This is a genomic window from Sphaerotilus sp., from assembly GCF_031429695.1.
GTDB lineage: Bacteria > Pseudomonadota > Gammaproteobacteria > Burkholderiales > Burkholderiaceae_C > Sphaerotilus.
In genome coordinates, this window is record NZ_JANPAB010000017.1 from 1 (window position 1) to 111,158 (window position 111,158).

Sequence of the window (111,158 nt, forward strand, 5' to 3'; positions counted from 1 at the left end):
TGGTGGGCGGCATCGTCCTTGGCGTCGCACAGAGCATTGGCGCGCAGGTGCATCCACAAGGCTTCCTCATCGCCGGGCACGTTGTCTTCCTGGCGGTGCTGCTGGCACGGGTGTACGCCACGAACACCTTGCGCCGCTGGACCCGATCCCTTCAAAGCCGCTTTGGCAGCCGAGCCTGAACGCCATGAACCTGACTCCACGCGCACCCGCTGCCCTTGCCACCGCGCATGTCACGCGCTGGACCGTGCCTTCGATCGCGACGGTGTCGCTGGTGGTGGCGGCCCAGCTCGTGCTGATCGCCGGGCCGCTGTTCCTGTCGGCCAACGTGGTCGAGCGCCTCACGACCCTGTTCATCTACGGCATCCTGGCCCTGATGTGGAACGCGCTGGCGGGCTACGCTGGCCTGCTGTCCGTCGGGCACCAGGCGTTCTTCGGCCTGGGGGCGTATGCCGCTGTCCGACTGGCCGACTGGGGTGTCAGTCCCTACCCGGCACTGCTGCTGGGGGCGGTGCTGGTCGGTGCGCTGTCCTTGCCCGTCTCCGCTTTCATGCTGCGGTTGCGCGACGGTGAATTCGCGATCGGCATGTGGGTTGTCGCCGCGCTGTGCCATTTGCTGGTCAACCTGGACAACCTCGTCCAGGGTGAAACGGGCACCTCGCTGATCGCGCTGCAGGCCTACGCGGCCGATGACCGGCGCAGTTACACCTACTGGGCCGCCCTGGGCACCATGGCCGCCCTGGGCTGGCTGGTGTTCGTGATGTTGCGCGGCAAGATGGGCACGGCCGCGCAGGCCATCCGCGACAACGAGGAAGCGGCCGGCTCGGTGGGCGTGCGTGTGCTGCCCTCCAAGCGCCTGATCTTCGTGCTGTCGGCGTTCGGCTGTGCGGCGGCGGGTGCCTTGTGGCTGGCCAGCTCGATCACGTTCCAGCCCAAGACCTACTTCAGCGTGCAGTGGACGGCGTACATGATCTTCATGGTGCTGGTCGGCGGCATCGGCACCTACGAAGGCCCGATCCTCGGCGCGGTGCTGTTCTTCACCATGGAGACCCTGTTCGGCGCCACCGGCGTGACCTACCTGATCGGCCTCGGCGCGACCGCCCTGCTGTTTGCGCTGCTGATGCCGCGTGGCATCTGGGGCGAGATCGAACATCGCCTGGGGTTGCAACTGCTGCCGGTGGGGTATCGGTTGAGGCCGGGGCTGACTGACAGCACGGTTGCCTCACCACGGAAGTGACAAAGCAAGGTGTGTGCTCCGGCCACGACGTGCGTCATGGTCATGCGGTTGCCTCCTGCGTGACGACCCGGCGTTCGATCCTCACGGGCACGTACTTGTGCCAGGGCGTGCCGGCGAAGGGGTCGCGGCTTTCCGTATCGGTGAGTTCATTGAGCGAGACGCCCTTGTGCATTTCAGTGCCGTCGGCCGCCGTGTAGTCGAGGCCGTGGCCATTGGGCAGAGACACATGGCCGCGCTGCAAGTCATCGCCCATCTCGACCACCGCTTGCGCGTTGCCACGGCGGGTCGTCATGCTGACCCAGTCGCCTTCCTTGCAGCCGATCTTCTCGGCGTCTGCCGGGTGCATGCGCAGCGTGCCGAAGGTGCCTCGGCGATGCCAGGCCGCATCGCGGATCGAGGTGTTGCTGGTGTCGCTGCGGCGCTCGCCTGCGGACAGGACGAAGGGGTAGTCGGCATCCTGATGCGGCAGCTTGCTGTCCAAGACGGCCAGTTCCTTCAGCATCTCTTCGACGCACAGGTTGATCTTGTGGTCGGGCAGGCGCACCGCCGACCAACTGTCGGCGTATTCGCTGACCGAGTAGATGACACCCGATGGCTTCGTCAGGATGGCGTCGAACAGCTTGTTGCCCGCCGCGAGCGCACTGCCCCCGAAGCCGGCACGCGCTGCAGCAGCAGGGTGCCCCCGAACGAACAACTGGCTGATACCCCACAGCGAGGCGGCCGGCGCGAAACTCGTGGGCAAGGTCTCGCCCAGCGTGCGGTAAAGAACGACCGGTGCGTAGCGCGCAACCTTCCTATCTCGCGATGTCTTCCAGGCAAATGCCAGACCAAACGCCGTGCGGCCCCAGCGCGCGGCTTGGCGCAGGAAACGGTAGTGGCTGGCGTCGAGTTCGCCCAGCGCCTCTATCAGGCGCGCGTGCATCTCCGCTTCGGTCAGCGTGCCTGGGCGCGACGCGAACAAGGGCTGACGAAGTTGAAAGCCGTTGCGCGGGAACTCCAGGTTGAAGAACGTCGCTTCGGCCTTTTCGAACTGGCTGCTCGCTGGCAGCACATAGTCGGCCTGGCGCGCGGTCTCGGTCATCGCCACGTCGATCACCACGCTCACGTCCAGCGCGCGCAGGGCCTGCCGCATGCGTTGACTGTCGGCCAGCGAGTGGACCGGATTGCTGCTCTCGATGAACATCGCGCGAAAACGACTCGGGTGATCGGTGAGGATCTCGTCCGGAATCACGTTGCAGGGAATCAGCCCCATGATGACCTTGGCGCCCGTGACCGGGCTGTGCGACCCTGGCCGTAGCTTGCCAGCGTTGCCGACGCCGCCAGTGCTCTGCCCCGCCTTCTCTGCGCTTTCTCGTGTGGAGGACGACAAGTTAAGCATCGGCACGAATGCATTGTTGGTGCCAGGCCGCGCGTAGTGCCCGGTCAGCAGCCAGACCAGCCGGTTCAGGTAGCTGTTGAGCGTGGAGTGCAGATTCATCTGCACGCCCAGGTCTTCGATCATCGACACGCTCTTGGCCCGCGCGATGCGCTCGGCCACTTGGCGCAGTAACGCCAGGTCGACGCCGCAAGTCCTGGCGTAGTCGACGATCGAGATACGTTTCAAGGCTTCTGCCACGCGGTCGTAGCCAGTGGTGTGCTCGGCCAGCCATTCCTTTGCGACCAGGCCTTCCTGGACGATGATCGCCGCCAACGCCGTCAGGCACCAAGCGTCTGTGCCAGGGCGCACGGCGAGGTGATAGTCGGCCATCTCAGCGGTCTCGCTGCGGCGCGGGTCGATGACGATCATCGAGCGATTCGGGTCTTTCTGAATCTCGCGCAGGATCACCCGTGTGCGTGCGAACCCGTGCGACTGAAACGGGTTCTTGCCCAGGAAGACCGAGACTTCGGCGTGCTCGAAATCGCCGTGCACGCCCGCGCCCATCATCTTGCCTTGGACCCAGGCCTCGCCCGTCTTTTCCTGCGCCAGTGCGTTCGACCGGTACACGATGCCCAAGGCCTTGATCGTGCTGTCCGCATAAGTGCCACCAAGGTGGTTGCCCTGGCTGCCGCCACCGTAGTAGAGGATGCTGGCACCGCCGTGTTTGGCCTTCACGGCGGCGAACTTCTCAGCGATTTCGCGAATGGCCGTGGCCCAGTCGATGTCTTCGTAGCTGCCGTCCACTCGCCGCCGCTTCGGGCTGGTGATCCGGTCGGCGCCGTTTTGATAGAAGTCCATCCGCTGCGATTTTTCGCAGACGTAGCCCTGGGAGGTAGGGTGGTCCTTGTCACCCCGGGCCTTGACGATCCGGCCGCCCTCGGTTTGCACTTCCAGCCCGCAGTTCAGCGAGCAGATGATGCAGGCCGTCTTCTTCCATTCGGCTGACAGCGGTGTGCTCATGCGTTGCCTCTTTGATGTTGTGTGGCGCAGTACTGCCGCAATGAGATAATGTTCATTATCCTATGGCACTCCATCGACTGAAACGTGTCAACTCGGGGACATCACAATCAGGCCATGCGCTATCCCAAAGATCACAAAGACGCCTCCCGCCAACGGCTCATCGAGCTGGGCGGCAGCCATGCAAAGGAGCATGGGTTCAATGAAAGTGGCATGGCGTCGCTGGCCGCAGCAGCCGGGGTGACCACGGGCGCGCTGTACAAGCACTTCGATGGCAAGGCCAATCTGTTCGCAGCACTGATCGCGGCTGAGCTAGCGCGCACAGCGCAGATGTACGACGGCTTCGACCCTGCCGACCGGAACAGCGCGGCCAGATCGCTGGCGGGGTATCTCAGCCTCCAGCACGTCAGGCACCCGGAACAGGGCTGCCCGTTGCCGTCGCTGACGCCTGAAATTGCGCGTGCAGATGAAGCGGTCAAGGTCGCCTATCAAACGGGACTGCTCGAGATACACGCGAAGTTGCAGCGACTGACCGCCACGTCCGAGGACGCCTGGACATTGATGGCGCAGAACGTCGGCGCCGTGATGCTGGCGCGTGCATTGCACGACGAGAATCTCCAGCAAGACATCCTATCGGCGCTGAGGAAGGCAGGTGAGAATTTGCTCGCCCCCAGCGCTGGTAGCGCGTCCGAACCGAGGCCTTGAAAATCGACGGGGAAGCGATGAAACGCCGTGAAGCGCAATGAAACGGGGGATGCCGAGCGATCGGCATCCCCCGTTTACCGTCCTCAGACCGTGACCGACACCCGGTCCTTGGTGTAAGCCAGTACCTGCGCGACGATCGCATCCGCGAACTGCGCATCGTTGATGTGGCAGTCGAATTCACGCGGAACCACCGACGCTGGCAATGCTTCCTTCAATGCATCGAGGAACACCGGGCACAGCGACGGATCGTGCAGGTGGCCTTCCGGGCTGTCGTGGTGCGAGAAGCCCTTGAGCGGCACGAAGAACGACACCGGACCCTTGGCGTCCGCGATCAGACCACCCATGTGCCTGGCCAGCGCCTGCAGCTCGCTCGCTTCGGTGCGCACCGCCGTCAGCGCGTGGTTGTGCATGTGGTACCGGTGGTTGGGGAACATCGCCTTGGCCATGTCGATCGGGCCGGCCACCATGAAGTCGGCATTGCCCGGCGCGAAGACCACCGGCACGCCCTTCGCCAGTGCCGACTTGGCACGGTCCGGGCCAGCGCTGCACAGGCCGTTGTTGAGGAAATCGTTGATTTCCACCAGCGAGGTATCGACCACCGCGGCCACATCGCGTTCGCCAATGATCTGGTCCATCGCCATGCCGCCGGTGCCGAGGGTATGGAACACCATCACTTCAAAGCCCTTGGCTTCGAGCTGCTTGCGGACATTGACGGTGCAGGCGTCGATCGTGCTGAGCGTCGTCATCGCGATCAAGGGCTTCGGCTCGACGCGCGTCGGCGAATAGTTCTTCGCCATCGCGGCGGTGGCCAGCGCCGCATTGCGGAACACGTCGCGCGTGATGCTGTTCAGGCCGGCGATGTCGCACACCGGGTTGAACATGTTGATGTCCTTGGCGCCGATGAACGGCTTGGTGAAGCCCGACGCCATCGTCGAGACCATCACCTTGGGCAGGCCGTAGGGGAACATGCCCATGACGACGGTGCCCAGCGCCGTGCCCATCGAGCCACCGACGCCGATGATGCCGCTCAAGCCATGCTTGGCGTGGTATTCGAGGGCGCATTTGACCGAGCCTTCGATCATGACCCCCTGGCATTTTCCTTCGTGCTTCAGGTCGCGGACTTCCTGCAAGGTCTTGCCGGCCGCTGCCGCCACCGCTTCTGGCGGAATCTCGACGCTCGCATCGGTCGACTCGCGGATGCTGGGATCGAGGTGGACCACGTCCACGCCCTGCGACTCCAGCACTTCACGGATGTAGCGCGCCTCCACCGCCTTGGTGTCCAGCGTGATGATCATCAGTACCTTGGGCTTGTTGCTCATGTCTTGTCTCCTTCTCGTGTTCACACACGGTTGATGTGCGGGGTCAAGTCGTCCCCGAGGTCTTCATGGTCTCGGCCAGACGCAGAAAGAATCCGATGCTGTTCGGGTTGGCCATCGCATCGGCGCTGGCCACCTTCTCGGGCGCCGCACCCAGCAACAGCTTGCGCACGGGCACTTCCATCTTCTTGCCCGTCAAGGTGCGCGGGATCTCCGCCACCTGGTAGATCTCGTTGGGCACATGCCGCGCAGACGCCTTGCTGCGGATCTGCTGCGCGATGCGCGTTTTCAGCGCCTCGTCGAGCACCACGCCAGGGGCCAGGACCACGAACAAGGGCATGAAGGACGGCCGCCCGAGGTACTCCAGATCGACCACCAGGCTGTCGCGCACCTCCGGCAGTTCTTCCACCACCCGGTAGATTTCGGCGGTGCCCATGCGGATGCCGTGGCGGTTGATCGTTGAATCGGATCGGCCGTAGATCACCGACGTGCCCCGCGGCGTAAAGCGGATCCAGTCGCCATGGCGCCAAACCGCAGGTTTCCCATTTCCGCCGGGGTACATCTCGAAGTAGCTTTCGAGGTAGCGGCGGTTCTCCGGGTCGCCCCAGAAATAGATCGGCATCGACGGCATCGGCTTGGTCACGACCAGTTCGCCCACCTCGTCGATCACCGGCGCGCCGGCGTCGTTGAACGCATAGGCAGCGACGCCCAGTTCACGGCACTGGATCTCGCCCGCGTTGACCGGCAGGATCGGTGCGCAGGCCACGAAGCCCGAAGCGATGTCCGTGCCGCCGCTGATCGAGGCCAGCCACAGGTCCGACTTCACGGCGTCGTAGACCCATTGGTAGGCATCGATCGGCAGCGGAGAACCGGTGGCGTTGATGGCCCGCAGGTGTTGCAGCGGGACCAGGTCGCGGGGACGCAGGCCGTCCTTCATGCAGTTGATCAGGTAGGCCGCACCGCAACCGAACAGCGTGACGCGCTGCTCGTCGATGAAACGCCACAGCGCGGTGGTGTCCGGCCACGCGGGGTTGCCGTCGTACAGCACGATGCTGGTCCCAGTGAGCAAGGCACCGATCTGCAGGTTCCAGACGATCCAGCCCGTGCCGCCCAGGAACAGCAGGCGGTCACCGGGCCGCAGGTCGTGCTGCAGCGCCATGGTCTTCAGGTGCGTCAGCACGATGCCGCCCTGGCTGTGCACGATCGCCTTGGGCAGGCCGGTGGTGCCGGAGGAGTAGACGATCCAGAGCGGGTGCTCGAACGGCAGGCGGTCGAAGCGCAACTCGGCATCCGCCGAAATCGCCTCCGACCAGCTCAGCCGGTCTCGCCATGCGGGCGGCTTGTGCGAGGCCGCACGACACACCGGGCCGGCCACATGGATGACGTGCCGGACGGTCGGCAAGCCGAGCAGCAACTCCTCGACCAGCCCGCGCCGGTCGTGGGTCTTGCCGTTGTAGCGGTAGCTGTCCACCGCCAGCAGCACCTTCGGCTCGATCTGGCGGAAGCGGTCCAGCACCACGGTGGCACCCATGTCGGGCGCACAACTGGACCAGATCGCGCCGAGGCTGGCGCAGGCCAGGAAGGCGACCACGGTCTCGGGGCGGTTCGGCAGGTAGGACGCCACGCGGTCGCCCGGACCCACGCCAAGCTGCCGCAACTGGGCGGCCAGGGCACCTGTATCGCGTTGCAGTTGCGCCCACGACACCTCGTGCGTTCCGGTGTCCTCGCTGCGGGCGATCAGCGCGGGCCGCTCGTCGGTGGCGCTGCGGAAAATGTGCTCTGCGTAGTTCAGGCGCGCATTCGGATACCACTGCGCACCGGGCATGGTGGACACGCCAAGGACGGGATCGCAAGCGCCATCAGCCTGCACCTCGAAGAAGTCCCAGATCGATTGCCAGAACGGTTCCAGCGCATCGACCGACCAGCTCCACAGATCCTGGTAATTGTCGAAGTGCAGCCCGCGCTCGGCTGCCAGCCAGTGCATGTAGGCGGCCAGACGGGTGGGTTCGATCTGATCGGGCCGTGGGGTCCACAGCACCGCACCGGGTGCGTTTGGATGATCCGACGGGTTCATTTCAGCATCTCCAGCAACCGATCGACGCCGCTCAACGACAGATGCGGACGGCTCTGCGGCGGCAGTGCGTCGAAGTCCGCGGCGCTGTTCAAGCCCGTGTGGACGCCGACCGAGAATGCCCCTCCACGCAAGGCCATCGCGTTCTCCAGACTGATGTCGTCACCGACGATGGCCATCTGCGCCGGCTTGATGCCCAGACGCGTGCTCGCGCAAGCCAGCGCCTGCGCCGACGGTTTGCCGACGACCACGGCGTTCTTGCCGGTGACGCTGCGCACGGCCGCGGCAATGGCCCCCGAGACGCCCAGGGTGCGCCCTTCGCGACTCGCCAGGTAGGCCGCCTTGGAAACGGTGTACAGCGCCGCCCCGGCCCACACGGCGCGGCACGCCGCGTCCAGATCCGCCAGCACGAAACCGGGGTACCAGCCAATCAGCACGGCATCGGCGTCGTCCGCGCGCTCCGGCGCCCGCACGACATCGAAGCCCGCGTCCACCAGCGGCTTCCAGACGCCCTCACCACCCAGCACGAGCACCCGCTTGTAACCACGGCGCTTGAACAGGTCGAGTGCCACGCTGACCGGCGTCAGCATCTGCTGCTCGTCGATCTGGATGCCGATGTGGCTCAGGGCGTGCGAGAGATGCGCTGGCGTCTTGGCGCTGCCGTTGGTGAAGGCGACATACGGCACCTCGCGCTGACGCAGCAGTGCGAGCAGTTCACGGGCACCGGGCAGGGGCTGGTAGCCGCTGAGATGCTTGTCCGCGAGCGCGAGCGTTCCGTCCACGTCGAACACGTAGCCACGCACGCCGGCCAGTGTCGGCACGCCGGCATCGGCATCGAGGGCGTGCAGGTTGCTGATCAGGCGGCGGCTCATGCGGACTGCCCCGGTGCGGAGGACGACCGGTGTGAACGCAGGTCCACGAGAAACCCATCCCGCTCGAAACGCGCATGGGTCACGTCGGGTCGCCGCGTCAGCTCGGTGATGAGTTTTTCGACCGGGCTGGCCACGGCGCTGTAGGTCTCGCGGGTCGGGCCGGCGGCCAGCATGGCGTCCACCTGCTCCGCCGGCATCGTGGCGCGCAACAGGAACTCCTCGTCGGAGAGCCGGGCGTCGAAACGCCGCCGCAGTTCGGACAGCTCGGGCATGGCCGCCTGACCGGACAGCTCGCGCGCCCGCGGCAACTGCTCGATCCGGTCGCGCACGTTCGGGTCCATCGGCGCGGGCGGCGTGCCGAACTTGCCGAGCACGTAGCGGATCACTTCGTCGGGCACGTTCGCATACCGCTCGGGGGCCAGCACGTTCATCACCGCCTGCGTCCCGACGACCTGCGAGAACGGCGTGACCATGATCGGGTAACCCAGCTCGCGGCGCACGCGTTCGACCTCCTCGAACACCTCCGGCAGGCGGTGCTCCTGGCGCATCTCGCGCAACTGGCGCCGCATCGTGCCGATCATTCCGCCCGGCAACTGGTGCTGGAAGTAGCGCATGTCGTACTCCTGCGGCACACCGGTCGCGAGGCCCTCGGCTGCCGCCAGCTTCTCGAAGTAGCGGCTGATGCGGGCGATCGCGTCCATGTCCAGATCGATCGAGATGCCCTTGCTGCGCAGATTGGCCACCACGTTCTCGATCGCCGGCTGGCTGCTGCCGTTGCCGAGCGGGCGTGCGGCGGTGTGCAGGGTTTGCACACCCAGCTCCGGCGCTTCGGCGTAGGTGAAGGGCGCCAGGCCGATCGTGCAGTGCGAGTGCAGCTCCAGCGGCTTGTCGCCGAGGGCGGCACGCAGCACCGGCAACAGCGTGCGTGCGCGCTCCGGGGTCAGCAGCCCGCCCGGGTCTTTCAGGTAGACCCGCGTGATCGCCGGCAACGCCGCCAGTTGGCGTGCCGCCGCAGCGAAGTGCGCGTCATCGTGGATCGGGCTGACCGTGTAGACGATCGCGCCAACGATCTCGCGTCCACCGGCTGCGGCGATCGCCGTGGCGCTGTCGGTCACGGCCTGCATGTTGTTCATGGGGTCCATCACCATGAAACGCTCGATGCCGTTGCGGACCAGCAGTTGGTAGGACAGCGCCATCAGCTCAGGGTGCGCCGTCTCCCACGAGATGAAGCGCATGCCGGTGGACAGGAAGCTGAGCGACGTGCGCGGCATGCGCGCCTTCATCAGGCGGATGCGCTCCCAGGGGTTCTCCTTGTGGAAGCGCACCGTGACCGCCATGTGCGTGCTGGTCGAAAAGTCGATCGCGCGGTAGCCGACGCGGTCCAGGTCGGCCGCGATCTCCAGCATCATCCCGGTGCGCAGACCGACGGCGCCCCACAGGCTTTGATTGCCGTCGCGCAGCGTCGTGTCGATGAAATCGAGGGGTGCGCTCATCAGCGTTTTCCTTGCACGGGTTGGGCGGGTTGGATGAAGGCCGCAGCGTCAGGGCTGGCCAGGAAGCGGCCGAGGAATCCGGTGTCGAAACCGCCGGCCGTGAATTCGGGCGTGGCCAGCACGGCGCGGTGCAGCGCGATGTTGTTCAGCACGCCATCGACGCGCACGTCCGCGAGCGAGGCCAGCAGCAGGCGCCGCGCTTCGTCGCGCGTCTGTCCGGTCGCGATGACCTTGGCGATCATCGAGTCGTAGTACGGCGAAATCATCGCGCCGCGCTCGATGTGGGTGTCCACGCGCAAGCCTTCGCGCACCGGGAAGTGCGCGTCGGTGACACGGCCCGGCGCCGGGCGGAAGTCATGCACCGGGTCTTCGGCGTTGATGCGGCACTCGATCGCGTGGCCGGTCAACCGGACATCGGCCTGGGTCAGGCGCAGGCGCTGGCCTTGTGCGACAGCGATCTGCTCGGCCACCAGGTCGAGGCCGGTGATCTGTTCCGTCACCGGGTGTTCGACCTGAATCCGGGCGTTCATTTCCAGGAAGTAGAAGCGTTGCCGCGCGATATCGACCAGGAACTCGACCGTGCCCAGGCTGCGGTAGCCGATGTGCCTGGAGAAGCGCACGGCGGCCGCGTGCAGGTCGCGTCGCATGGTGTCGTCCAACGACGGTGCGGGGGCTTCTTCGATGAGCTTCTGGTAGCGCCGCTGCACCGAGCAGTCACGGTCCCCGAGGTGAATGATGTTGTCCCCGTCCCCGAGGATCTGCACTTCGACGTGGCGCCCTTGCGTGACGAAGCATTCGACGAACACCCGACCATCACCGAAGGCGGCGAGGGCTTCGGAGCTGGCCATGTCGAACAAGGCAGCGAGTTCGTCGGGCGTGTTGGCCCGCTTCAGGCCGCGCCCGCCGCCGCCGCCGACCGCCTTGATGAGGACTGGATAGCCGATCGTCTCCGCCAGAGCCAGGGCCGCTGGCAGGCTATCGACCGGGCCGCCGGGCGCGATCGGCACACCGGCTTCCTCGGCGCAGCGACGCGCCTCCAGCTTGTCGCCCACGCGCTCGATCTGCGCGGCGGTGGGGCCGATGAAGATGACACCGTGTTCCTCGCACGCGGCGGCGAAGGCAGCGCGTTCGGAGAGGAAGCCATAGCCCGGGTGAATCGCCTGCGCGCCGACACCGCGGGCGGCTTCGATGAGGGTGCCGATCTGCAGGTAGCTGTCAGTGGCTCGGGCCGGGCCGATGCACACGGCGCGGTCTGCCAGGCGTGCGCCCAGCGTGTCGCGGTCGGCTGCCGAGACGGCGAGGACCGACTCGATCCCCAGTTGCTTGAGCGTGCGGATGATGCGCACGGCGATCTCGCCACGGTTGGCGACCAGGACACGCCGAATCGGGCCGTCCGCGATCATGTGTTCTGCGTTGCGCATGGTCGCGCTCACGCCGGACGCACGCGCATCAGCACTTGTTCGAATTCGACAAGGTCACCGTCGCGCACGAGGACTTCAACCAGCACACCCTCGACCCCGGCGGCAACCGAGTTCATCAGCTTCATGACTTCGATGATCCCCACGGCACTGTCGGCGGTGATGCGGGTGCCGATGGCGACGAAGGGGCTGGCGCCGGGCTTGGGGGCGCCGTAGAAGGTGCCGAGCATCGGGGCGCGGATCTCGACCAGGGTCGGGTCGCTGGTGGGCTGCACGGCGGCCACCGGAGCCGCAGCACGCGCCGGCGATGCGATCGGCAGTGGCGCTGCAGCGTGGGAGGTGGGCACGGCCGGCGCGCCGTTTCGACGCAAGGTCAGCTTGATCCCCTCGGCTTCGAGGTGCAGCTCGTCGAAATGAGAACTGTCGAGCAGCTGGATCAGCCGTTGGACATCGTCGTGGGAAAAACTCATGTTGGTCGGTCTCCGGGTGTGGCCGAAGTATTTGCTTCGACCAGATCCGCCGGGTAGCATCGCGCACCAGGTTTTCTCCTGGTGAAACTCACCGCCTCACTGCCCACCCGCAACCCACCCATGCGCGACTACAAGGTCAAGACGATCCGGGCACTGGACCGCGGTCTGGAAGTGCTGACCTATCTCCACCAGGCGCGCGCCGCCAGCCTGCACGACCTGTTCCTGGCGACCAACCTGCCCAAGGCCACGCTCACGCGGCTGATCGTGACCCTGGAAAAGCGCGGCATGGTCTGGCAGCGACTCGCCGACGGCGCCTACATGGCGAGCCACACGCTGCAGCCGCGTGCACCGCAACTCAGCGACGAGAACTATCTGGTCGAGGTGGCGTCACCCGTGATGGAGCGTCTGTGCAGCAAGGTCAACTGGCCCTCCGTGCTGGCCGTCCCGCGGCTCGATTGCATGGAGGTGATCGAGACCAACCGGCCGAAGTCCTACTTCTCGCACGTCCCCGTCGGGCCGATCGGCTTTCGGATCAACTTGCTGCGCTCTGCGACGGGTCGCGCCTACATCGCCTTCTGCAGCGAAAGCGAGCGCCAGGCCATGCTGCTGCGGCTGGCCGCCAGCAACGAGCCAGGCAACTTCATGGCGCGGAATCCGGAGATGGTCGAGCGCCTGCTCGGCGAGACCAGGCACCTGGGATACGGCCACCGGACGCCCGATTTCGGCGGCCATTTCGACCAGAGCCGGCGCGAGTGGAACGATGACCGGGATTCGATCGCCGTGCCGATCTGGGTCGGTGACGAGGTCATCGCGGCCATCAACCTGACATGGATGCACAAGGTGGCCACCGTGGCCGAAATGGTCAAGAAGAACCTCCCGCAGCTCAGTGCCGCCGCACGGGAAATCTCGATGCGGCTGGTCGAACCGTAGCGCGGTGTCCCGGCGAGGATTCACGTTGCGGGTACATCGATACCGCGCACCGGCACGGGTGCCTGCGGGTACAGCGTCGCCAGCACCTGCCGACACGTCGGCGCCAGCACCTCCTGCAACGCCGTGGCCGTGGTGGCCTCGTCGCTGCGCTCCGTCCACAGTGCGGCGAGCACCGGCCGGCTTGGCGCCAATGCAGCGTCCACCACCGCGCGCCACTGCGCCGGCGCCTCGGACTGCGCCCACGGCCCGCGACCCCGCCCGAAATGCGCCACCGCCAGATAGCGCAGCAGCGCCGCCTCGACCGCCGCATCCAGCGCCTCGGGCTGCCAGCCGAGCCACGACTCGTCCAGCCCGCGCACCAGGTTGACGCCATGCGCCAGCCCCATCGCCCCCAGTGCGCCAAGCACGCCCCCCGCGATCAACCCACCACCCAGCGTCAGTCCGCCGGTGGCCAGGTCAGCGCCCAGCCCCGTGAGCGCGCCAGAGACCATGCCGCCGATCACCGCCGCGGTGCCCGTGCCGACGCGCTCGCGCCGGTCGAACTGGCTGCCGACGCGGGCGAGGATGTCTTCGGCCGCCGCCTGCCCTTCCAGGGCGTGCAGGCGCAGCAAGTCGCTGGTGCTGCTGCGCACTTCGCTGTCCAGCCGCGCCAGCAACGCCTCCTGCGCCTTCATGCGCGGATCGGCTTCGTCGCGGCGCAAGCCCAGCGCGCTGCCGACCTGCCGCAGCGCCGTGCGCAGCGAGCCCGCTTCCGGCACAGTCTCGCGGGCGTGGGCGATGCGGGCGAGGCTGTCGGCCAGCGTGCGCATCGCGGTGTCGAAGGTGGCCAGCCGCTGTGCCTGCCAGACGCCACGCAGCCGGCCCATCAACGGTTGGCGCTCAGGCGGCAGGGCGGCTTCGATCGCCTGCAGCAGCGTCAGCTCCTGCACCCAGCAGCGGGCAAATGCATCCATCGGCAACACGGCGCGCACCTGCTTCTGCGCGGCGAGGTGGGTGCGCCACCGTTCGATCTCGGCGGCTTCCTGCGCGGGCTGTCCCGGCGCACCGAGCTGGTTGAGCAGCACGATCACCGGCAGCCCCGTCCACGCCAGCAACGCCATCTCCGGGGCCACGTAACCCGCCGCCTCGGGTGATTCCGCGGCGCTGACGAGGTAAAGCACCACATCCGCCTCGTCGCGCACGTTGCGCAGCGCCATCTGGCTGGCCCAGAAGGCCCGGTCGCGCCAGCGGTCCCAGACCTCGGTGAGCAGCCAGCCGAGCGGGTTGCCGGACTGCTGCATGCGCTTCGCCAGCCGCACGCTGTCGCCAAAGCCGGGCGTGTCCCACAGCGTCAGGCACTCGCCCTGCGGCGTGTCGAGCATGCGGTGCTCGTCGGCGAAGTCGGTGACGTGGGTTGCGTCGCGCACGGTGCCGATGTCGCGGCCGAGCAGGGTACGCGCCAGCGTGGTCTTGCCGATGTTGGTATGCGAGACCAGGCTCAGCGCGAGGGTGTTGTCCCGGCGGCTCATGCGGTGGCTCCGTCGAGTTGCCGGCGCACGGCGGTGGCCGATGGCTCGACCGGCACCCCGTCACGCACCGCCAGCACGGTCAACCCCAGGTCTGTCGCCAGCGCCTGCCACGCGGCGCGGCGCTGCTCGATGCGCTCGGGCGCGGTCTGGCCGAAGCGCTGCACGAAGCCGCTTTCATCGACCACCAGCACGCAGCGTGGTGCACCAGCCTTGGCTGCGGCCCCCTGCAGCGCCCGCAGCCAGCGGCCGTGGACCTCGGTTTCGGGTGTGGCGGACAGGTCGAAGCGTGGCAAGACCAGCGTCGGCCGGCCCGACAGCGACACCGCGAGTGCGGTGTCATCCTCGCTGCCGTAGGCGCGCATCGGCTGCACCTGCCACACCATCGTTTCGCCCAGCAGCGGCTGCAGCCAGCCGCGCAGCGCCTCGTTCGCCGCCGGTGTGGTGTCCTGCGCATAGGGCAGCAGCGTCACGCGCGCCTGCTCGCGGCGCTGCTGGCGCAGCAGTTCGTCGAAATACGGCTCGCCTTCCAGCTTCAGCGGAAACCGCTTCGACCACCACAGCGCCCGCAGTCCACCCAGCCCCGCCAGCACCAGCCGTGGCACGACAACGAGCATCGCCAGCGTGAGCGCCTGCAGGTGAATCCACGGTGCGGCGCTGTTGGCCGGCGTCGCCGCGGGTGGCTCGCCGCCGACCAGGCGCATCGCCTCGAATCCGGCCAGATCGGGCAAGGCAATGGGCGAAACCACGAAGGGCAGCCACTGCAAAAAATGCAGCGCCTGCTGGGCGGGCCAGTAGAGCGCGCTCAGCACCTGGTGCACCGTGGACGCACCGAGAAAGGTGCTGGCCCAGCCGGCGCGGTAGTCCAGCCCCAGCCCGCGCAGGTACAGGCCGGCGATCACCCCCAGCGCCAGTCCGGCCGCACCCAGGTGCATCAGCACACCCGCCCGCGCCAGCGACAGCGGCGCGCTGGCGACCGTCCAGGTCTGCGCGACGCGGTCGAAAACCGGCTCCTGCCGCGCCCCGCGCAGCAGACCGCGCAGGTCCAGCATCCGGCGCGACAGGCCGCGGCGCATCCAGCCATCCGGAAACGGCAGCACCAGCAGCAGGTAGACCAGCACGTTCCACGCGACCAGGCCCCAGACGCCGGTGCCGAGCAGGTTGATGCGGTGCCCCGCCCCGACCGTATCCGCCACGAACCCGAGCACCACGCCCAGCAGCAACGCCGCCACCGCCCAGCGGCGGTGCCAGAGACGGTGCGCCAACCAGGCGGCCACGGGCGCCGCGCGAGGTGCGAGCCGCCGGACTGCGGCATCCGCCCGGGCGGCGATGAAACGGTCGGCGCGGGCAGCAGGATCGGCGCCTTCGAGCGCGACACGGGTGGCCCAGCGCCGGTCGTCGGCAGTCCAGAGCGGGTGGTCGGATCCGGCGGTCTCGAACGCCTGGATCAGCAGCACTTGTCGGGCGGTCGATTCATCCATCGGGAGACTGTACCGTGCGGAACCCAGCCCGCGCCGATCCGACAGGATGGGCCGTTCAGCGCCGCTTCATCCGGCCACTTGACCGCGCAAACGGGCGGCACACTGCGACCGGCAATCGTCGCCCCACGCCCCCCACACCCCATGTTCCTCGCCAGGCTGGTCCGTTTACTGCTGTGTACCCCCTTGGCCGCCCTGCTGCGGTCAGCGGGTGCGCCGTGGGCATGGCCGGCTGGCGATGCGGGCACCGTCTCCGCTCCACGCACCGTCCAATCGCTGCGCAACCTCAGTCGCTCGCGACAGCGCCAGCGGCCGTTGCGGCGTCCGCGCGGCCGCGAGCCACCGGGGGTCGATCCTCCCGACCACTGACACCGCCGCGATGGACTGCAGCCGGTGCCCCCGCAAGGGAGCGCCGGCTTCGGCACGTCTGTACCCCTGTGAGCGGACCAAAAACGCCCGCAGGACAAGCCAAAACCAGAAAGCCAGCACTTACTTTGGATGAAGCGCCCTCCCCTGCCCCGGGCGGTGCTGCAGCGGTGACTTACGGCCCGAACAACTGGTGGAACGCGCGGCTTACCGCGGTAAGTCGGGTGCAGTGGCCCGCCACACACCCTGTCCGGCCCAGCAGACCCCCCAGCAAAACCACGCGGTCCACAGCGTATGGCTCGGGTAGTGCGCGCCACGCACCAGTTGCGCCAGACCGAACAGCGTCCCCAGCACCAGCACGCCGGCCAGCCAGCTGCGTGCGAGGTCCAGCCGGCAGGACCGCAGCACGAAGTAGCCACTCAGGAAAGCAAACGCCCCCGCCGCATGGCCGGACGGAAAGCAGCGCCCCGGCCCGCCGTCACCGACGCCCCAGCGCCAGTGCGGGACGTACTGCGCCAGGCCGCCGAACTCGGCCAGATCCCACGGGCAGCTCGTCAGGCTCACCCGCTTGATCGCCGGCACCAGCAGCACCGCCGCCAGCGTCACCAGCACCCAGCCGACCCGCTCGCGCCGTGTCAGCCCCGCGAACGCCGGCAGCGGCTGCCAGATGCCGGCCACCAGCCCCAGCAGCACGGCCCACGCCAGCCAGCGTCCGCCCTCGTGCATCAGACCGCTGGTCCACCAGGACGCGCGCAGCGCAAACCCAGTGGGTGACCCGAACCACCGCACCACTGCCAGGTCCGCGCCCGTCAGATCCCAGCCGATCAGCAGCAGCAACCCGGCCACCAGCCAGGCCAGATCCCGCCGCCAGCCGGTCATGGCGCGGCCTTGCGGCAGCCGCGCAGGAGATCCCAGTCCGGCGCATAGAGGGCCGTGCGCACATCGGCCAGGCCGAGCACGGTGTGGAACAGGTGGTCGTGCGCAGCCGGCTGCGCGGCGCGGCGGCGCAGGCAGTCGGTGTCGAGACCGGTCGCCTGTGCCATGCCCTCGGAGAACCACATCACCATCGGCACCTGCTTCTGCACGTCGGGTGCGATGGCATAAGGCAGGCCGTGCAGGAACAGGTTGGCCTCGCCCAGCGACTCGCCGTGGTCGGACACGTAGACCACCGCACTGTCCACCGTCGCCGCCCGCGCCTGCAACTGCCCGATCAGCGTGGCCAGCACATGGTCGGTGTAGAGCAACGCGTTGTCGTAGGCATTGACGATCTCGGCCGGCGAACACTGGCGCAGATCGTCCTGCGTGCAGGCGGGCTGGAACTTGGCGAAGGCCTCCGGGTAGCGGCGAAAGTAGGACGGGCCGTGGTTGCCGAGCTGGTGCATCACGAGCACCTGCGTGCCCTTGGCCTGCGCCAGCCGCTCGTCGAGACCCTGCAGGAGCGCCTCGTCGAGGCAGCGGCCATCGGCGCACAGGCCAGGCGGGTTCAGCTTCAGCACCTCTTCGCTGGGCAGGCCCTCGCACACGCCCTTGCAGCCCGACTGGTTGTCACGCCACAGCACGCCCACACCCGCGCGGTGCAGCACGTGCAGCAGCGACTCGCTGCCGCGGATGGCCGCCTCGTCGTAGTCACGCCGCCCGACCGGCGCGAACAGGCAGGGCACCGACACCTCGGTGTTCGTGCCGCAGCTCGTCACCTGGCGGAAGTTCACCAGCGCGGGAATCTTCGCCAGCTCCGGCGTCGTCTGGCGCGCGTAGCCGTTCAGGCCCCAGTTGGCCGCACGGGCCGTCTCGCCGACGACAACCACCAGCACAGCCGGCCGCGTGCGCGCCTGCAGTTGTGGCCCTGGCTGGGCGTCGAGACCGATCGGCTGACGCGGCTTGGCGGCGCCTTTCAGATCGGCGGCCACCACGCTGCCGGCCGACCACAGCACATTGGTCGGCGTGATCAGGTAGCGGATCTCCTTGTGGTTGCGCATCAGCGACGAGAAGGGCTGGAACACCGCCAGCACCGTGCCCACGAGCACCAGCACACCACCGCCGATCCACAGCAGCCGCAGCCCGAGCGCACGGCCGAACGTCCGCTCGCGCAGGCGCACGCCCCACAGCAGCGCGATCGGCAGCGCCGCCTGCAGCAACAGCCGCCCGGCGAAACCGAGGCTCAGCAGCTCGCGTGCCTCGCCCACGTCGGTGCGCAGCGCGTTGCGCAGCATCGACGGATCCAGATAGACCCCGAACGCCTGCATGAAATGCGTCGACCCCGCCGCCACGACCAGCAGCACCGCCACCAGCGGCTTGAGCAGCCGCCCATGGCACAGCAGCGCCAGCACCACGAAGTTCAGCGCCAGCAGGCCGACGAACAGCGCCGCGGCAAAGCCCCAGGCACCGGGGTCGCTCCAGGCGCGCCCCTGCAGCGCGGCGGTGAAGAAGGGCTGGTGGCAGGTCAGCGCCCACAGCAGGCTCACCGCGAACAGCACCCACTCACTGGGCACACCGACGGGACGGGAACGGAAGGAGGCGGCACGGGACATGGCGGGATTGTCCCTGAGCGATCTGGGGCCTCGACGTAGGATGATCCCGGTCCATGCCCGAACACGTTCGCCCAAGGAAGCTCCTCACATGAATCCCGCCAAGATCCTGGTCGCCCAAGGGGGCGGTCCGACTGCCGTCATCAACCAGTCGCTCGTCGGCGTCGTGCTTGAAGCGCGCCGGCACCGCGGCGTCGAGTGTGTCTACGGCGCGCGCCACGGCGTGCGCGGCATCGTCAACGAAGACCTCGTGGACCTGATGCAGGAGACCAGCCACAACCTGGAACTGGTCGCCGCCACGCCGTCGTCCGCGCTCGGCTCGACCCGCGACAAACCGGACGAAGCCTATTGCCGCGAGATCTTCAAGGTGCTGCAGGCCCACGAGATCGGCCAGTTCTTCTACATCGGCGGCAACGATTCGTCCGACACCGTGCGCATCGTCAGCGAGCAGGCGCAGGCGGCGAACTACGCGCTGCGCTGCATCCACATCCCCAAGACCATCGACAACGACCTCGTCGGCAACGACCACACGCCGGGATTCCCGAGCGCGGCACGCTTCGTGGCGCAGGCGTTTGCTGGCGCGAATCTGGACAACGCCGCGCTGCCGGGCATCTACGTCGGTGTGGTGATGGGGCGCCACGCCGGTTTCCTGACCGCGGCCTCCGCCCTCGGCAAGAAGTTCGACGACGACGGCCCGCACCTGATCTACGTGCCGGAACGCACCTTCGACATCGAGAAGTTCCTGGCCGACGTGAAGGCCACCTACGACCGCCTCGGCCGCTGCGTCATCGCCGTCAGCGAAGGCATCCACGACGCGGCCGGCGCGCCGATCATCACCACGCTGGCCAAGGACATGGAGTTCGACGCCCACGGCAACATCCAGCTCTCCGGCACCGGGGCACTGGCCGATCTGCTGTGCGAGGAGATCAAGCAGAAACTGGGCATCAAGCGCGTGCGCGGCGACACCTTCGGCTACCTGCAGCGCAGCTTCATCGGCTGCGTCAGCGACGTGGACCAGCGCGAGGCCCGCGAGGTGGGCGAGAAGGCCGTGCAGTACGCGATGTGGGGCGGGCGCGATGGCTCGGTGGCGATCCAGCGCGCCGGTTATTACGCCGCGGACTACAAGCTGCTGCCACTGGAGGCCGTCGCCGGCAAGACCCGCACGATGGAGGACGCGTTCCTCAGCGCCAGCGGCACCGACGTGACCGATGCATTCCGGATGTACCTGCGGCCGCTGCTGGGCTCGGGCATGCCGGATGCATTCCGGCTGCGGCCGAATCCGGTGGCGAAGGTGCTGGGGCGCTGAGCCTGTCGATCAGTTATCCACAGCCCTGTTATCCACAAGCCGGGCCATCGCCGCGGCCTCGTCACCGCCTGCGGCGTGCAACCCCGCCGCCACGCCCGCGCGGTTGGCGGCCGGGTGGTTCTGGCTGACTTTCCACTTGCCTTCCAACTTGTCCACAGCGATCTCGATGCAGACGATCGCCTTCAGCATGGCGTCCACGTAGTCGGCCGGCGCGTCCTCGACCGACCAGGGGCGGGCCTGTTTCGCCTCGTGCGCCTGGGTCAGGCGGGTGACGATGGCCCGCGCCGCCACCGGGTTATCCACAGCCCGCAGCCGACCGCGCGCCTGCACCATCACGTAGTTCCACGTCGGCACGACCTTGCCGGTTTCCGCCTTGGTCGCGTACCAGCCCGGACTGATGTACGCCTGCGGCCCCTGGAACACCACCAGCACCTCGGCGTGCTCGGGCGAAGTTTTCCACAGGGGATTGGCACGCGCCACATGGCCCACGAGTTGTCCACAGGTGCCGTCTCCAGAGGCCTCCAGCAGGAAGGGAATCGTGTTCGCTTCCAGCCCGCCCGGCCCGTGGGTGATCAACAGGCCGAGCGGGTGTTGCCGGATCAGCGCGTGCAGCACCTCGGGCCGTGATTCGATGAAATGCGCGGGTTGGTACATCGTCTTTCCCAAGGTTATCCAGAAACTTATCCACAGGCCGGAGGGCATGACACCCTGTCCGCGCAGAGTAGCATTCCCGCGTTATCCACCTGATTCGACCAACCCCAAGGAGACCCGCATGACCCTCGACGCGCACACCGCCTTCCCCGTGAACGCGGCCCGACGCCTGGCCTTGCTCCGCGCCGCAGCGCTGCTCGGCAGCACGGCCGCACTGCCCGGCTGGGCGCTGACCGAACTCGACGCGACGCAGGGCCTGCGTGCGGCGCTGGAGCGCGGCGCCGGCTCGGCGGTGAGCCTGCTCGGGCGCGATGGGGGCTTCCTGAACAACCCCCTGGTGCGCATCGCGCTGCCGGATTGGCTGAACCAGGGCGCCAAGCTGCTGCGCACCTTTGGTCAGGGCGCGAAGATCGACGCACTGGAAACCGCGATGAACCGCGCCGCCGAGCAGGCCGTGCCCGCCGCCAAGCCGCTGCTGGTGAACGCGGTGAAGTCGATGTCGGTGCAGGACGCCACCCAGATCCTGCGCGGTGGCGACACCTCGGTCACCGACTTCTTCGCCGAACGCACCCGTACGCCCATGGGAGAGCAGTTCCTGCCCATCGTCACCACCGCGACCGAAAAGGTCTCGCTGGCCCAGAAGTACAACGCCATCGCCAGCAAGGCCAAGACCTTCGGGCTCATCAACGACCAGCAGGCCAGCATCCAGCAGTACGTGACCGGCAAGGCGCTGGACGGGCTTTACCGGATGATCGGCGAGGAAGAGAAAAAGATCCGGCAGGATCCGATCGGGACGGGCAGCAAGATCCTGCAGTCGGTGTTCGGGGCGCTCAAGGGTTGAGCGGGCCCAGGGCGAAGCGCGGAACGGTCACGCCGATTCCGCCAGCAGCTTCTCCAGCAGCGCATGCAACTGCGCAAAATCCGGCTCGCCCACATACCGCTGGACGATCTCGCCCTTCTTGTTGAGCACGAAGGTCGTCGGTGTGAGCTGCACCTGGCCGAACTTCTTCGCCATCTCGCCAGTGGTGTCCATCGTCACGCGGAACGGCAGCTTGCGCGTCTCGGTGAAGTTCATCACATAGGCGGGCGGGTCGTAGGCCATCGCGATCGACAGCGTCTCGAAGCCGCGGGCCTGGTACTTCTGGTGCGTCTCGATCAGGTGCGGCATTTCCTTGACGCAGGTCGTGCAACTCGTGGCCCAGAAGTTGACCAGCACCACCTTGCCGCGCAGCGCGTCGCTGCTCTGTTTCGTGCCGTCGAGCAGGGTGTACTGGACGGTGGGCGCCATTTCCTTGCCGCCCACGACCAGCGTGGTAGCCAGCCCGACGGCGACCAGGACTGCAGCGGCAATGGCAACACGGACGATGTTCATGGTGGTCGATTCGGCAGGTCAGGGGGAGTCGCACAGTGTAAGCACGGTGCCTGTCGACACCGGATCCCACTGTGCAGCAACAGGGTATTCGCGGCGATGCCGGACGGGGGCGCGGACCCACATTCGTTCATTTCGGTCACGACCCGGTCAACCCGTGCCCCGGCCATGGCGTTGAACCAGGACCGCAAGGTACTGAATTGCTCTCCATAACCAGACCCCGAAGGACACTCGCCATGAAGACTCTGATTGCCGCACTCGCCGCCTCCCTGATCTCGTTCGGCGCACTGGCTGCCGACGCTGCACCCACCGCCGCTCCGGCCGCCTCGGGCGCTGCGATGACCAAGCCGCACGCCAAGATGCAGCAGCACAAGAAGGCCCCGATGAAGCACGACATGAAGCACGCCGCCAAGCCGGCTGGCGCCGCTTCCGGCCCGGCCGCCGCCGCACCGGCTGCCAGCAAGTAAACCGCCACCCGCGGCCACGCGCCGCGGAAACGGACCCTGGGCTCCCTCGTGGAGCCCTTGTCACGTCTGGCCGCGGCACAGGCCATGGCGCGGGCTTCGGCGCAATGCCGTAGCATTTCCGTTTTGCGCGCGCCGACACCCTGCCGGTGCGCCTGCCCGGAAGCCTCTGCCCCATGACCGCATCCCTCCTCGTGCGCGGCTACGAAGTCGTGATCGGCTTCGAGACCCACGCCCAGCTCTCGACCCAATCGAAGATCTTCTCCGGCGCCCCGACCCGCTTCGGCGCCGAGCCAAACACCCAGGCCTGCGCGGTCGATCTGGCACTGCCCGGCTCGCTGCCGGTGATGAACCGCGGCGCGGTCGAGCGCGCGATCCAGTTCGGGCTGTCGGTGAACGCCACCATCGCGCCAATGTCGATCTTCGCGCGCAAGAACTACTTCTATCCCGACCTGCCCAAGGGCTACCAGATCAGCCAGTACGAGATTCCGGTCGTGCAGGGCGGCGTGGTCGAGTTCTTCGTCGATGGCGAGCTGTTCCGGCTCAACCTGACCCGCGCCCACCTGGAGGAAGACGCCGGCAAGTCCGTGCATGAAAACCTCCACGGCATGACCGGCATCGACCTGAACCGCGCCGGCACGCCGCTGCTGGAAATCGTCACCGAGCCGGAGCTGCGCTCGTCGAAGCAGGCGGTGGAATACGCCAAGGCGCTCCACACGCTGGTGGTCTGGCTGGGCATGTGCGACGGCAACATGCAGGAAGGCTCCTTCCGCTGCGACGCCAACGTGTCGGTGCGCCGGCCGGGGGCGCCGTTCGGCACGCGCCGCGAGATCAAGAACCTCAACAGCTTCCGCTTCCTGCAGCAGGCCATCGACTACGAGATCCAGTGGCAGATCGACCAGATCGAGGACGGCTTCGAGATCGTGCAGGCCACCGTGCTGTTCGACCCGGACAGCGGCGAGACGCGGATGATGCGCACCAAGGAAGACGCGCACGACTACCGCTACTTCCCCGACCCGGACCTGCCGCCGCTGGTGATCGCACCGGAGTGGATCGAGCGCGTGCGCGCCGAGTTGCCCGAGCTGCCTGGCGCGCTGGCCGCACGCCTGCAGCGCGAGCAGGGCCTGCCCGCCTGCGACGCGGCGATGATGACCACCAGCCGTGCGACTGCCGCCTACTTCGAGGCCGCCAATGCCCTCTGCGGCCAGCCCAAGCTGGTCGCCAACTGGATCATGGGCGAGATCAGCAAGCGCCTGAACGCCGATGGTGGGGACATCGCCTCGGCGCCCGTGTCACCGGCGACGCTCGGTGCGCTGATCCACCGCATCCAGGACAGCACCCTCTCCAACAACGCGGCCCGCCAGGTCTTCGAGGCGCTGTGGACCGGTGACGGCTCGGACGTGGACGCGGTCATTGAAGCCAAGGGCCTCAAGCAGATGAACGATACCGGCGCGCTCGACGCCATCCTCGACGAGGTCATGGCCGCCAACGCCAAGTCGGTCGAGGACTACCGCGCGGGCAAGGAAAAGGCCTTCGGCGCGCTGGTCGGCCAGGCGATGAAAGCGACCAAGGGCAAGGCCAACCCGGCCCAGGTCAACGCGCTGCTGAAGAAGAAGCTGACAGGCTGAAGCTGCCCGGCGCGGCGCCGGCCCACAGGCGCTTCAGGCGCGTCAGTTCCTGGTCGTAGCTGGTGTTGATGCGCTTGATCTCGGCCAGATGGTTCTGGCCCGCGTCCTGCTGGGCCTGCAGCGTGACCTGGTTCTGGCCGAACTTGTTCTTCAGATCACGCGGCAGCTCACGGCCCTTGAAGAACTCGGCCTCCTCCTGCAAGCGCTTCTGACCGTGCGCCAGCTCGGCCAGGCGGCGCTCGGTGGCCGCCAGCGCCGTGTTCAGCGGCTCCAGTGCGGCCTTGCGGGCACGCTGGTGGCGCGCCTCGTCCGGATAGCGGCTCAGCAGGTTGCGGTCGAGCCGGATCGCGTCGCGCTGGGCCGACGCGGCGGCCATTTCCTGGCGCAACCGCTCCTCGTGCGACGCCCGTTCCTCGGCGGTCATCGCTGGCGGCACCACCTGCTTCACCGATCCGTCCGTGTTGCGCAGCTCCTGGCTGCGGTCCAGGCACTCGGCGATCGGCCGGTCCGAGGTGATGCGCTGGCCCTTGGCACTGACGCAGGTGTAGATGTTGGCCGCCTGCGCCGACAGGCTGAGCACGGCCAGCGCCACCGGCAGCAGGGCCGGGCTCACGGCTGGACTCCGTAACGCTCGCGGTAGGCCTGCACCGCCGACAGGCTGCTGCTCAGGCGCGGGTCGCTCTGGCCCTGCAGATAGGCGAGCAGGTCCGTGAGGGTGGCGATGGCCACCACCGACAGGCCCAGTTCACGCTGCACGAACTGCACGGCCGAATGCGGTGCATCGACACCGTGTTCGCTGGCTTTCTCCTGGCGGTCCAGCGCGATCGTGACCCCACACGGCGTGGCGCCTGCAGCCTGGATCATCCGGATGGATTCGCGCACCGAGGTGCCCGCCGAGATCACGTCGTCGATGATGAGCACGCGGCCCTGCACCGGGGCGCCGACCAGCGTGCCGCCCTCACCGTGGTCCTTGGCTTCCTTGCGGTTGTAGGCGTAGGGCACGTTCTTGCCCAGACGTGCCAGCTCGATCGAGACCGCAGCGGCCAGCGTGATGCCCTTGTAGGCCGGGCCGAACAGCATGTCGAATTCGAGCCCTGAAGCCACCAGCCGCTGTGCATAGAATTGCGCCAGACGGCCCAGCTTGGCGCCGTCGTCGAAGAGACCGGCATTGAAGAAGTAGGGCGACAGCCGCCCGGCCTTGGTCTTGAACTCGCCGAAGCGCAACACGCCGGCATCGACCGCGAAGGCCACGAAATCCTGGGCAAGAGCGTCGGTGCGGGGGGAGCTTGCGTCTTGGGTCATCTGCATGGACGATAAAAAGGGTCTGGTATGCGACTGGTCAGCCTCAACCTCAACGGCATCCGTTCCGCCTCCAGCAAGGGCTTGCTGGCGTGGGTCGAATCCTTGCAAGCCGATTGTATGGGGGTGCAGGAAGTGAAGGCCCAGGCCCAAGACCTGAGCCCGTCCCACACCATCCTGGACGGGATGCGCGGGCATTTTCATTTTGCGCAGAAAAAAGGCTACTCCGGCGTAGGGATGTACACCCGGCACACCCCGTCCGAGGTGATCACCGGCATCGGTGTGCCGGAGTTCGACGACGAGGGCCGCTACGTCGAAGTCCGCCACGACACCCCTGAGCGCAAGCTCTCGGTCATCAGCTGCTACTTCCCCAGCGGCTCCTCCAGCGACGAACGCCAGCAGGCCAAGTTCCGTTTCATCGACCGGATCTACCCGCACTTGATGGCGCTGAAGGCCGAGCGCGAGTTCATCCTGGTCGGGGACGTGAACATCGCCCACCGGGAAGCCGACCTGAAGAACTGGAAGGGCAACCGGAAGAACAGCGGGTTCCTGCCCGAGGAGCGGGCGTGGATGACGCGGCTGCTCGACCCGGCCGAGACGGGCGGCGGCGGGCTGGTCGACGTCTACCGCCTGCTGCACCCCGACACCACCGACGAGTGCTACACGTGGTGGAGCAACCGCGGGCAGGCGCGGGCGAAGAACGTGGGGTGGCGGATCGACTACCACCTCGCGACGCCGGGGGTGGCGGCGCTGGCGCGCAGTGCGCACATCTACAAGGGGCAGTGGTTCAGTGACCATGCGCCGTTGACGGTGGATTACGACGTTCAGATTTGAGTTGGTAAGCTTGCTGGACGTCGCTGGCGGCGTGCGACCGGCAGCGGTCATTTGGAAGCGCACGACTCGCAGCGTCAAGGCAGCCATCGCGAGGCTGGAGACTCGGACTTCGCGCGAAAAACGGTCTGCCTTGAGGCAATCAATTCGACACCCGATCACACGTAGGACGCTTGGTGGTCCGTCGACGGTTGCTGTCGTCGCGCCAGGCAACGTAGCTTGCGCGCGCTGCGGGGTCGGCCGCCTGGAGAGTCTCTTCGAGCGACTCTTGGCTCTTGGCCGGCTCCCATCTGATCGTTGGCTGCTTGGCGACGAAGGGCCTCGTCTCCTTCGCCAGCTTCAGTAGTTGTCCGAGAGGAAAGTCCTTGCCAAGGCCACCGGCAAGGGCAGTTCGAAAGAATCGTTGCAACAGAATGAAGTCTTCGAGTGGCAGCATGAAGTCGTCATAGGACGGGCTGTTCAGATTCATTTTCAGGTAGCCCGGAAGCGTTTCTGCAACTTGCATCCGAAGAGCTTGAAGCGCCTCGGCAGGGAAGTCCATCGCGCTTGCCGTGGACTCGTCACGCGTGTCGTCCTTCGTATTTGGCTTCCTCAGCGAAAACGTCGTGTGCACCCAGAGGTCGACGTTGTCCAGCCTGTTGCTTGAATGCTGCATCCATGCAAAGTCGGATCCCTTCGGAGCACTCCGCTCACGAAACTGGGAGGTATGGTCTTCGGGGTACCAGTAGGCCGGCGGGAGGTCACTTCCTTTGGCCTTGTCACAGAGGCAATCGGCCATACCAGCCATCGGCGATTGCTGACAAGCCTGCGCGGTCCGCAGTACCTTTGTGGATCCGGGGAGTTTCTTCTCCTCAGCGGAGATGAATGCGTTCAGTTGATTCGAAAGCGCAGGGGAAAACCGCACGTTTCCAAGTTTTCGTTGGATCACCAGCCTATCGATCTCCGCCTTCGGACATGCAGCTTGTTCCGGAAGGCTCGATACCGCCGCGGTGAGTTCAACCACCGACCGCCAGCGATCCATCTGAACCCGATCGATGCCCAGCGTCATTTTCAGCAACGTTGGAATGCGCTCTCCTTCCCTGGGAAAACTGAAGGTATCGATGAGTCGATCGGCCTCAACAACGCGACATCCTAGCGGCGTGTCCGCAAGCACCGGGTGAAGGTAGGTCAGTCGCCCAACCACTTGCCCGTCCCCACCAGTGATCGTGGTGGCAATGACGCGCCGGTCTGACGCATAACGCAAGGCCTGGTTCACGACGCCCGCGTCGTAGGTGCCAAGTTCAATCCACTTGCCACTTTGCTGTACGGCAAGATTCACCGAAGTGGCGCTGGCACCTTCGGCCGGTTTGATGGACCAGCGAATTTGGCTCACGTCGAGTCCGGTCGTCTTGGTGTCCTGCCCGATCAAAACGCCTCGGACCCTGAAGCTTCGGGACGCGAGGTGAAAGTTCGTTGCCCGTGACTGCGCGAATGTCCTTGTCGGCGGAGCGTGGGTTTTTGCGCCGGCGCTACCGCGGCCATTGGCGTGTTCTCCACTCGGGCCACCACCACCTGCACTAGGGGCGTCCTTCGGGAATAGCTGCTCATATCCGCCCATCTGCTCCATGAGTGCGGCTCTCATTTCGGGCTCGTGAAGCGCCGCCACTTTGTCTGCTACAGCGCGGGCAATCCTCGTGTCGCGCTCTGCGTCGACACCACGAGTCCAGCCGTGCCCCTCTGACGCGATGAGATCTGCCACAAAACGACGAGAGTTCGCAGATGCTTCGAACTCGAATTGCTGCGCCGTCGCCGCTCGCACTGCAGGGCGCGCCGCGTCGATGATCGAGTCGGTAACCCAAGTTTTCGCCCAGGACTGCGACCACGTCTTGACAGCCTCCTTGCCGAAGTCTTTGACGAGCTTCTGGCTCTGCTTGCCGAGCTCGGTGGCTGGTTGGACGTCTGCCGCGCTGAAGGCGTCATCGAGGATCTGCGCGATGAGTTTGCCCTGCGCGTCCAGTGGTGCCATCGGGGTTGCGTACCGCGCTTCGAGCTGGTTTGCCCATTGGGAGAAGTGACTCGGATTCTTCTGCTTCATCCGATCAAGTGCGGGCTTCACATCGCGCTCGATCTGCTCCTTCGCAGCGTTGATGCCTGGCGTGTCATCGAGTTTTTTGGCAAGGGAGTCCGCTGCCTCGCGACGGACTTTCGTCGCCGAGTCCGAATCGGGTGATGCCAGCAAGTGCTCGTCGTTCAGAGCCGCCCGGACGTACTCGGCTTGGCTCGAATCGACCCTGTCAACCTGCACGACGTGGGCCAGCACACCACTGTGGGTCATTTGTTCGACAGCTACACGCGCAACCAGTCGGGCCGCGGACTGGGCAGTATGGATGGTTGTCGGTGGAGGCGTCTGAGGGTCCGCAGCGGCGGTAGGCTTCGGTGGCGGCGCCTTCGTTATGGCGTCGTCTAACTCTCTCTGGGCTTGCTGGTTGACCGCATTGATGCGCAGGCTGTTCAGCGCCAGATGCAAGCTGTCTGCCAGTGGCTCGGCACTCCACCCGATCAGCGAGAGCACGATGAGCGCCGTGGTGACGTGGGACAACGGTTTCTTCACGAGCCCCAGATCCTTGGCGAAACGGTCGCTGCTGATGACGTGCAGGAGACGCTGCCAGCGGGACTTCGGCTGCGCCGCTTCATCCTGGGTTGGCGTCGCGACAGCCTCCTCGAACTGCATGTTCTTGCGTGCGATCTCGATGGCAAGGATCGAGAGCAACTCCGACGCCTCGTGCTGGAGCTGGGACTTGACGGGCTCGCTGAGTTGCGCAATTTCATCGCCTCGATCGGCGGCAACCAGCCGTCCGATGACCTCGTCGAATTTCTGAACAACCGGCTCAAGCTCCGGATCCTTGCGGGCTGCCTCGCGCATCTCCGGATCTTGCTGGAGCGACGCGTAGGCCTCCTGCGCCTTTGCAGACCAGACTTGCGAGACTCTTTGCCGCGCGCTTTTCGCCGCCAAGTACAGAGCGCCAATTGCGCCAAGAAACGCGACGGCGCCAAGCACCATCCCATACTGTTCACCAACGCGCTTCAGCCCGGCGTGAACGGACGATGCGGCGAGAATGACCGCCTGGGGGAAAACGCTCGAGGTACTGGCTAACAGGCCTGACAACAGGACCAGAGCCATCACCACAGAGATCATCAGCGCAGCCACGGCCGCCAAGTCTCGTACCTTCTCGAATACCACAAGGGCACCGGCGCGAGCCAGCTTCCCGCGCATATCGAGAGTTTTCCAGCGGTCCTTGCTCACTGGCAGGAGCCAGAAATGGCATAGCGCCCATAGCCCAACCGAAATAAACCAGACGGATACTGGACTCATGACGTTCTCCCAACTAGGCGCAGTGATCTCGATACGCAACGACACGCAAGTGTAGGAACCAGAGCACGTTGTGTCGTCCTCAGATCTGCGGAAGGAAAGAAGGCACGCTCGCTGTTGAACAAGCAACCACTGCCAGAATCCGCAGCCCCGCTGACAAGACATTGCCCAACGCCTGTGACTCCCCTGCTGAACACCATCGCGTCGCTGCCCCTGCCGACCGACGCCGCGCGCCTCTTCCACGGCCGCGGCGGCCTGCACGCCGGCTGCGAGCACTGGACGCTCGATTGCTACCCGCCCGTCTGGGTGCTGACCAGCTTCCAGCCGGTCACGGAGGAGGCGCTGGCCACCATCGGCGCAGCACTGGCCGCCCGCTGGGAACAGCTGGCGCCGGGGCAGCCGCTGAACTGGGTCTTCCAGTGCCGCCACGAGGGCCGCTCCGACACCCGGCTGATGGCCGGCAGCGTGCCCGAGCCGCACGCGGTGAGCGAGGACGGCACGCGCTACCTGGTCCACGTGCTGCGCGGCCAGAACCACGGCCTGTTCCTCGACATGGCCGAGGGCCGGCGCTGGGTGCGGGCGCTGGCCGCCGAGCGGCCGCGCCTCAAGGTGCTGAACCTGTTCGCCTACACCTGCGCCTTCTCGGTGGTGGCGCTGCAGGCCGGCGCCCGCCAGGTCGTCAACGTCGACATGAGCCACGGGGCGCTCGCCATCGGTCAGCAGAACCACCGGCTCAACGGCGTGGCAACCGGCGCCAGCTTCCTGCCGCACGACATCTTCAGCTCCTGGGGCAAGATCAACCGCAGCGGTCCCTACGACCTCGTGGTCGTCGATCCGCCCAGCTACCAGAAGGGCAGTTTCGTCGCCGGCAAGGACTACGCACGGCTGCTGCGCCGCCTGCCGGACCTGCTCGCACCGGGTGGACAGGCCTTGCTGTGCCTGAACGCGCCCGAGCTGGGCACCGACTTCCTGACCGAGCCGATGCACACGCTGGCGCCCGAGCTGACCTTCGTGCAGCGCCTGCCGAACCCGGCGGCGTTCGCGGACGTGTCGACAGAGCGGTCGCTGAAGGTGCTGGTCTATCAGGCGCCGGGCTGAGGCGCCGCCTTGGCCTTGCGCGTGCGGCGCACCGGCTCGTCGCGGAGTTCGGTGTAGTCGGGCTCCACCAGCGGGCCGCGCGTGCGGGGCTCGGACAGCGCCAGCGCCTCGGCCGCCGTGAGCCGCGGGTAGGTCACCTTGCCGTCGGCGCTGAACTTGCCGAGCAGGATCTCGCCCTTGTTGGCGCCCGCCGCGTGCGAGACATGCACCCACTTCGCTGCGCCGTTCACCTCGTAGATGATCTGGTCGAAGGGCAGCTTGAGCCGGATCACCAGCTGGAACAGGTCAAGCACCGCGGTGCCGGGTGACTGCAGATCCGCGGCCTCGCCGGTCAGGTGCTGGCTCTTGGCCGCGCCCTTGACGCGCCGGTTCAGCGCCGGGCCGCGGTAGCCCGACGTCACCTTGATCGGCTGGCCGAGCGCGTCGCGCAAGGGGTCGAGCACGGTGGTGCACAGCGCCCGCAACGAGGCGATCTCGGCGGCGGTCGGCTGGTTGTCGATGTGCTCGGCCTGGGCGGTCGTCGACGCGGTCAGCTCCTCCAGCGTGAAGTGGCGGGACAGGTTCATGCGCGGCTCCTCGGTTGCAGCCACTGTAGGACGCCGCCCGGCCGACCGGGCATTCGCCGAGGCAATCCCTCCATCAAACGAATGACGCCGAGGCCCGGTGCCGGTGCTGTAGGGTTCCGGCCATGACCCTGCTGCGCATCCACCACGTCGCCCTCATCGCCTCCGACTACGAGCGCTCCCGCCACTTCTACGTCGATCTGCTCGGCCTGCAGGTGCTCGCCGAGCACTACCGCGCGGCGCGCCAGTCCTGGAAACTCGACCTCGCGCTGCCGGATGGCTCGCAGCTGGAGCTGTTCTCCTTCCCGGCGCCACCGCCGCGGCCCTCGCGCCCGGAAGCCTGCGGGCTGCGGCACCTGGCCTTCTCGGTGCACGACGTCGCTGCGTGGAAAGCCCGGCTGGAGGCGCAGGGCATCGCCGTCGAAGACATCCGGCTCGACGAGTTCACCGGCCACCGCTTCGTGTTTTTCGCCGATCCGGATGGGCTGCCGCTGGAGCTGTACGAAAGCGCGCCGGCCACCTGAACCGGGGCTTGAGGACGCGCATTCGTAATGCACCGCCAATATTTGGTAGCACTTGTTATGCAATATTAGTGAATGGTGCCAAGAATCACCTTGACTTTTTGCATAAATACCAATCTTGGAGGATTGAGTCCGGTGAACCTCTCAGTCTGTCATGGATGGGGGCGTGCCTGGCCATGCGCCGGCTTACGCCGGTCGTGGCTGGCGAGCCTGCTGGCGGTGATCGGCCTGTGGCTGGCAGGCCATCCGGTGGCGCTGGCTGCTGTGGCAGGACCAAGCGTGGCCTTGCACTACGGCGCCAAGCCGCCCTGGACCGAGCTGTCGGCCTTCGACTGGGTGGTGCTGGAGCCTGGTCACCACGGTGACATCTCCGCACGCGCCGCGGCCGCACCGCAGACCCGCTTCATGGCCTACCTGTCGGTGGGCGAGGTCACCCGCCAACATCCGCAGCACGCCAGCATCCCCGCCGCCTGGCTGATCGGCAGCAACAAGACCTGGAACAGCGCGGTGATCGACCAGCGCGCACCCGAATGGGCGGCGTGGTTCGTCGAGCATGTGGCCCGCCCGCAATGGGACCGCGGCTACCGCGGTTTCTTCCTCGACACGCTCGACTCCTACCAGCTCGTGGCGAAGACCCCCGAGGAACGCGCCGCGCAGGAGGCCGGGCTGGTGCGTGTGGTCAAGGCCCTGAAGACCGCGTTCCCGCAGGCCAAACTGATCGCCAACCGCGGCTTCGACCTCCTGCCGCAGGTGGCGCAGGACATCGACATGGTCGCCGCCGAGTCGCTCTACCGCGGCTGGGACCAGGCGACGATGCGCTACCGGGCGGTCAGCGATCCGGACCGCACCTGGCTGCTCGGCAAGCTCGACGCAGTGCGTACGCAGCACCGTCTGCCGGTGCTGGCCATCGACTACGTGGCGCCCGCCGAACGGGCGCTGGCCCGCGAAACCGCCCAGCGCATCCGCTCGCACGGCTATGTGCCCTGGGTGACGACGCCGGAGCTGGACGCGATGGGCGTGGGTTCGATCGAGGTGCTGCCGCGGCGGCTCCTCATCCTGCACGACGCGACCGTCGGCACCGCCACGGCAGAGCTGACCTACGCCGGCGCTCTGCGCTTTCTCGGCACGCCGGCCTATTACCTCGGGCTGGTGCCGGAGTTCATCAACCCCGACGAGCGCGAGTTGCCGCCGGTGCGGGCCGGTGAAGTCGCCGGCATCGTCACCCAGTTCATGGTCGACAAGCCTCGGCCGGCGATGGCCACATGGCTGCGCAGCGCCATCGCAGCGGGCGTGAAGGTGGTCGCCTTTGGACAGCCGGGCCTGAGCGACCCGGCTGCGCTGCGCGACACCTATGGTCTGCAGCGCAGCCAGAGCGACACGCCGGCGGCGGCGCCGGTCGTCTTCAGCAAGAAAGACCCCGCCATCGGCTTCGAGATCATGCCGATCCCCGGCAAGCTCGACTTCAGCGCGCTGACGGCACCCGCCGGCTCCGAGCTGTTGCTGCAGGCGCGCGACGGCCGTGGCGCGCTGATGGACGCGGTCGCTTACACGCCCTGGGGCGGCTATGCACTGACCGGTTACGACGTGGTGCGGCTGCCCGCCGGCGAGGACGCCTACCGCTGGGTGATCGACCCGATCGCCTTCCTGCGGCGCGCGCTGGTGCTGCCCGCCATGCCGGTGCCGGACACGACGACCGAAACCGGCCGGCGCCTGCTGCTGGTCCACATCGACGGCGACGGCTTCGCCAACCGCAGCGATCTGGTGCGCGCCCCGCTGGCCAGCGAGGTGCTGCTGCGCGACGTGCTGCAGCGCTACCGGCTGCCCACCGCGATGTCGATCATCGAGGGCGAGACCTCGCCGCAGGGCCTCTATCCGAAGCTGTCGGCCGAGATGGAGGGCATCGCGCGGCGCATGTTCGCGCTGCCCCACGTCGAGGTCGCCTCGCACACCTACTCGCACCCCTTCACCTGGAGCGAAGTCGAAAAGGGTGCCTTCGGCAAGGGCTACGCGCTGGAGTTGCCCGGCTACCGCTTCGACGCCGAGCGCGAGATCCAGGGCTCGATCCAGTACATCCAGACCCGGCTCGCTCCGGTGGGCAAGCCCGTGGTGCTGCTGCAGTGGAGCGGCGACACCAACCCGAACGAGGCCACGCTGGCGGCGCTGGCCAAGTCCGGCGTGCTGGCCATCAACGGCGGCGAGACGATCACGACCAACGCGTTGACGTCGATGACCCATGTCGCGCCGCTGGGCATCCAGAAGGGTCCGTTCTTCCAGGTCTACGCGCCCAACCAGAACGAGAACGTCTACACCAACCACTTCACCGGCCCGCTCTACGGCTACGAGCGCGTGATCGAGACCTACCAGCTCACCGAGCGGCCCTACCGCCTGAAGCCAGTCAACATCTACTACCACACGTATTCGGCTTCGCGGCGCGCCTCGCTGGAGGCCCTGCACCGGGTCTACCGCTGGGCGCTGGCACAGCCGCTCCACCCGGTCTATACCTCGGACTACGTGCGCAAGGCGATGAACTACGAACAGATCGTCATCGCCCGCAGCGACAGCGGTTTCCTGGTCCGCGGTGCCGGCCCCTTGCGCGAGCTGCGGGCACCCCGCTCGATGGGCGTGCCGCAGATCCAGGGCAGCCGCGGTCTGGCCGGCTTCACGGCCGGCGACCAGGAGCAATACCTCCACCTGAGTGACAGCGAGGCCTGGCTGGCCTTCGCCCCCAACGCCGACAACGCCGCCCATCTGGTCGACGCCAATGCGCGCGTCGTCTCCATGGAACGCACCGCCACCGGTACCCGCCTGCAGCTGCAGAGCCATGTGCCGCTGCGGATGGCGATCCGCCATCCAACCGGTTGTGCCGTCACGCTGGGAGGGCGGCGCCTGACGCCGTCCAGCAGCACCGACGGCGTTCACCTCTACGCCAGCGACAAAGATGGAACAGAAACGCTCACGATTGGTTGCCCCTGACGCGACGGGACTGCGCGCACGCATCCTGTCCACGGGCGGCCTGCTCGTGGTGGCGGCGATGGTGCTGGTGCTGCTCGCCATGCTGTATCCGCGCCAGCAGCTGATCGAGCGCCTGCGGGCCGAGCCGCGCAACGACGAACTCAGCGTCAGCTACCTCGCCAACCTGCTCTCCAGCGAGCCGGACAACGACGAGTTGCGCATCCTGCTGGCCGAGCGCCATTTCTCGCTCGGCCAGACCGACCGCACCGAAACCACGCTGGAGCCGATGCTGCGCAAGGCCATCGCCAGCGAAGACACGCGCCAGCGCCTGTACCGCCTGACCTACCGGCTGCTGGAGCAGCGCGCCAATGCCGCCACCCCCGGCAGCGCGTCGGCGCTGGCCCTGCGCCAGCAGCTGATCGAGGCGCTGGAAGCCCGCCTCGCGATGGACTGGACCACGCCGCAGCTGCTGGAATTCGCCCGCAAGGCCACCGCGCTGGAACAGCTCGCCCTGGCCCAGCGTTTCCACGCCCTGATCCGCTTCGACAGCGAAGGCGACCAGGCCCCGTGGTTCGAGGAAGCCGTGCGCACGGCGATCTGGGCGCAGGACTACACCGGCGCCGCCACACTGCACCTGCGTGCGCTGCAGATCAGCCCGGCGCTGGAGCGCAAGCGGCTGCACCTGCGCGAGGCGCTGCGCATCCTGCAGTCCGGCAATCTGCTGGACAAGGCGCTCGCCGTTGCCGGGGACCACGCCGAGACCGTCGGCGACGACCGCGTGCTGCTGGACTTCCTGACCCGGCTGTCGCTGGCCGCCAACCGCCCGGTCGAGGCCCAGGGCTACGCCAAGCGCCTGCTGCAGATGAGCGCATTGCCCTTGCCTGCCCCCGTTCGTTGGCTCGCCCGTGCGGTGGACCTGCTGGTGTCACCCGCGCAGGCCGCCGAGCCGCTGCCGCAGGCGGCCAGTCCGGCCGCCTCGGCCGCTGGCGCACCCGCTGCGGGGGATCCGCGGCTGCCCTTCGACGACGGTGCGTACCTGCTCGCCTTCCAGACCTTCCTGGCCAACCGCAACCAGACCGACGCCTGGCGGGTCGCGGCCTCGGCTGTCCGGCAGGCGCCAGCGAACGTCGCCTGGCGCGAGCGGCTGGCGCAGGTGAGCGAGTGGGTGGGCAAGCCCGAGGAGGCACTGGACCACTGGCGCACCCTGGCCACGCTGACGGCCGGGCCGGGTGGTGACCGCGCCACGCTGGAACGGGCGCTGCAGTCGGTGCTGCGGCTGGCGCCCAGCCTCAACGACGACGAGGTGATGCTGTCGACGTGGATCCAGATCGGCACCCTGCGCAAGCTGTCGGTCACCGAGACGCTGGGCATCGTGGCACTGACCGAGCGCCTGGGTCGGCCAGAAGAGGGCATGCAGTGGCTGGTCGACAGCGACCGCCGCCAGCCCGACCGCCGGCTGCTGGAAACCCGGGTCGATCTGGCCGAGCGCATGGGCGATCTGCCCGCCGCCATCGACGCGCTGCGCCAGCTCATCCAGCGTGACGGCGCCACCGTGCCGCGCGCGATGCGGCTGGCGAAGATGCACGGCGTGCGCGGCGAGCCAGCGCTGGCTTATGCGGCCCTGGCCCCGCTGACCGGCAGCGTGCCGGAAACCGATCTCGACTACTGGCGCCTGCTGGGGAATCTGGCCTGGACCCTGCAGATCGAATCGCAGGCGCTGACCGCCCTCACGGTCACCACCCGCCAGGGGGAACTCGACCCGATCGAGGCCGACCGCCTGCTGCAGCTGCTGCGCACCCGCCATCCGCAGGAGGCCGCGCGGTTCGCCGAAACCGCCTGGCGCAAGCTGCAACAGCCGTCCTATCTGGTCAGCGCGCTCGACCTGTGGTGGAACGCCCGGGAGATGCCGGAACTCGACCGCCTGTTCGGCAGCCTCGACGCCGAGACCGAGCGGACGATGGCCTCGGAGTCCTACTTCTGGCTGCTGCGCTCCCAGTGGCACCAGGCGCGCAACGAGATGCCGGCGGCCCTGGCGGACATGCGCCGCGCACTGGCGGCGGCGCCCGACCAGGTCGACACCCGGGTCGCCTACCTGTTCATGCTGATCGACGCCGGCGCCAGGGGCGAACTGCAACGCATGCTGTCCGGCTGGCACGAACAGGCCACACGGAACCAGGCCTACGACCCCGCCTATGCCGCGGGCTACATGGTGCTGGACCAGCCACACCAGGCGCTGCCGTTCTGGCGCCGCCAGGCCCCGCTGCACCTGAACGATCCGATGTGGGCGTCCGGCTACGCCGATGTGCTCGAAGCCACCGACATGCTGCGGTCAGCGCAGCAGGTCCGGCTGCAGGCGCTGGCACTGACCCGCCAGCGGCTGAACGACCCGGCACTGCGCGACAAGATTCCGCCGGACTTGCTGCAGTCGCTGCAGCTGCAACTGGCCCGACTCGATCTGGCCACGGCGCATGGCGACGAGCAGTTGCGCGCCATCACCCTGCTCGCCGGTCCGCAGGGCTTGCTGGCCCATCCGGCGGTGACCCCGGCCAACCGCGCCGCTGCGCTGGAGCTGGTGCTGGGCTGGATGCTCTCGACCGAACAGCACGACCAGGCCCGGCTGTGGCTCTGGCGCCGCTATGCCAACACCGTCAGCAAACCGGACTGGGCCGAGATGAGTCTGGCGCTGCACGACGGCGACCTCGCCCGCATCAGCGAGCGGTTCAACCGCCCGGACGCGGACCGCCTGCCCGAAGGGCTGCGCATCGAGGCCCTGCAGGCGCTCGGCCACACCGCGCGCGCCCAGACCCTGCGCATCGCCCTGCTGCAGCGCCACGACGACGACGGCCAGCACGAGGCCTACACCGACACCGCGTGGAGCCAGTCGCGCCGGGTCGAGTACGGCGTCGACCTCGGCCGCGACGCGCTGCAGGCCAACCGCCAGTCGCTGGCGCTGTGGCTGCCGCTGTCGGACACGCTGCGGCTGCGCGTTGGCGCGGAGCAGTCCAGCCAGCGGGCCGGCATTTCGCGCAGCACGGGCACGCCGGAACTCGGCCTCATTGCCACGCAGGACCGCGCGCTCTCGGCGCTGCTGCAGTTCCAGCCGGACCGCGCGCTGCTGGTGGAAGCCTCGCTCGGCCAGCGTTCGGCCGAGCGCTCGTTCGGGACCGGCACGCTGTCCGCCACCGTGCAGCCCACCTCGAGGCTGCAACTGCGCGCCGATCTGGGCTTCAATGCCCGCGCCACCGACACCGCGCCGCTGTCGGTCGCCGGTCGCCAGCAGGAAGCCCGCCTGACCGGTGACCTGCGCCTGTCGCTGACCAACCCGGTGCGCGTCACGTTGCGCACGGCGCAGCTCGACCTGCAGAGCGGCGAACGCCTGGGCTCGGCGCTGGGGCTGGACTGGGAAGTCGGTCAGGTGCTGCGCGGCGCCACGCCCGACCTGAGCGTGCGCGCCTTCGGCAGCTACACCCGCTACAGCCGCACCGGCAGCCCGCTGCCCGGCTGGACGGCCCGCCTCACCCCCGACGGCAGCCAGCCGGAGGCGGCGTTCTTCGTGCCCGACAGCTTCGCGCTGCACGGCGTGGGGCTGAGCGCCGGCCTGGCCGCACGCGATGCGTATTCCCGCGCCTGGCGCCCCTTCCTCGACCTGAGCCTGACGCACCACAGCCGTCTCGGCGCGGGCTATGGCGTCACGGTCGGCGCCGCCGGTCGGGTGCTGGGCAGCGACCAGCTGCTGGTCCAGTTCAGCACCTCGAAGTCGGGCACCGGCAGCGATGCCCGTGCGCTGGGGCTGCGCTACGTACTTCCGTTCTGACGATTTGACGTTCTGACTCCGCAAGGACTCCACCATGCACAAGACCACGCACCTCCTGAAAACCCTGTTCCTGATGCTGGTGGCACTGGCCGCAGCCGGCTGCTCCGTGATGGACCGCAGCCGCACCACCGCCCAGCTCGACGCCGGCGCCAAGTGGGTCATCCTGCCGATCGCCAACCACACCGAGACGCCGCAGGCCGGCCTGCGCGCCGAGGTGATCCTCGAATCACTGATGCGCCAGCGCGGCGTGCAGACGCTGGTGCGCGCCCCGGCGCTGCCGGCTGGCGACTTGATGGTCGACCTGCCCGACCGCAAGGTGCAGCAGGACGCGCAACGCTGGGCCACCGAGCAGGGTGTGCGCTACGCCATGACCGGCGCGGTGGACGAGTGGCGCTACAAGGTCGGCGTGGACGGCGAGCCGGCCGTCGGCCTGGTGCTGCAGGTGATCGACCTGGGCACGGGCAACGTCGTCTGGACCGCCACCGGCGCCAGGTCCGGCTGGAGCCGCGAGGCGCTGTCCGCCGTGGGCCAGAAGCTCATGCGCGACCTGCTCGGCGACCTCTCGCTGCGCTGAACCCCGGGGTCCGCCATGCTGGTTTCCAAGTTCACGGCCGACGCGACCGCCCAGGACGGGCTGCACGCGCTCGCATCCCCCCGCGCCAAGATGGGATGGGTCGCGCTTGAAGTGGTGGTGCTGACGCTCGCCGTCATCGCGATCGGCTACTGGGTTTCACCCGCCGATCCGCTGTTCACCCGCGCGCCGATCCCGTGGACCTGGTTCGCGCCGATCCTGGTCGCGCTGCGCTACGGCGTGCTGGCCGGGCTGGGCTCGATGGTGATGGTGCTGATGGCGTGGCGGCTGCTGCTGCAGGGCGAAGATCCGTCGGCGGCCTTCCCGGTGCTCTACTTCCTCGGCGGCCTGCTGCTGACCATGGTCTGCGGCGAGTTCAGCGGCCTGTGGCGCTCGCGCATCCGGCGCCTGTCGCAGGCCAATGCCTACCTCGAAGACCGCATCGAGCGGGTCACCAACCGCCTGTTCATGGTCCAGCGCTCGCACGACGTGCTGGAGCAGGATCTGCTGCTGCAACCCTCGACCCTGCGCCAGGCGCTCGGTGACATGCGCGCGCGCTCGCTGGCCGGACAGCTGGACGCGCCGGCAGCGGCCAAGGCCTTCCTCGATTTTCTTGGCGTGCACTGCCAGATCGAGAGCGCCCAGGTCATCACGCTGACGCCCGGCACCGCCCACGGCACGACGCTGGCCAGCGTCGGCCAGCCGGTGCCCGTGCAGCTGACCGACCCGCTGGTGCAGTACGCGCTCGACCAGCGCCGCCTCGCCCATGTGCAGGCCGGCTTCCCGGTGCATGAAGCGGCCACCAGCCACCTCGTCGCCGCGCCGCTGGTGCTCGGCACCCACCGCGAGCAGGCACTGCTGGTGGTCAGCCGCATGCCCTTCCTGGCGCTGCACGACGAGGCGCTGGAGCTGATGGCCGTGCTGTGTTCGTCGTTCTCGGACGCTGCGCTGGTCAGCGACGAGGTGCCGGGCCTGCTCGCGCACTTGCCGAACTGCCCGGTCGAGTTCGCCGAAGAGGCCAGCCGGCTCGACCGCATCGCCCGCGAGTTCAAGCTGCCCAGCCAGGTGGTGGTGCTGACCTTCAACGACCCGGTGCACGCCGCCAGCCAGCGCCGCCTGGCCGAGCGCCGCGCCCGTTCGCCGGACGTGGTCTGGCCCTACGCGCTGGACGGTGAGCGCGAGCGGCTGGTCACGCTGATGCCGCTGGTCGGCCGCGCCGCGGTCGATGGCTACCTGCTCAGTCTGGCCACCTACGTCGCCGAGCGCCAGGGGCTGGCGCCGCACCAGGCCGATCTGGCCACGCTCGGCATCCAGCACCGCGTGATGACGCTCGGCCAGGCGCCGCTGGCGCCGGCGCTGGTGGGTGTGCTCGGAGGCACCAGCGCATGAACCCGCTGCAGTTCCTGCTTGCGCTCGGGCTGGAGGCTGGCGCGGCGTTGCTGCTGTGGACCGGTGACCGCGACATCCTGCAGTTGGGCGCCTATGCCGCGACCCATGCGCTGGCCTGCGCCGTGCTGGCCGTGACGCTGTTTCCGCTGCTGCCCGCACGGCTGCGCCAGCCGCCGCTGGCGGTGCTGGGGTTGCTGTTCAGTCTGGCGTTTTTCATTCCCTTCCTCGGGCTGGTGGCGCTGTTGCTGGCGGTGGTGGTGATGCGGTTGCTGCCGGCGCGGGCGGTCGACAACCACTTCCGGCTGGCCGCGCCGCCGGAATTCCTGCTGTCGGTGCGCGAGCCGGCGCGGCTGTTCCGCGGGCTGAGCATCCGGCAGCTGCTGACCGACGTGCACGCCGCTGCCCCGCTGCGCACCCGCGCCCTCAACGCCATCGCCAGCAAGCCCGCCCGCATCGCCGGCGACCTGCTGCGCAAGCTGCTGAGCGACCCGGTGGAAGACCTGCGTCTGGTCGCCTACGGCCTGCTCGACACCCAGGAAAAAGCCTTGCGTACCCGCATCACGCAGCAGGCCGCCTTGCTGGAGCAGTTCACCACCGAACCGCACCGCCACAGCGCCAGCCGCATCGAGGTGCTGCGCCAGCTGGCGGAGCTGAACTTCGAGCTGGTCTACCAGTCGCTGGTGCAGGGCGATGTGCGCGAGCACACGCTGGCCCGCGCCATCGAACACGCCGAGGCGGCCATTGCACTGGACCCGGCCGACGGCGGCCTGCGCCAGCTGCTCGCGCGCATGCACCTGGAGCAGGGCGACATCGACCGCGCCTGCGACGATCTGATCCGTGCCACCGAGGACGGCCTGCCCGACAACCGCGTGCTGCCCTACCTCGCCGAGATGGCCTACCGCCGCCACGACTGGGCCAGCGTGCGCACCCTGATGCAACGCATCGACCCGCTGACCGTGACCCCGCGCATGGCTGCGCTGGTGCGCTACTGGCATCGCGCAGACCGCGCAGGAGAGCGCCCTTGAGTGCATCACCCCCCCCGCTGCCCCGTGCCGAATCGGCCGACATCGCGCTGCTGCTCGAAGGCACCTACCCCTACATCTCGGGCGGTGTGTCGAGCTGGGTGCACCAGATCATCACCGGCTTCCCCGACCTGACCTTCGCCGTGGTGTTCCTGGGTTCGCGGCCCGAGGACTACGGCCCGATCCGCTACACGCTGCCGCCGAACCTCGTCCATGTCGAGGCCCACTACATCTTCGACAGCGAAGACCGGCCCGCCCAGCGCACCCAGCGCACCGACCCAGCCGCCTTCGCCCACGTCAAGGCGCTGCACCGCCACTGGCAAGACCCCGAGGCCAGCCCCGCCGGCACCGACCCGCAGGCCCTGTTCGGCGCGGTGGTCGACCGCTTCGACGACCAGCTCTCCGAGGCGCACTTCCTGCGCGGCGACCAGGCCTGGCAGCATCTGTGCGAACAGTACGAAGAGCGCTGCACCGATCCGTCCTTCGTCGATTACTTCTGGACGGTGCGCACCATGCACGCGCCACTGTGGAAGCTCAAGCGCATCGCCGACAAGCTGATCCCGGTGAAGGCCTTCCACACCGTCTCGACCGGTTACGCGGGGCTGCTCGGCGCCATGTGCAAGCGCAAGCATGGCCGCTCGCTGGTGCTGTCCGAACACGGCATCTACACCAAGGAGCGCAAGATCGACCTGTTCGGCGCCCACTGGATCGCCGACAACCGCTCGGTGCTGCAGCGCGACCTGACCGAGCTGAGCTACTTTCGCGACCTCTGGATCCGCTTCTTCCAGGGCATCGGCAAGGCCTGCTACGCATCGAGCGACCAGATCATCGCGCTCTACGAGGCCAACCGCCGTCGCCAGGTCGCCGACGGCGCTGCGGGCGAGCGCACCACCACCATCCCCAACGGCATCGACATCGCCCGCTTCGCCCCGCTGCGGGCGCTGCGACCGGCCGCGGTGCCGCAGGTGCTGTGCCTGATCGGGCGCGTGGTGCCGATCAAGGATGTCAAGACCTACATCCGCGCCCTGCGCAGCGTCGTCAACCAGTTGCCCGAAGCCGAAGGCTGGATCGCCGGCCCGGACAACGAAGACCCCGCCTACGCCGAGGAATGCCGCCTGCTGATCGCCAGCCTCGGACTGCAGGAGCGGGTGCGCTTCCTCGGCTTCCAGCAGCTCACCGAGCTGCTGCCGAAGGTGGGGCTGGTCGTCCTGTCGTCGATCAGCGAGGCGCTGCCGCTGGTGCTGCTCGAAGGTTTCGCCGCGGGCGTGCCGGCGGTGAGCACCGATGTCGGCTCGTGCCGCCAGCTCATCGAGGGGCTGGACGATGACGACCGCGCACTCGGCCCCTCCGGGCGCGTGGTCGGGCTGGCCGATCCGAAGGCGCTGGCGGACGCCGCGGTCGAGCTGCTGTCCGACGCCGACGCCTGGCAGCGTGCCAGCGACGCCGGCGTGGAGCGGGTCCACCGCTACTACTCGCTCGAACGCATGCTCGGTCGTTACCGGGAAGTCTATGAAAGGGCCCTGACGTGGCAGGCATCGGTTTCGAGCTGAGAAAGCTCCTGCGGCGGGACAGCTTCGCCGGGTTGTTCCAGGCCTACGCCTACGCGGGCATCATCAGCTCCGGTCCGTGGGTGCTGTCGATTCTGGGCATCCTGCTGATCGGCATCATCTCGGCGCTGACGGTGCCCGACCGGCAGATCACCCAGTTCCAGGTCTCGGTGACCTACCTGATCATGCTGTCTCTGGTGCTCACGGGACCGATCCAGCTCTCGTTCACCCGCTGGGTGGCCGACCGGCTGTTCGAGAAGCGTGCGGCCGTGATCGCGCCGAACTTCCTCGGTGCGCTGCTGATCGTCATCGTCGGCTCGGGCCTGCTCGGGCTGCTGGCGGTCGCCACGCTGTTCCCGGGGCAGACCAACCTGTACCGCGTCACCTTCGCCAGCGGGCTGGTGGTGATGAGCGGCATCTGGCTGGCGACGATCTTCCTGTCGGGCATGAAGCAGTACAAGACCATCGTCGCGCTGTTCGCGCTCGGCTATGGCGTGAGCGTGACCGGGGCGCTGCTGCTGCGCGGGCTGGGCATGGAGGGGCTGCTGCTGGGCTTCGTCGTCGGGCAGTTCGTGCTGCTGGCCGGGATGCTGGTGATGGTGCTGCGCACGCTGCCGACCGAGCGGCTGATCGCCTTCGACTTCCTCCAGCGCGGCGCGATGTTCACCTCGCTGGTCTGGGTCGGGCTGTTCTACAACCTCGGCGTCTGGGCGGACAAGCTGGTGTTCTGGGCCGCGCCGGAAGTCAGCCAGGCCATCATCGGCCCGCTACGTGCCTCGATCATCTACGACATGCCCGCCTTCCTCGCCTATCTGGCGATCATCCCGGGCATGGCGGTGTTCCTGGTGCGCATCGAGACCGACTTCGTCGAATACTACGAACGCTTCTACGACTCCGTGCGCGAGGGCGGCTCGCTGGGCAACATCCAGCGCCTGCGCGACGAGATGGTCTTCACGATCCGGCAGGGTCTGTACGAGATCCTGAAGATCCAGGGTATCACCGTGCTGCTGGTGATCCTGGCTGCGCCGACGGTGCTCGAATGGCTCGGCATCTCGCACCTGTACCTGCCGCTGCTCTACCTCGACGTGGTGGCCGCCAGCCTGCAGGTGGTGCTGCTCGGGCTGCTGAACATCTTCTTCTACCTCGACCGGCGCCGCGTCGTGTTCGGGCTGACGGCGCTGCTGCTGGTGCTCAACGTCGGGCTGTCGCTCGTCACGCTGCAGCTCGGGGCGTCGTTCTACGGTTACGGCGTGGCGCTGGCGATGATGATCACGGTGTTCGTCGCCATGCTCGCGCTGGAGAGCAAGCTGCACCGGCTGGAGTACGAGACGTTCATGCTGCAGTGAGTGCCCGGCCTATTGCGGCTGGAACCCGCTCGACTTGATGATGCGCGTCCAGACCTGCCTGTAGGCATGTTCGCGCTGGCCCAGTTGCTCGGCCGGCATGTAGCCCACCGTCAGCCCCATCCCGGTGAGCCGCTCGCGCACGTCGGGCTGCGCGATCACCTTCGACAGCGCGGCGCCGAAGCGGTCGATCGTCTCCTTCGGCGTGCCGGCCGGGGCGAAAACGCCGTAGTACGGCACGTCCTCGAAACCCGCCAGCCCCAGTTCGGCGAACGTCGGCACGTCCGGCAGCGCCGCCTGCCGCGCCCCGCCCAGCACGGCCACCACGTGCACCTTGCCCGCCTTGTGGTTCTCGATGAAGTCGGGGACCGAGCCGACACCCGCGGCGATCTGGTTGCCGAGCATGTCGGTCATCATCGGCGCGCTGCCGCGGTAGGGCGCGGCGATCAGGTCGAGCTTGTACTTCTCGCCGATCACCTTCACCAGGAACTCCGGCACCGACGCGGGCGCCGGCACGCCGACCGCGCCCTTGCCACCGCCGGCCGTCTTCACCCAGTTCACGTACTCGTTCACCGACTTGGCCGGCGTGCCACCCGAGACGGCCAGCGCGTTGACGAAGGTGGCGAAACCGGCCACCGGCACGAAGTCCTTGGCCGGATCGAAGCCGGGTGTCTTCACCACCAGCGGCAGGATGGTGATGGTGTGGTCGTGCGAGAGGAAGAAGGTGGTGCCGTCCGGCGCGGCGGTCTTCAGTGCCTGCGCGGCGAGCTGTCCCCCCGCGCCGGGCTTGTTCTCGACGATCACGGTCGCGCCGAGTTCGTCCTTGAGCCGCTCGGCCAGCGTGCGGGCGATGGCGTCGGTGCCGCCGCCGGGCGGGAAGCCGACGAGCAGGCGAATGGTCTTGCCGTTGTCGGCCAGGGCCGGTGCGGTGCCCAGGCCGGTGGCGAAGGCCGCCGCGAGGGCGAGCAGCAGGCGGCGGGTCGGGGAGGTGAGTGGCATGCGGAAAGCTCCGTCGGGTTCGTGACGGATCTCATGATAGGCCGCACCGCCGCCCGGCCAGACCTCCCGTGGTCAGCGCGGCTCGCTGCGGTTCGACCCCGCCACCAGATCGAACCGGAACAGCCGGCACTCGATCGGCCCGTTCCACATCGGTACCCGCCGCGACTCCTTCAAGCGCATCGCCTGCGGCAGCTTCGCGTCCGGGCTGAGCACCCAGGCGGTCCAGCCGGCGTACTGGCGTTTCCAGTGGGTGGCGAGCGCGGCGAAGAAGGCTTGCGAGGTGCCGCCGCCTTCGAAGGTTTCCCGCGAATCGCGGTAGCCGCCCGGTGCAGAGCCCGTGCCCTTGGCGTCAATGCGCTCGCCGTAGGGCGGGTTCAGCATCAGCACGCCGCGTTCGGTCGGGGCGTTGCGCTGCAGGGCATCGACGGTCTTGAAGTCGATGACGTGGGCCACGCCCGCCCGCTCGGCGTTGCGGGTGGCGAAGTCGGTCATGCGGAAAGAAACGTCGCCCGCATAGACCCGCACGGCCGGCGCATGGACCCGCGCCCGCGCCTCGGCCTTCATCGACTGCCACGCCACCACCTCGGCGCGGAAGGGCGCGAGCTTCTCGAAGGCGAAGCTGCGCTGCAGGCCCGGCGCCATGCCGCAGGCGATCTGCGCGGCCTCGATGGCGATGGTGCCGGCGCCGCAGCAGGGGTCGAGCAGGTCGCCGTCCTCGGCGCGGCCGTGCCAGCCCGCGGCAGCCAGCATCGCCGCGGCCAGCGTCTCCTTGAGCGGCGCTTCGCCTTGCACTTCGCGCCAGCCGCGCTTGAACAGGGCTTCGCCGCTCAGATCGACGTAGACCTGCGCGTAGTCCTCGCCGACGTGCAACTGGACCGACAGGTCGGCGAAGCGCGGATCGACGTCCGGGCGCTCGCCGGTCTGCTCGCGCATCACGTCGCAGATGGCATCCTTGATGCGCAACGAGGCGAAGTGCAGGCTCTGCAGCGGCGAGCGCACGGCCGAGGTATCGACCCGCAGCGTCTGGCGCGACGTGATCCAGTCGGTCCACGGCACCGTGCGGGCGATGTCGTACAGATCCTCCTCGTCGCGGTAGCGGCCTTCGGCGACCTGCCACAGCACGCGGGGAGCCAGCCGGCTCTCCAGGTTCAGGCGCATGGCGGTGTGGATGCTGCCGATCAGCGAGATGCCGCCACGGCCGAGCTTCACCGACTTGGCCGCCTGCGGCGCACCGGCTGCGGTCAGGATGGCGCGCACTTCGTCGGCCAGCAGAGGCTCGACGCCAGCGGCGCAGGGCAGGAACAGGGGGGTCGGGTTCAAGGCAGTGGTCCGTCGTCTTCGTGGTCAGGGGCCGGCAGGGGCAGGCGTGATTGTCGCCCCGGATGCCCCGCCGATACAGCCGCACACGCACAGGTACCGATCGTCACCTGGCCGGCGTCATCGACACACCACTTTCAAACGTTCAATACATCCGGACACTGTCTTAATGGATGGTGTGCATTCCGGTGTACCGGGCAGACTAGGCTGGGTACACCTCGACAACGGAGTTTTCCCACCATGATGCAATTCACCCCTTCCCGTCCCCTGGTCCTGGCCCTCACGTCCGCTGCGCTGCTCCTCGGCGGCTGCGCCGACATGAGCGCCCGCCAGAAGGGCACGGCGACCGGGGCCGCGGCAGGTGCTGCGGTCGGCGCAGTGCTGAGCAAGGTCACCGGCGGCAAGGCCGGTTCGGGCGCAGTCATCGGCGGCGCGGTCGGCGCGGTCGCCGGCAACCTGTGGTCCAAGAAGATGGAAGACAAGCAGCGCGCGATGGAGCAGGCGACCCAGGGCACCGGCATCGACGTGACCCGCACCAGCGACAACCAGCTCAAGGTGAATGTGCCCAGCGACCTGTCTTTCGACTCGGGCCGCTCGAACATCCGCCCTGCGCTGGCGCCGATCCTGACCAAGTTCGCGCAGGGTCTGGACGCGACGATGCACGTGCAGGTCACCGGCCACACCGACAGCCAGGGCAGCGACGCGGTCAACAACCCGCTGTCGGTCGACCGTGCCGCCTCGGTGCGCGACTATCTGGTGACGCAGGGCGTCTCGGCCACGCGCATCTCGATCGACGGCAAGGGCGAGCGCCAGCCGGTGGCCGACAACACCAGCGCCGACGGCCGCGCCAAGAACCGCCGCGTCGAGATTTTCCTGCGCGAGCCGGAGAAGGCTGGCTCCTGAACCCGCGCAGCGCCAGCGATCAGGCTGGCGTCCAGAAGATGTAGTCGGCCTGGTACTGCACGGTGATGCGCTGGCCGGCATTGCTGGCCGCGCACACCTGGGACGGCGCGACGCCACCCCTGGTTGCCGTGCGCTGGATGTAGCTCACGCCGGTCATCGCGCCGGCGCCCATCGCCGGATTGGCCTTGACGAGCTGGTGCGGGATGTTGCCCGCGCTGGCCGGCGCCACCGCCACCTGCATGCCGGTCAGCTTCGAGCCATCGGCCGACTGCCAGGTGGCGGGCGGGCCGTAGTAGCTGCCCACCATCTTGCCGCTGCGGTCCTTCAGGCCCGCGGCCGGTCCGACGAAGAACCACTCCATCTGGTCCACCGTACCGGTGCCCGCCTTGACGCGGCATTCGTAGGTGATCTCGCCCGCGCCCACGGTTTCCATGGCGACCTTGTGGCCGTCGGGTACCTTGACGGCGTCCGGCAGCGCCATCTGGCTGAACGGCATCATCGGCGTCATGGGGCCGGAACTGGCACAGGCCGACAGCAGGGCCACAGCAGCGGCAGACAGGATGAGCTTGGTGTTCATGGACATCTCCAGCAAGTAGCAGGTTGAGGTTGGTGATGTCTCTTACGCAGGCGCTGGCGAACTGGATGCAGGCGAACAGCAGATTCGAGGAAATATTTTTTACGCCGCCGATCAATCCCACTGCAGCAGCTCGGCCAGCCGCCGCGTCACCCACACCGCCTCGTCCGGCGTGAAGCCGGACTCGGGCGTCTGCAGGCCCGCTTCCATGCGCATCAGCACCTCGTCCTCCGACACGCCCAGATCGAAGTGGATGTGCTGCGCCTGCGCGACGAGCTGCTGCGCGAGGTCTTCGCAGGCTTCGTAGCGGGCGCGCACCTCGGCGATCGGCGTGCGCAGGCGCGTGCGGTGGCGATCGCGGTGCAGGTCGAGGAAGGACTCGGGGACGAGGATCTGGTTGTCGTGGTCGTCAGACATGTTGGGCAGCGGCCGGGTCCGCATGGGCGGGTTTCAGGGTGAACCAGGTGAGCAAGGCGGTCACCAGCGCGCAGCCGCCGATGCCGCTGACCATCGGCAGCGGTGAGCCATCGACGAACAGCGAGAGCACGCCCATCACGACCGCGCCGGTGACCATCTGCGTCGTGCCGAGCAGCGCGGATGCCGTGCCTGCCGTCTCGCCGTGGGCCTCCAGTGCCAGCACGGCGGTGGTCGGCACCACCAGGCCGAGGCAGCCGAAGCTGCAGAACACCAGCACGCTCAGCACGTCCAGCCGGTCCACCCCGAGCGCGAACAGCGCCCACAGCAACAGCGCGATCGAGGCGAAGCCCGCGACACCCGCCTGCACCACGCGCACCAGCCCGTAACGCGCGCAGAGCCGGCCGTTGAACTGCGCGATGCCGATGAAGGCGGCGGCGTTGACCGAGAAGAGGAAACCGTACTGCATCGGCGTCACGCCGTAGTGGCCGATCAGCAGGAAGGATGAGTTGCCCAGGTAGGCGAAGAAGGCCGACATGCCGAAGGCGCCGATCAGCGTCAGGGCCATGAAGTGGCGGTCGCGCAGCAGCGTCCAGTAGGTCGCCAGCACGCCGCCCAGGGTCGAGGCGGTGCGCATCCCGGCCGGGCGGCTTTCCTCCAGCTGGGACGCCAGCAGCGCGATACCGAGCACGCCCAGCGCCGACACGGTCCAGAAGATCCAGCGCCAGCTCGCCACCGCGATCACCAGGCTGCCCGCCAGCGGCGCCAGGATCGGCGAGACGCTGAACACCAGCATCAGCAACGAGGTGAGCCGTGTCGCCTCCACGCCGGTGTGCAGATCGCGCACGACGGCCCGTGGAATCACCGTGCCCGCGCAGGCGCCCACCCCGGCGATGAAGCGCAGCACGATCAACGTCTCGATGTCCGGCGCCAGCGCGCAGCCGATGCTGCCGACGACGAACAGCGCCAGCCCGAAATACAGCGGCGGCTTGCGGCCGAAGTGGTCCGACAGCGGGCCATAGAGCAACTGGCACAGGCCGAGCGCCAGGAAGAACACCGTCAGGCTGAGCTGCACCTGCGCGGTGTCGGCGTGCAGGCTGTGGCCGATCTCGGGCAGCGCGGGCAGGTACATGTCGATCGCGAACGGACCGATGGCGGAGACGAGGCCGAGGACGAGGGCGTGACGGAAGAGGGAGGACTGCATGGGGAAATGCGGCCGAGGAGGACGCGAGCGGGCAAGCGGATGATGGTAACCGGGGTGGGTTTCAGCCGCAGCGAGGGTCACTTGTCTTGCATTCTGGACAAATTCATTGGGAAGCCGCAATATGTCTTTCATGCAAGACAAGATCTACACCCTCTCGGACCTCGGTCGGCAGGTCAAGGCAGTGCGCCAGGCGTCGGACCTGGGAACAGTCGAGATCGCCGACCGTTCCGGCCGCAGCCGCGACGTGCTGTACCGGCTGGAGCAGGGGCGTGACGTGTCGGTGAGTTCGCTGCTGGCGCTGCTGCAAGTGCTGGGGCATGCCATCGAGATCGTGCCGGCGGGGCGGCCGACGCTGGAGGAGATGCGGCGGCGCTTTGCGTTCGACGAGGAGGATGAACCCGGGGGTGGCGCATGACCTCGGACATGGGCACGCCGGGGCTGCCCGAGCGCATCAAGCGGCTGGACGTGACGCTGTCTGGCACGGTGGCGGGCGAGCTGATCCGCGAATCGACCTATGTCTTCCGCTACACCCGCGACGATGAGGCGCAGCCCGCCGTGAGCCTGCTGCTGCCAGTGAACCGGGCGCTGCACGAGGACGGCGACCTCTTCCCGTCGATGGAGATGAACCTGCCGGAAGGCTTCCTGTTCCAGCAGATCATCGAGTGGTTCCGCAAGGCGCAGATCACCAAGATGCACCTGCTGGCGCTGATGGGCGATGGCGGCATCGGGTGGGTCGGTTTCCGTCTGCCGGGCCGCGCTGGCGATCCCGGATCTGATCGTCAAGAAGGCGGGGGCAGCGTTCCCTGATCTGGCGGCGAACGAGTTCCTGTGCCTGAGCGCCGCGCGACGGGCGGGGATCGAGGTGCCGGGGTTCGCGCTGTCCGAGGATGCGGGGCTGCTGGTGGTGGACCGCTTCGATCTGGGGGCGCAAGGCGAGCGGCTCGGCTTCGAGGACATCGCGGCGCTGATGGGCCTGCGGGTGCATGACAAGCTCTCGAACCGCAAGTACCACGGCAGCTACGAGCGCGTGGCCGAGGTGATCGGGCTGCTGTCCTCGAACCGGGCACGGGATCTGGCGGTGTTCTTCGCGCAGTTGACGCTGTCGGTGATGGTGCGCAATGGAGACGCGCACCTGAAGAACTTCGGGCTGCTCTACCGCGACGAGCGGGATGTGCGGCTGGCGCCGCTGTATGACGTGGTGACGACGACGGTCTACACCTACGAGCGCCCCGGCGGCTTCGAGGACATCGACCGCACGCTCGCGCTGAAGTGGCGCCACGGGCGGCACGGCAGTCGCGCCTATCCGACCACCGAGGAGCTGGTCCGCTTCGGGCGCGAGGTCTGCGGGGTCGCGCAGCCGCGGCAGGTGATCGAGCGGATCGCCGACGCGATGGCCGAGACGCTGGCCGAGGCGCGGGGGGATGGGCGAATTGTGGCTGGGTTGCTGGAGAAGATCGGGCCGCAGTGGGCCGAGGGGCAGGCGCACGCGGGGCGGCGCTGAGTTGTGCTTGTTGGTATATCCCGCGGCATATACCATTGACACATGAAAACCGCCTCCCTCTTCATGAACGGCCGCAGCCAGGCGATTCGGCTCCCCGCCGAATTCCGCTTCGAGGGCAAGCAGGTCTACATCTCCCGTGATCCGCACACGGGCAACGTCATCCTGTCCGCCACGCCGCCCGCCAGTCCGTGGCAGGACTTCATGGCCTTGCGCGATGCGCTGGGTGGGGCGCCCGAGGACTTCCTGGTCGACCGGGCGCAGGGCATCGAGACCCGCGATCCCTTTGCGGGCTGGACCGAATGACCCACTACCTGCTCGACACGAATGCCGTGAGTGCTGCCCTGCGCGGTTCGCCAGGGATCGACCAGCGGCTGTTGCAACTGGAGTCGGGGGACTGGAGCATCTCGGCCATCACCCATTCGGAACTGCGCTACGGGCTGGCGCTGAAACCCGACGCACTCCGGTTGGCGCGGCTGGTGGACGGCTTTCTGCAGACGGCGACCACGGCGCCCTGGGATGCGGCGGTAGCCGAGGTGCACGGCCGGCTGCGCGCGACGCTGCGGCTGCGCGGCACGCCGATCGGGGACTTCGACGAAATGATCGCGGCGCATGCGCTGGCGCTGGGGGCTGTGCTGGTCACGGACAACGTGCGGCATTTCGGGCTGGTGCCGGGGCTGGTGGTCGAGAACTGGCAGCGGGGGACAGCGGGCGGGTGATGCGGGGGGACAGGCAGTGAGCGACAAACAAACACAGGCGCCGAATCCACGGGCCAACCTTGATGGGTGTGGAGCGATCGCGCAAGGCACGCACGCGGTGGCCGTCGGGCCTGCCGGCGTGTACGTGGGTGGGAACAGCAGCGGCCCTATCACCATTCACCATGGCCCCGACCCCAAAGCGCATCAACGCCAGTGGCTCGACCGCTACCTGCGCGATCTCGTTCAGTTGACCGATCAAGTGGCGCTCGGTGGTGCGGGGGTCGCACTGTCGTCGCTCTACACGGCGCTGCTGGTGCATCGCGGCGACCTGATGGACGACACGGCGGCGGCTGAAACCATCCTGGCCATGAAGGGCGAGAAGCGGCGCCCGATATCGGCGTTGGAAGCGATGAACGCCGAGCCACGGCTCGTGCTGCTGGGCGGCCCGGGCAGCGGCAAGAGCACGCTGCTCGACGCGGTGGCGCTGGGCATGGCGGGCGACGTGCTGGAGGACGCAGCGCGGCACCTGAGCTGGCTGCGCATGCCGGTGCCGACGGAAAAGCGACCCGGCAAGGAACAGGAGCAAGCCGAGCCGCAACGCTGGGACCACGGCGTGCTGCTGCCGGTGCCGGTCGTCCTGCGCGATCTGGTGGCGCAACGCTCGACCGATTCGACCGGCAAGGCGGATGGCCTGGCCGTGCTGCGTTACCTGGAACAGCGGCTGAAGGAGCGATCGCTCGACGAATTCGCGGCGGTGCTGCGCGATTCGCTCGACCACGGGCACTGCCTCGTGCTGTTCGATGGACTCGACGAGGTGCCAGACGCCGAGGGTTGCCGCGAGCACGCCAAGGCGGCCTTGGAACAATTTGCCGAGCGGTATCCGCGCAACCGTTTTGTCGTCACCTGCCGCACCTATGCGTACCTCAAGGACACCCGAGGAGCCTGGGCGCTGCAGGGCTTCGCGACGGCGCAACTGCTGCCGTTCACGCGGCCACAGACCGACCGGCTGATCGAAGCCTGGTATGGGGTGCAGATCCGGCTGGGCAAGATCGAGGCCGACACCGCTCGCGCGCACGCGGCCACGCTGCGCAAGGCGATCGACGGCAACGCCCGCTTGGCGGAACTGGCACAACAGCCGCTGCTGCTGACCTTGATGGTGCGCTTGCAGGTGCGCGATGGCGGGCAGTTGCCGCACCGGCGCGAGGCGCTGTACGACGAGGTCGTCACGATGCTGCTCGACGAGTGGGAGGGCGAGAAGTGCGTGCGCGACGCCACGGGGCGCGAGGTGGTGCGGCCGAGTCTGGCGGAGTGGCTGAAGACCGATCCGGCCTGCCTGCGCCGCGAGCTGCAGCGACTGGCCTTCGAGGCGCACCGCGGACAGCGCGAGTTGCGCGGCACCGCCGACATCCCGCGCCAGCGGCTGGTCGAGGCACTGGAGCGCGCCCGGCCTGACGATGACCTGCGCCCCAAGCTGCTGGAGCGGCATCTGAGCGAACGCCTCGGTCTGCTGCATGAGCGCACGGGGCTGCTGGCCGAGCACGGCGGCGAGGGTTGTTTCTACAAGTTCCCGCACCGCTCGTTCCAGGAATACCTGGCCGCTTGTCACCTGACCGACGCGGACTTCCCCGATGCCCTCGCCGGACTCGCGTGCGCTGATCTGAACCGCTGGCGCGAGGTCACGCTGCTGGCGGCGGCCAAGGTGGCGCGGGGATCGCAGTCAAGCGTCTGGGAGCTGAGCCAAGCCCTGTGCTGCAAGGACCGCGACGGCGGCGACGCCGATCGCCATGGCGCGCTGCTGGCTGGGCAGGTGTTGGCCGAGAACGTCGATCTGCGCGATTTGCCCGAGCGGCGCGAGGCCCACCTGGGGCTGATGCGCGACTGGCAACTGAAGCTGCTGCGCCACCCGAAGATGCCAGCACTGGAGCGGGCGCTGGCGGGGCGCACGCTGGCCAAGCTGGGTGACCCGCGACCAGAGGTGACGGACGTGGACGCGATGCAGTTCTGCTTCGTGCCAGCGGGGGCGTTCACGATGGGCGGCGAGACGTGGGAGGACAGCACGAAGCTCGTCCATCGGGTTGATCTGCCGTCCCCGTACTTCATGGCGCGGTTCCCGGTGACGACGGCACAGTGGCTGGCGTTCGTCAACGACGGCAACACGCCGGACGGCGTGAACAGCCTCGAAGGCCGACCCAACGCTCCTGCGCTGCATGTGACCTTCCGCGACGCACGCCGCTTCTGTGCATGGCTGACACGGCGCTGGCGCGATCGACTGCCGCCGGGGTGGGAAGTGGCCTTGCCGTCAGAAGCCGAGTGGGAGAAGGCGGCGCGGGGTGGCGAGCGGGTGCCGGTGACACCGCAGACGGTCGAGGTTGATGCCGTGCAGGTCGTCATGTGCGGCTCGCAGGGCGCAATGCAATCCAACGGCAACGGTCAGCGCGTTTATCCCTGGGGAGATGACTTCGACGCGGAACGCGCCAATGGCAGCGCGGTGGGTGCCTTCGCAACGGGAGCCAGTCCCTACGGCTGCGAGGACATGGCGGGCAATGTCTGGGAGTGGACGAGCAGCTTGCACAAAAAGGGTGAGCCCCACTTGGTCGTGCGCGGCGGGTCGTGGGTCGGTTCCGTGGTCAGCCTGCGCGGTGCCTTCCACGACGGGGTTCACCCCGACTACCGTTTCAGCGTTCTCGGGTTCCGTGTGGTGTTGCGGTGTTCCCCTGTTTGAGTTCTCGGGCCTCGGTCAGCTCGGCACTCTGCGTTTCTGGGGGGGGGAGACTTTCAGCCCCACTCACGGCGCATCGCCTCCTGGACAGCCTGCGGATCGCTGTTCCAGTTCGGGGAATCCTTCAGCTTGCCGGCAAAGTGCTGCAGGCCGGTGTTGATGTCACCGTGGCTGTCTCCTTGAACGATGACACCGCCTTTGCCAACAGCCAGCGCACCCGCTCCGACCGCCGCGGTACCGTCACCCTTCACGGCGACCGACACCGTGGGAGCGTCATCCGCAGACGGCAGCCGTCGTCCAACATTGCCGAAGCAGCCAGCCGCCGCCAGATCGTCGAGCTGATCCCGAAAGTGGCTGGTCAGCGTGTCCACGCTGTCGTAGTGACCGGGAAAGTGCTCCAGCGCTTCAAGACGCATCCGGAACTCCCCCAGACTCACTTGATCGCGCGCTGACTGCTCGGCGGCCGAGAACGGCGTCGTCTTCCGGTAAACGTAGAGCTTCGGCCGCCCGGTCGCCTTGAACTGCGCCAGCGCCGCCTCGAATTCCTCGCGCGTGTACTTGCCGACCTTGGTCCAGAACAACAGGACAAACAGGTCGCATCGCCGCAGCGCCGCGTTGTAGTCGTCCTGCTTGCGGGTGGCCGACACGGCACTGTCGAAGTCCTCCCAGATCTCCAGCTCCAGAAACAGCCCGTGTGCGTTCCAGCGCTTGTTGACCCGGTTGATGAAGATCTCGAAGGCCCGTCGGTCGGCCTCCAGCTCTGCCGACGAGGCCAGAAAGATCCGCCGCTTCTCGCTTGTGGCCATGCCCATTCCCCCTGTGGATCGAATGCGAAAAAGCATACCGAAACCAACCCGCGTTGACCATCCGGTCAAATCACACCAAGTTCATTGACATCACATTAAGTTGATCATTTCACCGCAATCACTCAAGATGATGCAATGTCAAAATCCCCCGAAGCCCTGTCCATGCTGCCCCCGGTCGTCGAGCGGTCCTTGCGCCAGCTTGGCGAAGATCTGGCGCTGGCACGCGTGCGGCGCGGTGAGTCGCAGCGTGCCTGGGCGCAGAGGCTGGGCGTATCGGTGCCGACGCTGATTCGGCTGGAGCAGGGCGATCCGGGCGTCGGCCTGGGCATCGTCGCCACGGCGCTGTGGCTGATGGGCAGGGCCGAGGCGCTGGGGGAGCTGGCCGCGCCACAGCATGACCGAGGGGCCATGGAGCGCGACATCCAGGCCGCGATGCAGCGGCGGCGGTCACGCTCGCGGACCAGCAGCACCGCGGCGGACAAGACAGGAGATCCGGCATGACCTTGCGCTACCAGGTGACCGACACGCTGCACCTCTGGTGCCTGACCGATCCCTCAACCCCCACCTATGTCGGCGAGCTGCACACGGCCCGCTCGGTACGCGGCGTGTCGCTGCGCTATGCCGCGGACTGGTTGGCCAACGGCTTCGCGCTCAGCGAAGACCTGCCGCTGATCGACGAAGAGTTCCTGCCTGCGCAGCGCGACAGCGCACCCGGCGCCATCGACGACGCCCGGCCCGATCGCTGGGGCGAGCGCGTGATCCGCTTCATCGACCGTCCACCCCGGCTTTCGCTGATGGAGTTCCTCTACTTCGCCGGGGACGAGCGTTTCGGCGCACTGGGCGTGTCCACGTCGGCAGAGCAGTACCTGCCGCGGGACATCGGGCCGCTGCCGCAGTGGGGCGATGTGGCCGTGCTGCATGGGCTGACGCAGCGGGTGCTGTCTGGCGAACCGGTGTCGGATGCGGAGCGGCGCATGCTCGCACCGGGCGTGACGATGGGCGGCGCGCGGCCGAAGGCGCTGGTGCAGATCGATGGGCATCCGTGGGTGCTGAAGTTCTCGGAGCCGGGCGAGGACATCGACATGCCACTGGTCGAGCATGCCTGCATGACGCTGGCCGCGCGGGCTGGCATCGAAGTGGCGCCGACCCGGCCGATTCCGCTGCCCACCGGGAGTCACGCCGTGGCAGTGCGCCGCTTCGACCGCGAACCCGGTCGGCGGCTGCACGGCCAGTCGGCAGGCTGCGCGCTACAGGCCTGCGGAGACGAGCCGGGTTATCCGGAACTGGCGGCGTGGCTGCGGCGGCGCGGTGTGTCGGCGGATGGCCTGCACCTGCGCCAGCAGCACGAGCTGTTCCGCCGCATGGTCTTCAACCTGCTGATCGACAACACCGACGACCACGAGAAGAACCACGCCCTGCTGACCCGCGACGGCCGGCAGTGGTGGCTGTCACCGGCCTTCGATGTGCTGCCGTCAGGTCAGGCGCTGGGCTACCAGCAGATGCGCGTCGGTCAGGCGGGGGCGGAATCCACGCTCGACAACGCACTGTCGATGTGCGGCCAGTTCGGTCTGACACGGGACCGAGCGGTGGTCGAGGTGCGCCGTGTCGTGGCCGTCATCGAGACGTGGGCAACGTCGTTTCGGGCCGACGGGGTGTGCAGGGCTGACCTCGACGCGCTGGCGGCGCAGATCGACCGGCCCTTCCTGCATGCGCAGCGCCGGGCCTTCGCCTGATCAGGCCGCCTCACGCCCCCGCCGCGCCCGCACGGCCTCCGCCAACCGCCGCAACACCGGCTCCGTCTGCGCGAAGCTGATGCACGCATCCGTGATCGACACCCCATGCCGCAGCGGCTCGCCCGGCCGCAGGTCCTGCCGGCCTTCCTCCAGGTGGCTCTCGATCATCACGCCCGTGATGCGCTGTTCGCCGCCCGCGATCTGGCCCGCGATGTCCTCGGCGACCTCGATCTGGCGGCGGTGCTGCTTGCTGCTGTTGGCGTGGGACAGATCGACCATCACCTGCTCGCGCAAGCCCGCGCCACGCAGCATCGCGCACGCCGCTTCCACGTCCGCCGCGCTGTAGTTCGGCGCCTTGCCGCCGCGCAGGATGACGTGGCAATCGGCGTTGCCCGTCGTCTCGAACACGGCGGCCACGCCCATCTTGGTCATGCCCATGAAGGCATGCGGCGCGCTCGCGGCCTGGATCGCGTCGGTGGCGACGCGCACGCCGCCATCCGTGCCGTTCTTGAACCCGACCGGGCAGCTCAGGCCCGAGGCGAGCTGGCGGTGGCTCTGGCTCTCGGTGGTGCGGGCGCCGATCGCCCCCCACGAGATCAGCTCGGCGATGTACTGCGGGCTCAGCAGATCGAGGAACTCGCTGCCCGCCGGCAGGCCCAGGCCGAGGATGTCCAGCAGCAGCGCCCGCGCCCGCTCCAGCCCCTCGTTGATCGCGAAACTGCCGTCCAGGTGCGGGTCGTTGATGTAGCCCTTCCAGCCGACCGTCGTGCGCGGCTTCTCGAAGTACACGCGCATCACGGTGACCAGCTCGCCGCGCAGCGCGTCGGCCAGCGGCTTCAGGCGGGCGGCGTACTCGATCGCCTGCGCGTGGTCGTGGATCGAACACGGCCCGACGACGACCACCAGCCGGTCATCGCGGCCGTGCAGCACGTCGGCGATCTGGCCCCGCGCCTGTTCGACCAGCGCCAGCGCCGACTCGCTCACCGGCAGCCGCTCGTGCAGCAGCGCCGGGGTGATCAGCGGGCGCACGGCGTCGATGCGGGTGTCGTCGGTGCGGGTGGTGTCACGGGTGCTGCGGCGCGAGCCGGCTTCGTGGTCGAGGGGAGGAGAGGCAGGGATGTTCATGGCGAGATTGTCGCGGCCCAAGGATGCAAAATGCTGACCACCATGCCCATCACCCGACCCCTCTGCCTCTGCCCCGTCCTCTCGCTGGTCCTGCTGGGCTTCGCCGCCAGCACGGCGGCTGCGCCTGTCGCCCAGCCCAGCTTCAAGGACGACCTGACCACCTTCGACACCGCCCGCTGGCTGCGCGCCGACGGCTGGGCCAATGGCTCGCCGTTCAACAACGCCTGGAAAGCCGACCACCTCACCACGGCCAACAGCCTGGTGTCGATCCGGCTCGACAACGTCGCCACCCTCGGCAAGCCCACCACCTCGGGCCAGTACCAGACCAACGGCTACCACGGCTATGGCTGCTACGAGGCACGTTTCAAGCCCGTCTCGGCGGCGGGTGTGGTGAGTTCGTTCTTCACCTTCGCCGGCCCCTACGACAACGGCGGCAACGGTCGGCACAACGAGATCGACATCGAGTTCGTCGGCAGCAACACGCGCCGCTTCCAGGCCAATTTCTGGACCAACGACGACACCTACAAGGGCGGTAACGAGCACCTCGTCGATCTGCCCTTCGACGCCGCGCAGGGCCTGCACCAGTACGCCTTCAAGTGGACCTCCAAGGGCATCGAGTGGTTCGCCGATGGCGTGTCGGTCTACAAGGTGCTCGACTCGGCGCTCAAGCCCACGCCCAAGGCGAGCGACTCGCTGCACAAGGTCATGGTGAACCTGTGGCCGGTGGACAGCACGGCCGCGGGCTGGGCGGGCACCTTCGTCTACCCGGGCACGCCGTTGTCGTCCACCTACGACTGGATCAAGTACACCGCGGGCGAAACCTGCACCGTCAGCAAGCCCGCTACTGGCTCGGCGGCGACCGAGGTGCATGTGCAGGGTCTGGCCGTCGCGCTGACCACCGCCCGCAACCAGGCGACGGCCAAGGTGCTGGTGCTGAACGGTCTGGGCCAGCCGGTGCAGAGCGCCTCGGTCGCTGGCACCTGGACGGGTGCGATCACCGGTATATCGAAGGGCCTGACCGATGCCGCCGGCAACGTGACGCTGACCTCGACCACTTCGACCAAGACCGGCACGGCCACGTTCTGCGTCACCGGAGTGACGGCGGCGGGGCTGGGCTATGTCAGCAGCGCCAATGCGGCGACGTGCGTGTCGATCATGAAGTAGGCGGTCCCTGCCGGTCGCCCGAGGCACACTCCCGCCATGGACGACACCGACCGCCACCTGATCTCGCTGCTGCGCCAGGACGCTCGGCTGACGGTCGCCGCGCTGGCGACCAAGCTCGGCGTCTCGCGCGGCACCGTCACCAACCGGCTGCGCAAGCTCGAAGACGAGCAAGTCATCGTCGGCTACACGCTGCGCCTGCGCCCGGACGCCGAGCCGGACCAGATCCGCGCCTGGATGGGCGTGCTGGTCGAGGGCAACCAGACCCGCGAGGTCATCGCCAACCTGCTCGGCGAGCCGGGCGTGCAGGCGCTGCACGACACCAACGGGCGCTGGGATCTGCTGGCCGAGCTGCGGGCGGATTCGATGGCGGAGCTGTCGCGGGTGCTGGAGCGGGTGCGGCTGATCAAGGGCATCCGCACCACCGAAACGAGCATCCTGCTGGCGAGTTACCGCTGAGTCTGTCTCTGCACGTCAGGCCGCGATGCGCAGCGCCTCCACCGGCCCGCGCAGCACCCCGAACAGATCCTTCGGATCCACCGCCTGCGGCACCAGATCGATCCCCCGGCCCAGGCCCAGCGCCCGCGCCGTGTCGTACACGAAACCCAGCGCCGCGTAATCCTCCAGCGCGAAACCGACCGAATCGAACACCGTGACCTGCTCGGCGGACGTGCGGCCCGGCGCCTGCCCGGTCAGCACCTGCCAGAACTCGGTCACGGGGAAATCCGCGGGCATCTGCTGCACCTCGCCCTCGATGCGGCTTTGCGGCGCGTATTCGACGAATACGGGGCCGCAGCGCAGCACGTCGGCGTGCAGTTCGGTCTTGCCGGGGCAGTCGCCGCCGACCGCGTTCAGGTGCATGCCAGGCGCAATCAGGTCCGGCGTCAGGATGGTGGCGTTGGCCTTGTCCGCCGTCACGGTGGTGACGATGTCGGCACCGCGCACGGCCTCGCGGATGCTGGCGCAGACCGTCACCGACAGCCCCAGGCCGGCGAGGTTGGCGACGAGCTTGGCGGTCGCGGCCGGGTCGGTGTCGAACAGGCGCAGTTCGCGGATGCCGACCAGGTCGCGGAAGGCGATGGCCTGGAACTCGCTCTGTGCGCCATTGCCGATCAGCGCCATCACGCGGCTGCCGGGGCGGGCGAGGTGGCGCGCGGCGGTGGCGGACATCGCGGCGGTGCGGATCGCGGTGGTCAGCGTCAGCTCGGACAGCAGCCGCGGCGCGCCGGTGGCGACATCGGCCAGCACGCCGAAGGCCATCACGGTGGGCAGGCCGGCGCGGGTGTTCTTCGGGTGGCCGTTGACGTACTTGAAGGTGAAGCGTTCGGCGTCGGCAATGGGCATCAGCTCGATCACGCCGTCGGCGGAATGGCAGGCGAGGCGGGCGCTCTTGTCGAACTCGGGCCAGCGCCGGAAGTCGGCTTCGATGCGTTCGGCGACTCCGGCGATGCAAGCGGGCAGGCCGACGCGCTGGACGAGGCGGACCATGTCGTCCACGCCGAGGTAGAGGGTGGTGGGGAAGGGGGTGCGGGTGTCCATGGAGGTCTCCGGGAGTTCTGGGGTTGGGTAGAGTCTCCCGGAGGTCGGCGTCAGGCGGAAGCGCATGAACTGCCGCGTTTCGCTTCAAGCTCTGCCGAAATGGCAGCTTTCATTGCCACATTGCCGCATCACACCCATCCGGACACCCGCCCCGCCATGCGCACACCCCTGCCCCTGCGACTCGCTGCCCTCGCCATCGCCACCAGCCTGACCCTGCTGAGCGCCTGCAGCACGGACCAGTTCTGGAACATCGGCCAGGCCTGGCAGCGTGACCACTGCATGAAACTGCAGGACCAGCAGGACCGCTCGCGCTGTCTGGCCGACATGACCCGGTCACGCGACGACTACGAGCGGCAGGCCGAGGGGCTGCGGCGGGCGAAGCCGTAGCGGGCCATCAGCCTCCTGTAGCACGGTTGTTAGCAATGTGCGAACATGAGGCCATGCATTCGATCGAATTCACCCGCGAAGCCACCAAGGCGCTGGACAAGATCGAGGCAGTAGCGGGCAACCCTTACGCAGCGCACAACAACGTGACGCGGCTCCAAGGGCGCCCGGAGTTCCGGTTGCGTGTGCAGGACTGGCGGGTGATCTACCGCCTGCTCGATGACCGGGTGGTGATGCTGGTCATCAAGATCGGCGGAAGGGGTCAGGTGTACGAATGAGCAGCCATGTTCAGGTGATCGAGCAGGACGGCAAGCCGGCGTTCTATGTGGTGCCAGCGGCGCTGTGGGAGCGCATGCGGGAGGCCGCAGAAGACGCGGAGGACATCGCGGACCTGGAGCGTTTCGAGCGCGAAGACGATGGCGTCCGCTACCCCGCCGCCGTGGCGATGGCGATGGCCGACGGCGCCAGCCCGCTGCGTGCCTGGCGCGAGCACAAGGCCATGACGCTGCAGGTGCTGGCCGATGCCGCGGGCTTGAGCCGCGCCTATGTCAGCCAGATCGAGGGCGGCAAGCGCACCGGCAGCGCGGCCACGCTGGCGAAGCTGGCGCAGGCGCTGGGGGTGTCCGTGGCGGGGTTGATCCGGTAGGGCATGACGAGGGCGAAGATGACCAGGATCGCTGACCTGCCCGAGTTCGACATGGCGGACTACCTGGACAACGACGAGGCCGTGGCGCAGTACCTGCGCGTGGTGCTGGCCGAGGGCGATGCGGGCGAGTTGGCCGACGCGCTGAGGCACATCGCCAAGGCGCGGGGCGTGCGGCTGATGGCGGTTCCGAAGGGTGCTGTTGCGCAACCTCGCCAACGGTAAGGACGCGCTCCTTGTCTGCTGTTCTATGCGGTTCTATTGACCACGTTTATTGACAGCGTTCGCCGTGGGCTGTCAATAAACGGTGCCTTCTTGCAGAGGGCGCTCTCTATGGGAACGCGCCTCTATTGACCGTCTTATTGACATCCTATTGACCAAAGGGGGCTGGATTCGGCAGCGTTTCTGTCAATAGAACGATAGCGCGGCGTTGAGCGCAGCAGTCCACAATCTCGCCTCATGCCAACCCGCTCCACCTGGGCCTGCACCCACCCTGCTCCACGCCTGCGCCGGAGGGCCGCCTGATGCGTTCGGCCACCGAATTGCTGCGCGAACTCAACAGCGTCGATGAATCGCCTGGCATCGAGGCCAAGCGCGCCTCCGCAGCGGGCAAGTCGGTGCTGGAAACGGTCATCGCCTTTGCCAACGAGCCGGCGCTGGGCGGTGGTTATCTGCTGCTGGGTGTCGAGCGGGCGGGGCCGGGGCAGGCGTATCACGCGGTCGGGGTGACTGATCCGGACAAGCTGCAATCCGATCTGGCGAGCCAGTGCGCCAGCCAGCGCAACCAGCCCTTGCGCCCACGCATGCGGGTCGAATCGATCGACGGGCGGGCGGTGCTGGTGGTGTTCGTGGCCGAGGTGGCGCTGGGTGACAAACCGGTCTACCTGCGGGCCACCGGGCTGCCTCGCGGCGCGTTCCGGCGCATCGGCTCGACCGATCAGCGTTGCACCGACGATGACCTGTGGGCGCTGCGCCGCATCGACGAGCCGCAGCCCGGTTTTGACGCGAAGGTGGTCGAGGATTGCTCACTCGACGAACTCGATCCCGACGCGGTGGCCGAATACCGGCGACTGCGGCGGCTGGTGAATCCGCAGGCGGAGGAGCTGGGCTACAGCGACGACGACTTGCTCGAAGCACTGCTGGCGGCGCGGCGCGTGGGCGGGGTGCTGAAGCCGACGGTGGCGGGGGTGCTGCTGTTCGGTCGGCCGCTGACGCTGCGGCGGCTGTTTCCGACGGCGGAGGTGTCGTATGTGCGCGTGGTCGGCACCGAGTGGGTGGCCGATCCGGAGCGCCGCTTTGCCGCGACGCTGGATGTGCGCAAGGGTGCGCTGCTGGCGTTTCGGCAGATCGCGGCGGCCATCGAGGACGACCTGCCGCGTGGCTTCTACCTGCCGCCCGGTGCGATGCAGAGTCTTCAGGAGCCGCTGGTGCCACGTCAGGCGTTCCGCGAGGCGCTGGCGAACGCGATCATTCACCGCAGCTACCGCTTCAACCAGCCGACGATGGTGGTGCGCTACAGCGACCGCATCGAGTTCATCAACACCGGCTGTTCGCTCAAGCCGGTGGCCGAACTGGGGCGCACCGGGCCGGCGCAGCGCAACCCGGTGCTGGCGGCGGTGTTCCGCGATGTGGAGATTGCCGAGGCGAAGGGCAGCGGTATCCGCACGATCCGCCGTGTCTGCGAGGCGCATGGCTGTCCGGCGCCCGAGTTCGAGTCGCGGCGGGAGGCGGGGACGTTCGTGACGGTGCTGCGGTTGCCGGTGATTGAGGCGGTGATCGCGCCAATGCCTGCACACGTCCCTGAACCTGGTGACTATCCAGACCAAAGTCACCAGCCTGAGCCGGATAGTCACCAGCTACCGCCCGATTTGCTGGCTCAACTGCCCAAGCCGGGCACCCGGCCCAGCCGTGCCCGCATCCGTGAACTGATCATCCTGTTGTGCCGGCAAACGCCGCTGAGTGCTGCTGAACTGGCACGCCTGCTTGGGCGCCGCGAGCAGAAACCATTCGTGCGGGACTACCTGACGCCGATGGTCCGCGAGGCGCTGCTGACCTATGTCATTCCGGATCAGGCCAGCCATCCCGCGCAACGGTATGCCGCGAGCCACCTGCAGCCGGCTGCGACGATTGCCGCTGAAGCAGAGCAATCGGTATTGAGACCGGAATAATTTCTCACTTTCAGCCCATCGCCGCGGCCAGAGGCAACGCACGCGGGGCTATCGTCGCCCTCCGCACGGCAAAAAAAGTGGGCGCCTGACTCTCAGGCCATCGTGACCCCAGCCGGCATTGACCGAACCACACGGGCACCAGGGGAGAAACAACCATGTCTCGCAGACGAAAGACCAGCGGCGCCGACGCGGTGACGGACCTCGTCGCCAAGCTGCCTTGGTGGGTGGGCGTCGTGCTCGCCATCGTGGCCTATGTCGTGTTGCATCGCCTCGCGGCGCCCATGGCGGTGACGCCGTTGCAGCCGGGCCAAGCGGGGGCGCTGGTGGTGCGGACGCTCATTCAGTCGATGGCCAGCGTGGGGCAGTACCTCCTGCCGCTTTTCTGCCTGATCGGCGCGGCGCTCTCCGCGTATCGCCAGCGCGAACGCCGGGACATTCGATCAAAGCGAAAGCCTTGACTGCGTTGCCGCCCATCCTCGGGCGGCTGATGAACAATTGCAGGTGCGCCCGCTGACGCCGCATTCCTCGCACTGACCGCACCACAAGGTTCCCGCCGATGCCACCACCGCCACTGACACCGCACCAAAGCCAATACTGCGCCTGGTTGCTGACCCGGCGTGCAGCCGGCGACACGGTTGAATCGCTGGCGTCCACCTTGGTCGATTCGCAAATCGACCTCAATCCGCATCAGGTGGAAGCGGCGTTGTTCGCCTGCAAGAACCCGCTGTCTCGCGGCGTGATCCTGGCGGACGAGGTCGGGCTGGGCAAGACCATCGAGGCGGGGCTGGTCATCTCGCAGCGGTGGGCCGAGCGGCGGCGGTGCATCCTGATCATCGCGCCCGCCAATCTGCGCAAGCAGTGGCACCAGGAACTGCAGGACAAGTTCCATCTGCAAGGCGTGATTCTGGAAGCCAAGAGCTACAACGCGCTCAAGAAGGCGGGGAACAAAAGTCCATTCCTCACCGGCGCGACAGGTCCGGTCATCTGCTCGTACCAGTTCGCGAAGTCCAAGGCCAGCGACATCAAGGGGATCGAGTGGGAACTTGTGGTGCTGGACGAGGCCCATCGCCTGCGCAATGTCTACAAGACCAGCAATGTCATTGCCAAGACGCTCAAGGACGCGCTTGGTCATGTGCATTCCAAGGTGCTGCTGACGGCGACGCCGCTGCAGAACTCCCTGCTGGAGCTGTACGGGCTGGTCAGCATGATCGACGACCGCGTGTTCGGCGATCTCGACAGCTTCCGCACCCAGTTCACCGCACAGAGTCGGGAGCAGGCGTTTCAAGGGCTGCGGCAGCGGCTGGCAACGGTCTGCAAGCGCACCCTGCGCCGACAGGTGCAGCCCTATGTGTCCTATACCGCCCGGATCGCCATCGTTCAGGAGTTCACGCCGTCGCCGGAAGAGCAGGAACTGTCTGCGCTGGTCGCCGATTACCTGCGCCGCCCGAAGCTCCAGGCCATGCCCGAGGGGCAGCGTCAACTGATTTCGCTGGTGCTGTGGAAGCTGCTGGCGTCCTCCACGCACGCCATTGCCGGGGCGCTGGAGACGATGGCGAAGCGGCTGCAAGGAAAACTCGACGAGTCTGCAGACCTGCCCGATCTGGCCGAGGAACTCGATGACGACTACGAGTCGCTCGATGAAACCGCAGAGGAGTGGAATGGGGCGGAAGGTGCCGTCGATCCCTATCGGCGTGACACCCGCGATGCGGTCACGCAGGAAATCGAGGAGCTGCGCCGCTTTGGCAACCTGGCCATCAACATCCGCGAAAACGCCAAGGGCGCCGCTCTGCTGACGGCGCTGGCCCGCGCGTTCACCGAGCTGGAGCGGCTGGGCGCGGCCAAGAAGGCCATCATCTTCACCGAGTCCAAGCGCACGCAGAGCTATTTGCTGTCACTGCTGGCGGATACCGAATACGGCGATGGCATCGTTCTGTTCAACGGCACGAACAGCGACGCCCGGGCGCAGGCGGTCTACAAGGACTGGCTCAAGCGCCACGAAGGCACCGACCGCATCACCGGGTCGAAAACGGCCGATACCCGGGCGGCGCTGGTCGAGCAATTCCGGGACCGCGGCACCGTCATGATCGCCACCGAAGCGGGCGCGGAGGGCATCAACCTGCAGTTCTGCTCGCTGGTGATCAATTACGACCTGCCGTGGAATCCCCAGCGCATCGAGCAACGCATCGGGCGTTGTCACCGCTATGGGCAGAAGCACGATGTCGTCGTGGTGAACTTCATCGACCTCAGCAACGAGGCGGATGTGCGGGTCTATGAGCTGCTGGCGCAGAAATTCCAGTTATTCGAAGGTGTCTTCGGGGCCAGCGACGAGGTGCTGGGGGCGATCGGGTCGGGCGTCGATTTCGAGCGGCGCATTGCCGAGATTTATCAGACTTGCCGCAATCCGGACACCATCCGCGCCAGTTTCGAGCAACTGCAGCAAGACCTGTCCACCGAGATCAACACGGCGATGGTCAAGACCCGGCAATTGCTGCTGGAGAACTTTGACGTGGAGGTGCAGGACAAGCTGCGCGTTCGGGCCGCAGACAGCCTGGAGGTCCGGAGCCGGTTTGAAAAGCTGCTGATGGACGTGACGCGGGCGGAACTCGCGGGGGCTGCCGATTTCGATGACCACGGGTTTTTGCTGCACAGCGTGCCAGCGGGGACGGTTGCCCAAGGGGTCGAACCGATGGCCCTGGGGCGTTATGAGTTGCCCAAGCGCAAGGAGGCCGGCGATGTGCCTGCCGATGGTGCCGCCCATACCTACCGCGTCGGGCACACCCTGGCGCAATGGGCGCTGACGCAAGCCAAGTCGCGTGCGCTGTCCGGCCAGCCGGTGCGGCTCGTGTTCGACTATGACGCGCATGGAACGCTGGTCAGCACCCTCTTGCCGTATCGAGGCCAGACCGGGTGGCTGACGCTGAAACGGGTGTCCGTGACCGCGCTGGGTCAGGAGGAGGAGCACCTGATCGTGGCGGCCTGTACGGCAGACGGTGTGGTGCTGGCGGAAAACGATCCGGACAAGTTGCTCAAGCTGCCGGCGGTGGTGGTGCCTGCGGAACTCGTCGGCGAGTCGGGCCATGCGGCGCTGCAAGCTGACGTGGAGAAACGTCTGAGTGCGTTGCTGGGCGAAGTCAATCAGCGGCACCTTGGCTATTTCGGCCAGGAAGTTCAGAAGCTCGATGCCTGGGCGGATGACCTGAAGGTGGGGCTGGAGCAGGACATCAAGGACATCGACCGAGACATCAAGGAGGTACGCCGGACAGCGGCCATCGCCGCGACGCTGGACGAGAAACTTCACTGGCAGAAAAGCCAGCGCGAACTGGAAGGCAAGCGCAGCAAACTGCGGCGTGAATTGTTCAATCGACAGGACGAGATCGAGAGCGAGCGCAACGATTTGATTGGGCAGCTCGAATCTCAGTTGAAACAACAGGTGGATGATCAGACGTTGTTCACCGTCGAATGGGGACTGTTGTGATGGTGTATTTTTCTGAAGACTTCTTCCTTTATTGAAAATAAGCTCCAAGAGCGTTACCTGAATTCCAAAGCGCCGCAACTGAAAGCAACTCCATGACCAAACAAAAACTCGAACTCACCTGGATCGGCAAGGAAAAGCGCCCGCGTCTGGAGCCTCGCATCCTGCTGGAAGACCCGTCGAAGTCGTATCACGCCGCGCATCGGATGTCGCCGGGCGATGTGTTCGACAACCGGCTGATCTTCGGGGACAACCTGTTGGCCTTGAAGGCGCTGGAGCAGGAGTTTTCGGGGCGGGTAAAATGTGTGTTCATTGATCCGCCGTACAACACCGGAAGCGCGTTCACGCATTATGACGATGGGTTGGAGCATTCGATCTGGCTGGGGCTGATGCGAGACCGCCTTGAAATCATCAAGCGCCTGCTGTCGGATGACGGATCACTATGGATCACCATAGACGATAACGAAGCACATTACTTGAAAGTTCTGTGCGATGAGATTTTTAGCCGTCAATGCTTTATTGCAAATGTCATCTGGGAAAAATCAGACTCTCCTAGAAATTCCGCACGACAATTTTCGACAGACCACGATCATGTTCTTATTTACTCAAGGAATCCTGATTGGATACCCAAGAGACTAGCAAGAACAGATGAAGCAAATTCAATTTACACAAACCAAGACTCCGACTACAGAGGGCCATGGCTTGCAGGTGATCCGTTTGCCAACAAGCCTTACTCAAAGGGTCTATATAAAATCACAGGCCCTACTGGCCGAGAATTTCAGCCCCCACCTGGGAGGTACTGGAGAATTTCAGAAGAAAAATTCTGGGAACTCGACAAAGACAACCGAATCTGGTGGGGATCCAAAAAAGACGCCCGGCCAAGTATCAAAAGATATTTATCCGAAGTCAGTGACCTTGTCCCACGAACCCTATGGTCAAAAACAGATGTAGGCAGTAATCGCACATCAAAAAATGAGATGCGACTACTATTTCCAGGTGAATCATCTTTCGACACACCGAAGCCAGAAAAGTTAATCGAGAGATTAATTAATATCGCCACAAACCCAGGGGATTTAATTCTGGACTCGTTCGCCGGCTCCGGCACCACTGGCGCCGTGGCGCACAAGATGGGCCGGCGCTGGATCATGGTCGAGCTGGGCGAGCATTGCCACACGCATGTGATTCCCCGGCTGAAGAAAGTCATCGACGGCACCGACCAAGGCGGCGTGACAGAAACCACCTGCTGGCAAGGCGGCGGCGGTTTTCGTTACTACAAACTCGCTCCGAGCTTGATAGTTAATGACCGCTGGGGCAACCCAGTAATCAACCCCGAATACAACGCCGCCCAACTGGCCGAAGCCCTGTGCAAACTGGAGGGCTTCACCTACGCCCCATCAGAAATCCGCTGGTGGCAACAAGGCCATTCCAGCGAGCGAGACTTTCTCTATGTCACCACGCAAAACCTGTCCGCCGAGCAATTGCAAGCCATCTCGGACGACGTAGGCAGCGACAACAGCCTGCTGGTGTGCTGCGCCGCCTTCCACGGCATCACCGCCGCCCAAGCCGCCGACCGCTGGCCGAACCTGACGCTGAAGAAGATTCCCAAGATGGTGCTGTCCCGCTGCGAATGGGGCCACGACGACTACAGCCTGAACGTGGCAAACCTCCCGCTGGCCGCTCCAACACCAGCGGCTGACCCAGCCACCACAGGCACCGCAACACGGCGCGGCAAACCACCCGCCGACATCGGCACCAAGGACATGTTCGGCGACAACGCCCCATGACTCCGCAGAAAAAAATCATCATCATCGCCGGCCCCAACGGCGCGGGCAAAACCACGTTCGCCCGCTCGTTCCTGCCGGCCGAGGCGCAATGCCCGCGCTTCATCAATGCCGACCTGATCGCCGCCGGCCTCTCGCCTTTCGCGCCAGAAGCCGCCGCGCTCAAAGCCGGCCGCTTGATGCTGCAAGAAATCGCCGAATGCACCCAGCGCGGCGACAGCTTCGCCCTGGAAACCACCCTGTCCGGTTTGACCTACCTGCGCCACATCCGCGAATGGCGCACGCTGGGTTACCACATCAGCCTGTTTTTCCTGGCCCTGCCCACGGCAGAAGCGGCCATTGCCCGCGTGGCAGCGCGGGTCAGACAAGGCGGTCACAACATCGAACCGGATGTGATCCGACGCCGCTTTGACGCCGGCATCCGCAATTTTCATCAACATTACCGCCCCAGCGTTCACGCCTGGGCGCTGTACGACAACGCCGGCGCCCAGCCCGTGCTGATTGAATGGGGAGAAACCGAATGACGCTACAAGAACTGTCCCAGGCCAAAGACCCGGACCTGCGCACCTCCTTGCAAGCCATCCAGCGCGCCGCCGCACTGGCCCGCCAGACCGCGTTGCAAACCGACACCGGCATCGTGATCGTGCAGGGCGAAGAAATCATCAAACTGTCCGCCGACCAATTGCGCCAGCAGGGGAAAAGCGCATGAACGACACCCGCGCGCAACACCACGTCAACGGCCGTCTGTCACTGCGCCCCCCGCAGTCCGAGTCACTCGCCAAACTGATCCAGGCGCTGTCAGCCGCCCCCGAAATGCTCGGCCACCAGCGCGACCTGACCGCCTTGCTGTCCACGCTGAAGGCCGAATTCCCAACGCTGCAAGACTTCGAGCGGGAGTTTCCTTCGCTGTGCTTCGCGCTCGCCACCGGAGTGGGCAAGACGCGGCTGATGGGCGCCTTCATCGCCTACCTGCACCTGGCGCACGGCATCAACAATTTCTTCGTGCTCGCGCCGAACCTGACCATCTACAACAAGCTGATCACGGACTTCACCCGCAACACGCCGAAATACGTGTTCAAGGGCATCGCCGAGTTTGCCCAGCAACCCCCGCTGGTCATCACGGGCGACAACTACGACCAGACCGGCGCCGTCGTGCAAGACCAGCCGGCAGGGTTCGCCCACGATGTGCGGATCAACATCTTCAACATTTCCAAGATCAATTCCGAGGTGCGCGGCGGCAAGGAGCCACGCATCAAGCGGATGAAGGAAGTGCTGGGCGACAGTTATTTTGACCACCTGGCCAACCTGCCAGACCTCGTGTTGCTGATGGATGAATCGCACCGCTACCGCGCCCAGGCCGGCATGCGCTCCATCAACGAACTCCGGCCGCTGTTCGGGCTGGAAGTCACCGCGACCCCTTTTGTGGAAACCACGCGCGGCCCCGTTCCATTCAAGAACGTGGTGATGGACTACCCGCTGTCTCGCGCCATGGCCGATGGTTTTGTCAAGGAACCGGCCGCCGTCACGCAGCGCAATTTCAACGCCAAGGACCACACGCCGGAAGAGGTTGAAAAAATCAAGCTGGAAGACGGTATCCGCCTGCATGAAAGCACCAAGGCCGACCTGCTGACCTACGCCCGAGAAAATGGCGTCAAGGAGGTCAAGCCCTTCATGCTGGTGATCGCCCGCGATACCACCCATGCGGGACAGCTCAAGACCCTGCTGGAATCGGATCGGTTCTACGAAGGACGGTATCAGGGCAAGGTGATTCAGGTTGATTCCTCGAAGACGGGCGCCGAAGAAGAGGACATGATCAAGCGGCTGCTGGAAGTTGAAAACCCGGACTCGTCCACCGAGATCGTGATTCACGTCAACATGCTCAAGGAAGGCTGGGATGTCACCAACCTCTACACCATCGTGCCGCTGCGGGCCGCCAATGCACGCACGCTGATCGAGCAATCCATCGGCCGAGGGCTGCGCCTGCCTTATGGCAAACGTACCGGCGTGGCGACCGTGGACCGGCTGAACATCGTCGCGCACGACAAGTTTCAGGACATCATCGACGAGGCCAACCGGGGGGATTCACCGATACGCCTCAAGCAGGTGATTCTTGACGCCCCCAATGCGGCCGAGAAGAAAATCAGCGTGCAGGTCAGCTCAGGCGCCATGACCGCACTGGGGCTGGCCAATACCACTGCAACCACCGCATCGGCTGGCGCCAACCAAGCCGTTCAGCCTGCCCCGTTCTTCTCTACTGAGGCGGAGAAACAGGCCGCCCGCGTGGTGATGGAGGTCATCGGGCGTTACGAGGTCAAGCGCGATCTGGTCCCGACCAGCAGCGCCTTGTTGACCCCGGAAATTCAGCGCCAGATCCTGGCCGAAGTCACCGCCCAGCTCCAGCCCAGCCAAGGCAGCTTGTTGGCAGAACCCGATGCAGGTGCCAGTGCGCCACCACTGGATATTTCCGCCGTGGTCGCACGAACCACCGCCGTCGTGGTCCAGCAGACCATCGACATTCCGCGCATCACGGTGGTGCCGACGGGTGAAGTCACCACGGGATTCCACCCCTTCAAGCTGGGAACCCTGCCCAACTACCAGCCGGGTGAGCGTGAAATCGTCGGGCAGGAACTGCGGACCAACAACCAGTTCACCCTGAACCGAGAAAGCGGCATCCGGGAAAACCGGCTGGAAGACTACATCGTCAAGAAGCTGGTGGACTTTGACGACATTGATTACTTCACGCAGGCCGAACTGCTGTACGACCTCGCCGGGCAGGCGGTCACGCACTATCAGCAGCAAAAATACGCCGACAGCGAGCTTCACCAGATTCTGGACACGTTCGGAGGCGAGCTGGCCCGCCTGATCCGTGCGGACATGCTCGCGCATTTCTGGGAGACCGCCACGGGTTACGCGGTCGAAGTCAGCCGGGGCTTCACTGCACTGAAGCCGTGCAACTACACCGCCACGGCAGGGCAGCCCGTCCTGACCATCCGCGAAACCGTGACCGATCTGGGCAAGATCAAGCAGATGCTGTTCGGCGAATTCAAACGCTGCCTGTATCCCCTGCAGAAATTCGACTCGGACACGGAACGCCGGTTTGCCGTCCTTCTGGAGCGCGACGCATTGAAATGGATGAAGCCCGCCAAGGGGCAGTTCCAGATCTACTACAAGCTCGGGGCGGAGCAGCCCGAATACGTGCCGGACTTTGTCGTGGAAACGGATTCGGTCATTTTCATGGCCGAGACCAAGGCACGCACGGACATCGACACGCAGGAAGTGCAGGCCAAGGCAGCGGCGGCAGCGAAGTGGTGCCAACACGCCTCGGACCATGCCGCATCCGTGGGGGCAAAGTCGTGGATGTACCTGCTGATTCCTCACGACAGCGTCAAGGAGTCCGAACGCCTGGGGGACTACCGGCGGTTCCAATTCAAAGTCTGATCGACAGATGCGGCGGTTTCCGCCGTTGTTGATGTACGATCCGCGTCGCTCGCACACACTGCGAGCACGGGCTTGGCAGCCCGGTAGCTTGGCGCAGCAGCCGCGCCCAACGCGGCTTTTTCACGTCAGTACGATGTGAGCTGTGCCCACGGTTCCGTCTATGGCGGGCCGTGCGGGAGGGGGCAACCCCTGCCGGTCCAAGCCCGGTCTGCCAACCCGCACGGTCTGCCGCCCCTCTCTTGGCAGGGAGGAGCAGCAGGTTCATATCCTGTCGCTTGGAGCCCTTCATGGCTGACACCCCCGTTTCCCTCGGCGCCCCCACGCCCGACGACGCCCACATCCCCGGCCTCGCCGACCTGTTCTCCGACATCGCCGCCGACCTCGACAGCCTGCGCGAACTCGTCGCCTCCTCCACCGAACCCGCCGCGGTCCACCGCGTGCTCGGCGACCTGCTGGCCGTCATCGCCTGGCGCTGCGACCTCGGCACCCGGCTGGCCGGCGGCCCCGCCTCGCAGCCCACGGCCGAAGAGCGTTTCGTCCATCCCTACACCGCCCGCCGTCTGGGCCTGTGACCGGGAGCGCGACGATGCACCACCACCCCTGCGCCTTCACCTTCGCCCGCCTGCGCCCCTGCTGGCTGCGCCGCCTCACCCTGCGCGAACGCACCTTCCGCGTCATCGCCCTTGACCGCTGGCATCCCCGCCCACCCCGCCTGAGCTGACCCCGCCCACGACGGACTGACCGACTCCGAGCGCCCCCACCACTGCGGGGCGCACGTCGGCGCTCGCACGTTTGCACGTCACGCCACAGGGGTTCTCTTCACAGACTTGTCGCCCCCTGTGCGCGTCCCGGCTCGGCGTGCGGGCCACCCACGCCGGTAGAGCGGGAACCACGAGACCGGCGACCCAGAGGCTGCAAGCTGCAACGGGTGTGGTGGGGCGTTCGGGCCTTGAATGCAGCCTGTCGCGGGCGTCGAAACCGCCCGCGACCCCCGTAGCGACCGACTGACCGACCGATGGTGCAGGTCCAGCCGTTCCGCCAGGGGCCAGCCCGACGCGCCTGCTTGGCTTCACCGCCGCGGCGTGCTGGGTCGAGGCTTGCCCCTTCGCTCCCTCCTTCCCTCTCTCCGGTACCTTGGAAAGTGCGGGCGACAAGTCCTCAGTTGGGGATTTTTCTATCGGTTTACCATCCGCGTGCCCGTTGCCAAACCCCGCATGACCTCCCCGACGATCACCCCCACCACCCCGGTATGCCTTGTCATGGCAGGCCCGAATGGCGCTGGCAAGACCACTTTCGCGCTGGCGTCCCTGCCCGCTGTCACCGCGGTGCGGCGCTTCATCAACGCCGACCTGATCTGGCACGGCGCTTTCCCCGCAGCCTGTTCAACCTGCTGACCGCCTATGCCGGCGCCGTGGACAGCACGCGCTGCTTCATGAACCGCCACACTGCGCCCGAACTGGTTTTCGAGCAGCAAGGCCAGCAGCGCCACATCTACCGCCCTGAACTGTTTGACCACCTGATGAAAGAGGCTGGCCTGTGAACAACCCGACCCCAGCCATTCCGGCCCAACCGCTCATCGAGACCGCGCAGTTGCTGGCGGCCCTGCAAGCCGCCGTCACCAGCACCCTGGACCGCAAACGCCGCCTCGGCCACTACGCCGTGGTCTGGCAGGATGGCCGCCCGGTGGCGATCGGCGAAGACCGGCCCGACACGGGCACTGATCCGCTCGACATGCCCGATCAATCCCCACCCTGATCCCCCGACACCCGCCGCACCACCCCCAGCTTCAGCCCGACGATCCCCAGCAGCCGGTTCATCGTCTGTACCGTGCCTTCGCTGCGGCCTTGCTCGATGTCCTGCACCGTGCGGTGCGAAACACCCGCCAGCCTCGCCAGCTCGGCGCTGGTCAGGCGCATGGTCGTCTTCAGGTGGCGGATCGCGTCGGCCAGCGTCCACTCAGGGTGGGCAAGCACGGCCTCGATGGCCTGGCGGCGCAGCCGCATCTGTTCACTGACGGGTAGAGGGTGGTAGCGCTTGTCCATGGTCGGTTCAGCGCAATCCGTCGAGCTGGCGGGCCAGCGACTCGATGCCGGGATGCAGCAGGGCATGCACCGCGGCAGACAGCCCCATCGCCGCGCCCTCGCGCCCGACGTCGGCCAGCGCCGGGGCCATCTGCCGCAGTCCATCGCGCAACAGTGTGCGGTCCAGCGCCGCGTGCCGCCCAGCCGGCCCAGGCTCGCTGTCTTGGCAGACGGCGTCCAGCACCCGCGACCAGTCCGGCCGCCCCGCGTCGTTGTCCACCCAGCGCATCCGCCGCCCGATGCCGTCCGGGTGCAGGAACATCGGCGCGAAATCGAACAGCGGCGACAGCGCGACGTGCCCGCTGAAATCCCGCTGCAGCGCCGTGTTGCGGGCGTGGTTGTCCTTGTTGCCCAGCGCCAGATTCGCCACGTCGCGCCGCAGGTATTCGAGCACCTCCGCCTGCGGATCCGCACAGCGCTGCACAAGCTGCCGACAGACCGCGTCATGGCTCGGCACGGCGCCGAACCCGGCCGTGCCGGTCAGCGACGCGATGCTTTCCTGGGCCAGCCGCTCGACCCCGTCCGCACCGACGCGGCGATCAAACCGAGGAATGAACAGCGCCCGCTCGCGCAGCACCAGCGGCGCGTGCACCCGCAACCCGAGCCGCTGCGCCAACCCCATGTAGACCGCCTCGTGGCGCAGGATCTCGGCCAGCGGCTCGCTGCGCCCCCGGCCGAACTTGACGATGTAGTGCGTGTGCGCCTCGGCGTCGGGCAGCGTATGGTCCAGGTACAGCAGGCCGTCTGCTGCCCTTGTCAGCAGCAGCTTCGGCCACTCGCCCTGCACACCGGACGAACCCGCCACGAACAGGCCATGTGCCCCCAGGTGATCGGTGAAGTCGCCACCGCGCTCGGCGACTTCTTCATCCGTGAAGCCGCAGCGCTCACCCGCCCGGTTGGCCAGCCACTCAGCCGCCTCGCGGATGCGCAGGTGCCCGATCGGATTCGCTGCCCCAGCCAGCAGCAGCGGCCAGTCCGCCGGCTCGGCCGCCGTCTCCGGCAGGTTCAAGCGCCGCAGCATTTCCTCCCGGCCAAAACCTTGCGGCAGCAGGTCGATCAGGAACACCGGCCAGTGCGGCAATTCCAGGGGTGCAAGCCCGACCGGAAAGCGGCAAGTGAACGCATGGGCATCGCGCGCGCCCTCATGCTCGACAGCCCAGGCCACGTCGTACCCGGTGTAGCTGTGGGCGCGCCAGCCCTGCTGCGGAGGTGCAAACAGGCTGACACTGCCCACGTCGCGCCAGGCGCCTGCAGTGAAGAGCTGGATCGTGCAGTCAGGATTCATTTGCACAGAATTCTAGTCATTCAAGACGATTCCTTTCATCTGATCTAACTAAATATCTGTGCGATTGAGGAAAAACTCCCCCCGCTCACCCCACCGTCACCGGAATCCCCTTGAACTGCCCCGCCACCGGCAAGCCAGCCCCTGCAGGCTGTGGATACGCCGCCGGATCGAAGCGGTGCAGCAACTCCGCCTCCCGCACCCGCGCCAGCGCGAGGTTGGCGAGCTTCACATGCCCGAAACCGCGCACCGTGTGCGGCACGCTGGCGATCTGCACGGCCAGCGCACGCCGCTGGGGTGACGCATCCGCCGCCAGCGTGGCGAGCAGCGCGCGCACGCGGGCCTCGTAGGCGACGATCAGCCCGCGCTCGGTTCGGCGCTCGTCCGTGTGGCCGAACGGATCGAGCGCCGTGCCGCGCAGCGCCTTGCCCTTGGCGAGCCAGCGCATCGCCGGCAGCAGCCACGCGCCGAGGCGCAGCTTGCGCGGCGGCTGGCCGTCCTTCGGGCGGGCGAGCAGCGGCGGGGCCATGTGGAATTCGAGCTGGAAGTCGCCCTCGAACTGCGCGTCGAGTCCCTGCCGGAACGCCGGGTCGGTGTAGAGCCGGGCCACTTCGTACTCGTCCTTGTAGGACATCAGCCGCAGGAACTGCGTCGCGACGGCGCGGGTCAGCGGCTGGTCGGCGCCGCCCGGCAGACCGGGTTCGCGGGCGCGCACCTCGTCCACCAGCGCACGCCAGCGCTGCGCCCACGCGGCGTTCTGGTAGCCGGTCAAGTGCGCCATGCCACGGGCCACCAGGGCGTCCAGCGGCTCGACCACGGGCGCGTCCTCGGCCGGTTCGTCCAGCAGCGCCCGACACGCCGCCGGGTCCGCCGCCGCCAGCCGCCCGAGCGCAAAGGCGTTCAGGTTGTTCTCCACCGCCACGCCGTTCAATTCGATCGCCCGCTGCATCGCCGCCAGGGCCACCGGCACCAGCCCGGCCTGCCACGCGAAGCCCAGGGCGACGATGTTCGACACGATCGCGTCGCCGAGGAAGTCCTGCGCCAGCCGCTGTGCGTCGAGCGTGCGCACCCGGTCAGCGCCAGCCGCGTGCGCGATCTTCTGCAGCAGCAGCGGCGCCTTCAGGCTCGCATCGGGGTTGTGCAGCGATTCGGCAACCGGGGTCTCGTGCGTGTTGGCGAGCACGCGGGTGCGGCCGTGGCGCACGGTCTGCAGCGCATCCGCCGAGGCGCCGACCACCAGATCGCAGGCCAGCAGCGCATCGGCCTGCTGCGCGTCGATGCGCACCTGGTGCAGCCGCTCCGGCCGGTCCGCCAGCCGCACGAAGCTCAGCACCGCGCCGCCCTTCTGCGCGAAGCCCATGAAGTCGAGCACGCTGGCGGCGCGGCCTTCGAGGTGCGCGGCCATCGCGATCAGCGCGCCGACCGTGACCACGCCCGTGCCGCCGACGCCGGTGACGAGCAGGTCGTAGGGCGCCTCCCAGACATGCGGCGCCGGCAGCGGCAGCGCGTCGATGCGGCGGCGGAACAGGCTGTCCGCCCCGGCCGCGCCGACCAGCGCGCCGACGTGCTTTTTCAGTCGCCCGCCAACCACGCCGACGAAGCTCGGGCAGAAGCCCTTGGCGCAGGAATAGTCCTTGTTGCAGCTCGACTGGTCGATGCGCCGCTTGCGGCCGAACGGCGTCTCCTCAGGCAGCACGGCGACGCAGTTCGACTGCACCGTGCAGTCGCCGCAGCCCTCGCACACCGCCTGGTGGATGAACAGCCGCTTCGGCGGATCGACCAGCTCGCCCTTCTTGCGCCGCCGCCGCTTTTCTGCCGCGCAGGTCTGCTCGTAGATCAGCACCGTCACGCCCGGCACGGCGCGCAGGCGGCGCTGCACGGCGTCGAGTTCGCTGCGGTCGTGGAAGGTGGTGCCGGGCGGGAACTGGCCGTGCTGGCCGTCGTACCTGGTGATGTCGTCGCTCAGGACAACCACCTGCCGCACGCCCTCGGCCTCGACCTGCCGCGCGATGCGGTCCACGCTGGTGACGCCGTCCACCGGCTGGCCGCCGGTCATCGCCACCGCGTCGTTGTAGAGGATCTTGTAGGTCAGCGTCGCCTTGGCCGCCACGGCCTGCCGGATCGCGAGGTAGCCGGAGTGGTAGTAGGTGCCGTCGCCGAGGTTCTGGAAGACGTGCGGCTCGCGGGTGAACATCGCGTGCGAGACCCAGTCCACGCCCTCGCCGCCCATCTGGATCAGGCCCTCGGTGTCGCGGTCCATCCAGGTCGCCATGAAGTGGCAGCCGATGCCGGCCTGCGCCCGTGAACCCTCGGGCACTTTCGTGGACGTGTTGTGCGGACAGCCGGCGCAGAAATACGGCGCCCGCCGCACGCCGTCGGCGTCGTTGTGCAGCAGCGCCGGCAGCGTGAAATCGACGACGAGGTGGCGCCGGTCCAGCGCCGGAAACCGCTCGGCCACCCAGCGCGCGACCAGTTCGATCAGCCGCGACGGCCGCAGCTCGCCAAGTGCCGACACCAGCGGCTGGCCCGCCGCGTCGCGCTTGCCGAGCAGGGCGGGGCGCTGGTCGGCAGGCGCGTTGTAGAACAGCTCGCGCAACTGCGTCTCCACCACCGGCCCCTTTTCCTCGATGACGAGGATCTCGCGCAGCCCTGCGGCGAAGTCGGTCAGCCGCGTCGGCTCCACCGGGTAAGTCAGCCCGACCTTGTAGAGCCGCAGTCCGGCCGCGGCAAGCTGCTCCGGCAACAGGTCGAGCCGGCGGAAGACTTCCATCAGATCGACATGCGCCTTGCCCGCGGTGACGATGCCGAACGTGGCGCGCTCGGACGCGATCACCGTGCGGTCGATCGGGTTGACGCGGGCGAAGGCACGCACCGCATCGAGCTTGGCGTGCAGCCGCGCCTCGATGGTCAGCGAGGGCAGGTCGGGCCAGCGGTAGTGCAGCCCGTCGGCGGGCGGCGTGTAGCCGGTGCGGGCGCGCACGGTGTCAGCGTCCTGCCAGGCGGACACGCGCTGCGCGAGCGGGTCGAGGTCCACCGTCGTGGCGCTTTCCACCACCTCCGACAGCGCCGTGACCCCGACCCACGCGCCCGAGAACCGCGACAGCGCCCAGCCGTAGAGCCCGAACTCCAGCATCTCCGCCACCGTCGCGGGCGACACGGTCGGCACGCTCCACGCCTGGAAGGCCTGGTCGCTCTGGTGCGGCGTCGAGGACGACACGCAGCCGTGGTCATCGCCCGCGACGACCAGCACGCCGCCGTGCGGGGACGAGCCGTAGGCGTTGCCGTGCTTGAGCGCGTCGCCAGCCCGGTCCACGCCCGGCCCCTTGCCATACCAGAGCGCGAACACGCCTTCGACCGTGCGCTGCGGGTCGGCCTCGACGCGCTGCGTGCCGAGCACGGCGGTGGCGGCCAGCTCCTCGTTGATCGCGGGCAGGAAGCGGATGCCGAGTTCGTCCAGCCGCGGCTGCGCCTTCCACACCTGCTGGTCGACCATGCCGAGCGGCGAGCCGCGGTAGCCGCTGATGAAGCCGGCGGTGTGCAGGCCGCGCTGCGTGTCGAGGCCTTTCTGCATCGCCATCAGCCGCACCAGGGCCTGCGTGCCGGTGAGAAAGACCGTGCCCGCGGTGCCCCACAGGTTGTCGGTCAGGCGGTAGTCGGTGCGCAGCGCAGGGGCCGGGTTCAGCAGGGTGGTCATTCAAGTCTCCGTCGATCGCATGGATCGTCTTGTCGGAAAACTTTAGAGGCTGGCGCCCGTCGATTGGTTCTTTTCTTCCCTTGGTTTCGCTATAAATCGGAATGTGCAGACCCATTGCTGCGGAGACAGGCGAATGAACGAACTTGACCGCCGCGACGCCCTGATCCTGACCGAGCTGCAGCGCGACTCGCGCCAGTCCATCGCCCAGATCGCCGAACGCACCGGCCTGTCCACGACGCCGTGCTGGAAGCGGCTGCGCGAGCTGGAGGCACGCAGCGTCATCACCGGCTACACCGCGCTGGTGGACCGCGAGCAGGTCGGGCTCGGGCTGTGCGTGATCGCCGAGGTCAACCTCTCGCCGCACACCGAGGACACGGTGCAGCGTTTCGAGCGCGAGGTCGCCGCCTGCCCGCCGATCGTGAGCTGCTACAGCACGACCGGGCAGAGCGACTACGTGATGCGCGTGCTGGTGCGCGACATCAAGGCGTATGACCGCTTCCTGCACGACACGGTGTTCAAGCTGCCGGGGGTCACGCATGTGCGGTCGAGCATGGTGCTGCGGGAGGTGAAGGCGCAGGGACGGCTGCCGATCGAGGTGCCGGGGAGCGGCTCGCTACCATGACCCACTCATCCCTGAACGGAAGGTTCCGCATGCTGATCCGACTCGCACGCCCCGATGACCACGCGCAGTGGCTGCCGCTCTGGAAGGGCTACCAAGCCTTCTACCGCACCGATCTCCCGGACCAGGTCACCGCGACGACCTGGGAGCGCTTCCACACGGCGGACGAGCCGATGCACTGCGCCGTCGCCGAGATCGACGGCCAGCTGGTGGGGATCGTCCACTACCTCTACCACCGCAGCTGCTGGACCACCGGCGACTACTGCTACCTGCAGGACCTCTACGCTGCGCCCGAGCACCGCGGCCAGGGCATCGGCCGGGCGCTGATCGAGTATGTCTACGCCACCGCAGCGCAGGCCGGAGCGTCGCGCGTGCATTGGCTGACCCACGAGACCAATCTCGACGCGATGCGGTTGTACGACCGGATCGCCGACAAGAGCGGCTTCGTGCAGTACCGCAAGCTGATGGGTTGAGGCTGCGGCCGGCCCGGATGGACGGGCATCTCGCTGGATTGAGGCCCCGGGGCATGTGGTCACCGTTTCTCCAGTCGCTGTGGATGGCGTGGTCGCTGTGGCAGGTGGTCGCGGCGGTGCGGTGATCTGCGGACGGCGGGCGGGCGAAAACGCCGGCACCGCTGCTAACATGGCCCCCGGCTGCCCAGCAGCCAACGTCGCTCGGACGGTTCCGGGCGCTTACGTGAAAGCCACTGCCAAATGTCTTCCAGCTCTTCCTCGGGCAAGCGCCGCTTTGCGCGCATCGATCGCCTTCCCCCCTACGTCTTCAACATCACGGCCGAGCTGAAGCTCGCCGCGCGCCGCCGTGGCGAGGACATCATCGACCTCAGCATGGGCAACCCCGACGGCGCCACCCCCGCGCACATCGTCGCCAAGCTCACCGAGGTCGCCCAGCGCCCCGACACCCACGGCTACTCGGCCAGCAAGGGCATTCCGCGCCTGCGCCGCGCGATCTCGCACTGGTACAAGGACCGCTACGCCGTCGACATCGACCCGGACAGCGAGGCCATCGTCACCATCGGTTCGAAGGAAGGGCTGGCGCACCTGATGCTCGCCACCCTCGACCGCGGCGACACCGTGCTGGTGCCGGATCCGAGCTACCCGATCCACATCTACGGCGCGGTGATCGCGGGCGCGGACATCCGCTCGGTGCCGAACGTGCCGGGCGTGGACTTCTTCGCCGAGCTGGAAAAGGCCATCCGCGGCAGCTACCCGAAGCCGAAGATGATGGTGCTCGGCTTCCCGAGCAACCCGACGGCGCAGTGTGTCGAGCTGGAGTTCTTCGAGCGCGTCATCGCGCTGGCCAAGAAACACGAGATCCTCGTCGTGCATGACCTGGCCTACGCCGACATCTGCTTCGACGGCTGGAAGGCGCCGTCGATCCTGCAGGTACCCGGCGCCAAGGACATCGCGGTCGAGTTCTTCACGCTGAGCAAGAGCTACAACATGGCCGGCTGGCGCATCGGCTTCATGGTCGGCAACCCGGACCTCGTCGCCGCGCTGGCGCGCATCAAGAGCTACCACGACTACGGCACGTTCACGCCGCTGCAGGTGGCGGCCATCGCCGCGCTGGAAGGCGACCAGCAGTGCGTGAAGGACATCGCCGCGACCTACCAGAAGCGCCGCGACGTGCTGGTGAAGGGCCTGCGCGAGATCGGCTGGGACGTCGAATGCCCGAAGGCGTCGATGTACATCTGGGCGAAGATCCCCGAGCGGTATGCCCACCTTGGCTCGCTCGAATTCGCCAAGCGGTTGCTGGAGAAGGCCAAGGTCTGCGTCTCGCCGGGCATCGGCTTCGGCGACCACGGCGATGACCATGTGCGGTTCGCGCTGATCGAGAACGAGGGGCGGATCCGGCAGGCGGTGCGGGGGATCAAGGCGATGTTCAAGGCCGATGGCCTGAGCGGCTGATCCTCACGCCCGCAACACGCCGATCCCGAGCGCCCGCAGCGGACCCACGACCCCCTCCGGCGTGTCCGCTGCGACCACCAGCGTCGCCACCTCCGCCGCCGGCGCGATCACATACGCCGACGCCGCCCCCAGCTTCTCCGGCGACGCCATCACCACCGTCTCGGCTGCACGTTCGTGCAAGGCCCGCTTGATGGCCGCTTCCTCGAAATCGCCCGTGCTCAACCCCGCCTCGGCGTGGATGCCCGTGACGCCCATGAAGTAGAGATCCGCCCGGATGTGGCGCACGGCCTCGATCGTGGTCGCGCCCACCGTGACCATCGAGTGCTTGAACAGCCGGCCGCCGAGCAGGATGACCTCGATGTGCGGGTGGTCGCCGCGCTCGCCGAGTTCGACCGCGATGGTCGGGCTGTGGGTGACGACCGTGGCGCGCAACTCGGGCGGCAGGGCGCGGGCCAGCGCCGCCGTGGTCGTGCCGCCATCGAGCAAGACCACCTGCCCCGGCTGGACCAGCGCCGCCGCCCGCCGCGCCAGCGCCTGTTTCGCATCCGGCGCCACCTGCCGGCGCACCGCCATGTCGCCGATCGCCGCCGACGCCGGCAGCGCGCCGCCATGCACCCGCTGCAACCGGCCTTCGCGCGCCAGTTCGCGCAGGTCGCGGCGGACCGTGTCCTCGGAGGTCTGCAGCTCCTCGCTGAGCGCCTTGGCGACGACCTGCCCGTCGCGGGCAAGGCGCTGGAGGATGAACTGCTGGCGTTGGCGGGTGAGGAGGGTCGTGGACATGGTGCCGGGATCATAGTAGATTGCACGAACATTCACGTTTATGCACGAGCCTGCACGATGACAACCGCCAACACACCCACGACCCCCACCACCGACCGAACGCTGCTGATCCTGATCGCCGGCCCCTACCTCTCCGGCACCGACGGCGACCCGCAGCGCATCGCCGCGAACATGGCCCGCATGGAAGCCACCGCGCTGCCGCTGTACGAGCGCGGGCACCTGGCGATGATCGGCGAGTGGGTGGCGCTGCCGATCATCCACGCGGCGGGTGGACAGGAACACGGCGACGCGGTGTTCCACCAGTACCAATACCCGGTGGCGGAGCGGCTGCTGTCGCGCTGCGACGCGGTGCTGCGGATTCCCGGCGCATCGCGCGGGGCGGACCAGGACGTGGCGCACGCCCGCGCACGCGGTCTGCCGGTCTACGAACACATCGAGGACGTGCCGCTCAAAGTTTGACGGCGGGCACCACGTTGGCGGCGCACTGCGCGATCAGTTCGTAGGAGCGCAGCCGCGCCGCGTGGTCGTGCATGGCGCCGGCGATGATGAGTTCGTCCGCGCCCGTGCGTTCGACCAAGGCCCGCAGCCCCTGCGTCACCGTTTCCGGCGAGCCGACCACCGCCACCGACAGCATCCGCTCGACCTGCCTGCGCTCGACCGGACTCCACAGCGCGTCCATGTTGTCCACAGGTGGCGGCAGCGGGCCACGCTGGCCGCGCACCATGCCGAGGAAGCGTTGCTGCAGCGATGTGAATAACTTTTGCGCTTCAGTGTCGGTGTCGGCCGCGATCACGTTGGTGCCAACCATCGCGTAGGGCTGTGGATAACTTACCGAGGGCCGGTAGGTGCTGCGGTAGATATCCAGTGCCTGCATCAGCAAGTCCGGCGCGAAATGCGAGGCGAAGGCGAACGGACGACCCAGGTAGGCGGCCAGTTGCGCACCGTAGAGCGACGATCCGAGCAACCAGATCGGCACGTGCGTGCCTGTGCCGGGGATGGCCTGCACGGTCTGGCCAGCTTCCGGCTCGCCGAGGTAGCGCTGCAGTTCCATCACATCTTGTGGAAAACTGTCCTCGTCGCTGCTGTGCTGGTGGCGACGCATTGCGCGCGCGGTGGCCTGGTCGGTGCCGGGTGCGCGGCCGAGGCCAAGATCGATGCGGCCGGGGTACAGCGTGGCCAGCGTGCCGAACTGTTCGGCGACGACCAGCGGCGCATGGTTCGGCAGCATCACCCCGCCGGAGCCGACGCGGATCGTCGCCGTGCCGCCTGCGATGTAGCCGATCAGCACGGCGGTGGCGGAGCAGGCCAGCCCGGCCATGTTGTGGTGTTCGGCGAGCCAGTAGCGGCGGTAGCCCCAGCGTTCGGCGTGCTGCGCGAGGTCGAGAGCGTGGCGCAGCGCGGTCGCGGCATCACTGCCTTGGGCGATGGGGGCGAGGTCGAGGACGGAAACGGCGATCATGTGGACATCTTCGCGCAATCCGCCTTCGCCCGCTGTCCGCCATGGAACACCCCCGCCGACCGACTTGTCCACAGTGCGCCCGCCCGCTGCGCACCTGCCTGTGCCGCTGGGTCACGCCTGTGGATAACGTGGTCGAGGTGCTGATCCTGCAGCATCCGCTCGAAGTCGGGCAGGCCAAGGGCAGTGCGCAATTGCTGCACCGGAGTCTGGCGTACAGCCAGTTATCCACAGGAGAGCAATTCGATGCCACCGCGCTGGAGACGCTGCTGCACGCGGGTGGCCGGACCAGCGTGCTGCTGTATCCGGACGAACCGGGGGCCGCTCAGGCTGTGGATAACCCACTGATTCCCCCCGCGGGAGAGCGGCTGCGGCTGGTCGTGCTCGACGGTACCTGGCGCAAGAGCCGCAAGCTGCTGCACCTGAACCTGGCCCTGCAGCGCCTCCCGCGGCTCGCGCTGGTGGCACCGCCGCCGTCGCAGTACACGGTCCGCAAGGCGCACCGCCCGGACCAGTTATCCACACTCGAAGCCACCTGCCTCGCGCTGGCGCAGCTCGAACAAGCCCCTGCTCGCTACGCGCCGCTGCTGGCCGCGTTCGGCGCGTTCGTCGGCCACCTCGCGGCCACGGCCGAGACCGCAGAGGCCGCGTCAGCCGACAGTGGCCAGCGCAGCGGCGAGATCTGAGAACAGCGGCCGATCCGCCACCCGCGGTTGCAGGCAGGCATCGCGCAACCCGACGAGCAACGTGCAGCGGGGATCGTCAGGGTTATCCACCGCCGCCAGCAGTTCTTCCAGCAAACACCCGAAGGCGCGCACCTCCAGACGCTGCAGCGCATCGCCCGTGGCGCGGTCGTCCGGATCAAAGAACGATGCGGCGCCAAAGTCGCTGAGCAAGGCCCGGTCCACACCATTCCACAAGATGTTGTGGCCATAGAGGTCGCCATGCACCAGGCCGCGGGCGTGCAGATGCGCCACCGCACCGGCCACCGAACGGGTAATTGTCAACAGCTTGTCCACAGGCAGGGAGAAGCCATCCGGGTAGACGTCACGGCTGCACGATGTGAAGCTCGGTGGCCCGGCCAGCGGCAGGAACGTCGAGTCGAGCAGCGGCAGCACCAGACCCGGCGTGGGGTCGGCGGGGTTGTGGACAACGCCCTCCACGCCGACCAGTCCGGGATGTCCCGCGGCGGCCAGCGTGGCGGCCATCTCGCTGTCCGGCAGGCCGTCGCTGGTCATCGTTCCCTTGAACAGCTTCACTGCCACAGCTGTGGATAACTGTTCACTTTTTTTCCACTCTGCCTTGTGGATAACTCCGGAAGCACCTTCGCCCAGTACGCGGTGGATCTGCAGATCCTCCCATGAGATCCTGGGGAATTCCGCCCTGTGGACATTGTGGGAAAGTTTGTGGAAAACCGGGTTGCCTCCCAGCGCCAGCCAGGCCAGTCGAGGCATGGACAACAGCCAGTCTGGCAGCGTCTGGAGCCGGTTGGCGGCCAATCGCAGCAGCGCGAGTTGTCCACAGGAGGACAGGTCGGGCAGGTGCGCCAGGCGGTTGCCGGCGAGCATCAGCTTCTCCAGCCGCGGGCGCTCGCCGAGGGTGCCGGGCAGCGTCTCGACCGCGTTGTCGGTAAGGATCAGCCAGCGCAGCCGCGGGGGCAGGGACTTGGCCGGAACGTGGGAAATCCGGTTCGCCTTGAAGCCGATCATCTCCAGTTGTCCACAGCTTCCTAACACCCCTGGCAACGTGGTGAAGGCGTTGTCCGAACAGAAGACCACGCGCAACCGGTGCAGCCGTGGCAGGTCATCGGGCAATGTGGATAACTGGTTGCCCGAGAGGTTCAGGACTTCGAGCGTGTCGGCCAGATCGAAGACTTCGCGGGGCAGTTCGGTGAGTCCGCAGGCGAGGTCGAGGCGGCGGGCGCTGGCCAGGGCGCCCGTCCGCAGGGCGGTCAGGGTGTGCATGGGGGGAAATGCAGGGTCAGTGCAGCAGCGGCCGGGACGCCACGCGGCGCTCGATCTCGGCCTGCATCCGCTCGTAGGCCGGCGCGCCGATCTCGCCGTAGGTGGTCTTGAATTCGGCTTCGTTCAGGAACTCGGGCAAGTCGGCCACGCCGGGCATGAAGTCATCGTCGGTCACCCCCTTGGACAGCCCAGCCTGCAGGCGCCGGGGGTCGCGCACGGCGATCTGGCCGAAGCGGGTGCCGGCGCGGTCGGCGGCGATGTCGTTGAAGCTGAAGCCGCTACCGCCGCGGGAGTCGGAGATTTCCTTGTACAGCCCGATCGCGTCGGCCAGCCGTCCACCACCTTCGGCCGCCAGCACCGCCGAGACCAGGAAGTGCATCGCGAAGTCCTCGCGCCCGCGCAGCAGCACCGGACGCGGCAGCGGCTTGGTCCAGTGCCTCGCCTCCTGCACGAAGCGCGACGGGCTCTGGCCAGTGGCGTAGAGTGCCAGCGCGATCAGTGCCGAGCGGTTTTCCTGCGCGGCGGCCTCGTCGCTGCCGCCCGCAGCATCGGCGCGCCCGCGGGCCAGATCGAACAAGGGCGGCAGCAGCGAAGCCAGTGGCACCGGCTCATGGCCCTTGCGCACCAGCGGCGCGAGCCGCTCCACATAGGCGCGCAGGCGTTGCTGGTCTGCCGGCGGCATCATCACGGTGCGCAAGCCGTCCGGGCGCCAGACGTAGTCCAGCACCACCTCGTTCGGCTGCAGCGTGATCCGCTGCACCATGCCCACCACGGTCTGCACTTGCTCGGTTACACCGTAGTGGGCGATGCCCTGCACCAGCAGCCAGCGCGCCAGCCCGCTCGGCACGGGCACGCGACCCATCTGCAGCCGCTCCAGCACCGGCCAGCCCGGGGTCTGGCGCACTTGTGCCTCGACATTGAGCCACTGGCCGAAGGGGCTGCCCCGCCACTGCACGCTCAGTTGCACCCGCGCGGACTGCTCCTCCAGCACGACCCGGCCCGCCCCGTGGAGCAAGCGCCGGCTGGCGTCGTTGAGGATCAGATCCAAGTCGTTGCCATCTGCGTGGAAGGTGCGGACCACTTCACCCTCCTGCGGATGCTTGCGCGGATCCGCTGCACCGAGCAGGTCGCGCACGCGGGCCACATCGGCCGGAGTCATTGCCGAGTCGCGCTGGACCAGCGGCCGATCGGTCAGCGCCAGCCAGACGATCAGCACGACCGACAGCAGAAGTGCTGCCACGGTGAACAGCAGCAGCTTTAGGACAGTTTTCATGATGCGGCGCATCTTAGACGCCCGCCCGCACCGGCCACCCCTCGCCAGCAACGGCAGGCTGGCCATACCAGCTACAGTCCCGGGCAAATTCCAGGACTTCGAATCACGGCTGGCACTGCCCTCCCCATGGCGTCAACTTCCCCCCCCCGCAAGACCCCTTCTGCCCGCAAGCGCACGGCAGCCCGCCCAGTGAACTCCGAGCTGGTCGACACGCCTGCAGCCCCCGCACCCGCCCGCAAACGTGCGCCCCGCAAGATGCCCGCGCCTGAGGCCGAACCCGTCACGCCTCCAGCAGAACCCGAACCTGCTGCGCCGGCGAAGAAAGCCACACGCCGCACCCCGGCGCGCAAGAAAACCGCTGTGCCGGTGGTGCAGCCCGAGGTGGAAACCGTACCGGAGCCAGTTCCTGAGCCGGAAGCCGAACCAGCGCCCGCACTGCCACCACCCGATCTGCGCCCGCTGCACAGCGCGGTCACCCTGGTGCAGGGCGTGCGGCACCAGCTGCACTGGGCGGCAGGGCGCACCTGTCCGCCGGACATCGACACTGCCGCACAGGCGCTTGCTACCCCGACCGATGCCGCCCCGCTGGTCAACGATCTGGCACTGGTCGAGCTGGTGCGGCTGGCGCGCGAGCACCGCCACACGCTGCAGGTCAGCGCCGACGTCTGGGACTGGCTGGCCCGCGCCCGCGACCTGCGCGCCCGGGTCGATCATCTGGAGCGCCAGCACCCGCTCGGCCCGCTCAGTCCGGCGCTGGCCGCGCTGGTCACCGCCCCGCTGCGCCCCTACCAGGCCGAAGCCGCGCTCTACGCCGCCTGCGCCGGCCGCAGCCTGCTGGCCGATGACGCCGGACTGGGCAAGACAGTGCAGGCCATTGCCGCACTCTGCCTGATGGGCAAGAGCTTCGGTGTGGAGCGGGCGCTGGTCCTGTGTCCTCCCGAGCGGCTGGCGCACTGGCAAGCCCAGTGGCAGGCGTGGGCCGGCGCCGACACGCCGATCACCCCCGTGTTCGCCGATCTGGCCACCCTCACGGAGGCGCTGGGGCTGGAGGGCCTGCGCGCACTCGACGCCGACGTGGTGCTCATCGACGAGCCGAGCGACCCCGCCGCCTCGCCATGGGCGCAGCCCGCCCACCGGGCTGCGCTGCGGCAGCTCGCCAGCCCGTGGGCGATCGTGCTGGCCCGCACGCCGCTGGACGACCGCCCCGACGCCTGGCAGGCCATGCTGGACTGGATCGACGACGGCCATTTCGGCGCTGTGGCGGCGCTGCAGGGCGGGCACCTCGACGCGCTGGCCCCGTGGATGCTGTGCCGCTCGCGCACGCTGGTGCTGCGCCAATTGCCAGAGACGGTCGAGCAGACCACGCGGGTCGGCCTCGCACCAGAAGCCCGCACGCGGCATGACACGCTGCTTGGTCAGCTCCAGCGCGGCGTGCAACGCTGGCAGCGCAGCCAGTTCATCGGCAGCCGCGAACAGCGCGCGCTGGTCCAGACGCTGCACACGCTGCGCCAGTGCGGCCAGGAGGACAAACCGGAGGCCGCGCTGCAGGCCATCGACACGGCGCTGCAGGCGGCCGAGACCAAGGTGGTCGTGTTCAGCCAATGGCCTGAGGCGTTGGACCGGCTCGGTGCCACGCTGCAGGCCCGTGGCACTGACTTCCGCCATCTCGGCCCCGAACTGGTCGGCGACGCCCGGCGGGCGCTGGTCAGCGAGTTCCAGCAGGCCCCGGAGCTGCGCGTGATGCTGTGCAGCGACGATGAGCGCGGCGGACAGCTCGGCCTGCGCCACGCCGCCACCGCCATCGTCCACCTCGACCGCCCGTGGAACCCGGCGCTGCTGATGCAGCGCCTGAGCCGCGTCCACCGCACCGACCGCGTGCGGCTGGTGGACGTGCGCCACGTGGTGCTGGACGACAGCATCGAGTCGCGCCTGGTGCAGGCCCAGCAGGCCGACGCCGGGCACGACCTCTTCGTCGGACTGGTCGATGGCCCGAACGCTGACGTGTTCCTGGAAGGGCCCCGGCTGACCCGGTTCATGGGCGCCCTCCAGGTGCTGACCTCAGCCACCGTCCGGGTGCCCTGAGCCGGCTACCATCGCGGCGATCCCCCCACCAGAGGAACGCTGCCATGACCCCTGCCCTCGGCACCCCGGAGCTGATGTCGATCGCCGCCACGCTGGGCTGGGCCAGCGGGCTGCGGCTGTACGCGGTGCTGTTCTGCACCGGACTGGCCGGCCACCTCGGCTGGATCCCCTTGCCAGCAGGCCTGCAATGGCTGCAGCAGCCGGTGGTGCTCGGGGCCAGCGGGCTGATGCTGGCGGCGGAGTTCTTCGCCGACAAGATCCCCGGGCTCGATTCCTTCTGGGACATGCTGCACACCTTCGTGCGCATCCCGGCGGGTGCGGCGCTGGCCGCGTCGGTCTTCGGTGGGGACGAGGGCGCGTGGTCCATGGCCGCGGCCGTGCTCGGCGGCACGCTGGCGGCCACCTCGCATGTGGCCAAAGCAACGACACGGGCCGCGGTCAACACCTCGCCCGAGCCCTTCAGCAATTGGGGGCTGTCGCTGGCAGGGGACGCTGCAGTGCCTGCGATGCTGTGGCTGTCGTGGGTCCAGCCGATGTGGGCCGTGGTCGGACTTGGCGTGGCCGTGGTGGTGATGCTGGGACTGACGTTCTGGCTGCTGCGCCACGTGCGGGCACTGCTGCGGGGGCTGATGGCGCGTTTCAGCGGCGCGTCAACAACGACGAACTGACGACAGCGGCCCGCAGCGGCAGCGGCGTCTGGGTCATCAGGAACTGCTCGGCCAACCGACCCAGTTCCGCGCTGCCGCAGGCCCGACACAGGCTGAGGACCGCGCGGGCGTATTCGGGCGGCCCGAGCATGAGGTGGATGTCCACATCCTCACCCATCTCGTGCATGAGCAGATCGTGGATACGGCTGGCGATCTGGTGGCGAACGGGGTCGTGCATGTCGGGCTCCTGAGTGCCTTCAGTGCCTTGCATGTGCCATGCCGGATGATTCGCCAACATCCGCACACCGCCGCTGCACACCTTGTCCTGCCCGGCCCGACCGTGCACCACGCGCGGTCAGGGTAACTACGAAGCCTGCCCGGCGATGGTCCGTTCGCCGTTGGCGACGCACCAGAACCGTGCCACGCGCAGACCCTCGACTCAGATCGCCTTGCGCAGATTGGCCGGTGCGATCTTGAGCGCCTCGCGGTACTTGGCCACCGTGCGGCGGGCGACCTGGATGCCCTGTTCCTCCAGCATCGTGCTGAGCTGGCTGTCGGACAGCGGTTTCTTCTGGTCCTCTGCGGCGACGAACTGCTTGATCAGCGCCCGCACGGCCGTGCTGGACGCATTGCCGCCCGCCTCGGTGTTCAGCGACGAGCCGAAGAAGTATTTCAGCTCGAAGGTGCCGAAGGGCGTGTTCATGTACTTGGCAGTGGTCACGCGCGAGATGGTCGATTCATGCAACCCCAGCTCGTCGGCGATCTCGCGCAGCACCAGCGGCTTCATCGCGATCTCGCCGTGGGTGAAGAAGCCCTTCTGGCGCTCGACGATGGCCTGCGAGACGCGCTGGATGGTGTCGAAGCGCTGGAGGATGTTCTTGACGAACCAGCGCGCCTCCTGCAGCCGCACCGCCAGCGTGGCGCCGCCCGCGTCGCCGTGGCGCTGGCTGCGGTGCTGGCGCAGGACCTGGGCGTAGAGGTCGTTGATGCGCAGCTTGGGCATCACGTCCGGATTCAGCACGACGCGCCAGCCGCGGCCCGCCTTCTGCACGATCACGTCCGGCACGACGATGTTGGCCTCGGCGCGGGTGAAGCGGCGGCCGGGTTTCGGCTCCAGCGTGCGGATGAGCGTCTGGGCGTCGCGGATGTCGTCCTCGTCCGCGCCGGTGGCCGCCATGAGCTTTTTCATGTCGCGCCGGGCCAGCAGCTCCAGGTGGCCCTGGCAGACCAGGATGGCCACGCGCTGTGCCTCGGTGCGGGCACATTCGCGCAGCTGCAGCACCAGGCATTCGCCCAGATCCCGGGCGCCGACACCGCAGGGTTCCAGGTTCTGCAACCAGCCCAGGGCACAGCGCAGCCGGTCGGTCAGCTCCTCGCGCAGCGCGGCGGCTTCCTCGTCGCCGGGTGTGTCACCGATCGACAGCTCGATCGCCAGCCGCTCGGCGATGTCCTCCAGCAGATCGGCCAGATAACCGTCCTCGTTGAGCGAGTCGATCAGCGCCTCGACCAGCAGCATGTCTTCGCTCGCCAGCCGCATGCCAAGCAACTGGCCGCGCAGGTGGTCGTTGAGGCTTTCGGTGAGGCTGGAGCGCTCGCGCCAGTCGCCGTCCTCGTCCTCGACGGCGTTGCTGCGGGCGCCGGACACGTCGGAGAGGCTGTCGTAGTCCTCGCGCTCGCTGCTGCTGTCCCAGTCATTGCTGTCGCCGCTGCTGCTGAAATCGAGCTGGTCGACGCCGGGGGTTTCGACCTCCGACGTGCTGCTGCTGGACGCCGCCGTGCTTTCGCTGCTGTCCCACTCGTCGGCAGCGGTGGTGCTGCGTTCGGGCGGGGCCAGCGTGGCATCGGCCATCGGGCGGTCCTGGGCGACCCCCTCTTCATCGACTTCCAGGAAGGGATTGGCTTCGAGCATCTGCTCGACTTCCTGGTGCAGCTCCAGCGTCGAGAGCTGCAGCAGCCGGATCGATTGCTGCAGTTGTGGCGTCAGCGCCAGGTGCTGCGAGAGGCGGACCTGCAGGGAGGGTTTCATGGGGTCGGGACCGGAATCGGAATCACATGCGGAAGTGTTCGCCGAGGTAGACCTTGCGCACGTCCGGGTTCTCGACGATGGCCGCCGGGGTTCCCTCGGCCAGCACACGGCCCTCGCTGATGATGTAGGCGCGGTCGCAGATGCCCAGCGTCTCGCGCACGTTGTGGTCGGTGATCAGCACGCCGATGCCGCGCGCCTTGAGAAAACCGATGATGCGCTGGATCTCGATCACCGCAATCGGATCGACCCCTGCAAACGGCTCGTCCAGCAGGATGAACCGTGGCTGCGTGGCGAGTGCCCGGGCAATCTCCACCCGCCGGCGCTCGCCGCCGGACAGGGCCGGCGCGGGGCTGGCGCGCAGCCGCTCGATCGACAGGTCATGGAGCAGGCCATCGAGCAGCGCCTCGATGCGCACCGCGCCGAGCGGTCGGCCGTCCGCGCCGTGCTGCAGTTCCAGCACGGCACGGATGTTCTCCTCGACCGTCAGGCGGCGAAAGATCGACGCCTCCTGCGGCAGATACGACAGCCCGAGCCGTGCCCGCTGGTGGATGGGCAGGCGCTGCACCTCGGCGCCGTCGATGCGGATGCTGCCGGCGTCGGCGCGCACCAGCCCGACCAGCATGTAGAAGCTGGTCGTCTTGCCCGCGCCGTTCGGCCCCAGCAGCCCGACCACCTCGCCGCTGCGCACCGAGAGGTGGACGTCCTTGACGACGAGCCGGGCGCCGTAGCGCTTCTGCAGGCCCTCGGCCTCCAGGCAACTGCGGCCATCGCTGCGGATTTCGCTGCGGATTTCGGTCAACGCGGTGTCTCCGGGCTCACCGGGTCGGCGGCCGCGCCCGTGGACTTGCGTGGCGTCACGACGCCCTTGACGCGCCCGCCGGCGCCACCGGTTGCCGAGGTGCCGCCACCGCCCTGCACCTCGAACACGTCGCGGGCGTGGTTGTAGACGATGGTCTGCCCGGTGACCTGATCGGCCGGCGCACCGGCCCGCAGCACGCGCACCTGCGCCTGGTCGATGAAGCGCACGGTCTCGGTGACGGTGTCGTACTCGATGCGCCGGGCCTGGCCCTCGACGATCTCGTCCAGGCCTTCGCGTTTCTGGCGGAAGGTGGCCGGCTGGCCGTCGGCGCCAGTGGCCGTGGCGAACTGCCCCTGCGCGGTTTCCTTCAGCTCGATCTGTGCCGCCTTGAGCACCAGCGTGCCGCGGGTGATCTCGACGCCGCCACTGAGCGTGCGGATCTTGCGCTTGCCGTCCAGCACCATGCGGCCCGCGTCAAAAGTGAGCGCCTGCTCGCTGTCGGCCTTTTCAGCCTGCGCTGGCAGACCAAGCCCCGCCAGCGCCGCGGCGAGCACCAGCATCCGACAGGAACTTCGGCAGGAACGTCGGAACAGCACGGCAGCAGCAGGGCGCATTGGAGATCAAGGCATGGAAATTGCATTCCATTCTAGCCAGAAGCGACCGGGCCCGCGACATCTTCTGTCGCGGGCCCGGAGCGTGATGCGGTGCGGGGGATTCAGGCGCTTCAGGCGCCTTTGCGCGACTTGGCGATCAGCTGATCGGTCAGCGCGAGCGCACGGACCTGGCCCTCCGACTCGGGCGTGTTATCCCCACCGGCCAGCGACGGCGAGGTGTAGTAACGGCCGTGGATGCCGAGCGCGGGCACGCCGTCGATCTTGTACGACTCGGACAGCAGCTTGCCCTGGCGGACCTTGTTCTGCATGCCGAAGGAATTGAACATCTCGGTGAACTTGGCCTTGTCGGCGCCGTTCTGCACCGCGAACTCGATCAGCGCCTCGGGCTTGTCCAGCTTCGCGCCTTGCTGGTGGATCGCGTAGAACACCTTGCGGTGGATCTGTTCGACCAGTCCGAGGGCTTCCAGCGTCGCGTAGAAACGCTGCTGCGGCTCGAAGTTGGGCCGGAAGCCGACATGCACGCGCTTGAAGGCCACGTCGGCCGGCAGTTTCTTGATCCACGCCTCCAGCGTTGGCTCGAACGCATTGCAGTGCGGGCAGCCATACCAGAAGAACTCGATCACCTCGATCTTGCCTGCGGGCGCAGAAACCGGCACGGGCGTGGACAGACGAACGAAGTGCTTGCCTTCCTGGAACGCCCCCTGGGCCGACACCACGGGGCTGACCCCGGCCAGCGCAAGGGCAGCGGTACTGCCCACGACAAACTCACGACGCTTCATGCAATGTTTCCTTTCGATGGTCCAGCCAGATCAGAGTCGGTCCGTGCCGCAAGGTTCAACGCGGCACACGCACCAGCGCCGCTTCGCCGTAGCCCGACGCCGTCGTCTGGTCGCGCGTCCGCTCGGCGTCGTCGCGGGTCTCGAACGGACCCAGGCGCACACGGTACATCAGGCGCCCGGACTGCTCGCGTTCGGTGATGCGGGCCTTCAGTCCACCCATCGCCAGCTTGGCGCGCTGCTGTTCCGCGTCGTCGCTGCTGGCATAGGCACCGACCTGCACAAAATACACAAACGCATCAGCGCCGGGTTTGGCTGACGCACTGGTCGCCGCCGCCGCCGAAGCGCGGGCCGCGGCCGCCGACGCCGCACCCGCGGAGCTTGCCGCCCGCGCGGGCGTGCTGGCGGCACCCGCCACGCCAGCCGCTGCGTTCGCCACCGCACTGGCGACGGCGTCCTGCGCCGCGGCTGCCGTGGACGCGTTGTCCATGCGCGCCGCGCCAAAGCCGGGCTTGGCCGGGTTCTTGCCATGCAGCGGGGAGTTCGGATCCCAGTGCTTGTTCTTCTCGACCTCGGCCGCATCCTGCTCGGCCGTGCGCTGAGGCACCTTGTCCATGAAAGGAATCGGTGCCTTGGTGACGTAGAGCGCCACGCCCAGCGCCAGCACCAGGCCGACCAGCAGCCCCACGACCACGCCAACGCCGAAGCTGCCGCGCTGTGTCTTTCCATTCGATGCCATCGAGAATCTCCTACATCTTGCTCGGCGCGCGCACGCCGAGCACGGCCAGCGCATTGCGCAACACCTGCGCCGTGGCCTGCAGCAGCGCCATGCGGGCCGGCATCGCCGCGGTGTCGCCATCCAGGAAACGGACTGCCGCGTAGTAGCTGTGGTACGCCGACGCCACGTCGCGCAGGTAGAACGCCACGTCATGCGGCGCCAGATCGGCGGCGGCACGGCCCAGCATCTCCGGGTACTCGGCCAGCTTGTGCATCAGCGCGACCTCGGTCGGCGCTGTCAGCCCGGACAGGTCGGCCGCCGCCAGGGCTTCGGCCGACACGGCACCCTGGTACTCGGCCTCGTACTTCGCCAGCACCGAGCAGATCCGCGCATGGGCGTACTGCACGTAGAACACCGGGTTCTCGTCGTTGGCCTGCAGCGCCAGGTCCACGTCGAAGACGAATTCGGTGTCGGCCTTGCGGCTGATGAGGAAGAAGCGCACCGCGTCGCGGCTGGTCCAGTCGATCAGGTCACGCAGGGTCACGTAGCTGCCGGCGCGCTTGGAGATCTTGACCTCCTCGCCGCCCTTCATCACGGTGACCATCTTGTGCAGCACGTAGTCGGGGAAGCCCGCCGGGATGCCGACACCGGCCGCCTGCAGGCCGGCGCGCACGCGGGCGATGGTGCCGTGGTGGTCGCTGCCCTGGACGTTGACGACCTTGTCGAAGCCGCGCTGCCACTTGTGGATGTGGTAGGCCACGTCCGGGACGAAGTAGGTGAAGGTGCCGTCGGACTTGCGCATCACGCGGTCCTTGTCGTCACCGTAGTCCGTGCTGCGCAGCCAGAGCGCGCCGCCGTCCTCGAAGGTCTTGCCGGCCTCCACCAGCTTCTGCACCGCCTCGGCGACCCGGCCGCTGCTGTAGAGGCCGGACTCCAGATAGTAGTGGTCGAAGCGCACGCCGAACGCACGCAGGTCCAGATCCTGTTCATGGCGCAGGTAGGCCACGGCGAACTGGCGGATGCCGTCGAGGTCGGCCGGGTCGCCGGACGCGGTGAACTCGCGGTCATCGGCCCGGACGGTGGCCTTCTGGCGGAAGGCGTCGGCGATGTCACCGATGTACTCGCCGTTGTAGGCCGACTCGGGCCAGCCGTCGTCGCCCGGCTTCAGTCCGTTCAGGCGGCACTGGGTCGACGTGGCGAGCGTACCGATCTGGACGCCGGCGTCGTTGTAATAGAACTCGCGGTGGACCTGCCAGCCCTGCGTCGCGTACAGATTGCACAGTGCGTCGCCGAGCGCGCCCTGGCGACCATGGCCGACATGCAGCGGGCCGGTCGGGTTGGCCGAGACGAACTCCACCATCACCTTGCGGCCGTTGTCCGGGCGCACGCCGAACTGCGCGGCCTCGGCCAGCACCTGCACCACCACCTGCTGGCGGGCAGCGGGCTTCAGGCGAATGTTGATGAAGCCGGGGCCGGCGATCTCCATGGACTCGACCCACTGCTGCACCGCGGGCCGCGCCTGCAGTGCCGCGATCAATGCCTCGGCCAGCGCGCGCGGGTTCTGCTTCAGCGGACGGGCGAGCTGCATCGCCAGCGTGCAGGCCAGGTCGCCGTGGGCGGCTTGCTTGGGGTTCTCGAAGGCCGGCTCGACCGCCGCATCGGGCGCGATCTCGGCCAGCGCGTCGCCGAGCGCGAGGAGGAGTTGCTCTTTGGCTTGAATCATGCGCGGATTCTACGGGGCGGGTCAGCGCGCAATCCGCACTTGTCCCGGAGGCCCGGGAGTGAAAAGATCGGCGATTGCCCAATGACCCTCCCATGATCGACTGCACCGCACCGGTTCTGCCCCAGCGCATCGGCAAGTACCGCGTCATCCGTCGCCTCGGCGAAGGCACGACGAGCGAGGTCTTCCTCTGCCATGACGAGTTCCACGACCGCCCTGTCGCGGTCAAGCAGGTGCGCGCCGGCGCGCTGAGCGACTCGAACGACGGCCACATGTTCTCGCGCTTCTTCGCCTCGGAAGCGGCGCTGGCCGGGCGGCTGCACCACCCGAATGTGGTCGAGATCTTCGACGCCGTGCCCGATCCGGTGGCGCCCTATGTGGTGATGGAGTACGTGCCGGGCACCACCCTGCGCGCCTTCTGCCAGCCCGGCCACCTGCTGCCGCTGGAGCAGATCGTCGAAATCGGCTTCAAGTGCGCGATGGCGCTGGGCTACTGCTACCGGCAGGGTCTCGTCCACCGCGACGTCAAGCCGGCGAATATCCTGACCCTGACGCAGGGCCATGGCACCGAGATCCACGACATCAAGCTGACCGATTTCGGCAGCGCGCTCAACCTCACCTCGGACGCCACGCAGGTCCACCGCGTCGGCTCGCTGGCCTACATGTCGCCCGAGCAGCTCGATGGCAGCGAGCTGGACGCACGCGCCGATGTCTACGGCCTGGGCGCGGTGCTCTACCACCTGATCGCCGGCCGCGCGCCGTTCGAGGCCACCAGCCAGGCCAGCCTGATGCACCAGATCTGCCATCTGCAGGCGCCCAGCCTGGTCGGGCTGCGCACCGGGGTGACCCCGGCGCTCGACCAGGTCGTGCAGCGCTGCCTGGCCAAGCGCGCCGACGACCGCTACCCGTCCTGGGACGCCGTCAGCGAGGCGCTGTCGCAGCTCATCACCCTGCGCCATGTGCCACGCGGCACCTCGCAGGGCGTGCTCGACTCGGAACGCTTCACGCTGCTGCGCACGCTGGAGTTCTTCACCGCCTTCGGCGATGTGGCGCTGTGGGAGGTGGTCCACCGGGCACGCTGGCGGCGCTACCCGGTCGGCCACGCGCTCTACCGCCGCGGCGAGGAGGGGCGCACCTTCCACATCATCGCGGGCGGTGCGGTCGAGGTGCGCCGCGATGGTCAGCCGGTGGCACAGCTCGGCGCCGGCACGTCGGTCGGCGAGATGGCCTACCTCGCCCCCAGCCCCGAGCTGCGCCGCCACAGCACCGACATCGTCATCACCGCGTCGGCCACGACCATCTCGTTCACCCCCGACACGCTGGCGCGGCTGAGCCCGCAGACGCGCCACCTCTTCGACGAGGCCTTCATCCGCGTGCTGGTGCGCCGGCTGCACGCTGCGCACGAGGCGCTGGCGCATCCGCGGCGCATCCTCTGAACCCGCTGACAAGACATTCCCTCTTGCCGAAAGGAATCGGGGCGGTTTCAATGCGCGTGGCGGCGCTGCGTCGCCCAACCCAGAAACCAAGGAAACAACCATGAAGAAGCTGATCACCGTGATGGCCCTGGCCCTGGCCGGACTGTCTTCCACCGCCTACGCGGCCGACACCGGCTGCGCCGCCAAGGCCGGCGAGAAAAAGCTGGCCGGTGCGGCCAAGAACAGCTTCATGAAGAAATGCGAGCGCGAAGCCGGCGGCGGTGGCGCGGCCCAGAACGCCTGCGACGCCAAGGCGGCCGAGAAGAAGCTGGCAGGGGCCGCCAAGAACAGCTTCGTCAAGAAGTGCGTGAAAGACGCCGGCTGACCCTGCGAACCCGACCGAGTACCCCTCCTCGGTCGATGTGCAGGTGCCACCCGCCACGGGTGGTCCCTATGATGCCGCCATGGACACGCTCTACCTCGGGGTCAAGACCCTGCACATCATTTTCATCGCCAGCTGGTTTGCCGGGCTGTTCTACCTGCCCCGCATCCTGGTCAATCTGGCGATGGTCGCCCCCGACAGCCACGCCGAGCGCGAGCGCCTGCTGCTGATGGCGCGCAAGCTGCAGCGCTTCTCCACGCTGCTGATGGCGGTTGCGCTGGTCAGCGGCCTGTGGCTGTGGCTGGGCTTCGGCCTGTGGCGCGGCCCCGGCAACGGCTGGCTGCACGCCAAGCTGGCGCTGGTCATCGCCGTGATCGGCTTTCACCACTTGAACGCGCGCCTGCTGCGCAAGTTCGAGCACGCGGCCAACCGGCACAGCCACCGCTGGTTCCGCGTCTACAACGAGGTGTCGGTGCTGCTGTTCGCAGCCATCGTCACCCTGGTGGTGTTCAAGCCCTTCTGACGATCCACGCGGACCGCCTCTCCGATGCCCGCCAACCGATCCTCCTCCTGGCCGCTGGCCTGGATGTGGGCGGGTCTGATCGTCTACGCCAGCCTGCACCCCTTCGCGCCCTGGCACTGGCCCGTGCTGCCGCCCGAACAGGATTGGCGCAGCCTGCTGTGGTTGCCGCTGTCGCGCTACACGCGTTTTGATTTCTGGTCGAACTACCTGGCCTACCAGCCCCTCGGCCTGCTGCTGGCGGTGGCCTGGTTGCGGGGAGGCTCTCCGTCGTGGCGGGCCGGGCTGCAGGCCACTGTGGTCGGTGTGCTGCTGTCGCTGGCGCTGGAGTGGACCCAGTATTTACTGCCACAGCGGGTGCCGTCGCGGGTGGACTGGGCACTCAACAGTGCGGGCGCCCTGACCGGGGCCGTACTGGCGCTGGTGCTGCAGCGCCAGGGCGTGATGGCGGGCTGGCAGCGGCTGCGGGACGTGCTGTTTGTCCCGCACGGTACGCTCGGCCTGATGCTGCTGCTGTCCTGGCCGATCGGGCTGCTGTTTCCGACGCCAGTGCCGCTGAGTCCGGGCCAGGGGCTGGTGCGACTGGCCACCCTGGTGGACGGCTGGCTGGTCGACACGCCATTTGCCGGCTGGGTGCCGCTGCCTGCCACGGACAGCTCGCTGGCCCCAGGCATCGAGGCCCTGGTGACCGCGCTCGGCCTGCTCGCCCCGTGTCTGGTGAGCTTCGTGATGCTGCGCCGCGCCCGCCACCGGCTAGTGACGCTCGCCGGCGCCTGCGTGCTGGGCATCAGCGCCACCGCCTTGTCCACCGCCTTGAACTTCGGCCCCGACCACGCCATGTCCTGGTTGGCGCCGCCGGTGATTCCGGGGATGCTGATGGGACTGATCCTCGGCTGCGCACTGGCCTTCATGCACCGCAGGGTGGTGGCCGCCATCGGACTGGTCTTGCTGACCATCCTCATCGCGCTGATCAACCAGACGGGGGCTGACCCGTACTTCGCCCTGAGCCTGAAAAGCTGGGAGCAAGGGCGCTTCATCCGGTTTCACGGACTGGCGCAGTGGATAGGCTGGGTGTGGCCACTGGCCGCTTTGATATTCCTGATGATCCAGGTCATCGCACCCCCCAGGCTGCGCACCGCGGATGTCCCGCAGGTGACTCCCCCGGCAGCCTGACTCCTACAATCCTGCCATGCGCACGCCCAGCTACTACCAACGCCACATCTTCTTCTGCCTGAACCAGCGCGACAACGGCCAGTCCAGTTGCGGTGACCACCAGGCACAGGCGGGCTTCGACCGCTGCAAGCAGCAGGTCAAGGCCGCCGGACTGGCCGGTCCCGGTCAGGTCCGGGTCAACAAGGCGGGTTGTCTCGACCGCTGCGCAGGCGGCCCCGTTGCCGTGGTCTACCCCGAAGCCACCTGGTACACCTTCGTCGACGCCAGCGACATCGACGAGATCGTCGAGTCTCACCTGAAGAACGGCCAGGTCGTCGAACGCCTGGTGCTGCCAGCCGATGTCGGCCGTTGAGCGGACGGGTCGCCGATGAACGCCCAGACCGAACGCCTGCACGTGGCCGGACCGGCCGGTGCCATCGAGGTGGCTGTCGATCAGCCACCGGGCATCGATGCACCGCGCGGCGTGGCCGTGCTGGCCCATCCGCATCCGCTGTTCGGCGGCACGATGGACAACAAGGTCGTGCAGACGATGGCGAGGGCCTTCCTGCAGATGGGCTACCGCACGGTGCGCTTCAACTTTCGCGGCGTCGGCACCACCGAAGGGACGCACGACGAGGGCCGTGGCGAGAGCGATGATCTGCTCGCCGTGGTAGCCGCGCAGCGCGCCGCGGGTCTGCCGCTGGTGCTCGGCGGCTTTTCCTTCGGTGCCTACGTGACCACGCTGGCGGCGGCCCGGCTGGAAGGCGAGCAGCGCGCCGAACGCCTGTTGCTGGTCGGTCCGTCCACACAGCGCGCCCGCCCGGCCGACGTGCCCGAGGACACCGTGGTCATCCATGGGGAGACCGACGACGTCGTCCCGCTGTCGGCCACCCTCGACTGGGCGCGCCCGCAGCACCTGCCCGTCACCGTGATGCCCGGTGTCGGCCATTTTTTCCACGGTCAACTGCCCCGCCTGCGCCAGCTCATCGTGCGCAGCTGGCACTGACCCCTGAACCGCAAACCACATCCACCGATGAAACGACTCCTAGCCACCCTGGCCATGGCCCTGGTCCTGCCGCACACCGCGCAGGCCCAGCCCCAGCCCCCCGAGATTGCCGCCAAGGCCTACGTGCTGCTCGACCTGAGCGCCAACCAGGCCCTGGCCGGCCGCAATCCCGACACCACTGTCGAGCCCGCATCGCTCACCAAGCTGATGACCGCCTACCTGGTCTTCCAGGCTCTGCGCGACAAGAAGCTCAGCCTCGACCAGGAGCTGACCGTCTCCGAACGTGCCTGGCGCACCGGCATGACAGACGCTTCGCGCATGTACATCCAGGTCGGCAACAAGGTGCGGGTCGAAGACCTCATCAAAGGCATGATCGTGCAGAGCGGCAACGACGCCACGGTGCTGCTGGCCGAAGCCGTCGGCGGCTCGGTGGAGAACTTCGTCGCGATGATGAACCGCCAGGCGCAAGCCTTCGGCCTGAAGGTCTCGCAGTTCAAGAACCCGGAAGGCCTGCCCGCGCCTGGCCACGTCAGCACGGTGCGTGAACTCGGCACCATCGCCACGCGGCTGCTGGTCGACTTCCCCGGTGACGTGCGCTACTACGCCATCAAGGAGTTCACCTTCAACAAGATCACGCAGCAGAACCGCAACCTGCTGCTGTGGCGCGACCCGAGCGTGGACGGCCTGAAGACCGGCTACACCGATGCCGCCGGCTACTGCCTGATCGCCACCGCCAAGCGCGATTTCCCGAACGGGCCGCGCCGGCTGATCAGCGTGGTCGTGGGCGCCGCATCGAAGGAAGGACGTGCCGTCGAGAGCCAGAAGCTGCTCAACTGGGGCTACAGCGCCTGGGACTCGGTCAAGGTCTATGACGCCCGCCAGGTCATCACCCAGGCCGAGGTCTGGAAGGGTGCTGCCGCGACGGCCAAGCTCGGCACGCAGATGCCGGTGGTGGTGTCGGTGCCGCGCGGCGAGGGTGCGCAGCTCAAGACGCAGCTGGTGCGCACCGACCCGCTGATCGCGCCGCTGACCAAAGGCCAGCAGGTCGGCACGCTCAAGGTGCTCTCGGGCACGCGGGTGGTGAGCGAAATTCCGGTGACCGTGCTGGAAGCGGTGGAGCAGGCCGGCATGTTCGGCCGTGCCTGGGACACGCTGCGCCTGTGGATGCGCTGAGCAGGAGCCGGACGACATGAGCAGCCCGCACGACATTCCGCCCGAACAGTCGCTGATCGAGTACCCCTGCGACTTTCCGATCAAGGTCATGGGGGCGAACGTGGAGGGCTTCGCGGCCGCCATCGCCCACGTGGCGCGGCAGTTCGACCCCGGCTTCGATGCGAGCACCATCGAGATCCGCCCGAGCAAGGCCGGCAACTACCTCGGCGTGACCATCACCATCCGCGCCACCAGCCGCCCGCAGCTCGACGAGCTGTACCGCACGCTGACGACGCATCCGATGGTGAAAATGGTGCTCTGAGTCGAAGCGGGCGGGGGCGCTTCGGCCATCACATGTCCAGCAGCCAGGCGATCACGCTCTTGGCGACGAAACCCACCATGCCGAAGGCCAGCACGACGAACAGCACGAAGGTGCCGAAGCGACCGGCCTTCGCCTCACGCGCCAGTTGCGCGATGACAAACAGCATGTAGAGAATGAACGACCCGATGCCGACCGTCAGGCCGAACTGGGCAAGCTGTTCCTCGTTGTAGCCGAACATGGTGGAGATACGTCAGGCAGACGCTGGATACAGATCCCGGTAAGCGTACCAGCTCGCGTGGCCCAGCATCGGCACGACGAACACCAGCCCGACCAGCATCGCCCCCAGCCCGAGCAGCGTGAAGCCCATCACCAGCGCGGCCCACACCGCCATCGGCAGCGGGTTGTCCCGCACCGTGCGCCAGCTCGCCAGCACCGCGGCCCAGACGCCGATCGGCCGGTCCAGCAGCATCGGAATCGCCACCACGCTGGAGGCGAACACCGGCGCGGCCAGCAGACCGCCCAGCGCCAGCCACAGCTCGAAGAGCCACGAATCGCGGTTGGCCACCACGTGGCGCAGGAAATCGACCGGGGTGTCAATCCGGTGCGGCGCCATCAGCGTGATCAGCGCCGCCGAGGTCATGACCCAGCAGGTGCCGGCCGCCGCCAGCAGCAGGCCGAAGACCACCAGCCGCCGGTCCATCGAGCGCCACACGGCCACCACGGTCGACCAGCCGGCCGCCTCGCCCCGCTCCAGTGCCCGGCTCACGGCGTACAGCCCGGTCGCCAGGATGGGGGCCACCAGCAAGAACCCCGACAGCGCCCCGGCCAGCACCCAGAACCGGTCCTTGGCGAACAGCATCAGCAGCAGCCCCATACCCGCCAGCAGGGCACCATGGCCAAAGCTCACGCTCGGAACCTGACGGATGTCATGCCAGGAACGTTCCAGCCAGGTCATGGGCTGCAACGGGCGCAGCAACCGGACGGCAGAGGGGACAACAGCGTGCGCATTCATGCCCCGGATGCTAGGGCCATGCACGCTCCAGCGGTACCCGTGGCACTCCCGAGACGCCACGGCATATCATCCCGCCATGATCTCCCCCGGCCACGACACCGCCACGCAGCGTTACCTCAATGCGCTGGCCCTTTTCGACGAGTTCGTGCGCACGGCCGCCAGCGCGGCGCCCGATGCTGCCGCCCTGCGCGGCCTGGAGAGGCGCTTCGCCGAACGCATCGAGATCCAGCCCAGCTACTGGAGCCAGATCAAGGGCCGCTCGCGCCAGATCGGCGAGCGGCTGGCGCGCCAGTTCGAGCAGCGCTGCGGCAAGCCGGCCGGCTGGCTGGATCACCCGCACGGTGTCACCGTGGCCGCCACTGCGGCGACAGCACCATCGGCAGGTGTCCCGCCCCGCGCACCCGAGACCGGAACGCCACGCGATGAGGACGAGCGCTTCATCACCGAGCTGGTGCTGACCTACTACCGCCGCAATCCGCAGCGCGCGCGCCAGCGGCTGCTCGATCTGCTGGGCGAGGTCCTGGCGCCTGTGCCGACCCCTGCGCCACCACCTCCACCGCCGCCCAGCGCGGTCGACGCCGATGCTGCCCTCTGGGCCCGTGCCCGCCAGAGCATCGCGCCGCTGAAGAAGAAACACTGACCGAGACCCTGCGGGTCTTCACAGATTGATAAACATTCGTTTATCATCTGAGCAACATTCCCCCTGACCCGACACCTGCCCGTGTCACGCCCGAACCGTGCGGTCCAAAGCACTCCAGGCGCGCCGCGGCATGGAATTCACCGTGCTACGGAATGATCCCCATGAAAAAACCGTCCCGATGGCCGATGAACAACATCAGACCCCGCGACCCCTGACCTCGACGAAAGCCGGCCATGACCTACCTCCATCTGCTCCCTCACCTGTTCCCGCAATGGCTGCCACGTCTGTCCTTGCAGGCCCTGCGCGAGCGGCGTGTCCAGCGGCGGATGGACCGGGAGGCGGCGGCCCGCGAAGCTTGCGCCAGCGAAGGCGCCGAGGTGGATCTGCGCACGGTCGAACTCGACGGGCAGCGCTTCGGTGCGCTTTACCGCAACGGCGAGCTGATCTGCCTGCTGCCGCGCATCCAGGACCACTGAGGTCAACACTCAAGTCCGCAGGCGTTGCGCCGATAAGGACGAGATACCCCATATCCCCGGAGCCGAACATGCTCGCGCAGCCACTGCCCGATCTCGCTGCCTGGTCGCAGTACCTCACGGGCCAACCGATCCCGGTCCTGCTCGATACGGCGGAGGAATTGTCTCTGCTGGCCGAGGTTGAAGCCCGGCATGGCACTGTCGACGCACACCTGATCGATGACGCCGTCGGCGACGACCCGCTGATGACGCTCCAGGTGCTGACCCATGTGTCGCGGCACCGCACCGATCGCCAGATCACCGATGTGGACACCGTGACGGCGGCGGTCGTGCTGATGGGGATCGGGCCGTTCTTCCAGACCTTCTCGCCACCGCTGGTGCTCGACGACCACCTGGAGGCCCATCCACGCGCGGTGGCCGAAATCCGCCGGCTGATCCGCCGGGCCTGGTGCGCCGCGCGGCTGGTGACCGAGTTTGCGCTGCTGCACACCGACGGCCACGCCAGCGCGCTTCAGAAGGCGGCTCTGCTGCACGGGCATGCGAACATCCTGCTCTGGTGCCATGCCCCGGTGCTGGCGCAGGCCGTGCGGGACCGGTGCGAACAGGACCCGGCACAGGACAGCGCCCACCACGAACGGGCCGTGCTGAACATTGAATTGCGCGCGCTGGAACACCAGCTCGCCCGCGACTGGGGCCTGCCAGCCACGCTGCGCCGACTGACCGACCCGGACGATGCGCGCAGCCAGATCCTGCTGCAGCCCCAGCGGCGCCTGCTGGAACTCGCGCTGATGCTGGCCGACCGGCTGGACCGCGAAGGCACGCAGGCCACGCCGACGCTGGATGAACTGGACGAGCTGTCCACCCTGCTGACACTGTCCACGCCGTCGGTGCAGCGCCTGATCGACAACACGCTGGCCTGATTCCCGCGCGGCTCAGGGCTGGACCGCGACCTCGGCCAGACGATCCAGGGCCTCTTCGACGTCACGCCCCAGTCGGTAGTCCGCCGCCAGACTGAGCCAGCGCAGCAGGACATTGGCACCGACTGTCGACTCCAGAGTCCACGTCACCCGCGTACCGGCGGCCACCGCCTCCAGCCGGATCTCGCCGCGGGAGGTCGAGCCCAGGTTGTCGAAGGTAACGGCGTAGCCCAGCCGATTCGGGGGCTGGACCTCGTCGAAACGCATGCGCCCGCGCCCCTGGGTTTCGCTGTCCCACGACCACTGCGCACCCTGGCCCGACGCCGGGCCGCTGTAGCCGAGCAGCATCTTCGGGTCGCGGGCATGCCAAGGCGACCAGCGCGACCATTGCCGCGGTTCTGCCAGCAGCGGCCAGAGCTGCACGGGCGTGCGGGCAATGGTGTGGTGGCGTTCAACCAAGTGGCGATCCGGGAGTGCATAAGCCACCAGCACCAGCAGGACCAGAAGCGCTGCGGTCGACTTCAAGAGGTTGCTCAGCCAGACCATGGTCTCCATCCCTCCGCTTCGCACGGAGGTTACAAAATCTCACACGACAAGTCCATCCCTGGAACAGAGCACACCACCGGGCGATCTGACAGCCCGTGCAGCGGAAGATTCAGATCGGCACGGCGCGCTGGAGCTTGATCTGGTCGAGCACGAAACTGGTCTTGCAGTCCTGCACCCCCGGATGCAGCAGCAGGGTGTCCATCATGAACCGCCCGTAATGCGCCATGTCGGCCACCACGACGCGCAGCAGGTAGCTCATCCCCGTGCTCAGGCAAACGCACTCGGCCACTTCCGGCCAGTCCTGCACCGCGGCGCGGAACTGCTCGGCCAGACGCCCCCCCTGGGCTTCGACCGGCCGCTGCAGTTGCACCTCGACGTAAGCGGACAGCCCCAGCCCCAGCTTGCCCGGCGGCACGATCGCGGCATAGCCAGCGATGACCCCCGAATCCTCCAGCCGCCGCACCCGCCGCAGCACGGCCGAGGCGGACAACTGCACCTGCGCGGCGAGTTCATCGTAGGTGATGCGTCCCTGCAGTTGCAGCGCAGCAAGAATGCGCCGGTCCACGGCGTCCAGCGTCAATTCGGAGTCCATCGAAGGATCATTGCAGGAATGATCAGTACCATCCTGAATCCGGGCTGAGGGCCGCACACTCGACGCATCGCGTGGCTGTGCAGAACCACTGTCACGGCTGAGACAGCCGTTCGCGGACGCTACGGGCAAGCCCCGAGGGCCGAAGCTGACACGCAGCTGAACAATCGGACATCCCCTGCACTGTCCGATCCGGAGCACCACCCATGAACATCCCCACCCGCCCCTGGCTGCAGAGTTATCCGGAAGGCGTGCCGGCGACCATCACCCCCCACGGCACGCTGGTCGACCTGCTCGACACCAGCTTCCACCAGTACGCCAACCGGCCGGCCGCGCTCTTCCTGAACCAGGCGATCACGTTCCGCACGCTCGACGAACAGTCAGCCGCGCTCGGCGCCTGGCTGCAGGGCCGGGGCCTGGCGCGCGGCGCACGGGTCGCGCTGATGATGCCCAACCTGCCGCAGTACATGGTGGCGATTGCCGCCGTGCTGCGTGCGGGCTACGTCGTCGTCAACGTCAACCCGCTCTACACACCGCGCGAACTGCAACACCAGCTCGTCGACTCGGGCGCCGAAGCCATCGTCATCCTGGAGAACTTCGCCGCGACGCTGGAGGAGGTCATCGACCAGACGCCGGTGAAGCACGTCGTGCTGGCCGCGATGGGCGACATGCTGCCGCTGTGGCGGCGCCAGCTGGTGAACTTCGTGGTGCGCCATGTGCGCAAGATGGTGCCGGAGTTCCGGCTGCCGGTGGACAAGGGCCGCAGCGTCACACGCTTCAACGACGCGGTGGAAGCCGGCAGCCGGCTGAAGCTCGCCCGCGCCGCGGTCGGCCCGGACGACATCGCCTTCCTGCAATACACCGGCGGCACCACCGGCGTGTCCAAGGGCGCCACACTGCTCCACCGCAACGTGGTGGCCAACATCGAGCAGAGCGAAGCCTGGTTCCAGCCGATGCTGGACCGCCTCGGCGACCAGCAGATGACCGGCGTGTGCGCGCTGCCGCTTTACCATATCTTCGCGCTGACGGTGTCGTTCTTCCTGGGCGCACGCATGGGCCAGCGGCTGATCCTGATCCCCAATCCGCGCGACCTGCCGGCGCTGATCGGTGCGCTCAAGGGCCACCGCATCCACATGTTCCCGGCGGTCAACACGCTCTACAACGCCCTGGCGCACAACGCCGACTTCGCGCGCCTGGACTTCTCGCAGCTCGTCGTCTCCAACGGCGGCGGCATGGCGGTGCAGAAGGCCACAGCCGAGAAATGGCTCAAGGTCACCGGCTGCCCGATCGCCGAAGGCTACGGCCTGTCCGAAACCTCGCCCGTGGCCACCGCCAACCGCATCGACCTCAAGGAATTCACCGGCACCATCGGCCTGCCGGTGCCCTCGACCGACATCGCCATCCGCGACGACGACGGCCAGGATGTGCCGCTGGGCCAGCCCGGCGAGATCTGCATCCGCGGACCGCAGGTCATGGCCGGCTACTGGAATCGCCCGGACGAGACTGCCCAGGTCATGACCGCAGACGGTTACTTCAAGTCCGGCGACATCGGCATCATGGACGAGCGCGGCTATTGCCGAATCGTGGACCGCAAGAAAGACATGATCCTGGTGTCCGGCTTCAACGTCTACCCGACCGAGATCGAGCAGGTCGTCAGCCTGCACCCGGGTGTGCTGGAGTGTGCCGCCGTCGGCATCCCCGACGAACGCACAGGCGAGGCGGTCAAGCTGTTTGTCGTCAAGGGCGACCCGGCGCTGGCCGAAGAAGACCTCGCGGCCTACTGCAAGGAAAACTTCACCGCCTACAAGCGGCCGAAGCACATCGAGTTCCGGGACGAGCTGCCCAAGAGCAACGTCGGCAAGATCCTGCGCCGCGAACTGCGCGCCTGAGCACCCTCCACCGGTTCTGCACGGCCTGTCCACCGGCTATCCACCACATCTCCACAGCCCTGCGCACCGTTATCCCGCGTTGTGCACCGGTTGTTCACAGCTTGCCCACGCAGTTGGGCGCACCACAGCGGCAGGCCAGACGTCCTTCGTGGTGCGTTTCGCCGTAGTTGCAGGTGATTTCGTCGCCCTGCGCGATCGCCCGCATGGCGTAGATTTCGATGCGTCCCTGGCGGATGCGCAGCACCGCGTTTGGCATGCACGAATGGTTCGTGAACCGGAGCGGATCCAGCGATCTGGACGCATCGATCGCTCTTCTGGGCGAAATTTCGACCATCATGATGCGTTCCATCGTCTTCACGCGCTCCCAGGCTTCGTGGATGCTGATCAGCTCGCCCCGGATTTCACCGATCTTGCGGCGGGCTGGAATCGCCTCGCCCGCAAAGGCGCCAGTGCCCTCGATCGGACTCGGTGCGGCAAGAACCGCGTACTTCTGAGGGTTGGCAGGCGTGCCCATGGACGGATCCCCGATCGTGAAAGCGCACGATGGTACGGGTTGCCGTCACCACGGCCTGCGGACAAGCCGCTCCCTGCACCGTGACGCGTGGCACGGAATAACTCTGTGGAGAATCGATGAACAGGTGGGGAGTTGTTCATGGAAAACCCGCGCGGCTGAAAGTTGCTCCCTCTGACTCCCGCATCGCTCCACTGGGTCACACACAGACTTGTCACCAGCTCAAGTCCTTGATTTTAAACGGAAAAACAGGGTTATTCACAAAAAACGCCCCCCTCTACTACTATCTACTATCTTTAAAAGATAAATAACACCAGAGAAGAACAACCCGGAACCCGCAAAGGCAAGAAACGCAGAACACGTCTTGAAAAGATCCGCCTGACGGTGGCTTCAGAGAAGCACTGCGCACCGGAACACAAGCCAGTACGGGAAGACCCGCAGCACAGATGTACACCGCCCCGTGCAGATCCGCAGCAGCCAAAGCTGGCACGCATCTTGAGAGTTGCCTGCACTCGCCAGCCCATTGCAGGCAGTCCTTGCACCTGCTCCTCTCATCCCTAGTTTCTTCTCGGAGTCTGAATCCATGAATCACAAGCTCAACGTCGTCATCGCCGCAGTGGCCTTTGCAGCAGCCAGCCAGGTCAGTGCGCAGGAAGTGGTCAAGATCGGCCATGTGGGCCCGACCAGCGGGGGCATCGCCCACCTGGGCAAGGACAACGAGAACGGCGCGCGCATGGCCATCGACGAACTCAACGCCAAGGGCGTGTCGATCGGTGGCAAGAAGGTCAAGTTCGAGCTGCTGGCCGAAGACGACGGTGGCGACCCGAAGCAGGGCACGGCCGCAGCACAGAAGCTGGTGGACTCCAAAGTCGCGGGCGTGGTGGGGCACCTGAACTCGGGCACCTCGATCCCGGCGTCGAAGATCTACAGCGACGCGGGGATTCCGCAGATCTCGCCGTCGGCGACGAACCCGAAGTTCACGCGCCAGGGCTTCAAGACGACGTTCCGCGTGGTGGCGGACGACGTGCACCTGGGCGGCACGCTGGGCCGGTATGCAGCCAAGGAGCTGAAGGGCAAGTCGATCGCGGTGATCGATGACCGCACGGCGTATGGGCAGGGCGTGGCG

107 protein-coding genes are annotated in these 111,158 nt (G+C 67.5%); 63 read left to right on the plus strand and 44 right to left on the minus strand.

The features are described 5' to 3' along the window. Positions 1–184 precede the first annotated feature (184 nt). Positions 185–1,234: a branched-chain amino acid ABC transporter permease gene (locus RMP06_RS03745; protein WP_310460440.1), complete on the plus strand. Its 1,050-nt coding sequence runs from the start codon at positions 185–187 to the stop codon at positions 1,232–1,234. Positions 1,235–1,274: 40 nt separating this feature from the next. On the opposite strand, the gene RMP06_RS03750 is transcribed toward RMP06_RS03745, so the two are convergent. Further along, complete coding sequence (locus RMP06_RS03750) at positions 1,275–3,611, minus strand: molybdopterin-dependent oxidoreductase (protein ID WP_310460441.1); 2,337 nt, start codon at positions 3,609–3,611, stop codon at positions 1,275–1,277. 114 nt (positions 3,612–3,725) lie between these two features. On the opposite strand from RMP06_RS03750, the gene RMP06_RS03755 reads away from it, so the two are divergent. After that, a complete protein-coding gene (locus RMP06_RS03755) occupies positions 3,726–4,313 on the plus strand; it encodes a TetR family transcriptional regulator (RefSeq protein WP_310460442.1) in 588 nt (195 codons plus the stop codon). 83 nt (positions 4,314–4,396) lie between these two features. Here the strand turns inward: RMP06_RS03755 and RMP06_RS03760 are convergent, their stop codons facing one another. Genes RMP06_RS03760 through accB form a run of 6 tightly spaced genes read right to left on the minus strand, consistent with a single transcriptional unit; the run spans position 4,397 to position 11,953 of the window. Beyond that, positions 4,397–5,632, minus strand: coding sequence for a Tm-1-like ATP-binding domain-containing protein (locus tag RMP06_RS03760; protein WP_310460443.1), 1,236 nt, complete (start codon positions 5,630–5,632; stop codon positions 4,397–4,399). 43 nt (positions 5,633–5,675) lie between these two features. After that, a complete protein-coding gene (locus tag RMP06_RS03765; RefSeq protein ID WP_310460444.1) occupies positions 5,676–7,703 on the minus strand; it encodes an acetoacetate--CoA ligase in 2,028 nt (675 codons plus the stop codon). Next, entirely contained in the window at positions 7,700–8,572 is an 873-nt protein-coding gene (locus RMP06_RS03770) for an HAD-IIA family hydrolase (protein ID WP_310460445.1), read from the minus strand. Before RMP06_RS03770 ends, RMP06_RS03765 begins: the two co-directional genes overlap by 4 nt. Next, positions 8,569–10,065, minus strand: coding sequence for a hypothetical protein (locus RMP06_RS03775; RefSeq protein ID WP_310460446.1), 1,497 nt, complete (start codon positions 10,063–10,065; stop codon positions 8,569–8,571). Before RMP06_RS03775 ends, RMP06_RS03770 begins: the two co-directional genes overlap by 4 nt. Beyond that, positions 10,065–11,486, minus strand: coding sequence for an acetyl-CoA carboxylase biotin carboxylase subunit (locus RMP06_RS03780; RefSeq protein ID WP_310460447.1), 1,422 nt, complete (start codon positions 11,484–11,486; stop codon positions 10,065–10,067). Before RMP06_RS03780 ends, RMP06_RS03775 begins: the two co-directional genes overlap by 1 nt. Before the next feature lie 8 nt (positions 11,487–11,494). Then, positions 11,495–11,953 carry an acetyl-CoA carboxylase biotin carboxyl carrier protein gene (gene accB / locus RMP06_RS03785; RefSeq protein ID WP_310460448.1) on the minus strand — a complete coding sequence of 153 codons (459 nt, stop codon included), beginning with the start codon at positions 11,951–11,953 and terminating at the stop codon, positions 11,495–11,497. An 81-nt stretch (positions 11,954–12,034) separates the two neighbouring features. Here accB and RMP06_RS03790 point away from each other — a divergent pair, with 81 nt between their 5' ends. Next, positions 12,035–12,883, plus strand: coding sequence for a helix-turn-helix domain-containing protein (locus RMP06_RS03790; RefSeq protein ID WP_310460449.1), 849 nt, complete (start codon positions 12,035–12,037; stop codon positions 12,881–12,883). Between the two features lie 20 nt (positions 12,884–12,903). On the opposite strand, the gene RMP06_RS03795 is transcribed toward RMP06_RS03790, so the two are convergent. From RMP06_RS03795 to RMP06_RS03810, 4 genes are all read right to left on the minus strand, one after another. After that, entirely contained in the window at positions 12,904–14,391 is a 1,488-nt protein-coding gene (locus tag RMP06_RS03795; protein WP_310460450.1) for a DUF3482 domain-containing protein, read from the minus strand. After that, complete coding sequence (locus tag RMP06_RS03800; protein ID WP_310460451.1) at positions 14,388–15,869, minus strand: DUF2868 domain-containing protein; 1,482 nt, start codon at positions 15,867–15,869, stop codon at positions 14,388–14,390. The genes RMP06_RS03795 and RMP06_RS03800 overlap by 4 nt, the downstream gene beginning before the upstream one ends. Positions 15,870–16,439: 570 nt before the next feature. After that, positions 16,440–17,111, minus strand: coding sequence for a phosphatase PAP2 family protein (locus RMP06_RS03805; protein WP_310460452.1), 672 nt, complete (start codon positions 17,109–17,111; stop codon positions 16,440–16,442). Then, positions 17,108–18,760 (minus strand): phosphoethanolamine transferase, encoded by a 1,653-nt coding sequence (locus tag RMP06_RS03810; RefSeq protein WP_310460453.1) that lies wholly within the window; start codon positions 18,758–18,760, stop codon positions 17,108–17,110. The genes RMP06_RS03805 and RMP06_RS03810 overlap by 4 nt, the downstream gene beginning before the upstream one ends. Before the next feature lie 88 nt (positions 18,761–18,848). Between RMP06_RS03810 and RMP06_RS03815 the strand changes: the two genes are divergently transcribed. Beyond that, positions 18,849–20,063 (plus strand): 6-phosphofructokinase, encoded by a 1,215-nt coding sequence (locus RMP06_RS03815; protein ID WP_310460454.1) that lies wholly within the window; start codon positions 18,849–18,851, stop codon positions 20,061–20,063. Between the two features lie 9 nt (positions 20,064–20,072). Here the strand turns inward: RMP06_RS03815 and RMP06_RS03820 are convergent, their stop codons facing one another. Next, entirely contained in the window at positions 20,073–20,717 is a 645-nt protein-coding gene (locus RMP06_RS03820) for an FMN-binding negative transcriptional regulator (RefSeq protein WP_310460455.1), read from the minus strand. 118 nt (positions 20,718–20,835) lie between these two features. On the opposite strand from RMP06_RS03820, the gene RMP06_RS03825 reads away from it, so the two are divergent. Further along, positions 20,836–21,555: a DUF4197 domain-containing protein gene (locus RMP06_RS03825; protein ID WP_310460456.1), complete on the plus strand. Its 720-nt coding sequence runs from the start codon at positions 20,836–20,838 to the stop codon at positions 21,553–21,555. Positions 21,556–21,582: 27 nt separating this feature from the next. On the opposite strand, the gene RMP06_RS03830 is transcribed toward RMP06_RS03825, so the two are convergent. Then, a complete protein-coding gene (locus RMP06_RS03830) occupies positions 21,583–22,086 on the minus strand; it encodes a TlpA family protein disulfide reductase (RefSeq protein ID WP_310460457.1) in 504 nt (167 codons plus the stop codon). A 233-nt stretch (positions 22,087–22,319) separates the two neighbouring features. Here RMP06_RS03830 and RMP06_RS03835 point away from each other — a divergent pair, with 233 nt between their 5' ends. Further along, positions 22,320–22,550: a hypothetical protein gene (locus tag RMP06_RS03835; protein ID WP_310460458.1), complete on the plus strand. Its 231-nt coding sequence runs from the start codon at positions 22,320–22,322 to the stop codon at positions 22,548–22,550. Positions 22,551–22,723: 173 nt separating this feature from the next. Then, on the plus strand, positions 22,724–24,175 hold the full coding sequence (gene gatB / locus RMP06_RS03840) for an Asp-tRNA(Asn)/Glu-tRNA(Gln) amidotransferase subunit GatB (protein WP_310460459.1): 1,452 nt from the start codon (positions 22,724–22,726) through the stop codon (positions 24,173–24,175). On the opposite strand, the gene RMP06_RS03845 is transcribed toward gatB, so the two are convergent. Together RMP06_RS03845 and pyrE are read right to left on the minus strand one after the other, a co-directional pair. Beyond that, a complete protein-coding gene (locus RMP06_RS03845) occupies positions 24,141–24,788 on the minus strand; it encodes a DUF4124 domain-containing protein (protein WP_310460460.1) in 648 nt (215 codons plus the stop codon). The two genes, gatB and RMP06_RS03845, sit on opposite strands and share 35 nt — an antisense overlap. Beyond that, positions 24,785–25,477, minus strand: coding sequence for an orotate phosphoribosyltransferase (pyrE, locus tag RMP06_RS03850; RefSeq protein WP_310460545.1), 693 nt, complete (start codon positions 25,475–25,477; stop codon positions 24,785–24,787). The genes RMP06_RS03845 and pyrE overlap by 4 nt, the downstream gene beginning before the upstream one ends. Positions 25,478–25,504: 27 nt before the next feature. On the opposite strand from pyrE, the gene RMP06_RS03855 reads away from it, so the two are divergent. After that, positions 25,505–26,308, plus strand: a complete 804-nt coding sequence (locus RMP06_RS03855) for an exodeoxyribonuclease III (RefSeq protein WP_310460461.1) — start codon at positions 25,505–25,507, stop codon at positions 26,306–26,308. Positions 26,309–26,447: 139 nt separating this feature from the next. Here the strand turns inward: RMP06_RS03855 and RMP06_RS03860 are convergent, their stop codons facing one another. Beyond that, positions 26,448–29,657: a hypothetical protein gene (locus RMP06_RS03860; RefSeq protein ID WP_310460462.1), complete on the minus strand. Its 3,210-nt coding sequence runs from the start codon at positions 29,655–29,657 to the stop codon at positions 26,448–26,450. A 174-nt stretch (positions 29,658–29,831) separates the two neighbouring features. On the opposite strand from RMP06_RS03860, the gene RMP06_RS03865 reads away from it, so the two are divergent. Next, positions 29,832–30,752 carry a class I SAM-dependent methyltransferase gene (locus tag RMP06_RS03865; protein ID WP_310460463.1) on the plus strand — a complete coding sequence of 307 codons (921 nt, stop codon included), beginning with the start codon at positions 29,832–29,834 and terminating at the stop codon, positions 30,750–30,752. Here the strand turns inward: RMP06_RS03865 and RMP06_RS03870 are convergent. Next, positions 30,737–31,318: a D-Ala-D-Ala carboxypeptidase family metallohydrolase gene (locus tag RMP06_RS03870; RefSeq protein WP_310460464.1), complete on the minus strand. Its 582-nt coding sequence runs from the start codon at positions 31,316–31,318 to the stop codon at positions 30,737–30,739. The genes RMP06_RS03865 and RMP06_RS03870 overlap by 16 nt on opposite strands. A 122-nt stretch (positions 31,319–31,440) precedes the next feature. Between RMP06_RS03870 and gloA2 the strand changes: the two genes are divergently transcribed. From gloA2 to pelG, 8 genes are all read left to right on the plus strand, one after another. After that, positions 31,441–31,839, plus strand: a complete 399-nt coding sequence (gloA2, locus tag RMP06_RS03875; RefSeq protein ID WP_310460465.1) for an SMU1112c/YaeR family gloxylase I-like metalloprotein — start codon at positions 31,441–31,443, stop codon at positions 31,837–31,839. 132 nt (positions 31,840–31,971) lie between these two features. Continuing rightward, positions 31,972–34,809: a bifunctional glycoside hydrolase/polysaccharide deacetylase family protein gene (locus tag RMP06_RS03880; RefSeq protein WP_310460466.1), complete on the plus strand. Its 2,838-nt coding sequence runs from the start codon at positions 31,972–31,974 to the stop codon at positions 34,807–34,809. Continuing rightward, positions 34,796–38,602, plus strand: a complete 3,807-nt coding sequence (locus tag RMP06_RS03885; protein ID WP_310460467.1) for a tetratricopeptide repeat protein — start codon at positions 34,796–34,798, stop codon at positions 38,600–38,602. The genes RMP06_RS03880 and RMP06_RS03885 overlap by 14 nt, the downstream gene beginning before the upstream one ends. 34 nt (positions 38,603–38,636) lie before the next feature. Next, complete coding sequence (locus tag RMP06_RS03890; protein ID WP_310460468.1) at positions 38,637–39,176, plus strand: penicillin-binding protein activator LpoB; 540 nt, start codon at positions 38,637–38,639, stop codon at positions 39,174–39,176. A gap of 15 nt (positions 39,177–39,191) precedes the next feature. After that, entirely contained in the window at positions 39,192–40,562 is a 1,371-nt protein-coding gene (locus tag RMP06_RS03895) for a PelD GGDEF domain-containing protein (protein WP_310460469.1), read from the plus strand. Beyond that, entirely contained in the window at positions 40,559–41,587 is a 1,029-nt protein-coding gene (locus RMP06_RS03900) for a tetratricopeptide repeat protein (RefSeq protein ID WP_310460470.1), read from the plus strand. Before RMP06_RS03895 ends, RMP06_RS03900 begins: the two co-directional genes overlap by 4 nt. Further along, on the plus strand, positions 41,584–43,134 hold the full coding sequence (gene pelF, locus RMP06_RS03905; RefSeq protein ID WP_310460471.1) for a GT4 family glycosyltransferase PelF: 1,551 nt from the start codon (positions 41,584–41,586) through the stop codon (positions 43,132–43,134). The genes RMP06_RS03900 and pelF overlap by 4 nt, the downstream gene beginning before the upstream one ends. Further along, positions 43,110–44,477, plus strand: a complete 1,368-nt coding sequence (pelG, locus tag RMP06_RS03910) for an exopolysaccharide Pel transporter PelG (RefSeq protein WP_310460472.1) — start codon at positions 43,110–43,112, stop codon at positions 44,475–44,477. Before pelF ends, pelG begins: the two co-directional genes overlap by 25 nt. A 9-nt stretch (positions 44,478–44,486) precedes the next feature. Here pelG and RMP06_RS03915 read toward each other — a convergent pair whose 3' ends face one another. Next, positions 44,487–45,473 carry a Bug family tripartite tricarboxylate transporter substrate binding protein gene (locus RMP06_RS03915; protein ID WP_310460473.1) on the minus strand — a complete coding sequence of 329 codons (987 nt, stop codon included), beginning with the start codon at positions 45,471–45,473 and terminating at the stop codon, positions 44,487–44,489. A gap of 72 nt (positions 45,474–45,545) precedes the next feature. Continuing rightward, positions 45,546–46,793: a THUMP domain-containing class I SAM-dependent RNA methyltransferase gene (locus RMP06_RS03920; protein WP_310460474.1), complete on the minus strand. Its 1,248-nt coding sequence runs from the start codon at positions 46,791–46,793 to the stop codon at positions 45,546–45,548. Positions 46,794–47,030: 237 nt separating this feature from the next. On the opposite strand from RMP06_RS03920, the gene RMP06_RS03925 reads away from it, so the two are divergent. Further along, positions 47,031–47,693 carry a YiaD family glycine zipper/OmpA-like lipoprotein gene (locus tag RMP06_RS03925; RefSeq protein ID WP_310460475.1) on the plus strand — a complete coding sequence of 221 codons (663 nt, stop codon included), beginning with the start codon at positions 47,031–47,033 and terminating at the stop codon, positions 47,691–47,693. Between the two features lie 19 nt (positions 47,694–47,712). Here the strand turns inward: RMP06_RS03925 and RMP06_RS03930 are convergent, their stop codons facing one another. The 3 genes from RMP06_RS03930 to RMP06_RS03940 all read right to left on the minus strand — a co-directional run bounded on the left by RMP06_RS03930 (position 47,713) and on the right by RMP06_RS03940 (position 49,885). After that, positions 47,713–48,270 (minus strand): DUF3455 domain-containing protein, encoded by a 558-nt coding sequence (locus RMP06_RS03930; protein ID WP_310460476.1) that lies wholly within the window; start codon positions 48,268–48,270, stop codon positions 47,713–47,715. Positions 48,271–48,381: 111 nt separating this feature from the next. Next, positions 48,382–48,684 (minus strand): hypothetical protein, encoded by a 303-nt coding sequence (locus RMP06_RS03935; protein ID WP_310460477.1) that lies wholly within the window; start codon positions 48,682–48,684, stop codon positions 48,382–48,384. Next, on the minus strand, positions 48,677–49,885 hold the full coding sequence (locus RMP06_RS03940) for a multidrug effflux MFS transporter (RefSeq protein ID WP_310460478.1): 1,209 nt from the start codon (positions 49,883–49,885) through the stop codon (positions 48,677–48,679). The genes RMP06_RS03935 and RMP06_RS03940 overlap by 8 nt, the downstream gene beginning before the upstream one ends. A gap of 130 nt (positions 49,886–50,015) precedes the next feature. On the opposite strand from RMP06_RS03940, the gene RMP06_RS03945 reads away from it, so the two are divergent. From RMP06_RS03945 to RMP06_RS03970, 6 genes are read left to right on the plus strand one after another with little or no spacing between them, the layout of a single operon-like run. Then, entirely contained in the window at positions 50,016–50,300 is a 285-nt protein-coding gene (locus tag RMP06_RS03945) for a helix-turn-helix domain-containing protein (RefSeq protein WP_310460479.1), read from the plus strand. Continuing rightward, complete coding sequence (locus tag RMP06_RS03950; RefSeq protein ID WP_310460480.1) at positions 50,297–50,692, plus strand: HipA N-terminal domain-containing protein; 396 nt, start codon at positions 50,297–50,299, stop codon at positions 50,690–50,692. Before RMP06_RS03945 ends, RMP06_RS03950 begins: the two co-directional genes overlap by 4 nt. Then, positions 50,601–51,386 (plus strand): type II toxin-antitoxin system HipA family toxin, encoded by a 786-nt coding sequence (locus RMP06_RS03955; protein ID WP_310460481.1) that lies wholly within the window; start codon positions 50,601–50,603, stop codon positions 51,384–51,386. The genes RMP06_RS03950 and RMP06_RS03955 overlap by 92 nt, the downstream gene beginning before the upstream one ends. A gap of 42 nt (positions 51,387–51,428) precedes the next feature. Beyond that, positions 51,429–51,689 (plus strand): antitoxin, encoded by a 261-nt coding sequence (locus tag RMP06_RS03960; RefSeq protein WP_310460482.1) that lies wholly within the window; start codon positions 51,429–51,431, stop codon positions 51,687–51,689. Continuing rightward, a complete protein-coding gene (locus RMP06_RS03965; RefSeq protein WP_310460483.1) occupies positions 51,686–52,102 on the plus strand; it encodes a type II toxin-antitoxin system VapC family toxin in 417 nt (138 codons plus the stop codon). The genes RMP06_RS03960 and RMP06_RS03965 overlap by 4 nt, the downstream gene beginning before the upstream one ends. Before the next feature lie 16 nt (positions 52,103–52,118). Continuing rightward, positions 52,119–54,803 (plus strand): SUMF1/EgtB/PvdO family nonheme iron enzyme, encoded by a 2,685-nt coding sequence (locus RMP06_RS03970; RefSeq protein WP_310460484.1) that lies wholly within the window; start codon positions 52,119–52,121, stop codon positions 54,801–54,803. Positions 54,804–54,856: 53 nt separating this feature from the next. Here RMP06_RS03970 and RMP06_RS03975 read toward each other — a convergent pair whose 3' ends face one another. Further along, complete coding sequence (locus RMP06_RS03975; protein WP_310460485.1) at positions 54,857–55,606, minus strand: hypothetical protein; 750 nt, start codon at positions 55,604–55,606, stop codon at positions 54,857–54,859. A gap of 135 nt (positions 55,607–55,741) precedes the next feature. On the opposite strand from RMP06_RS03975, the gene RMP06_RS03980 reads away from it, so the two are divergent. Continuing rightward, a complete protein-coding gene (locus RMP06_RS03980; protein WP_310460486.1) occupies positions 55,742–56,107 on the plus strand; it encodes a helix-turn-helix domain-containing protein in 366 nt (121 codons plus the stop codon). Beyond that, the gene (locus tag RMP06_RS03985) at positions 56,104–57,339 is read left to right on the plus strand and encodes a type II toxin-antitoxin system HipA family toxin (RefSeq protein ID WP_310460487.1); all 1,236 of its coding nucleotides are present in this window, start codon (positions 56,104–56,106) and stop codon (positions 57,337–57,339) included. The genes RMP06_RS03980 and RMP06_RS03985 overlap by 4 nt, the downstream gene beginning before the upstream one ends. Here the strand turns inward: RMP06_RS03985 and RMP06_RS03990 are convergent, their stop codons facing one another. Next, positions 57,340–58,464, minus strand: a complete 1,125-nt coding sequence (locus RMP06_RS03990) for a 3-deoxy-7-phosphoheptulonate synthase (protein WP_310460488.1) — start codon at positions 58,462–58,464, stop codon at positions 57,340–57,342. A gap of 30 nt (positions 58,465–58,494) precedes the next feature. On the opposite strand from RMP06_RS03990, the gene RMP06_RS03995 reads away from it, so the two are divergent. Both RMP06_RS03995 and RMP06_RS04000 read left to right on the plus strand, forming a co-directional pair. Continuing rightward, positions 58,495–59,628 carry a family 16 glycosylhydrolase gene (locus RMP06_RS03995; RefSeq protein ID WP_310460489.1) on the plus strand — a complete coding sequence of 378 codons (1,134 nt, stop codon included), beginning with the start codon at positions 58,495–58,497 and terminating at the stop codon, positions 59,626–59,628. 36 nt (positions 59,629–59,664) lie between these two features. Then, positions 59,665–60,084, plus strand: a complete 420-nt coding sequence (locus tag RMP06_RS04000; protein ID WP_310460490.1) for an Lrp/AsnC family transcriptional regulator — start codon at positions 59,665–59,667, stop codon at positions 60,082–60,084. A 15-nt stretch (positions 60,085–60,099) separates the two neighbouring features. Here the strand turns inward: RMP06_RS04000 and RMP06_RS04005 are convergent, their stop codons facing one another. After that, positions 60,100–61,164, minus strand: coding sequence for an ornithine cyclodeaminase (locus RMP06_RS04005; protein ID WP_310460491.1), 1,065 nt, complete (start codon positions 61,162–61,164; stop codon positions 60,100–60,102). A 156-nt stretch (positions 61,165–61,320) separates the two neighbouring features. Between RMP06_RS04005 and RMP06_RS04010 the strand changes: the two genes are divergently transcribed. The 15 genes from RMP06_RS04010 (at position 61,321) to RMP06_RS04080 (ending at position 74,805) form a co-directional block, all read left to right on the plus strand. Further along, positions 61,321–61,551: a hypothetical protein gene (locus RMP06_RS04010; RefSeq protein ID WP_310460492.1), complete on the plus strand. Its 231-nt coding sequence runs from the start codon at positions 61,321–61,323 to the stop codon at positions 61,549–61,551. A 53-nt stretch (positions 61,552–61,604) separates the two neighbouring features. Next, positions 61,605–61,826, plus strand: coding sequence for a type II toxin-antitoxin system RelE family toxin (locus tag RMP06_RS04015; protein WP_310460493.1), 222 nt, complete (start codon positions 61,605–61,607; stop codon positions 61,824–61,826). Continuing rightward, positions 61,823–62,194 carry a helix-turn-helix domain-containing protein gene (locus RMP06_RS04020; protein ID WP_310460494.1) on the plus strand — a complete coding sequence of 124 codons (372 nt, stop codon included), beginning with the start codon at positions 61,823–61,825 and terminating at the stop codon, positions 62,192–62,194. The genes RMP06_RS04015 and RMP06_RS04020 overlap by 4 nt, the downstream gene beginning before the upstream one ends. A gap of 18 nt (positions 62,195–62,212) precedes the next feature. Beyond that, on the plus strand, positions 62,213–62,416 hold the full coding sequence (locus tag RMP06_RS04025; protein ID WP_310460495.1) for a helix-turn-helix domain-containing transcriptional regulator: 204 nt from the start codon (positions 62,213–62,215) through the stop codon (positions 62,414–62,416). Positions 62,417–62,715: 299 nt separating this feature from the next. Then, a complete protein-coding gene (locus RMP06_RS04030; protein ID WP_310460496.1) occupies positions 62,716–64,359 on the plus strand; it encodes an ATP-binding protein in 1,644 nt (547 codons plus the stop codon). Positions 64,360–64,514: 155 nt separating this feature from the next. Next, complete coding sequence (locus tag RMP06_RS04035; RefSeq protein ID WP_310460497.1) at positions 64,515–64,817, plus strand: hypothetical protein; 303 nt, start codon at positions 64,515–64,517, stop codon at positions 64,815–64,817. Positions 64,818–64,915: 98 nt separating this feature from the next. Further along, the gene (locus tag RMP06_RS04040) at positions 64,916–67,834 is read left to right on the plus strand and encodes an SNF2-related protein (protein ID WP_310460498.1); all 2,919 of its coding nucleotides are present in this window, start codon (positions 64,916–64,918) and stop codon (positions 67,832–67,834) included. Positions 67,835–67,926: 92 nt separating this feature from the next. Continuing rightward, on the plus strand, positions 67,927–69,615 hold the full coding sequence (locus tag RMP06_RS04045) for a site-specific DNA-methyltransferase (RefSeq protein WP_310460499.1): 1,689 nt from the start codon (positions 67,927–67,929) through the stop codon (positions 69,613–69,615). After that, a complete protein-coding gene (locus tag RMP06_RS04050; RefSeq protein ID WP_310460500.1) occupies positions 69,612–70,136 on the plus strand; it encodes an ATPase in 525 nt (174 codons plus the stop codon). The genes RMP06_RS04045 and RMP06_RS04050 overlap by 4 nt, the downstream gene beginning before the upstream one ends. Beyond that, positions 70,133–70,321 carry a hypothetical protein gene (locus RMP06_RS04055; protein WP_251675782.1) on the plus strand — a complete coding sequence of 63 codons (189 nt, stop codon included), beginning with the start codon at positions 70,133–70,135 and terminating at the stop codon, positions 70,319–70,321. Before RMP06_RS04050 ends, RMP06_RS04055 begins: the two co-directional genes overlap by 4 nt. Then, the gene (locus RMP06_RS04060) at positions 70,318–73,050 is read left to right on the plus strand and encodes a DEAD/DEAH box helicase (RefSeq protein WP_310460501.1); all 2,733 of its coding nucleotides are present in this window, start codon (positions 70,318–70,320) and stop codon (positions 73,048–73,050) included. The genes RMP06_RS04055 and RMP06_RS04060 overlap by 4 nt, the downstream gene beginning before the upstream one ends. Positions 73,051–73,337: 287 nt before the next feature. Further along, a complete protein-coding gene (locus tag RMP06_RS04065) occupies positions 73,338–73,622 on the plus strand; it encodes a hypothetical protein (RefSeq protein ID WP_310460502.1) in 285 nt (94 codons plus the stop codon). A 14-nt stretch (positions 73,623–73,636) separates the two neighbouring features. Then, on the plus strand, positions 73,637–73,771 hold the full coding sequence (locus RMP06_RS04070; protein ID WP_310460503.1) for a hypothetical protein: 135 nt from the start codon (positions 73,637–73,639) through the stop codon (positions 73,769–73,771). Between the two features lie 493 nt (positions 73,772–74,264). Beyond that, on the plus strand, positions 74,265–74,444 hold the full coding sequence (locus RMP06_RS04075) for a hypothetical protein (RefSeq protein ID WP_310460504.1): 180 nt from the start codon (positions 74,265–74,267) through the stop codon (positions 74,442–74,444). A 142-nt stretch (positions 74,445–74,586) separates the two neighbouring features. Continuing rightward, positions 74,587–74,805 (plus strand): hypothetical protein, encoded by a 219-nt coding sequence (locus tag RMP06_RS04080; protein WP_310460505.1) that lies wholly within the window; start codon positions 74,587–74,589, stop codon positions 74,803–74,805. Here RMP06_RS04080 and RMP06_RS04085 read toward each other — a convergent pair. From RMP06_RS04085 to RMP06_RS04095, 3 genes are all read right to left on the minus strand, one after another. Further along, positions 74,790–75,092: a helix-turn-helix domain-containing protein gene (locus tag RMP06_RS04085; protein ID WP_310460506.1), complete on the minus strand. Its 303-nt coding sequence runs from the start codon at positions 75,090–75,092 to the stop codon at positions 74,790–74,792. The two genes, RMP06_RS04080 and RMP06_RS04085, sit on opposite strands and share 16 nt — an antisense overlap. Positions 75,093–75,099: 7 nt before the next feature. Beyond that, on the minus strand, positions 75,100–76,416 hold the full coding sequence (locus RMP06_RS04090; RefSeq protein ID WP_310460507.1) for a type II toxin-antitoxin system HipA family toxin: 1,317 nt from the start codon (positions 76,414–76,416) through the stop codon (positions 75,100–75,102). An 85-nt stretch (positions 76,417–76,501) separates the two neighbouring features. Beyond that, positions 76,502–80,107, minus strand: a complete 3,606-nt coding sequence (locus RMP06_RS04095; RefSeq protein ID WP_310460508.1) for an indolepyruvate ferredoxin oxidoreductase family protein — start codon at positions 80,105–80,107, stop codon at positions 76,502–76,504. Positions 80,108–80,240: 133 nt separating this feature from the next. Between RMP06_RS04095 and RMP06_RS04100 the strand changes: the two genes are divergently transcribed. From RMP06_RS04100 to alaC, 3 genes are all read left to right on the plus strand, one after another. After that, complete coding sequence (locus tag RMP06_RS04100; protein ID WP_310460509.1) at positions 80,241–80,729, plus strand: Lrp/AsnC family transcriptional regulator; 489 nt, start codon at positions 80,241–80,243, stop codon at positions 80,727–80,729. Positions 80,730–80,758: 29 nt separating this feature from the next. Then, complete coding sequence (locus RMP06_RS04105; RefSeq protein ID WP_310460510.1) at positions 80,759–81,199, plus strand: GNAT family N-acetyltransferase; 441 nt, start codon at positions 80,759–80,761, stop codon at positions 81,197–81,199. Positions 81,200–81,439: 240 nt separating this feature from the next. Continuing rightward, complete coding sequence (gene alaC, locus RMP06_RS04110) at positions 81,440–82,651, plus strand: alanine transaminase (protein ID WP_310460511.1); 1,212 nt, start codon at positions 81,440–81,442, stop codon at positions 82,649–82,651. Positions 82,652–82,654: 3 nt separating this feature from the next. On the opposite strand, the gene RMP06_RS04115 is transcribed toward alaC, so the two are convergent. Continuing rightward, on the minus strand, positions 82,655–83,431 hold the full coding sequence (locus tag RMP06_RS04115; protein ID WP_310460512.1) for a DeoR/GlpR family DNA-binding transcription regulator: 777 nt from the start codon (positions 83,429–83,431) through the stop codon (positions 82,655–82,657). 57 nt (positions 83,432–83,488) lie between these two features. Between RMP06_RS04115 and RMP06_RS04120 the strand changes: the two genes are divergently transcribed. After that, on the plus strand, positions 83,489–83,890 hold the full coding sequence (locus RMP06_RS04120; RefSeq protein ID WP_310460513.1) for a DUF4406 domain-containing protein: 402 nt from the start codon (positions 83,489–83,491) through the stop codon (positions 83,888–83,890). Here the strand turns inward: RMP06_RS04120 and RMP06_RS04125 are convergent. After that, complete coding sequence (locus RMP06_RS04125) at positions 83,880–84,890, minus strand: LLM class flavin-dependent oxidoreductase (RefSeq protein ID WP_310460514.1); 1,011 nt, start codon at positions 84,888–84,890, stop codon at positions 83,880–83,882. The genes RMP06_RS04120 and RMP06_RS04125 overlap by 11 nt on opposite strands. 41 nt (positions 84,891–84,931) lie before the next feature. Between RMP06_RS04125 and RMP06_RS04130 the strand changes: the two genes are divergently transcribed. Beyond that, on the plus strand, positions 84,932–85,573 hold the full coding sequence (locus RMP06_RS04130) for a tRNA-uridine aminocarboxypropyltransferase (protein WP_310460515.1): 642 nt from the start codon (positions 84,932–84,934) through the stop codon (positions 85,571–85,573). Here the strand turns inward: RMP06_RS04130 and RMP06_RS04135 are convergent. Both RMP06_RS04135 and RMP06_RS04140 read right to left on the minus strand, forming a co-directional pair. Continuing rightward, the gene (locus RMP06_RS04135; protein WP_310460516.1) at positions 85,538–86,851 is read right to left on the minus strand and encodes a leucine-rich repeat-containing protein kinase family protein; all 1,314 of its coding nucleotides are present in this window, start codon (positions 86,849–86,851) and stop codon (positions 85,538–85,540) included. The genes RMP06_RS04130 and RMP06_RS04135 overlap by 36 nt on opposite strands. A 16-nt stretch (positions 86,852–86,867) precedes the next feature. Further along, a complete protein-coding gene (locus RMP06_RS04140; RefSeq protein ID WP_310460517.1) occupies positions 86,868–88,124 on the minus strand; it encodes a hypothetical protein in 1,257 nt (418 codons plus the stop codon). Positions 88,125–88,250: 126 nt separating this feature from the next. Between RMP06_RS04140 and RMP06_RS04145 the strand changes: the two genes are divergently transcribed. Both RMP06_RS04145 and RMP06_RS04150 read left to right on the plus strand, forming a co-directional pair. Beyond that, complete coding sequence (locus RMP06_RS04145; RefSeq protein ID WP_310460518.1) at positions 88,251–90,206, plus strand: SNF2-related protein; 1,956 nt, start codon at positions 88,251–88,253, stop codon at positions 90,204–90,206. A gap of 44 nt (positions 90,207–90,250) precedes the next feature. Then, positions 90,251–90,874, plus strand: a complete 624-nt coding sequence (locus RMP06_RS04150) for a DUF4126 domain-containing protein (protein WP_310460519.1) — start codon at positions 90,251–90,253, stop codon at positions 90,872–90,874. On the opposite strand, the gene RMP06_RS04155 is transcribed toward RMP06_RS04150, so the two are convergent. From RMP06_RS04155 to argS, 7 genes are all read right to left on the minus strand, one after another. Then, positions 90,846–91,091 (minus strand): hypothetical protein, encoded by a 246-nt coding sequence (locus tag RMP06_RS04155; protein WP_310460520.1) that lies wholly within the window; start codon positions 91,089–91,091, stop codon positions 90,846–90,848. The two genes, RMP06_RS04150 and RMP06_RS04155, sit on opposite strands and share 29 nt — an antisense overlap. Positions 91,092–91,292: 201 nt before the next feature. Then, on the minus strand, positions 91,293–92,879 hold the full coding sequence (locus RMP06_RS04160) for an RNA polymerase factor sigma-54 (RefSeq protein WP_310460521.1): 1,587 nt from the start codon (positions 92,877–92,879) through the stop codon (positions 91,293–91,295). 22 nt (positions 92,880–92,901) lie between these two features. After that, complete coding sequence (lptB, locus tag RMP06_RS04165; RefSeq protein ID WP_310460522.1) at positions 92,902–93,678, minus strand: LPS export ABC transporter ATP-binding protein; 777 nt, start codon at positions 93,676–93,678, stop codon at positions 92,902–92,904. Beyond that, positions 93,675–94,238 (minus strand): lipopolysaccharide transport periplasmic protein LptA, encoded by a 564-nt coding sequence (lptA, locus tag RMP06_RS04170; protein WP_310460523.1) that lies wholly within the window; start codon positions 94,236–94,238, stop codon positions 93,675–93,677. The genes lptB and lptA overlap by 4 nt, the downstream gene beginning before the upstream one ends. Before the next feature lie 164 nt (positions 94,239–94,402). Beyond that, positions 94,403–95,071 carry a thiol:disulfide interchange protein DsbA/DsbL gene (locus RMP06_RS04175; protein WP_310460524.1) on the minus strand — a complete coding sequence of 223 codons (669 nt, stop codon included), beginning with the start codon at positions 95,069–95,071 and terminating at the stop codon, positions 94,403–94,405. Positions 95,072–95,126: 55 nt separating this feature from the next. Beyond that, complete coding sequence (locus tag RMP06_RS04180; protein ID WP_310460525.1) at positions 95,127–95,807, minus strand: SPOR domain-containing protein; 681 nt, start codon at positions 95,805–95,807, stop codon at positions 95,127–95,129. A 10-nt stretch (positions 95,808–95,817) separates the two neighbouring features. After that, positions 95,818–97,509: an arginine--tRNA ligase gene (gene argS / locus RMP06_RS04185; protein WP_310460526.1), complete on the minus strand. Its 1,692-nt coding sequence runs from the start codon at positions 97,507–97,509 to the stop codon at positions 95,818–95,820. A 92-nt stretch (positions 97,510–97,601) separates the two neighbouring features. Here argS and RMP06_RS04190 point away from each other — a divergent pair, with 92 nt between their 5' ends. From RMP06_RS04190 to RMP06_RS04225, 8 genes are all read left to right on the plus strand, one after another. Continuing rightward, positions 97,602–98,942, plus strand: coding sequence for a serine/threonine-protein kinase (locus tag RMP06_RS04190; protein WP_310460527.1), 1,341 nt, complete (start codon positions 97,602–97,604; stop codon positions 98,940–98,942). A 100-nt stretch (positions 98,943–99,042) separates the two neighbouring features. Then, entirely contained in the window at positions 99,043–99,306 is a 264-nt protein-coding gene (locus RMP06_RS04195) for a hypothetical protein (RefSeq protein WP_310460528.1), read from the plus strand. Between the two features lie 79 nt (positions 99,307–99,385). Then, positions 99,386–99,826, plus strand: coding sequence for a CopD family protein (locus RMP06_RS04200; RefSeq protein ID WP_310460529.1), 441 nt, complete (start codon positions 99,386–99,388; stop codon positions 99,824–99,826). 24 nt (positions 99,827–99,850) lie between these two features. Continuing rightward, positions 99,851–100,996, plus strand: coding sequence for a VanZ family protein (locus RMP06_RS04205; protein ID WP_310460530.1), 1,146 nt, complete (start codon positions 99,851–99,853; stop codon positions 100,994–100,996). Between the two features lie 16 nt (positions 100,997–101,012). Further along, a complete protein-coding gene (locus tag RMP06_RS04210; protein ID WP_310460531.1) occupies positions 101,013–101,348 on the plus strand; it encodes a (2Fe-2S) ferredoxin domain-containing protein in 336 nt (111 codons plus the stop codon). Between the two features lie 15 nt (positions 101,349–101,363). After that, the gene (locus RMP06_RS04215; protein WP_310460532.1) at positions 101,364–101,981 is read left to right on the plus strand and encodes an alpha/beta hydrolase; all 618 of its coding nucleotides are present in this window, start codon (positions 101,364–101,366) and stop codon (positions 101,979–101,981) included. A 27-nt stretch (positions 101,982–102,008) separates the two neighbouring features. After that, positions 102,009–103,154 (plus strand): D-alanyl-D-alanine carboxypeptidase family protein, encoded by a 1,146-nt coding sequence (locus RMP06_RS04220; RefSeq protein WP_310460533.1) that lies wholly within the window; start codon positions 102,009–102,011, stop codon positions 103,152–103,154. Between the two features lie 16 nt (positions 103,155–103,170). After that, complete coding sequence (locus RMP06_RS04225) at positions 103,171–103,455, plus strand: YbeD family protein (protein ID WP_310460534.1); 285 nt, start codon at positions 103,171–103,173, stop codon at positions 103,453–103,455. Between the two features lie 28 nt (positions 103,456–103,483). Here RMP06_RS04225 and RMP06_RS04230 read toward each other — a convergent pair whose 3' ends face one another. Further along, positions 103,484–103,693, minus strand: a complete 210-nt coding sequence (locus tag RMP06_RS04230; protein WP_310460535.1) for a DUF2788 domain-containing protein — start codon at positions 103,691–103,693, stop codon at positions 103,484–103,486. 12 nt (positions 103,694–103,705) lie between these two features. Next, the gene (locus RMP06_RS04235) at positions 103,706–104,467 is read right to left on the minus strand and encodes a DUF2189 domain-containing protein (protein WP_310460536.1); all 762 of its coding nucleotides are present in this window, start codon (positions 104,465–104,467) and stop codon (positions 103,706–103,708) included. A gap of 76 nt (positions 104,468–104,543) precedes the next feature. Here RMP06_RS04235 and RMP06_RS04240 point away from each other — a divergent pair, with 76 nt between their 5' ends. From RMP06_RS04240 to RMP06_RS04250, 3 genes are all read left to right on the plus strand, one after another. Beyond that, positions 104,544–105,107, plus strand: coding sequence for a hypothetical protein (locus RMP06_RS04240; RefSeq protein WP_310460537.1), 564 nt, complete (start codon positions 104,544–104,546; stop codon positions 105,105–105,107). Positions 105,108–105,340: 233 nt separating this feature from the next. Then, positions 105,341–105,583 carry a hypothetical protein gene (locus RMP06_RS04245; protein ID WP_310460538.1) on the plus strand — a complete coding sequence of 81 codons (243 nt, stop codon included), beginning with the start codon at positions 105,341–105,343 and terminating at the stop codon, positions 105,581–105,583. Between the two features lie 68 nt (positions 105,584–105,651). Beyond that, complete coding sequence (locus RMP06_RS04250) at positions 105,652–106,500, plus strand: HDOD domain-containing protein (RefSeq protein ID WP_310460539.1); 849 nt, start codon at positions 105,652–105,654, stop codon at positions 106,498–106,500. Between the two features lie 12 nt (positions 106,501–106,512). Here RMP06_RS04250 and RMP06_RS04255 read toward each other — a convergent pair whose 3' ends face one another. Both RMP06_RS04255 and RMP06_RS04260 read right to left on the minus strand, forming a co-directional pair. Then, positions 106,513–107,043, minus strand: a complete 531-nt coding sequence (locus tag RMP06_RS04255) for an SRPBCC family protein (RefSeq protein WP_310460540.1) — start codon at positions 107,041–107,043, stop codon at positions 106,513–106,515. 109 nt (positions 107,044–107,152) lie between these two features. After that, positions 107,153–107,635 carry an Lrp/AsnC family transcriptional regulator gene (locus tag RMP06_RS04260; RefSeq protein WP_310460541.1) on the minus strand — a complete coding sequence of 161 codons (483 nt, stop codon included), beginning with the start codon at positions 107,633–107,635 and terminating at the stop codon, positions 107,153–107,155. A 203-nt stretch (positions 107,636–107,838) separates the two neighbouring features. On the opposite strand from RMP06_RS04260, the gene RMP06_RS04265 reads away from it, so the two are divergent. Beyond that, positions 107,839–109,521 carry a long-chain-fatty-acid--CoA ligase gene (locus RMP06_RS04265; RefSeq protein WP_310460542.1) on the plus strand — a complete coding sequence of 561 codons (1,683 nt, stop codon included), beginning with the start codon at positions 107,839–107,841 and terminating at the stop codon, positions 109,519–109,521. A 94-nt stretch (positions 109,522–109,615) separates the two neighbouring features. On the opposite strand, the gene RMP06_RS04270 is transcribed toward RMP06_RS04265, so the two are convergent. After that, positions 109,616–110,035: an SET domain-containing protein gene (locus RMP06_RS04270; RefSeq protein WP_310460543.1), complete on the minus strand. Its 420-nt coding sequence runs from the start codon at positions 110,033–110,035 to the stop codon at positions 109,616–109,618. A 580-nt stretch (positions 110,036–110,615) separates the two neighbouring features. On the opposite strand from RMP06_RS04270, the gene RMP06_RS04275 reads away from it, so the two are divergent. Then, positions 110,616–111,158, plus strand: a 543-nt coding sequence (locus RMP06_RS04275) for a branched-chain amino acid ABC transporter substrate-binding protein (RefSeq protein ID WP_310460544.1), incomplete at its 3' end; no start/stop codon positions are given.

What these genes read in the sequence shown, in the direction of transcription:
- RMP06_RS03745 (WP_310460440.1), top strand. Translation starts at nt 185, where the DNA reads ATGAACCTGACTCCACGCGCACCCGCTGCCCTTGCCACCGCGCATGTC.
- RMP06_RS03750 (WP_310460441.1), bottom strand. Translation starts at nt 3,611, where the DNA reads ATGAGCACACCGCTGTCAGCCGAATGGAAGAAGACGGCCTGCATCATC.
- RMP06_RS03755 (WP_310460442.1), top strand. Translation starts at nt 3,726, where the DNA reads ATGCGCTATCCCAAAGATCACAAAGACGCCTCCCGCCAACGGCTCATC.
- RMP06_RS03760 (WP_310460443.1), bottom strand. Translation starts at nt 5,632, where the DNA reads ATGAGCAACAAGCCCAAGGTACTGATGATCATCACGCTGGACACCAAG.
- RMP06_RS03765 (WP_310460444.1), bottom strand. Translation starts at nt 7,703, where the DNA reads ATGAACCCGTCGGATCATCCAAACGCACCCGGTGCGGTGCTGTGGACC.
- RMP06_RS03770 (WP_310460445.1), bottom strand. Translation starts at nt 8,572, where the DNA reads ATGAGCCGCCGCCTGATCAGCAACCTGCACGCCCTCGATGCCGATGCC.
- RMP06_RS03775 (WP_310460446.1), bottom strand. Translation starts at nt 10,065, where the DNA reads ATGAGCGCACCCCTCGATTTCATCGACACGACGCTGCGCGACGGCAAT.
- RMP06_RS03780 (WP_310460447.1), bottom strand. Translation starts at nt 11,486, where the DNA reads ATGCGCAACGCAGAACACATGATCGCGGACGGCCCGATTCGGCGTGTC.
- accB (WP_310460448.1), bottom strand. Translation starts at nt 11,953, where the DNA reads ATGAGTTTTTCCCACGACGATGTCCAACGGCTGATCCAGCTGCTCGAC.
- RMP06_RS03795 (WP_310460450.1), bottom strand. Translation starts at nt 14,391, where the DNA reads ATGAGCCGCCGGGACAACACCCTCGCGCTGAGCCTGGTCTCGCATACC.
- RMP06_RS03800 (WP_310460451.1), bottom strand. Translation starts at nt 15,869, where the DNA reads ATGGATGAATCGACCGCCCGACAAGTGCTGCTGATCCAGGCGTTCGAG.
- RMP06_RS03805 (WP_310460452.1), bottom strand. Translation starts at nt 17,111, where the DNA reads ATGACCGGCTGGCGGCGGGATCTGGCCTGGCTGGTGGCCGGGTTGCTG.
- RMP06_RS03810 (WP_310460453.1), bottom strand. Translation starts at nt 18,760, where the DNA reads ATGTCCCGTGCCGCCTCCTTCCGTTCCCGTCCCGTCGGTGTGCCCAGT.
- RMP06_RS03815 (WP_310460454.1), top strand. Translation starts at nt 18,849, where the DNA reads ATGAATCCCGCCAAGATCCTGGTCGCCCAAGGGGGCGGTCCGACTGCC.
- RMP06_RS03820 (WP_310460455.1), bottom strand. Translation starts at nt 20,717, where the DNA reads ATGTACCAACCCGCGCATTTCATCGAATCACGGCCCGAGGTGCTGCAC.
- RMP06_RS03825 (WP_310460456.1), top strand. Translation starts at nt 20,836, where the DNA reads ATGACCCTCGACGCGCACACCGCCTTCCCCGTGAACGCGGCCCGACGC.
- RMP06_RS03830 (WP_310460457.1), bottom strand. Translation starts at nt 22,086, where the DNA reads ATGAACATCGTCCGTGTTGCCATTGCCGCTGCAGTCCTGGTCGCCGTC.
- RMP06_RS03835 (WP_310460458.1), top strand. Translation starts at nt 22,320, where the DNA reads ATGAAGACTCTGATTGCCGCACTCGCCGCCTCCCTGATCTCGTTCGGC.
- gatB (WP_310460459.1), top strand. Translation starts at nt 22,724, where the DNA reads ATGACCGCATCCCTCCTCGTGCGCGGCTACGAAGTCGTGATCGGCTTC.
- pyrE (WP_310460545.1), bottom strand. Translation starts at nt 25,477, where the DNA reads ATGACCCAAGACGCAAGCTCCCCCCGCACCGACGCTCTTGCCCAGGAT.
- RMP06_RS03855 (WP_310460461.1), top strand. Translation starts at nt 25,505, where the DNA reads ATGCGACTGGTCAGCCTCAACCTCAACGGCATCCGTTCCGCCTCCAGC.
- RMP06_RS03860 (WP_310460462.1), bottom strand. Translation starts at nt 29,657, where the DNA reads ATGAGTCCAGTATCCGTCTGGTTTATTTCGGTTGGGCTATGGGCGCTA.
- RMP06_RS03870 (WP_310460464.1), bottom strand. Translation starts at nt 31,318, where the DNA reads ATGAACCTGTCCCGCCACTTCACGCTGGAGGAGCTGACCGCGTCGACG.
- gloA2 (WP_310460465.1), top strand. Translation starts at nt 31,441, where the DNA reads ATGACCCTGCTGCGCATCCACCACGTCGCCCTCATCGCCTCCGACTAC.
- RMP06_RS03890 (WP_310460468.1), top strand. Translation starts at nt 38,637, where the DNA reads ATGCACAAGACCACGCACCTCCTGAAAACCCTGTTCCTGATGCTGGTG.
- RMP06_RS03895 (WP_310460469.1), top strand. Translation starts at nt 39,192, where the DNA reads ATGCTGGTTTCCAAGTTCACGGCCGACGCGACCGCCCAGGACGGGCTG.
- RMP06_RS03900 (WP_310460470.1), top strand. Translation starts at nt 40,559, where the DNA reads ATGAACCCGCTGCAGTTCCTGCTTGCGCTCGGGCTGGAGGCTGGCGCG.
- RMP06_RS03915 (WP_310460473.1), bottom strand. Translation starts at nt 45,473, where the DNA reads ATGCCACTCACCTCCCCGACCCGCCGCCTGCTGCTCGCCCTCGCGGCG.
- RMP06_RS03925 (WP_310460475.1), top strand. Translation starts at nt 47,031, where the DNA reads ATGATGCAATTCACCCCTTCCCGTCCCCTGGTCCTGGCCCTCACGTCC.
- RMP06_RS03930 (WP_310460476.1), bottom strand. Translation starts at nt 48,270, where the DNA reads ATGAACACCAAGCTCATCCTGTCTGCCGCTGCTGTGGCCCTGCTGTCG.
- RMP06_RS03935 (WP_310460477.1), bottom strand. Translation starts at nt 48,684, where the DNA reads ATGTCTGACGACCACGACAACCAGATCCTCGTCCCCGAGTCCTTCCTC.
- RMP06_RS03940 (WP_310460478.1), bottom strand. Translation starts at nt 49,885, where the DNA reads ATGCAGTCCTCCCTCTTCCGTCACGCCCTCGTCCTCGGCCTCGTCTCC.
- RMP06_RS03945 (WP_310460479.1), top strand. Translation starts at nt 50,016, where the DNA reads ATGCAAGACAAGATCTACACCCTCTCGGACCTCGGTCGGCAGGTCAAG.
- RMP06_RS03950 (WP_310460480.1), top strand. Translation starts at nt 50,297, where the DNA reads ATGACCTCGGACATGGGCACGCCGGGGCTGCCCGAGCGCATCAAGCGG.
- RMP06_RS03955 (WP_310460481.1), top strand. Translation starts at nt 50,601, where the DNA reads ATGGCGGCATCGGGTGGGTCGGTTTCCGTCTGCCGGGCCGCGCTGGCG.
- RMP06_RS03960 (WP_310460482.1), top strand. Translation starts at nt 51,429, where the DNA reads ATGAAAACCGCCTCCCTCTTCATGAACGGCCGCAGCCAGGCGATTCGG.
- RMP06_RS03965 (WP_310460483.1), top strand. Translation starts at nt 51,686, where the DNA reads ATGACCCACTACCTGCTCGACACGAATGCCGTGAGTGCTGCCCTGCGC.
- RMP06_RS03975 (WP_310460485.1), bottom strand. Translation starts at nt 55,606, where the DNA reads ATGGCCACAAGCGAGAAGCGGCGGATCTTTCTGGCCTCGTCGGCAGAG.
- RMP06_RS03980 (WP_310460486.1), top strand. Translation starts at nt 55,742, where the DNA reads ATGTCAAAATCCCCCGAAGCCCTGTCCATGCTGCCCCCGGTCGTCGAG.
- RMP06_RS03985 (WP_310460487.1), top strand. Translation starts at nt 56,104, where the DNA reads ATGACCTTGCGCTACCAGGTGACCGACACGCTGCACCTCTGGTGCCTG.
- RMP06_RS03990 (WP_310460488.1), bottom strand. Translation starts at nt 58,464, where the DNA reads ATGAACATCCCTGCCTCTCCTCCCCTCGACCACGAAGCCGGCTCGCGC.
- RMP06_RS03995 (WP_310460489.1), top strand. Translation starts at nt 58,495, where the DNA reads ATGCTGACCACCATGCCCATCACCCGACCCCTCTGCCTCTGCCCCGTC.
- RMP06_RS04000 (WP_310460490.1), top strand. Translation starts at nt 59,665, where the DNA reads ATGGACGACACCGACCGCCACCTGATCTCGCTGCTGCGCCAGGACGCT.
- RMP06_RS04005 (WP_310460491.1), bottom strand. Translation starts at nt 61,164, where the DNA reads ATGGACACCCGCACCCCCTTCCCCACCACCCTCTACCTCGGCGTGGAC.
- RMP06_RS04010 (WP_310460492.1), top strand. Translation starts at nt 61,321, where the DNA reads ATGCGCACACCCCTGCCCCTGCGACTCGCTGCCCTCGCCATCGCCACC.
- RMP06_RS04015 (WP_310460493.1), top strand. Translation starts at nt 61,605, where the DNA reads ATGCATTCGATCGAATTCACCCGCGAAGCCACCAAGGCGCTGGACAAG.
- RMP06_RS04020 (WP_310460494.1), top strand. Translation starts at nt 61,823, where the DNA reads ATGAGCAGCCATGTTCAGGTGATCGAGCAGGACGGCAAGCCGGCGTTC.
- RMP06_RS04025 (WP_310460495.1), top strand. Translation starts at nt 62,213, where the DNA reads ATGACCAGGATCGCTGACCTGCCCGAGTTCGACATGGCGGACTACCTG.
- RMP06_RS04030 (WP_310460496.1), top strand. Translation starts at nt 62,716, where the DNA reads ATGCGTTCGGCCACCGAATTGCTGCGCGAACTCAACAGCGTCGATGAA.
- RMP06_RS04035 (WP_310460497.1), top strand. Translation starts at nt 64,515, where the DNA reads ATGTCTCGCAGACGAAAGACCAGCGGCGCCGACGCGGTGACGGACCTC.
- RMP06_RS04040 (WP_310460498.1), top strand. Translation starts at nt 64,916, where the DNA reads ATGCCACCACCGCCACTGACACCGCACCAAAGCCAATACTGCGCCTGG.
- RMP06_RS04045 (WP_310460499.1), top strand. Translation starts at nt 67,927, where the DNA reads ATGACCAAACAAAAACTCGAACTCACCTGGATCGGCAAGGAAAAGCGC.
- RMP06_RS04050 (WP_310460500.1), top strand. Translation starts at nt 69,612, where the DNA reads ATGACTCCGCAGAAAAAAATCATCATCATCGCCGGCCCCAACGGCGCG.
- RMP06_RS04055 (WP_251675782.1), top strand. Translation starts at nt 70,133, where the DNA reads ATGACGCTACAAGAACTGTCCCAGGCCAAAGACCCGGACCTGCGCACC.
- RMP06_RS04060 (WP_310460501.1), top strand. Translation starts at nt 70,318, where the DNA reads ATGAACGACACCCGCGCGCAACACCACGTCAACGGCCGTCTGTCACTG.
- RMP06_RS04065 (WP_310460502.1), top strand. Translation starts at nt 73,338, where the DNA reads ATGGCTGACACCCCCGTTTCCCTCGGCGCCCCCACGCCCGACGACGCC.
- RMP06_RS04070 (WP_310460503.1), top strand. Translation starts at nt 73,637, where the DNA reads ATGCACCACCACCCCTGCGCCTTCACCTTCGCCCGCCTGCGCCCCTGC.
- RMP06_RS04075 (WP_310460504.1), top strand. Translation starts at nt 74,265, where the DNA reads ATGACCTCCCCGACGATCACCCCCACCACCCCGGTATGCCTTGTCATG.
- RMP06_RS04085 (WP_310460506.1), bottom strand. Translation starts at nt 75,092, where the DNA reads ATGGACAAGCGCTACCACCCTCTACCCGTCAGTGAACAGATGCGGCTG.
- RMP06_RS04090 (WP_310460507.1), bottom strand. Translation starts at nt 76,416, where the DNA reads ATGAATCCTGACTGCACGATCCAGCTCTTCACTGCAGGCGCCTGGCGC.
- RMP06_RS04095 (WP_310460508.1), bottom strand. Translation starts at nt 80,107, where the DNA reads ATGACCACCCTGCTGAACCCGGCCCCTGCGCTGCGCACCGACTACCGC.
- RMP06_RS04100 (WP_310460509.1), top strand. Translation starts at nt 80,241, where the DNA reads ATGAACGAACTTGACCGCCGCGACGCCCTGATCCTGACCGAGCTGCAG.
- RMP06_RS04105 (WP_310460510.1), top strand. Translation starts at nt 80,759, where the DNA reads ATGCTGATCCGACTCGCACGCCCCGATGACCACGCGCAGTGGCTGCCG.
- alaC (WP_310460511.1), top strand. Translation starts at nt 81,440, where the DNA reads ATGTCTTCCAGCTCTTCCTCGGGCAAGCGCCGCTTTGCGCGCATCGAT.
- RMP06_RS04115 (WP_310460512.1), bottom strand. Translation starts at nt 83,431, where the DNA reads ATGTCCACGACCCTCCTCACCCGCCAACGCCAGCAGTTCATCCTCCAG.
- RMP06_RS04120 (WP_310460513.1), top strand. Translation starts at nt 83,489, where the DNA reads ATGACAACCGCCAACACACCCACGACCCCCACCACCGACCGAACGCTG.
- RMP06_RS04125 (WP_310460514.1), bottom strand. Translation starts at nt 84,890, where the DNA reads ATGATCGCCGTTTCCGTCCTCGACCTCGCCCCCATCGCCCAAGGCAGT.
- RMP06_RS04130 (WP_310460515.1), top strand. Translation starts at nt 84,932, where the DNA reads ATGGAACACCCCCGCCGACCGACTTGTCCACAGTGCGCCCGCCCGCTG.
- RMP06_RS04135 (WP_310460516.1), bottom strand. Translation starts at nt 86,851, where the DNA reads ATGCACACCCTGACCGCCCTGCGGACGGGCGCCCTGGCCAGCGCCCGC.
- RMP06_RS04140 (WP_310460517.1), bottom strand. Translation starts at nt 88,124, where the DNA reads ATGAAAACTGTCCTAAAGCTGCTGCTGTTCACCGTGGCAGCACTTCTG.
- RMP06_RS04145 (WP_310460518.1), top strand. Translation starts at nt 88,251, where the DNA reads ATGGCGTCAACTTCCCCCCCCCGCAAGACCCCTTCTGCCCGCAAGCGC.
- RMP06_RS04150 (WP_310460519.1), top strand. Translation starts at nt 90,251, where the DNA reads ATGACCCCTGCCCTCGGCACCCCGGAGCTGATGTCGATCGCCGCCACG.
- RMP06_RS04155 (WP_310460520.1), bottom strand. Translation starts at nt 91,091, where the DNA reads ATGCACGACCCCGTTCGCCACCAGATCGCCAGCCGTATCCACGATCTG.
- RMP06_RS04160 (WP_310460521.1), bottom strand. Translation starts at nt 92,879, where the DNA reads ATGAAACCCTCCCTGCAGGTCCGCCTCTCGCAGCACCTGGCGCTGACG.
- lptA (WP_310460523.1), bottom strand. Translation starts at nt 94,238, where the DNA reads ATGCTGGTGCTCGCCGCGGCGCTGGCGGGGCTTGGTCTGCCAGCGCAG.
- RMP06_RS04175 (WP_310460524.1), bottom strand. Translation starts at nt 95,071, where the DNA reads ATGAAGCGTCGTGAGTTTGTCGTGGGCAGTACCGCTGCCCTTGCGCTG.
- RMP06_RS04180 (WP_310460525.1), bottom strand. Translation starts at nt 95,807, where the DNA reads ATGGCATCGAATGGAAAGACACAGCGCGGCAGCTTCGGCGTTGGCGTG.
- argS (WP_310460526.1), bottom strand. Translation starts at nt 97,509, where the DNA reads ATGATTCAAGCCAAAGAGCAACTCCTCCTCGCGCTCGGCGACGCGCTG.
- RMP06_RS04190 (WP_310460527.1), top strand. Translation starts at nt 97,602, where the DNA reads ATGATCGACTGCACCGCACCGGTTCTGCCCCAGCGCATCGGCAAGTAC.
- RMP06_RS04195 (WP_310460528.1), top strand. Translation starts at nt 99,043, where the DNA reads ATGAAGAAGCTGATCACCGTGATGGCCCTGGCCCTGGCCGGACTGTCT.
- RMP06_RS04200 (WP_310460529.1), top strand. Translation starts at nt 99,386, where the DNA reads ATGGACACGCTCTACCTCGGGGTCAAGACCCTGCACATCATTTTCATC.
- RMP06_RS04205 (WP_310460530.1), top strand. Translation starts at nt 99,851, where the DNA reads ATGCCCGCCAACCGATCCTCCTCCTGGCCGCTGGCCTGGATGTGGGCG.
- RMP06_RS04210 (WP_310460531.1), top strand. Translation starts at nt 101,013, where the DNA reads ATGCGCACGCCCAGCTACTACCAACGCCACATCTTCTTCTGCCTGAAC.
- RMP06_RS04215 (WP_310460532.1), top strand. Translation starts at nt 101,364, where the DNA reads ATGAACGCCCAGACCGAACGCCTGCACGTGGCCGGACCGGCCGGTGCC.
- RMP06_RS04220 (WP_310460533.1), top strand. Translation starts at nt 102,009, where the DNA reads ATGAAACGACTCCTAGCCACCCTGGCCATGGCCCTGGTCCTGCCGCAC.
- RMP06_RS04225 (WP_310460534.1), top strand. Translation starts at nt 103,171, where the DNA reads ATGAGCAGCCCGCACGACATTCCGCCCGAACAGTCGCTGATCGAGTAC.
- RMP06_RS04230 (WP_310460535.1), bottom strand. Translation starts at nt 103,693, where the DNA reads ATGTTCGGCTACAACGAGGAACAGCTTGCCCAGTTCGGCCTGACGGTC.
- RMP06_RS04235 (WP_310460536.1), bottom strand. Translation starts at nt 104,467, where the DNA reads ATGAATGCGCACGCTGTTGTCCCCTCTGCCGTCCGGTTGCTGCGCCCG.
- RMP06_RS04240 (WP_310460537.1), top strand. Translation starts at nt 104,544, where the DNA reads ATGATCTCCCCCGGCCACGACACCGCCACGCAGCGTTACCTCAATGCG.
- RMP06_RS04245 (WP_310460538.1), top strand. Translation starts at nt 105,341, where the DNA reads ATGACCTACCTCCATCTGCTCCCTCACCTGTTCCCGCAATGGCTGCCA.
- RMP06_RS04250 (WP_310460539.1), top strand. Translation starts at nt 105,652, where the DNA reads ATGCTCGCGCAGCCACTGCCCGATCTCGCTGCCTGGTCGCAGTACCTC.
- RMP06_RS04255 (WP_310460540.1), bottom strand. Translation starts at nt 107,043, where the DNA reads ATGGTCTGGCTGAGCAACCTCTTGAAGTCGACCGCAGCGCTTCTGGTC.
- RMP06_RS04260 (WP_310460541.1), bottom strand. Translation starts at nt 107,635, where the DNA reads ATGGACTCCGAATTGACGCTGGACGCCGTGGACCGGCGCATTCTTGCT.
- RMP06_RS04265 (WP_310460542.1), top strand. Translation starts at nt 107,839, where the DNA reads ATGAACATCCCCACCCGCCCCTGGCTGCAGAGTTATCCGGAAGGCGTG.
- RMP06_RS04270 (WP_310460543.1), bottom strand. Translation starts at nt 110,035, where the DNA reads ATGGGCACGCCTGCCAACCCTCAGAAGTACGCGGTTCTTGCCGCACCG.